The following is a 115,343-nucleotide window of genomic DNA, read 5'->3' on the forward strand; positions in this document are numbered from 1 at the left end:
TAAATTCAACGTCTTTGCGGTTAAAGGGGATTTTAAAGGCAACGTATTTTAAGACGAATACTACTAGTTTAAATATTGATGCAGATATTGAGACCTCAAATTTCTCTGTTGGTTCAACTTCTTTTCGGTTAAATCAAGAGTTAAAAGCCCACAATGTTCAAATAGATGCAACATCAATAAATATCAATTCAGACATCTATGCCGATGATATTGAAATAGACGGAACTTCTATCAAGTGGTTTGGATATATAGATTCTAGAAATATTAGGCTCGACGGTACTTCATTAAATTTAGATATGACTGTGAATTGCAGTGAGAGTATTAATATAAATGGGACCAGCATTAATGTTCGAATAAAATATGCAGACACATGGAATGGTGACAGGTTCTTAAGTGTTTACGGAACTCACGGAAATTTAAAAATTTTAGAGCCTTTGTCTAATACCGGAAATTTGACTCTTAGAGCTGAGGGAAAGATAAAAGCAACAAGAGATAAATATTAAAAATTATTAAATTATATATGGGGCAAATATTACAACACTTTTTTCAGCCAATTCACGATTTGATCGATTACAGAATCTTCAAAAACTCCTGTATCAGATCGATATAGCTCATGCCCCATGTTTTCTATATACACTATTTCTAAATCTTTTTTCTGTTTTAATTGATTTTCTTTCTCTTTTAACAGCTCGTATGGTGTTTTTAGATCTTGAGTGCCGTTTATTATTAATAGTGGAACTTGCATATTAACAAATTCTTCTACAGTTTTTTTGTTAATTCACTCCATTGTATTAAATAACTACCTTTGTAATAATCTAAATAGACCTTATCGGGGTCTATTTTTCCATTTTTCATGTCGTTATTAACCTCTTTAAGTTGGGCTAGTAAGTTTTCTAGCATAGTTATGGTGTAATCTTGTGATTTATCAACATTCAACTTTTTTAGATAATTGATTTGATAATCTATCTGGTAGACCATAAGATCTGTAATTTCAATTAACCCAGGAGACAGTGCAACGGCGGCTGCAACCTTTTCGCCTTTTACAATGTGAGGCAAAAAAGAACCTCCTTCACTGTGGCCTATAACAATTATCTTGTCTGAGTCAACCTCTGGGATTGTTTTTAGGTATTTTATAGCTGCCTGTGCATCTTTTATAAAATCAAGAGGCATAACGTTTAAGGTGTCTTGTTTGTTTTTCATCATCGTGTAGTTTCGTTTGTCGTATTTTAGTACTATATAGCCGTTATTAACAAGACCCTCAGAAAGCTGTAGAAACGGGGCCATATAGCTTATAGACTCATTTCTATCGTTAGCTCCTGATCCATGCACTAATACAATAGCTGGTATTTTTTCATTCTTTTGTATTTCTTTTGGGAACATCAGTGAACCATTTAATTCAAATTCGTCAAAACTTGGAAAGGTTATCTCTTCTTCAATGTAGCTTTTTTCTTTAACTTCTTTCTTACTTTCTGTTACTTCGATTAATTGAGACGGGATTTCAAGCCTTATAAGTTTATTGTCTTTGAAGGTAACTTTTTGATCTACACCTGGCGATGAAATAACAAAGTTCTCGCTGTCTATATATTTAATATCTATATTTAAAACCGCATAGTCCCATGTTAATTGGTTTAAAACCAGTTGTGGAATAAATGAGGTGTATGTTCCATCTGTTAACTGTTTATAATATATCGCAAATATATGATCTAAAATTAGGTTGTTGTCTAAGATAATTGCATCACTTACTTCATAATTTTTTAGGGATATTCCATCGAAATAATTGTTTATCTTTTGCCCATCATAACTGCTTTTAAAGCTTACTTGTTTTTGGTTGTCTACATAAATATCTAGGTTATATTCTTTAAAGGTCCAATCGTTGTCGTATTTAGTTTGGGCAATGTATTTTACTGTGTTTAGCCCAACTTGCAAAACCGTTGTGGTTTTGCCTGTATAAGAATGGGGGTCGACATCTACAGATATGTTTCCCATTTCAACATTATTTTGATAGACATAATATGTATAAGTTTCAGAAAATATGAACATTGGTACAAGAATTATGGATAAAGTAATTAACATGAGTTTTTTCATTCATTTTCCTCCTTGGATGATATTAATATTTTAAATTCACAAATCTATCTAAAACGCCTATGATTTTGCAGATGATTTTACAGTTCTTTACTTAAAAGCTGATAGGTTTTATCATTTTCCTGCAAGAAGACTCCCACTTCTGTAAGTGGGTGATGAATTGCAGTTATAAAACATACTAAATCCTTTCCTAAACATATAGGGCTTAACTAAATCTGTTTTAACTGGCTTAGACATTTCCATTAGCTTAATATATTCACCTTAGTTCTGTACACCTTGAACTGAATATTTTTTGCTCTCAAAGGTAACAATATCTTTAGGCTGATAAGCGTATCTTTGCTTACGAATATTTCTTCTGCCTTTTGATTTTTTAGCTCCACGATACTTATGAAGATTTTCTTCATTTAAGTTTTTGTTCCGTGTCCTTCTACCACAGAAAAGCTCTTGTCCTGTTTTAATAGACTTATCTCTTATATCAACATATTTTGCATCATAGAACTTTTCGAGTGAACGATTGTTTCTCCTAATTTGCTCAAAATAGATAGGTTCTATTCTCTGTTGATTAATTCCACCTGCTATGCAAAATGCATCGTTATAATGTGTCTTTTCCAAACCAAGACTTACTCTTTTGGATTTTGTAATATAACCGTAAGTGTAGTCACACATCAGCGCATTGACCAATTTCCATCTTATAGTAGACATAAATGTTGCGTCCTTTAATGGTTTTTGAACAGGCTTCATTCCATACAATTTACCTCCATCAAGGTAAGTCAGGCCGAAGCCTGTAGGTCCACATCGCCAATGTTATAGCAGGTTTAATGGTAACAGCACTTCTCCTACCCCTCAGAGATGTTTAACCATTACCCTCAGAGCATGGGACTTGTGGAGCATCCCACGGTGACTATATATTCTGCTATAACTAATCATTAGCAAAAGCTAATGACATAGGCTAATCAACCGAGCTTGTATTTCTACAAGCCCCCGCCTCTAGGGGCGGTGGGTAATTGACTTTTTAGTAATCTCCATATTAAAAAATTGAGAATTAAAAACAAAAGAGATAAAGAAGCTAAAAGAACATATGAATTAACTATAGGTACTAATTTGTAAATCAAAAATCCAAAAACACCTAAAAATCCGAAGATTATTAATGTTGCAAATAATCCGTTTACGTTTTCTTTCATGGCTTTTTGTGGGTTATCCCAGTCTAAATAAGGGTTTGATACATCAATCAACATTTGTATTAGATTTAGAAAGATATTAACCATTATGGAAAATAAGACAGTTCCCAAAAATTCAAAGAAATTAAGTTTAAAGAATATTGTACCAATGATTAATCCAGATAAAAAACCAATTGAGCTTATTTGATAGATATGAATAATTTTAGCCTTTAGTATCTGTTCGATTTCTATGGGGAGCATCTTAAGCTCTTTTAAAAGATGTCCCTCTCGTGAAAAACAAGAATAAGATAGACCATTAAGAGAAGAAGACAAAACAGAAATCATTCCAACAATAAATATATTATAACTCAAGATTTGTTCAAATATTTCTTCAGGTACACCAATTTTACTGAATATTATCGCAAAGATTATTATCATTATGGGAAAGACTAAAACATTGGCAAAGCCATTAACTGAAAATGCTGGAGTTTTCAAAAAATAATACCATTCTCTTTTTAAAAGGGCTTTTTCTGGATTAGAGGCTTTGCTAAACCATGTTTCTTCTTCAAAGTTAGCTCCTGTTTTCTTTGAAGATACTTGTTCCGATAAGATTGAATAGAATGAATAATAGAATCTGTTTCCTAAAAAGTAAGTTAATACAAACAATAGCATATGAAAACCTAAAAACATTAATAACCAAATCAATTGATTGACTCCAATAGTGCTCAAAGCCTTTGTAGCAAAGAACGCAGGCGGATAAATCCAAGCTAATCTTGAAAGGATACCCTCAGGGTTAATGGTAATATCTGGGAGTTCTTGACTATTTTCAATATTTATAGAAAATGTGTTTCCTGAAAAGAACAATAAAACAGCAACAATAATCATAAAAAGTGCCGTAGATAAATATAGCAGGAGTTCTCTTCGTTTAAATCTTTTCAAGAGTTTTGAAATAATTAAAGTATACAAAAGAACCGTCATCACAGGAAAAACTTGTGATAAGAGAAAGACAATAATTGATATTATATAATAAACTGTAGTTTGTTTTGTGTATATACCATAATATATTAATGCAGGTAATAATATTAGTAAAGAAATAATCATTTGATCGAATAAAACGATAAAAAGCTTTCCAAAAATTGTTTCATGTGGTTCTAGTGGTAAGGTTATTAAAACCTTCAAATCTTTGTTTGAGAAAAATTCACCAATTAACACAAAAGCCCCTAGGAAAAATCCAAAAAGGCCAGACATCATAATAAAATTGTTAAGAAATAACTGTTGAAGATTCATTTCTGTGTATAGCGCTAAATTAGTCTTAAGTATATTGATATAAAATAAGAAATAAACTACAATCAATATAGATATACTAGCAATCATAGCTATGAGAGATGCCAACTCACCTTTATTTTTTTTAACAGTATGCCTTCTTTTAGTTATGTTAAAATGTTGATCAAGTTCAATCGAGATAAGAGAAATCAACTTTTTTACTTTCACTCTTTGTCACCTCTAAAAATAGTTGTTCGAGACTTTTATTACCTCTAAGTTGTCTTAATTCTTCGATAGTGCCTTGAAATACTATACTTCCCTTATCTATTATTGCTATTTCATCACAAATTTTTTCTGCGATCTCCATTATATGTGTAGAAAAAAACACGGTATTGCCGTTGGAGGCATGTTTTTTCATAAGATTTTTTAATATAAAAGCAGATTCAGGGTCAAGTCCGACAATAGGTTCATCAAGAATCCAGTTTTTAGGTTCATGGATTAATGCTGCAATTAAGGCTAACTTTTGTTTCATTCCATGGGAGTAGGTTAAGATAGGGTCGTTGATAGCTTTTTCAAGCTTGAACATTTTTATTAGCCAACTACCTCTTCTTTTTCTATCTTCAAGGGGTACTTCAAAAACATCACAGATAAAGTTCAAATAGACAATTCCTGTGATTTTTTCAAAGATTAGTGGTTCATCTGGTACAAATCCAATGTTTTTTTTAACTTGTACAGGATATTTTTCAATGTCAAGACCATCAATTATTACTTTTCCTGAGGTTGGTATGCTTAGACCAACCATCATGTTTATGGTAGTTGTTTTTCCCGCTCCGTTTGGACCAAGAAATCCAAATATTTTTCCTTCTTTGACTTGAAGGTTTACGTTGTTTACTGCAACGATATCTTCACCAAAGCGTTTTGTAAGATTGATTAATTCAATCAAAATGGAATTCCTCCTTATTGTTATTTTTTTACTCACCTTAGAAATTCCAAAACCTAAGTTTTGCCAATATTTTAGTTTAAAATTTTTTCAAAAATACCTCCATAGCTCTAATCTTTACTAATTCCTAATTCCTTTAACCTTTCGGTACTTGCAGCCAAGAAAGGGGGAGAGGGCTCTGCCCTGGACCCATTTTAAATTCGAATGCTTATTTTCTGAAAATTATCATTTCTAAAGTCCACATTTAATTTCTTTAGCTTTTTGGTACTTGTATCAAAGATAAGGGGGAGAGGGCTCCGCCCTGGACCCATTTTAAATTCGAATGCTTATTTTCTGAAAATTATCATTTCTAAAGTCCACATTTAATTTCTTTAGCTTTTTGGTACTTGTATCAAAGAAAAGGGGGGAGGGCTTCGCCCTAGACCCGTTATAAATTTAAAACAGTAATTTTAAATATTTACCGATCAATAATTGATTTAAACGTTGATTAAATCAAATGTAGAGACGATCTGTATAGGTGTCTCAAAGGTTTAATCATTATGGTTTAATTGTCAAAAATCTCGGAGACGCGCGTGTAGCACGTCTCTACAACTAATAATTAATGTTTAGATTATTTTGCTTATATTTCCTTTTTCTCAAAAATATAATAAGCAAGAAATATACAAAAACTTCCAATTAGTAAAAGAATAATCGAATATATCCAATTAACTCCATTATTAAAAAGTTCAGATCCTAAGATATATTTATAGGTATTCATAAAGCCAAGAGGTTTTATGAAACCCAAAGTTGTTGTTATTGTTAATAATATAGCGCTTGTAAATAACGATTTTATTTGTGTATTGAATAGTACACTAAATAATAGTGTAATACTGTACCAGAAGAATCCACCTATTAAAACATGAACCATAAATTTAAATACTAAACTATGATTGAAATCTTTTGCTGTTATTATAGAGTATATGGAAGGTAAAATCGATAATGTAAATATTATGATTATAAGGGTTATCAGACTTACCAATAATTTATTAATGAATATTTTTCTTCTGGGCAATCTTGCAACTAAAAATTCTATTGTTCCACGTTCATATTCGCGAGAAAAGAGAGAAAATGCTAAAATAATTGAGATTATAGGTACAAACTGGCCAAAATTCTTTCCGAACCATTGTGAGGTTATGTAAAAATTCCAATCTTTTAAGTTCTCAGCAAAGTTATCTCCAAGGTATTTTTCAAGAGAAGGCAGTTCTTCTGAGAACATGCTCACTGTAAAGTCTTGAAATGGTGCAAAAGTAAAAAACAATCCTATCATTAGGGCGAAAATGATAATTACTTTTAGGCGTATATCTAAGATTTCTTTTTTCATTTTTTATCACCCCTAATTTGATTTTTTGCAATTGCTTCAAATATCATATCGAAAGTTGCTGTTTCGTAATTGCAATTTATTTTATCTTTTTCAATTATATATACGTTTTCTTTTTCAGTCTGTTTGTATAAGTAGCCATTTAAGGTTGTAGTTTTGTCAACAGCGCATGCAACATATTTTTCTTTTATGTTATCTAGATAATCCATCAGAGCAATTTGGCCATTAACCATTATTGCAACTTTATCAGCAATTTTTTCAACTTCTGAAAGAACATGACTTGTATAGAAGAATGTCTTTCCATTCATGGAAAGATTTCTGATTATATCAAATAACCGAAGCCTTTTAAGAGGGTCTAATCCTTCAGTTGGTTCGTCTAAGAAATATATATCAACATCTTCTGATAATACAATAGTTAAGTAGAGTTGAGTAAGCATTCCATAAGACAACTTAGAGATCTTTTCTTTTAATGGAATTTCAAACTCTTTTAAAAAGTTGTAGGCTTTTTCAAGTGAAAAATTATTAGATATTGAAGGTGTTATTTCAAGCATTTTTTGTACAGTCAAATTTTTGTACAATTCTTTCTTTTCAGGAAGATATGAGTATGTACCATTTAAATATATTTCTCCAGAATCCTTTTTTCTCATACCTAAGATACATTTAATAGTAGTTGTTTTTCCTGCACCATTTGGACCTAAAAGTGAGAATATTTCAGATTTTTCAACCTGTATATTTACTTTGTCAACAGCAAGTTTATCGTCGTAATATTTTTTGAGGTCTTTAACTTCTAGTATCATTAAAATCCCTCCCAACCACTTCTTCAAAGATTTTTTTAATTTCATTTGGGGATATTCCAGCATTCAAAGCCTTTTTTAGCGCATTTTTGATTTCTATCAATATTTCATTATTGAAATCTTCAAGGTTTTCTACTTTAACTGTGTAGCCTTCTCCACGCTGAACTTCTATAATACCTTGTTCACTGAGTTCTTTGTAGGCTTTTGAAACTGTATTAAAGTTTACCCCAATATCTTCTGCAAGTTTTCTGACAGAAGGTAAAAAATCTCCTTGTTTTAACTCTCCTTTGGCTATCTTCATCTTTATTTTTTCGACGATTTGTTTGTATACGGGAACATGTGAAGAAAAATCTATGCTGAACCACATAAAACCCTCACCTTCCAAATAAAGTGAATAATTTACTGTAATATTATACTATGATAGTATGTAACAAGTCAAGGATAAAAAAGTAATCATTTGCATTATTTGACAAAATTAATAGAAAGTAGTATAATTTATATGAATAGTTGTTCATATGTTTAAATGAGGTGAAATACTATGGTCCAAAGTCGAAAAAGCAAAGAGAAAGAAAAAGAAGAAGTTTGCCAAACTATTGAGATACATCCAGATATTGTTAAGAAGGTTCAAGAAAATACACCTAGTGAAGAATCATTGAATAAACTAGCAGAGTTTTTCAAAATTATGGGCGATCAAACAAGAATAAAGATATTATATGCGTTATTTAATGCTGGTGAAATGTGTGTTTGCGATATTTCGTACGTTCTTGGTAAAACACAGTCAGCTATTTCTCACCAATTGAGAATTTTAAGACAAGCAAAATTGGTAAAGTTTAGAAAGGAAGGCAAGGTTGTTTTTTATTCACTAAATGATGAGCATGTAAAAGAGATCCTTGACGTTGGATATTCTCATATCAAAGAGGAATAATTATATATTTTATCTAATACATCTGAATAGTTGTTCAATTGTTCATATATTAAAAGATTTTGAAATGGATGAATACAATTTGGAGGGATTCCATGAAAAAGAAAGAATTGATCTTAGAAGGCCTTAGTTGTGCTAATTGTGCAGTAAAGATTGAAGAAGAAATAAAAAAATTAGAAGGCGCTAACGATGTTAGTATAAATTTTGTTACTAAAACGTTGAAAGTTAATGTTGATGATGAAAACAAGCTTAAAGAGATAGAAAAAATAGTTAAAGAGATTGAGCCAGATGTTAAAGTGTATGATAAAGACAAAATTCAAAAAAGTTTCCAAAAAAAGAATGAACTAGATGATCATGAAAATAAATTTAATAAAAGGGATGAAATTTCAAGGTTGTTGTATAGTTTAACAATTTTTATAATTGCTATACTAGTTAAAGAACCTTTTGGTTTAAAATTGTCTTTGTTTATTGTTTCTTATATTATTTCCGGATGGAAGGTACTATATCGTTCGTTTATCAACATAAAAAAAGGCTTGATTTTTGATGAAAATTTTCTTATGAGTATTGCGACAATTGGGGCATTCTCGATTGGACAATTTGCGGAAGCAGTAGGAGTTATGATTTTTTATGAGATTGGAGAGTTGCTACAAGCTCTTGCTGTGGATAATTCAAGACGATCAATAAAATCATTGCTTGAGATAAGACCAGACTATGCAAATCTTTTAGATGATGGGAGAACTTATAAAGTTGCACCACAAGAGGTCAGTGTAGGACAATTAATTTTGGTTAAGCCCGGAGAAAGAATTCCACTAGACGGGGTAGTAATAAGAGGATCTACAATGGTAGATACTTCAGCCCTAACTGGTGAACCTGTTCCAAAGACAATTAAAGAAGGCGATGAGGTATTAAGTGGATTTGTGAATCTTAATGGTTCAATTACCGTAAAAGTTGAGAAAGAATACAGTCAGTCTACTTACTCTAAGATATTAGAGATAGTTGAAACTACAGCAAGTAAGAAAGCAAGAACAGAAAAGATTATCTCAAAATTTGCAAGGTATTATACACCAATTGTTGTATTTTCTGCAATTGCTTTAGCTATTCTTCCACCATTAGTATTCGGAGGACCGTTTAAACAATGGTTGTATAGGGCTTTAGTTTTTCTTGTTATTTCGTGTCCCTGTGCTTTAGTGTTGTCAATTCCATTAGGGTACTTTGCTGGGATTGGTAAGCTATCTAAAAAAGGAGTGCTTGTTAAAGGTGGAAACTATCTTGAAACATTAAAAAATCTAGATACAATTATTTTTGATAAAACTGGGACTCTCACCGAAGGTGTATTCGAGGTTACAGAAGTTAAGGCGTATAATGGTATAAATAATAATGAACTTTTGAAGATAGCAGCCTATGCGGAAAGCCATTCCAATCATCCAATTGCAACATCAATCAAGGAATATTATAACGATAATATAGATGAAAAGTTAATACAGGAATATCAAGAGATAGTTGGAAAAGGGGTTAGGGCTAAAATAAATGGTGAGACAGTATTAGTTGGTAATATGGATTTTATGCTGGAAAATGGTGTTGATATCCCTACAATAGAACCAAACGGTACTATTGTATATGTTGGTATTAATAATATTTTTGCGGGATATATTAAGATATCAGATAAAATTAGACCACAAACAAAGGATACCATCAATAAGTTGAAAGAGTTAGGAATTAAAAAGACCGTGTTGTTGACGGGCGATAATGAAGAAACAGCAAAAAGGGTAGCATTAGAGCTTGGTGTGGATGAATACTATGCGAATTTACTTCCAGAAGATAAAGTAACTCTTTTAGAAAGGTATTTAAGCGATAAACCTTCTGTTGCTTTTGTTGGAGATGGAATTAATGATGCCCCCGTTCTTGCACGATCAGATGTTGGAATTGCAATGGGAGGATTAGGTTCTGATGCAGCTATAGAAGCAGCAGATGTAGTTATTATGGAAGATGATATTTCTAGAATAATCGATGCTATAAATGTTTCACGAAAAACTATTAACATTATATGGCAAAATATAATATTTATTTTAGCGGTAAAGATTTTATTTCTTATCTTAGGAGCTTTAGGATTGGCAAATATGTGGGGAGCAGTATTTGCAGATGTTGGGGTATCTCTATTGGCTGTGTTTAATTGTATGAGGATTTTAAAATAACGAAGATAGGAATTAATTAAGCTTAAGTATAGAGTCCAAGTTTATTTTATCTAAAATAGAATGTTCTATCGATAATATTATTTGTGTATTATTAATTTACTAAAATACAGTCCAAGGGATATTTTGTTTTCCTCAATTAGATATGTCTTTAGCTCCTGCTTCTATGACTCTTTTTATCTGATTTATGGTGTAATTGGTATTGTAAAAAGAAGTTTAAATTTAGTCGATTTATATAATTGAATTATAATTTTGGGATCTAAAAAAATCTAAAAAGCTTAATTTATTGTTTTTGTCGTATAATCTTGTAATGAAGCAATTTTATTATTAGTGACTTTAGAAATTAAGATTTTCTAAGAATGGGGTTTTGAATTTAAAATGGGTCTAAGGCGGAGCCCTCCCCTCCCAGGTACAAGTGCCGAAAAGTTGAGGAGCTATTTGTAAAAATAATCAAATCCCAAACCTAAATATAATAAGAATTTTAGAATTTCTAGAGTAAGTTAATTTTATTTTTAAGTGTGGGTATATAATGATCAGTATAGATGTTATAGGTGACATTTTTTTAGATATCTACATTATTCAAGAACAAGGAGAAGATATTCATAAATCTGAGATATACATGTTTCCTGGTGGTTCTAGGCTTATTATTGCGATAGGTTTAGCCAAACGAGGTTATAACGTTAGATTGATTGGTAATGTCGGTAACGATTTTGTAGGAGATTATCTTATTAAAATATTGACGAGGTATGGTGTAGATGTTGATTATGTTCAAAGAATGGATATGCGCACACCTTTATTTGTTAATATTAATGAAAAGCCTATAGCGATTGATAGACAGCTGCTTGATTGTGATGTATTGCTTCCTAATAATAAATCAGACTATTTGTTCATTACTACTGAGATAAGTGAAGAGGTTATTAATAGAGATCTGTTTTCATATTACAAAAAGGTGTTCTTTGATATTGGACCAAGGTCAAAAATTATCTCTAATAATCATAAAAAATATAATAATGTTCTTTACATCGGAAACGAAAAAGAATGTAAAGAACTTCCATTTACTTGTGATGTTATAAAACTAGGAGTCAACCACCCACCGCCTATAGAGGTGGGGGCTTGTAGAAATACAAGCTCGGTTGATTAGCCTATGTCATTAGCTTTTGCTAATGATTAGTTATAGCAGAATATATAGTCACCGTGGGATGCTCCACAAGTCCCATGCTCTGAGGGTAATGGTTAAACATCTCTGAGGGGTAGGAGAAGTGCTGTTACCATTAAACCTGCTATAACATTGGCGATGTGGACCTACAGGCTTCGGCCTGACTTACCTTGATGGAGGTAAATTGTATGGAATGAAGCCTGTTCAAAAACCATTAAAGGACGCAACATTTATGTCTACTATAAGATGGAAATTGGTCAATGCGCTGATGTGTGACTACACTTACGGTTATATTACAAAATCCAAAAGAGTAAGTCTTGGTTTGGAAAAGACACATTATAACGATGCATTTTGCATAGCAGGTGGAATTAATCAACAGAGAATAGAACCTATCTATTTTGAGCAAATTAGGAGAAACAATCGTTCACTCGAAAAGTTCTATGATGCAAAATATGTTGATATAAGAGATAAGTCTATTAAAACAGGACAAGAGCTTTTCTGTGGTATAAGGACACGGAACAAAAACTTAAATGAAGAAAATCTTCATAAGTATCGTGGAGCTAAAAAATCAAAAGGCAGAAGAAATATTCGTAAGCAAAGATACGCTTATCAGCCTAAAGATATCGTTATCTTTGAGAGCAAAAAATATTCAGTTCAAGGTGTACAGAACAAAGGTAAATATATTAAGCTAATGGAAATGTCTAAGCCAGTCAAAACAGATTTAGTTAAGCCCTATATGTTTAGGAAAGGATTTAGTGTGTTTTATAACTGCAATTCATCCCCAACTTACAGAAGTGGGAGTCTTCTTGCAGGAAAATGATAAAAAGTTATATAGGAGAAACGTTGCCTTTTTGCTCTCCGTATTCGATTATATCTTTTAAGGTAATTTTGGATAATTCATCAAAAATAGCCTTTTGTACTCTTTTCCATACAAAGTCAGCGGGACAAGCATCTTGATTTGTACATGTTCCTTTTGTAACACAATCATAAGAATTTAAAGGCACTTCTAATGCCTCAACTATTTCTGATAGCTTTACATCCTCAGGATTTTTTGTTAAGTTGAATCCTCCAAATTTGCCTCTACCTGAGTCTACAATACCTGCTCTTTTTAATTCGGAAAATATTTTGGCTAAAAATTCATTAGGTATTTCTGTATTTTCAGAAATATTAAATATTGATACATAATTTTTTTCTTCATTTTGACTTTGTATATTTTGTAATTTATATAACTCGTATAATCCTCTTAGGGCATAACAACTTTTTATTGTTAGCGACATCTTTTTCCCACCTTTTAATACATGTTCCAAAAAAAATTAAAGCTCAGTTAAATAGGCCTTTTTAAACACAAGGCTTCCTTTCTTAGCAAATGGTACTATGTCGAACATGTTTATTTCAAAACAGAAATCCAAGTCTTCTTTGAATCCTAATTTTTTTAGTCTAGTTGCATGTGTGGAATTTTTAATTTCATTTTTTTTAGCGCTAGCTAACTTAAGGGCGATTTTAGCACCATCGTTTATTTCTACTTGCTCTGAATATTCACTTATGAATTTTTTTACAAATATTCCTGCAGCGAAACAATCTTCTAAAGACACGTTTTCGTCGGTGCCAGAACAGATAATACCTATATCTTTGTATTCCTTTTTTATCACAAAATCAACAACAGAATTCAGATTTAGAAGGGATAATGCTATTACATCTCCATGTTTATTTGCCTTTTGAATTGCTTTTGCACCGTTAGTTGTGGTTAGGATAACAGACTTTTTTCTGAGTTGGTTTGAATTTTTGATAAAATCAACAGGAGAGTTTCCATAGTCAAAGCCTTCGATTTTTAAGGCTTCTCTTTCACCGGCTAATATGTACCCCCCTATCGTACCTAATTCTTTTGCAGTTTCAACTTTTTCTAACACCATTACTTCTTCAACTCCGCAATGTAATAGTGTTGCTATGCTTGAAGTAGCTCTGAGTACATCAATTAATATATAGATTTGATGATTTTTGATACTTTCATTTGGAAGAAAGTAAACGTCTATGTATGTTTTAAATATATCTCTTTGTTCTATTTTAATCTAGCTCCTTTTCTTGAGAAGTTATAGAATATTTAAGAGCATATTTATCTATATGCCAAGTTTCATTAATTGATGATATTGTATATTGGTATTTACCATCATATATAACATGAGAAACAGATGCATTTTCCATTAAATATGTTTCATGTTGGTTCATGGGAAGGTTTAATATCCAGCATAGAATAGTTCTTATTGCTAGTCCGTGGGCTACTATTATTATTTTATCATTTAGATTGTGTTTTTTTGTAATCTTTTTTAATGCACGAACTGCACGCCTTTGTAAATCTCCTAAAGATTCTACACCGTCAACTACCGCCCATATATCGTTGTGCCAATACTTTACTTCTTCTGAATAGTCTTGAAGAATTTGATCTAAAGTTTTGCCATCCCAAGGGCCAATATTACATTCATTTAAATCGGCATATCTTTCTATTTGCAAACCATGGTACTGATTTATTATTTCTGCAGTTTTGATTGCTCTTTTGAGTTGAGAACAATACAACCCATCAATTTCCATATTTTTAAATCGTTCTGCTGCAGCCTGAGCTTGCATTATTCCTTCTTCATTTAATTCTATATCTCTTTGACCTTGCCATTTTCCTTCACTATTCCAATCAGTTATCCCATGTCTAACTAAATATATATCCACTACTATTACACCTCCGAATTTTGCTTGATTTATTCCCATTCAATCGTGGCTGGGGGTTTTGAGGTTATATCATATACAACCCTTGTAACTTCTTCAACTTCGTTTGTAATTCTTCTAGATGAAAGATCTAATACATCATGTGGAATTTTTGACCAGTCTGCTGTCATTCCTTCTGTACTGTCTACAGCCCTTAATGAAACTAAATAACCGTAGTTTCGTCTATCTCCAGTAACTCCAACAGTTCTAATTGGAGTTAAAACTGCAAAGGCTTGCCATACTTTATCATACCAACCTGTTTCTTTTAGTGATTTTATGAATATATCATCAACTTTTCTTAGGATCTCTAATTTCTCTTTTGTTACCTCGCCAATTATTCTTATTGCAAGTCCAGGACCGGGAAACGGATGGCGATACAGAATTTCTCTGGGTAATCCTAGTATTTCTCCAACACTTCGAACTTCGTCTTTAAACAATTCTCTGAGTGGTTCTATTAGTTTTAAATTCATATCTTCAGGAAGTCCACCAACGTTATGGTGACTTTTAATTTTGGCTGTTTTTTTGCCTGACTTAGCGCTTTCAATTACATCAGAATAAATTGTTCCTTGAACAAGAAATTCACAATCAGATTCTTTACTTGCCTCTTCTTCAAAGACTCTTATAAATTCTTCACCGATAATTTTTCTCTTTTTTTCAGGGTCCGTCACGCCTTTTAGTTTTGTTAAAAATCGTTCTTCAGCGTCAACCACAGTTAAGTCTATTCCAAAGTAATCTTTGAAAGTACTTTCAACCTCTTTTGCTTCGTTTAATCTTAACAAACCGTGATTGACAAAGATAGCCTTTAAATTCTTTCCAATTGCTTTGTATGTTAAAATGGCAGCAACTGAAGAATCAACACCACCAGATAATGCGATTATTGCCTTTTTGTCTCCGACAGTCTTTCGTATTTGATTTATCTTTTCATCGACAAAGTCTGTTAATTTCCAAGTTTCATTGATATCACATATTTTAATAACAAAATTTTTTAGGATTGTTTCCCCGAATGTTGTGTGTTTTACTTCAGGATGAAATTGAAGTGCATAGATCTTTTCCTCTTCGTTTTCAAATGAGGCAATTATTCCATTATTAGTTTTTGAAGTTACTTTAAAGCCATCAGGTACTTCTACTACCACGTCTTTATGGCTCATCCATACATTAAATTCTTTATCTGTATTTTCAAATAGTTTAGAATGGTCCATGATTTTTATTGTTGTTTTCCCAAATTCACCAACGTCTCTAGTTTCAACTTTACCGCCAAATTTTCTTGCTATAAGTTGCATCCCGTAGCAAATTCCTAAAATAGGAAGTTTTGATTCCAGAATATTTTCAGGTAAAGTTGGTGAATCTTCTTCATAGACACTATCAGGACCTCCAGACAGTATTATTCCCTTGACATTATCCAAAGATATCTTGTCATCAAATTGTACTACTTCAGAATAGGCTCCGATGTCTCTTATTCTTTTTGCAAGTAATTGTGTGTATTGAGAACCAAAATCAATTATGAGGAGTTTTTGCATTTTTGAGTTACCTCCGTAAAATTGCAAATTTTATTTACTCATTTTAGAAATTTTAATACTTAGCTTTGTCAATATTTTAAATTCAAAAATTTTGAGAATAGCAGATTGCGCATCTCTAAAGCATAAAATAACTGTTTGTATGATCAATCTTCGTGTATCAATACTTTTGTTACCTTATCCGGTTCATAAATTGAATATTTTCTATCTTTGTAAAGCAAAGAATAAATATTGCTTGCTATAAAATCATACTCTATTTGTTTTAAAAATATTTCAGGTATACTGTTAAATTTCTTATTACTTGACAATGATTCATCACTTAACTTGTGATAAATTCGTTTATACCTTGAAGGGGTTGTGATTATTGGGTATTTGCTAACCTTTTTTATTTGCCCTAGAAGGGTCTGTCCTTTTTTTGAAAAGCCTAAAACTCTCAGATATTGTGGGCCATATTTGTTGTATAGTTGCACTTCACTTTCTGTTAAGTCAAAGAATATTTTTAACAAAGTCCGTCTTATACGAGTCAGTGTAAATCTTTTTGTTTTTACACACATTAATAGCTGATTAACAGTTGAACTTACTTTCGAACAATCTAAAAATCGCCTGTCCAATCCTTCTTTAACCCCATCTATCTTTGAAAGCTCGTTTCTATTCATCATTCTTAACTTAGATAAAATCATATCTCTCATATCTTCTAAAAAGACAGGGCCTTTTTTTAAAGCTATTTCTCTTTTTAATATATTAAAAGAAACATCTGGTAAGGCATCTTTGACTTTTTCTATATTTTCATCTTCAATTATTTTTCTAATAGCGGTTGCACTCGAAATTTCTCCTGTGTATTGTTCTTCATTATAATTGACACCTATACGTTTTATGGTCTGAGGTTTAATTTTTGAATCATAAAGTTTTAGAGCGTTTAGATATTCAAGTCCTAATATATCGTTTGATTTTTCTAGTTTTTCGATGATTTCTTTTTCTTCACTTATTTGGGTAAAATAGTCATTCAGGGCATATTTTCTTGCATTAGGAAAAGAAAGCCCTTCTTTGAGATATCTATTTAAAGTCTTTTTGTACTCTTTGGGTTGATTAATCAATATATCGGAGATTTGAGATAATCCTTCAATATCTGCAGATTCACTTCCAAAGACTAAATCACTAACAACACCGGTTCTTTCTAAAACACCAATAGCACCATTGGCAAAACCACTGGCATCCTGAATAGTATAGACAAAAGGTAACTCAAATACAATATCAATTCCCATCTTAAGAGCTATTTCTGCTCGGGAAAATTTATCAATTATTGCAGGCTCTCCTCTTTGAACGAAATTTCCACTCATTACAGCTACTACATAATCAGAATTTACAAGTGATTTTGAGGCATTTAAGTGGTGTAAATGTCCATTATGAAAAGGATTGTATTCTACCACAAGACCAAGAACATTCAAAAGAGTTCTTCTCCTTTTAAAAATTATATTTCTATTATGTCAAAAACCTCTTTACCTTCTATTATACCAAATTTTCGATTATAAGATAAAATTAATCATATTTTAAATTGGTAATAAAAATATGATGTTAAAATAAAAGGTACTAAATAAATGTTAAAATATTCAATATTCAAAGAATTTTTATAGTATTTTTATGCAATTAGGGACTTTAGAAATGAAGATTTTTTAAAAATAGAATTTTGAATTTCTGAAGTGATTAATTATGCAATATTTTGGAGGTGTTTGATGAATATTTTGCTTTCTAATGATGATGGTATTATGTCTCCGGGTATTATTATATTAAAAGAATACCTTGAACAAAAGCATAATGTGTATGTAGTAGCCCCTGATGTGGAGAGAAGTTCTACAGGACATGCTATAACTGTTAGAAACCCGTTGTGGGCAAAGGAAGTTAAGTTTGGACAGGTTTTTTTTGGTCATGCAGTAAACGGAACTCCCGCAGATTGTGTTAAAATAGGATTAGACGCAATATATAAAAATATCAAGTTTGATCTTATTGTTTCTGGAATTAATAGGGGTGCGAATTTAGGTACTGATGTTCTCTATTCTGGAACAGTATCAGCAGCTTTAGAGGCTGCGTTGAACGGTTATCCATCTATAGCTGTATCGTGCGTTAAGTATTCTGAACCTAACTATGAAGATGGTGCTAAGGTTGTTTTAGAAATAATAGATAAACTCAATTTTGAAAAATGGCCAAAATTTACTACTTTGAATGTCAATGTACCGCCAAATTCATATTATGAGATTAGAGGGATGAAGGTTACAAAACAAAGTAGCAGAAGATATCAGGATTATTTTGAAGAAAGAAAAGATCCATACGGGAACTCATATTATTGGATGCTTGGTAATATCATAGAAGACGACCCAGATCCCGAATCTGATTATAATGTCGTTAAAAAAGGATATGTATCAGTCACACCTTTGAGTGTGTTTATGACAAAATTTGATTTTATTGAGGAATTGAAAAAATTTTTGGAGGAATGAAAATGGAGGTTCGAATCATAGGAGACCCTGTGCTTAGAAAAAAGGCTCAAGCGGTTAATAATTTTGATGATGAGCTAGAAAAGTTTGTAGAGGAAATGTTTTCTACAATGTACCTATACGAAGGTGTAGGGTTAGCCGCTCCGCAAGTAGGTGTTTCGTTAAGACTTTTTGTAATGGACTCACGAGAAGAGAATAATAAAGGTAAAAAAGTTGTAATTAACCCAGAAATACTTGAGTATTTGGGTGAAGAAGTTTCAGAAGAAGAAGGTTGTTTGAGTATACCAGAAATATTTGAAGATGTTTATAGACCAGAAGGAGTTAAGGTTAGATATCAAGATATAAACGGAAACGTTATAGAAGAAGAACTTCACGGCTATCAAGCTAGGATTTTTCAGCATGAGTATGATCATCTTGAAGGTATACTTTTTGTTGATAAGATTTCTACTTTAAGAAAAGCCTTGATAAAAAAAGATTTAGCTAAATTATCCGAAAAAGGTAAACAAAGAGCTAAAGAGATAAAAAAGTTGGGTGATGAGATTAAGATATGACAAAAAAAGATGATTTTAGGATAGTATTTATGGGTACACCAGAATTTGGCGGGATTGTTTTAGAAGAGATAATTAAAAATGGTTACAACGTAATAGGGGTTTTTTCTCAACCAGATAAACCTAAAGGTAGAGGAAGAAAGGTTGAACCTACTTATGTTAAATCAATAGCGCTTAAATATGGCATTCCAGTTTTTCAACCCAAATCAGTTAGTAAAGGTGAGGGTTTTGAGACTTTAGTTAAATTGAATCCTAACATAATAATTACTGCTGCTTTTGGAAAAATACTAAGAAAAAATGTTTTGGAATATCCAGAAAAAGGTTGTTGGAATGTTCATGCCTCACTTCTTCCAAAGTATAGAGGCGCCGCACCTATTCAAAGAGCAATAGAGAATGGAGAAAAAGAAACAGGTATAACTATTTATAAAATGGCTGAAGCTTTGGATGCAGGTGATATAGCAATTCAAAAAGCCATTCCTATTGAGATAAACGATAATTTAGGAGCCGTATACAACAAGCTCGTAGTGCTTGCCAAAGAGATTATTATAGAATTTCTTGAAAAGTTTGATAGTCTTACATTAGTTTCACAAGACGATAGTTTGGCTACTTATGCAGAAAAAATCACATCTGAGGATCTCAAAGTGAATTTCAATTGGGATGCGATAAAAGTTCACAACAAGATTAGAGCATATGATCCTATTCCAGGAGTTTCTTGTGAAATTAGAGGAGAGATAGTAAAACTGTTTGGTTCTGAGTTAGTAGAAAATTATTCAAAAAAAGAAGAAATCCCATATGAAAATGGGACTATCTTTGATAAGGATAATACCGGAATATATGTAAAATGTGAGAATGGGATAGTTAAGATAAAAGAAATTCAATTTCCCAATAAGCGAAAGATTACAACAATAGACGCAATTAACGGTAGGAAATTAAATATAGGAGATAGATTTGTTTCTGCTTAGAAAAATAATGACATAGTATTAAAGTAAAGCTTACTTTTTAGTTCTTCTATGTCAATCTTCTTTATTTCTGCGATTTTTTCATAGACATATTTAACATAAATAGGCATATTTCTTTTTCCTCTAAAAGGTACAGGCGGTAAAAATGGAGAGTCTGTTTCTGGTAAAATCCTTTCAAAAGGTGTTTGCTGAACAACCTTTCTTAGCTCTGCGTTTTTAGGATATGTGATAGGGCCATCAAAACCCAAATAAAAGCCAAGATCTAGGAATTTTTTTGCTGTTTCCCATGTATCAGAAAAACAGTGTACAACACCTAGTTTACTGGGCAAATTACTTTTCTTTAAAAACTCATAAGCTTCATCGTAAGCATCTCTTATGTGTAATACAAGTGGTTTATTTAGTTTCTCTGCTATAGAAACTTGAGCATCAAACACCTTATACTGAGTTTGTTTGTTAGTTTCCCAGTAAAAATCCAGACCTGTCTCTCCTATACCTACAATTTTGTCATTTTTAGCTAATTCTTCAAGTTTGTCAATAAGGTTAATATCAAAGCCTTCACTGTCGGTGGGATGAATTCCAACAGTTCCAAAAGCTTTAGGCTGATTTTTTATAAAATCAACAACCTTTTGAGAGTTATCTAGATCTCCTCCTATTTCTATAAAAAGGTCTAGTTCGTCATTAACTTTTTGTAAAACTTCTTCTCTATCTTCATCATAATATGGAAATAACAAATGACAATGTGTATCAATATATTTCAAGTCTAATGCACCTCGTATGCTAATTGATTATTTTATCTATTTTAGTTGTGGAGACGTGCTATATGCGCGTCTCAATGATTTTAAACACATTTCAATAATCACAACGTTTAAAAATAAATCCAAATCCTAATTTAACAATTGTAGAGACGACCTATATGGGCGTCTCAATGATTTTAAACACATTTCAATAATCACAACGTTTAAAAATAAATCCAAATCCTAATTTAACAATTGTAGAGACGTGCTACACGCGCGTCTCCACAAAAAACAAATTATAAAGACATTCTTAATTATTCTTTGATGAATCTAAATAAATTCAACCCTATCTCTTCACTAAATTTTCTATCGACACGCCCTGGCAAACATTCAATGAAAATTTCTGCTGTTCCACTAATTATAGCAGAATTTAAGTGCCCAGCAAAGGCATCTAGGTTAGAATCAGAAATTGTTGCGTGAATATGTAAATATGGTTCGTCGTTCATGGTAGATATATTTCCAGTGAGATTAACTATCTCAAAGTCTCCGATAAATTCTTTTGATGAATATCTTTTGGTATGAGTATTAAATAATCCGATTTTTACCTTGTTAGTCGATCCTATACCACTAATTTTCCCAAGAGAAATAGAGTGTTTTGTGCAGAAATCCAAAAGAGTTGAAATGATTTCTTCGCCCTTATCTAGCCTTAAAAGATAGTTATTTTCGAATTTTTGAAAATCCATATTTTTACCTCCAATCACATTTCTTGTTTTAGATTTAAAATAGAACTAGAATGAATGACTAGGAAAACCGCCTTATAATCTGTTTTTTATTTGATAATATTATAAATGATATCAGATTTTTGTTTTAAAATGATTAAGATAGAAAATAATTCTATAAATTCACTAATTAATGAATTTTTCATGACTAATATGATAAAATATATAGGTAAAAGCACAATATCATAGGGCATAATTTTAATTTTTACGAATAGATTTTTTGTAGAGACGACCTATATGGGCGTCTACAAGGACTAATAGTAGTTATGAATTTGATTTTGTGTAGAGACGACCTATACGGGCGTCTCCAAGGATTAATAGTAATTATTTTAAAATCAAAATCGAGACGCGCGTGTAGCACGTCTCTACAACTAAAAATCAATGTTGGTTATAACAAAATCGAGACGCGCGTGTAGCACGTCTCTACAACTAAAAATCAATCATATTTTAAAGGAGGATATCTATTATCTACAATATGAACTATCACTTAAATTCTTCCACTAAAGTTTTTGTTTTCGATTTTGACGGAACATTATTAAACTCTGAAGTTAGAATTAGTCCACGTACGTTTGAGGCATTAAAAAAGCTTAAAGAGCATGGACATACCATCATTTTGTGTAGTGGTCGTATGTACGCTTCTATGCTATTTATTGTTGAAAACTTTCTGCCTTTTTTGAAAGGTTACGCCCATATAGTCTCATATAACGGAGGGTATATTGTTAATAACAAAGGTGAGCTGTTATTTGAAGAGGGCTTAGACAAAGATGTTGCGATAGATTGTATAGAGTTTTTGCGTGAGTTAAATGTACATAGGCACGTGTATATAAATGACGAACTGATATCGGAACAAGATGATCAAGAAATTAAAGATTATTCTAAACATTCTTTTGTCGCATACAAATTGGTAGATGATTTAGTTGACACTATAAAAAATTCTGAACATCCTACCTTAAAGATTTTAGGAATATGTGAACAGGAAAAACTCAACATGGTTCAAAGTTTAGCTGAAAAAAAGTTTGAAGGTAAGATTAATATAATGCGTTCATTTAGTACCTATCTTGATTTTATGCCATTTGGCGTATCCAAAGGTGAAGCTTTAAAGATATTGTCTAAGATATATAACTTCAATGTTGAAGAAGTTTATGTTTTTGGTGATTCGCAAAATGATATAGATATGTTGAGAATATCAAGAAATAGTTTTGCTATGGGTAACGCTCAAAAAGATGTCAAAGAAGTTGCACGTTATGTTATTCCAAGTAACGATGAGGACGGTGTTGCGTTTGCCATTGAAAAAATTTTATCTGATGACCTTGATAATGTTAATATTTAGCTTTACTTTTGCAAATGTATACGATATAATTAACAAAGAACAGCGAAATGTAGGCTTTTTTTATCACAGTTTAGATGAGTTAATTAGTTTAGAAACAGATCAGGATATGTTTGTTGCATATTTACTAGATTTAGAGGAAATCGATCCAGAACTTTGTTATCTTGCTTTAGGAGCTACAAGAAATTATAGCTTAGTGCAAGATTTTGCCCGAGAAGTTGGCTTCTATTTAAAAGATCTAGGGGTAGACATTGTAATATTTGGAAACTTGCAGCTTCTAGATAAAAATGTAGAAGATCCCACAGGCTATATTGGAAATTCCCCTTATCTTGTAGCAGAGGTAATGTACCGAATGATAAGAGGTTTTGAGACAAGTGGTGTTGTTCCTGTTGTGATAGTCTCACCTAATGACAATAAAAACATCACTAATTCGTTGCTTCAAAAAGTTGGTTCTTTTTACTCATTTTCATCTGAATTAAAGAATGTTGATTTATCATTTAGTGATGAGCATTTACAATTTAAAAATGATAATGTTTTTAAGATTCCTTGGTCTTATGGCAAAGGTAATTTGAAAGAGATAATTCAACAATTATATGACAGTAGTATAGTATTATCAGGTTATGTAGATGAAGGGCTTAATCTATTGTATAGACAGATTAACTATACAGACAAAAAAGCAGTGACTTATTTTTCACACAGTGTAGAGGATGAAGCAAGGAAGGTTTTTTATGGTGAACTGTTACCAACAGGAAATAAAAATTGGTGAACGTTTCTTTATAATTAATTAGGGGGGTTTAAATTGAAGAGTATAGGATTAGATACTACAGGAAAGATGATAGTTAAAGGCCCACAAAAGGCTAGAGGAGAGGTAATAGTTTCTGGTTCCAAAAATGCGGTACTTCCAATTATGGGAGCATCGTTATTAACCGATGAAGAAATTGTGTTAAATAATGTTCCTGATCTAGCTGATGTTAAAACGATGATTGAAATATTAGAAAGTGCAGGAAAAGAAATTGACAGGTACGATGACCAATTAATAATTAGAGGTACAGGAAGAATTAACTCTGATATTCCGTATGAACCTGTTAGAAAAATGAGGGCTTCTTTTAATGTATATGGGCCCTTAACTATTAGAAATGGTTATGCGAAAGTTGCATTACCAGGGGGTTGTTCTATTGGTGCAAGACCTGTTGATTTTCATCTTGAAGGTCTAAAAAAATTAGGTATAGAAAGTACTGTAGAGCATGGCTTTGTAATGAGTAGTATAAGTAAACCAAATAAAGAAATAAATGTTACCTTACCTTTCCCCAGTGTAGGTGCAACTGAACACATTTTAACTACAGCCTGTTTACTTAAAGGTGTAAAAACCACAATTACCAACTGTGCTATTGAACCGGAAGTAACTGATTTAGGCAATTTCTTAAATAAGATGGGAGCAAGAATTTCAGGTATAGGAACCTCTATTTTAAAGATTGAAGGTGTTGATAAGCTAGGCGGTATTAATTACACCATAATACCTGATAGAATAGAAGCCGGGACATTTATAATAATGGGTATTTTAATAGGAGAAAACCTTGTTATAAAAAATGTTACTGCTGAACATTTAGACGCTTTATTTTCTGTATTTGAAAAGATCGGTTCCCCTATTAATTATGACAAAAAGAAAAGAGAAGTCAAAGTAGGTGCAGTGCCTTTACAATCTTTGAAAAATATTAGCATGGAAACCTCACCTTATCCAGGTTTTCCTACAGATTTACAGCCTCAAATCACCACTTTGTTATCCTTAGTTCCCGGTAGATCTACAATAACCGAGACAGTTTTTAAAAGTAGATTTTACCATATTGATGAGTTAAATAGAATGGGTGCAAAGATTCGAGTTGAAGATAACACCGCTATAATAGAAGGAGTAAACAAGCTTACAGGGGCTCCAGTTGAAGCAACAGATTTAAGAGCAGCAGCTGCGCTCCTAATAGCAGGTCTTGTAGCTGAGGGTGAAACAGTCATAACAAATGTGGACCATATCTTTAGAGGATATGAAAATATTCAAGAAAAGTTAGAACGATTAGGTATTGATTTACTATATATTAAATGAGAAAACAATAAACACTTTATTTTACATAAATAAACAACACAATAAAAGCCGGCATAATATTATGCCGGCTTCTTTTTTTAATATAGGTGAAAAAATAAAAATAATAAAAACCTCTATAGAATATTTTCTATAGAGGCTTTATTGTTAGACATTAATTAAAATTTTACAGAAGCTTTTAAGAATAGGTACCAGTGGAGATCAGTTAAGTCATGAGCGCCAACTGCACCATCATCGTCATCCCATACTTCGTTACCTAGATGTAGACCAGTTTGAATAACATTGTGAGTATAGGTTATATTAGCCATATATGCAAATTTGTTTGCATCTGGTTCATCATCAGGATTTGTTATGAAGTAAAAGAGATCTCCAGCTACTTCCAAATTATCTATGCCAAGTACTGTATAAAGGTGAGGAGTGATAGAGTATTCTAAAGGATCTGCAAATGTGAAATCCATCTTAGAATCTACACCCATTTTAAAATCTTCTACAGCATATTCAAGATATGGCTTTAAATTCAATTTGAATTCAGGATTATCCATATCTAAAAATATGAATTTGAAAGTATCTTCTACGCCAACTTTAAAAGGATCTACCTTTGCTTCTAGATCAAAACCTGCTCCAATTTCTCTTGCATCTGGCCAATCGATTTTCTTATCAGTATCTTTTGCAACTTCAGGAGCAAACACAGTTTTTAAACCTTCTTGAGCCTTGAAGTAGGCGTGAGGCTTTAAAGTAATTCCATCTACTGTTACAGGATATTTGTAATCAACATATACTCTGTAAGCGTTTGTTGCTGTTGCAACTGTAGAAGGAGAAGTTTCTTCTTCATTTAAAAGAGCAAATACTAGGTCTACTGTCTCTTCTCCAGGTAATGGAGACTTACTTAAATTACCTTCAATAGAGAAACGGTTGTTGCCTTTGTCTTCAAATTTAAATGCAGTAGCTACAAATCCTTCAATCTCTTCACTGATTCCTAAATCATACTTTGCACCAAAAATCCAACCCTCTGGGAAAGCTAATGTACCTGTTGCATGTTTATCAACTTCGTTACCTTTAAGATCTGCTAATTCTAAAGAAAGGTTATATTTTTTCAAACCAAACTTTAAAGCGCCTTCTGCATCTGTAAACTGGTTGACTGTGTAATCACTTAACTTAATAGCGTTTGGTTCGTATCTTAATAACCATGCTTCTTCCTCATACTGTACAAATTCCAACATATCTTTATAACCGAACTTTGCTGTATGAGTATGAATAGGTGTTGCGTCGGGGTCCCAATCAGCAGGTTCAGGTTCCCCTACAGTTACTTCAGGATTTAATTTAAGACCTATAGATAGATTACCTGAAGTTGTGCTGAAAGGTATTTCTACTGTTAAATCAATATCGACTAGACTGTTTATGTCCAAAGCACTTTCATCTAGTAGTAATTCAAAGCCTACTTCTCCACTTACATCGAAAACGGGCGTTACGGTTACAGCAAATAGTGCAAGTGCACTAAGAATTACTAAAACAGAAACAACAAACTTTTTCATCCTAAAAACCCCCTTCTACTTGTAATTTTGTGTTAGTATTTAAAAAATCCTAAGCTATTATATCAAATATTCAAACTTCCTGTCAATACATAAAATCATATTTCTATAAACTCTATTCTATTAAAATACATCTTGCGCCAAACACATAGCTATAATTCCCAAACCCACTCCTGTTACAGCTGTTAACCACAATAGTCTGTGATCTTGTGCCTTAGCAATTTCTTCTTTTTGAACTTCTAGTTCTCTGCTTACTTCTTCTATCTTAGCTTCATTGCTAGACACTTTCATAGATAAACTTGGTAATGCTTTCACGAACATTGCATTTTCTTCTGCTAAAGTTTTTACGTTCGCAACTTCAGATTCTAATGTTGCAAGCTTTTCATCATGTGCAGAAACCTGGTTTGAAAGATTATCAATCTTGTCATATGTGTCATACTTGAGGTTCAAAAAATTCTTGGTCATGGTTGTTTTGAAATCTTCAAAGGATGTTTCAAGATCCGAAACCTGGTTTGAAAGATTATCAATCTTGTCATATGTGTCATACTTGAGGTTCAAAAAATTCTTGGTCATGGTTGTTTTGAAATCTTCAAAGGATGTTTCAAGATCCGAAACTTGGTTTGAAAGATTATCAATCTTATCATAAGTTTCGTACTTTAGATTTAAATGGTTTCTAGTCATAGTTGATTGAAATTCTTCTAAAGAATTGACTTTTTCTTCAAGATCATAAACCTTTCTTGATAAAACAGGAAGCCCTTTAACTATCATACTATCTTGTTCTACAGTTTTGTTAAGAGTTTTCAAGGAACTTTCAAGTTGAGATACTTTTGCTTGTAATTGTTCAACATCCTGACTTACAACTGCTGTTGCATCTGCTTGTTCAACTGTCAATAATGAAGATTCTAAAGCAGACATTTTTTTGCTTAAATCGGTTACCTTAGATTCTAAATACTCAAGGTCTTTTGTTTTTGCAATTTCAGGAGAATTCTCAAGATAGGTAATTAATCTTGACATCCATACAGCTGCATCGGACCTTGTTAAAGGCTCATAACCCTTGAAGGTTGGTTGATCAACAGGTATAACGCCTTTTTCTACCAGTTTCATTACGTAGTCATATGCCCAATTATCTAAGCCCACATCAGTGAACCCCAAAGAAAACGCTGAAACTACAAACACAAGAAGTGTTAAAAACACCAAACCCTTTTTCACTTTCCTTACCCCCTTTTCTGAATTTTTGACTGTTTGATTTAAAAACTTTATTTAGTATTAAAATTATACAGATTCGCCGCTTAAAAGCTCTTTTATCAACCTATATAATATTATACTATATTCAATTAAATTTTGCAAAGGTTATTTAACTTTTTTTAATCTAAAATAATTCTTTTTACCTACTCTTAAAACGTCTCCGTCTTCAAAGTTAGGAACAAATTTAAAATCATCTATCTTTTCATCGTTTATCCGAATTGCACCTTGACTAATAGCGCGTTTTATTTCACTGTTACTATCAAATACATTTGTTTTGGCAACTATATCTAATATTGTTTCGTTCTCTTGGACTAATATTTCAGGAAGATCATCGGGCATGTCTTTTTTTTGAAAAATAGCTATAAAATTATCTTTAGCTTTTTGTGCTTCTTCTTCATTATATAACATTTTTACTACTTCTTCTGCTAATACCATTTTAACATCTCTTGGATTAATTTTATCATTTTTCATCTTATCTTCATAATCTTTAATCTTATCACGGGGTATATCGGTCAAATATGTCATATATTTAATTATTAGATGGTCTGGAATAGACATAATCTTTCCAAAAATATCATCTGGAGTGTCATTAAAGGCGATATAGTTGTTATAACTTTTACTCATCTTGAGATTTCCGTCTGTTCCTTCAATAAGAGGCATTGTAACAACAATTTGTGGTTCTTGGCCGAATTCTTCTTGGAGTTTTCTTCCTACTAAAAGATTAAACAACTGGTCAGTTCCTCCCGTTTCCACGTCAGCTTCAATAACTATAGAATCATATGCTTGTGCAATAGGGTATAAAAACTCTGAGATACTAATCGGTTCGTTTTCTGCCAAACGCTTGTTAAAATCATCTCTCTCAAGCATTCTAGCTACAGTATACCTTGAGGTGAGATTGATAATATCTTCGAAGGTAAGTTTAGAAAGCCATTCGCTGTTAAATTTAATAACAGTTTTATTGGGATCTAAAATCTTGAACGCTTGTTCAACATAAGTTTTCGAATTTTCCCTTACCTCTTCTTCTGAAAGAAGCGGACGAGTTTTAGACCTTCCAGAAGGATCGCCAATCCTAGCAGTGAAGTCCCCAATAATCAAATAGACAATATGTCCGAACTTTTGAAATTGTCTCAGTTTTCTTAAAACAACGGCATGACCAAGATGCAAGTCAGGCCTCGAAGGATCAACACCGAGCTTTACTTTTAATTGTTTTTTTCTATTTAGTTTATCTAAGAACTCCTCTTCGGTTATGAAATCTACCGTGTCTTTTTTAATGACTTCAAGTTGGTCTTTTAAATTCAAATCTTACCCTCCCTAAGCTACTATCCATGTAACTAAGAAACAACTAAACATGAACAGAATTCCTAAAGTTAAAGCGATTTTAGAATTTTTGTCAAGCCCTTTTTCCCTACCAAAGACTGCCCCGCTGCCGCCTCCAAATGCACCACCACGATCACTAGTTTCTCGCATTTTTTGTAGAGCAAAAAAAATAACTCCTACAGCTAAGACTATATGAACTATTATAACAATAATTGAGAGAAAAGACATATGTACCCTCCTTTAGGTCATAAATCATACTATTAATCATATAAATCAGTTTTTTCCTTATTATTATATCATAAGGTTATTTAATATGCAAACTATTTTTTAAAATACTTAAAGAAGACAAAAACAACGTTATTTAATCATATTAGACTCTAAATAGTTTTATTTAGTTGTAATTCCTAATAACGAAGCTAGGATTATATCGATAAATCGGATAAAATAGTAAAAAATTATAGGAAACGCTTTCTTTATTAATTAATCAAAAACAACATAAATATTGTCTAGAATTCATTCAAATAAACAAATAGAAAATATCCGTTTTATAACTTCCTCATATGATATAATGGATATAGATAAAAACTGAAGGAGGAAAGTTTATGCTTACGGAAGAGTTCTCGAAATTCTGGGAAATATATGACAGCTCTTTTCCGGAAGATGAAAAACGGGATATTCAGACACAAAGAAAGTTACTTAGTAACAATAAATACAAAATCATACTTTATTATAATAAGAATGGAGAGATGGTTGGATTTGTTGCTTTATGGATGCTTGGAGATATTGTTTTTTTAGAACATCTAGCAATAAAAAAAGAATTTAGAGGACGAGGTTATGGAACTAAGATACTCAAAGACATTAAGAAGAAGTATCCAGGTAGAGTCGTATTAGAAGTTGAACCACCTAAAGATGAAACTGCAATAAGACGAATAAAGTTTTATAAAAAAGCAGGATTTCACTTTAATGAACATCACTATGTACAACCACCTTTAGGAAGAAGGAAAAAACCTGTTCCTCTTAAAATAATGTCTTATCCTAAACCGGTTCCCAAAGAAAAGTTTGATCATTTAGTAAGATACATAAATAAAAATATACACCATGAATAATAAGGTACGGTTTTGAATTTAAAGGGTCTAGGGCAGAGCCCCACCCACTTTTTTAGAATCTTTAAGAAGTGATGATTTTCAACAAGATTTTGAATATATAAAGGGTCCAGGGCAGAGCCCAGCCACTTTTTTAGAATCTTTAAGAAGTGATGATTTTCAACAAGATTTTGAATATATAAAGGGTCCAGGGCGGAGCCCTCTCCCCTTCCTTCGTTACAAATACCGAAAAAGTTAAAAAATTAAGAATTAGTAAGAATTAGAAGTGGGTAGGTATTTTTGGAGAAACTAAAATTTAAAACATTTATAGAATCTGAGTTTCATAATTTCTAAAGTGAGGATGCCCACTTTCTGCTAGGAGGTGATTCAAATAGAAAAAAAAGACAAAAAAAAGTCCAAAAACACAAATCCAACCATAAAAGATGTTGCAAGACTTGCTGACGTTGGTATAGCTACTGTATCAAGGGTTATAAACAATTCTGGCAAGGTTAGTGAAAAAACCAGAGAAAAAGTTTTAAGTGTTATTGAAGAATTAGCATACACTCCAAACATACATGCTCGAACACTTTCATCAAAAAATATCGAGTCTTTATCTTTTGTAGTACCTGATATGGGAAATGAGTTTTACTCAATTATCTATTCACTTCTAGAAAAAAGGCTTTCCCGCAGTAATTACAGACTAATAGTATTTCCGTTGATAGATCAAGTTGCCTTACAAAAAATTAAACAAAATACTGATATGATTTATCAAACGGATGGAGTTTTTATTTGTTCATTTTCAATTTCTAAGATTTTCCAAAACAGAACACCTCCAAAAAAAATTATACTTATAGATTCATTTGATGATAGGTTTGATTCTGTATATGTTGACAATGAAAAAATTGGAGAAACCGCAGCTGAATATCTACTTAAAAATTCACCTCACAAAACAAATTATTATTTGATAACATTTAAAGAATTAGACAACGAATTCACCTCCTTTGTTTTTGAAAAGCGAGACAAAGGCTTTTTAAGAGTTATGAAACAACACAATAAAAGAGTAAAGGTTGTCTATGCGGATTTAATGTGGGATGGCGGATATAAGGCAATGGAATCACTAATTAAAAGAAAACCGAAAAATTATGTCTCTATTTTTTCAACATGTGATATGTTAGGAGTCGGAGTAAAAAAATATTTAGAAGAGAAGAATATGATTCCAAAAAAAGATTACTCTCTAATTTCTGTAGACAATTTACCTATTAGTAGATTATTTAGATTAACAACTATTCGTCAACCTCTAAGTGAAATGGCGGAAATTGCATATAGAATGTTTATAAGCTCTCTAAAAGGAAGAGAAAAAGTAGAACATCACAAACTCACTTGCAAAATAGTGGAAAGAGAGACATAGAGTCTTTCTTTTTTTTAAAAAGCAATGGAAACCTTTCCATTAGTAGAAAATATTTTTTAGAAAAAGTTTTTGAATTAATTTGGGTCCAGGGCGAAGCCCTCTCCCCCTTCTTCGCTACATTTAGCAAAGAAGTGAAAGCTAAAATTCAAATCAAAGGAGGAAACTACTATGAAAAAACTTTGGTATGTCCTGATGGTTCTTATCTTGATGGTATTACCATGTTTTGGTTTTTCAGCAGATAACAGTCAAGCAACAAAAGGCTTCGAAAATGTACAAGTTTCAGAGTTTATAAGCCTTTCAGAAGGAAAAACTGCGCAAGATTTTGGTGCAGAAACAGTTTTGATAGTTCATTACCACAGGCCTGACGGAAAGTACGAACCTTGGAATTTATGGATTTGGCCAAGTAAACCTGTTTCAAAAGAAGGCAACAGATATTTATTTGAGGCAGAAGACGATTTTGGAAAATACGCCATAATCACTTTTGATGAAAAACACACAGAATTAGGATTCATTGTAAGAACTGACAACTGGGACAAAGATATATCAGTTGATAGATTTATCACCATTCCTGAAAGTGGTGTCGCAGAGATCTGGGTATTGTCAGGAATAGAAAATTACTATGTAGACCCTTCAACCGTTGATTTGAGTCCACGGGTGTTAGCTGCTATTATGGATTCTTTTGATGAAATACATTTAGAATTAACCGTTCCATTTGATACTAAAGATTGGCAAGGTAAAGTAAACTTCTATATGATTGATGGAACAATTCCAACAGAAATTCCAGTTTCAGATGTATACAAAACAGATCCAACAGACGTTTCATTGACAACAAAAATCACCATCAAATTACAACAACCTATAAAACCAGAAAACGTAGACAAATTATTTAAAGTAGAGATAGAAGATTATGTATTTGATGGATACGTGATTCTAAGAGATGTTCTAGATGATGAGGTCTTTCATTATTATGGTGATGATCTTGGATTAACATATACCCCATACCAATCTACATTTAAAGTTTGGTCGCCGGTTTCTTCACAAGCCAGTTTATTACTATTCGAAAAATATAACGATGAAAAGCCCTATAAAATTGTCCCAATGAAGAAAGAAGTAAATGGTGTATGGCAAGCAACTGTACCTGAAGATTTAAAAGGAAAATACTACATGTACGAATTTGTTTCTTATGGAGAAACGAGAAGAACAATAGACATATATTCAACAGCATTAGCGGTAAATTCAATAAAATCTGCAATAGTTGATTTAAAAGGCACCGATCCAGTTGGATGGGATAAAGATACAAGACCATCGTTTTCAAACCCGGAAGATGCAATAATCTACGAGATACATGTAAAAGATTTTACAATAGATGAAAGTTCAGGAATTCCAGAACAATACCGAGGGAAATATCTTGGTTTAACTGTAGAGGATTCTCAATCACCAACTGGTGTGAAAACTGGGCTTGCCCATCTAAAAGAATTAGGCGTTACACATGTACACATAATGCCATTTCAAGATGTTGGTTCGCTAGATGAAACCAAATTTGATGAACAATATGGCTGGGGCTATGACCCATACGTTTATAATGTACCTGAAGGTATTTATTCTACAAATCCCTATGACCCTGAAGTCAGAATAAATGAAGTGAAACAAATGGTTCAATCGCTTCATAAAAATGGAATTAGGGTAATAATGGACGTTGTATACAATCACACATATCAAGTAGGTAAAAGTTCTCCATTTGACCAAACTGTTCCATACTTTTACTACAGAACAGACGCAACAGGAAAATATACCAATGGATCAGGTTGTGGAAACGAAATAGCAACCGAAAGATTCATGGTAAGAAAGTATATAGTAGATAGTGTAAAATACTGGGTCAACGAATACCATGTTGATGGATACAGGTTCGATTTACTTGGATTATTTGATAAAGAAACGGTTAAAGCAATATCACAAGAATTACATGCAATACTACCAGAAATAGTATTATATGGAGAACCATGGACAGGTGGTGGACCAACACTATTTGGAAAAGGTGATCAAAAGGGTTTAGAAATAGCAGTTTTTAATGATGATATAAGAGATGCTATAAGAGGAAGCGTTTTTGATGAAAAAGTTAAAGGGTTCGGTTTGGGTGCAACCGGACAAAAAACTAAAATAGAACGAGGTATAGTTGGTTCAATAGAATACAACAGCAGAATAAAATCTTGGGCTCAAGATCCTCAAGAAACAATTAATTACGTTTCTAACCACGACAATCACACGCTTTGGGACAAAAATGCATTAGCTTTAGGGGTAAAACCATGGCAACAAAAAATCGATGAAAAAACTCTAGAGACATTGAAAAACTCACAAAAATTCTCAAATGCGATGGTTCTTACCATGCAAGGAGTCCCATTTTTACATGGTGGTGTAGATTTTGCTAGAACAAAACAAGGTAACCACAACCCATACAATGTCTTAGGACCCAATGTTATAGATTGGAATAGAAAAAGTGAATTCTATGACGTATTTGAATATTACCAAGGAATGATCAAGTTAAGAAAAGAACACCCCGCCTTTAGAATGACTGATGCAGCAGCTATTAAAAAACACCTAGAATTTATAGAATTATCAAGAGAATATACAAAGACAGTTGCATTTATACTAAAAGATAATGCAAACAAAGATAGTTGGAAAAATATAGCAGTAATTTACAACGGTGAGCCAGAAAAAGCCGTATCTATAGAGCTACCAAAAGGAAACTGGAATGTTGTTGTAGATAAAAATGCTGCGGGAACAGAAGTGTTAAGAGTAGTGAAGAATAAAGTTGAAGTAGAACCCCTTTCTATTTGTGTTTTGTATCAATAGAACAATCTGGAATAAAAAACGCCCTTCATAGGGCGTTTTTTAATAATAATAATTTTTACTTAAAAGTACATATCTAACATTACAAGTTTCTACTTTCTACGATACTTTTAGCACTTTTGCGCCTCTAATTTTTCCTTGTTTTATTTCTAAGATTGCTTTATTAGCATCTTCTAGTTCAAATACCTGTACTTCAGGTTTAATAGGAATCTTCTCAGCTAGGGATAAAAAGTTTTCTACATCCTTTTTTGCAACATTGGCCACACTTTTAATCTCTTTTTCTAACCAAAGATCTCTTTCATAATCTATATTTTTTAGATACTCTTTATCGGTATTTTCTTTTCTAATAGCGTTTATTACAAGCCTTCCTCCTCTCTCTAAATTCTTAAGTGCTTCTACAACAGGCTTCCATGCTGGTGTTGTATCAATAATTGCATGTAATTTTTCAGGTGAAACATCCGGTATATCTCCTGTCCAGTATGCACCTAAATCCTTAGCGAACGCCCTTTCAGTTTCACTTCTTGTGAATACAAATATTTTTGAAGTGGGATACATGTATTTTATTAATTGAAGTACAAGATGAGCAGATGCGCCAAAACCAACAAGCCCTATATTGTATCCATCTTTCATATTACATAAACTTAAAGATCGAAATCCAATAGCTCCTGCACATAACAAAGGGGCAGCTTCTTCATCAGAGAAACTTTCCGGGATTTTAAATGCAAAATCTTCAGGGACTACAGTGTATTCAGCATATCCACCATTAACATCTCTTCCGGTAGCTTTGAATTCATAACATAAATTTTCTTTTCCCGAGAGACAAAATTCGCATTTCCCACATGATGAATTAATCCAAGCTATACCAACTCTGTCTCCTACTTTAAAGTGACTACAAGCTTTTCCTAATTCTTCAACCCTTCCAACAATTTGATGACCTAATATTATTGGAAACGTTGAAGGCATAGTTCTTCCTTCGATCTCATCTAAATCAGTTCTACATACTCCACATGTAGAAACTTTCACTAATATTTGTCTCTTTTCTGCTTTGGGTTTTGGTAAATCTTTTAATATTAAAGGATTTTTGTGTTCAAGGAGATCGCAAGTTTTTTCAAGAACCATTGCTTTCAAAGAATCACCTTCTTTTATCATTTATCGACTTTACTTACAATATTAACAAGTTCATCTGCTATATATGGATTACAATATATAGCGTTTGAATAAAATATGTCAGCATCTTTACCATTTAATTCGACTACCTTTCCGCCCGCTTCTTTTACTAATAGATATGCTGCAGCTACGTCCCAGGGATGTGAACCTACCGATATAAAAGCGTCTAAAAAACCAGAAGAAACATAGGCAATTTGCAAGGCAGCTGTTCCAAACAGTCTAATTCTCATAACTTTTTCTTCTAAAGCTTGAAAGTATAAATGAGTCTTTCCGCGTTTATTCCCTAAAGAAAGCATAGCATCTTCAAAGTTATTACACCAATGTGGATTTACTTTTTCATCGTTTAAGAAAGTACCCTTACCTTTTTGTGCAAAATAGAATAGATTCATAAAAGGGGCATATATTATGCCAAGTACTGGTTCCCTGTTTTCGACATATGCAATAGAAATGCAATTTTCTGGAATTCCTCGTGAAAAGTTTACTGTTCCATCTATTGGATCGATTACCCAATAGCTTTGCTCTTTAGGAATATGCTCGTATCCTGATTCTTCAGCTAAAAATGCAGAGTTTTTAAAACTTTGACTAATTTCTTTGATTAGATATTCTTGTATCATATAATCAACATCTGTAACCAAATCAGTTCTTGTGTTTTTAGAATTAACATGAAACCCTTCTGAGCTCCATTGTTTCAACTTTTCACCAGCGCTCTTAGCAATAGTTACTATTTGATCAACATCCGTTTTTGAAAACAAGCCAACATCACCTCAAATTATAGTATTATTTTTTGTATATGAAATTTTTTCTTTAGTCATTATAATTTTATCATTTTTTGAATTTAAATCAGTAGATAATATTGTATGATATAATAACCTAAAATCGTATTTTGAATTTAAAGAGGAGGTTTTATTTTTGTTTGCTAAAAAACTTAGAGACTGTCAAACAAGAAATAAATCTTTGATTTGTGTTGGGCTTGATAGCGATATAGAAAAGATTCCTTCACAATTCAAGGTCAATGGAGCAAAGGGTGTAGAAGAATTCAACAAATACATTATTTCTGAAACCTACGAATACGCATGTGCTTATAAAATAAATATTGCTTTTTATGAGATGCTAGGATATAAAGGGATAAAGACTTTAGAAAATACTGTTGAATACCTAAAAACATATTCTGATATTCCTGTAATAATTGATGCTAAAAGAAGTGATATTTCTAATACTGCCAAGGCTTATGCAAAATTTTATTTTGATTATTTAAAAGTCGATTCTATTACTATCAATCCACTGATGGGGGTTGATAGTATCGAGCCATATTTAGAATTTCCAAATTCTCATATTTTCGCATTGGTATTAACTTCAAATCCTGGTGCCAATGATTTCATTATTCCTAATAAACTATATTTAAAAATACTCGAAAAGTTAAGAGAATTAGAACCTAAATATAAAGATCAAATAGGCATAGTCGTTGGTGCCACTCAAAAAGAATATTTTGACGAGATAGTTGAGAAATCAGAAGGCATGATTTATTTAATACCAGGGATAGGAAGTCAAGGTGGTAAAATAGAAGACTTAAAAATCCTTGTAGAAAAGGGTAAAACAATGGTTATAAACGTGTCAAGGGGGATAATCTTTTCAGAAGATCCAAAAAGAGAGATCATAAAATTAAGAGAGGATTTGAGAGGTTTAACCTCTTAATTCCCCTCTTTTATCATTTTGTAATTACAGTACCAGTTTTTCCTTCAAGTGCTTCTTCTAATGTTTGAAGATCCGTTATTAAGGCGGATCTTCCTGTATGTTCAACAAACTCTATACAAGCTTCTATCTTTGGGAGCATACTCCCTTTAGAAAAGTGCCCTTCATTAATATACCTTTTTGCTTCTTCCACGGTCATTGAAGAAATAGCCTGCTGATTTGGTTTATTGTAGTTTATATACACCTTTTCAACTGCTGTAAGAATAATAAGCTCATCCGCATCAAGCTTAATTGCTAGAAGTGCTGAAGCCCTATCTTTGTCTATTACCCCTTCTATACCCTTTATTTGATTGTTTTCCTTAATTACAGGGATTCCACCACCGCCAGCTGCTATGATTATTGTTTCGTTTTTAATTAACTTTTTTATTGCCTCAATTTCAATAATATCAAGAGGTATCGGGGAAGGAACTACCCTTCTGTATCCTCTACCAGCATCTTCAATCATATTCCAACCTTTTTCTATAGTTAAACTCTCAGCTTCACTTTTTGAATAGAAAGGTCCTATCGGTTTTGAAGGATTATGAAATGCTTGATCGTTTTTGTCTACTAAAACCTGAGTAACAACGCAAGCTACGTCTTTTTTTATCCCCTCACTAGACAACGTGTTTTTTAGAGATTGAGCAATCATATAGCCCAAATATCCTTGAGTCATTGCACCATTCACGTCAAGTGGAAATGGTGGAATTATATCTTTTGCAACCTCTTGTTGTACAAGGATGTTTCCCACTTGTGGACCGTTTCCATGGGTAATAACTATCTTATAATTTTTTCTTACAAAACTAACCAGACACTTCGAGGTAAATTCTAGATTTTTGAAGATATTTTCTGCAGTAGGGGATTCTTTTGGCTTATTTAACGCATTCCCCCCTATAGCAACTATAGCAAGTTTTTCTTTCAAGCTTATCATCCCACCAAAGTTGCAACCATAACTGCTTTTATGGTATGCATTCTATTTTCTGCTTCGTCAAAGACCTTAGAATATTTACTCTCAAAAACTTCGTCTGTAACCTCCATTTCAGGGAGCCCATACTTTTTATACACATCATAACCCATATCAGTCTTTGTATCGTGAAAAGAAGGGAGACAGTGTAAAAATATTACGTCAGGATTGTTCGTCTTTTTAATTAAATCCATGTTGACTTGATATGGTTTAAGGAGTTTAATCCTTTCTTCAATCTTATCTTCTTCTCCCATAGAGATCCATACGTCTGTGTATATAACATCTGCACCTTCTACAGCATTAAGATCATCTGAAATAGAGATTTTTGCGTTGTTCTTCTGTGCCTCATCTCTCATCTCTTTCAATAGTTTTTCTGAAGGAAATAATTCTTTAGGAGACACAATAACAAAGTCCATGCCCATTTTTGCAGCGCCTATCATAAGTGCGTTTGCTACATTATTTCTACCGTCTCCTACATAAACGAACTTTATCTTGCTCAATGGTTTATCAAAATTTTCTTCTACAGTCATAAAATCTGCTAAAACTTGAGTAGGATGATCCTCATCAGTTAAACCGTTCCATACTGGAACCCCAGAGTATTTTGCCAAAGTTTCTACGGTTTCTTGCTTAAAACCCCTAAATTCAATTCCATCATAAAATCTCCCCAAGACTCTTGCCGTATCCTCTATAGACTCTTTCTTACCCATCTGACTTTGCGTTAAGAAAGTTACATGAGCGCCTTCGTCATAAGCAGCAACTTCAAAGGCACATCTCGTTCTAGTTGAAGTTTTTTCAAAGATTAGTACGATGTTTTTTCCTTTTAATAATTCGCCAGATAGCCCCATCCTTTTTTTAGCCTTTAGATCTTTAGAAAGATCTAACAAATACTTAATCTCATCAGGCGTAAAATCTTTTAGCGTAAGTAAACTTCTTCCTCTTAAATTGATAGGCATACCCTGCACTCTCCTTTTTATAACATATTTTTCTTACAAACCCCATCAACAATCTTGGAGTTATACCCCGGATTTTCAACTCAAAAAATAACGTTATTATCTATTTATTTTACCATATAACCGTGTGTAATAACAATCAAAGCTAACAAAAAAACGCCCAACTTAGGGCGTTTTTTAATATGCAATATCCCCCGCAGCTTTTATTCTTATTCTTGTTGCGTTTCCAGGTAAATATGCTAACGGAATATCCTCTTTTTCAACAATCTCTATTGTTTCTCTTTTTGCACCAGCTTTTATGCATTCTTGTATAGCTAATTCTTCTGCTTGACGAATTGCCTCTTCTCTTGAAATGTTATCAAGAGAGAATATTCTATCGATCTGGGCACCAACTTGCGCTATTGCAACGCCTATAGCGTTAGCTACCTCACAATGTTCAGGCCTTATTATCTCGCTACAACCTTTTAATGAATTGGGAATGATTATACTTCCTCCACCAACTAAGATTAAAGGAGCATCTCCTGCTTCTGTTTTAATCTTGTCTATGTTAACTTCGACTAATTCTTTAATTTTAAGTAAGGCACTTTCTATTAGACTACTATTAAGATTTTCGATTCTTTCTAGGTTTCCTAACTTTGTTAAATTGCATGCAACAGCAACGTCTGTAGTTGTTAAGACATTACCTCCAAAGACAAGAGCTTCTTTAGCAACTCTGTAGCCTACACTGTCAGGCCCTAAAACAACAGTTTTATCATTTTCTCTTACAACTGTTCCTCCACCAAGACCTATTGAAATAAGGTCAGGCATCCTAAAGTTTGTCCTTACGCCACCAATTTCTACACCCATAGCAGAAAGCCTAGGAAATCCATTAACCAAAATGCCTATATCTGACGTCGTACCGCCAACATCAAGTACAATTGCATTTTTAATCTTAGATAAATAAGCAGCTCCTCTTAAACTATTTGTTGGACCGCTAGCAATAGTCATAATAGGATAACGCATTGCATAATCTACCGACATTAACGTTCCGTCATTTTGAGCTAGGTATAACGTAGCTTGAATACCCCTTCTTTTTAAAGCTTCTTGAAAACCTGTAGCTAGTTTTCTAATTACTCCACCTAAGGCTGCATTTAAAATAGTTGCATTCTCTCTTTCAATTAAACCAATACTACCAATTTCATGAGACACACAAACGTCAATACTATCACCCAATTTATCTATTAAAATCTTTTCTAATGTATCTTCATGGCTTGTATTAACTGGAGAAAATACAGAAGATATAGCAACAGCTTCAAATTTACCTCTAATTTCATTAATAACTTGATCTATCTCATCATAGTCTAGTTCATTAATCTCTTGTCCGTCAAATTCATGACCGCCTTTAATGATAAAATACTTCTTACCAATAGCATCAATCAAGTCTTGAGGCCAGCCAACCATAGGTTTAATAGCCATTGTAGCAGGTTTTCCTATTCTAATTACTGCAACTTTTCTTAATCCTTTACGCTCAACTATAGCATTGGTACAATGAGTTGTACCTAACATAACATATCCTATATCTTTCACATCAATATTAGATTGAAAAAGCACCTGGTCTAAAGATTCATATATACCCGATATTATGTCTTCACTTGTGGGGGTCTTAGTCTTTGCTATTATTTTATTATTCTGATCTAGAATCACGGCATCAGTATTTGTACCTCCAACATCAATTCCGATTCGATAAATCATCTTACCCTAACCCCCTTTACACGTTCTTCTATGGGAATATAGTCAATATCATATCCAAAATACCTAGGACCTACTAATTTCAAACCTTCGTCTGTACGCCACTTTTCGTTACAAGGTATACCTATTACCACGCCACGATATCCATATCTCAACATTTCAGTTGTAATAGGTTTACCTGTATCAGGATCTATAACCGAGATTAAATCAGGAACACTAGCCAAAATTTGATCATCAACACGAGCCACAAGATTTTCATTTTGGAACTCTAATTCCATAGTCTTATCTTTGTATTCCTCAATACCTTCGAAAATGGCCTTACCTCGTGCAAATCCGCCGGTTGTCTTTCTTAAAACATCAGTAATTTTTCCCTTAAACAAAAGATGACCATGTGTTATCTCTAATATCTTGTCCAAAGGATTTACATGATTAAGTTTAGATTCTCTAATAGCCCTTCCTAAGGATTCAGCAAGAGACATAGTTCCTCTAACAGCACCAGCCTTTAATTGCTTACCAGTCATAGGATAAATAGCAAGCATAGTACTACCACCCATTTCTACTGTTAAAACCCTCGCAAGTCTTTCAGACCATTTGTTTGTAACAGTGTTTAGCAGAATGCTATTACCCTTCTCATCACACAGAGCTAAGGGAGTGGATGAAACACCATATATAGTAAATGTAACCATTTGAAGTTCAGGAAAAGCCCTACCCATTCCATCAGCATCAACTACAGGCAATCCAAGTCGTGCAGCTAAAGCTAATGGAATCATAGAATTAAGTCCACCTGCTTCTATTGAAATAGTGCCAAAAATATCTTTACCCATATGATTCTTCAAAAGCTCAAAAGCCTTAAAAGGCTCTTCACCATTAGGAATCTTCTCAACAAGAACAGTTGGGGCACCCATCATAGCAGAAGGAACAACCAACTCATCATCTGGAACTTCATCAACATCAATAAGAGAAACAGGACCATATTCTTCAATAGCTTGAAGAGCCATAAGTTTACCGATGTAAGGATCTCCACCACCACCAGTACCTAGGATGGTTGCTCCTAAAGCTATATCTTCAATAGCTTGCGCATCTAATTTTCTCATTAAACAAATCCTCCTTTAAAAGATCCTCTTAAAACTATCAATTTATTTTTTTGTAGAGACGTGCTATATGCGCGTCTCAATGGTTCAATCGTATTTATTGTTTTTTGTAGAGACGTGCTATATGCGCGTCTCCAAGGTTCAATCGTATTTATTGTTTTTTGTAGAGACGTGCTACATGCGCGTCTCCAAGGTTCAATCGTATTTATTGTTTTTTGTAGAGACGACCTATACGGGCGTCTCCAAGGTTTAATCGTATTTATTGTTTTTTTGTAGAGACGTGCTACACGTGCGTCTCCAAGGTTCAATCGTATTTATTATTTTTGTAGAGACGACCTATACGGGCGTCTCATGATTCAATCGTATTTATTTTTTTTGTAGAGACGTGCTACACGCGCGTCTCATGGTTCAATCGTATTTATTGTTTTTGTAGAGACGTGCTATATGCGCGTCTCATGGTTCAATCGTATTTATTGTTTTTTGTAGAGACGACCTATACGGGCGTCTCCAAGGTTTTAAAAGGTTTAAAATTGGGTCTAGGGCGGTAGCCCTCCTCCTCACTTTTCTACAATGCTCTCAATACTCTTTACCGTCTTTTTACTATAAAAAGGATAATATAACGCACAATAAAGAACCATCGATGCTATTACCCCGTTAATTGCAGAAATGCCGACATTAACAAAAATTGCAATTGCAAATCCAACAGCCCAAGAAATCAAACCAATCCAGTTAACTTTTGGAATATTGTTCTGCCAAGCCTCTTTGTTTCCTTTCTTACAAATCCAATAATCCGCAATCATACACCCAGAAACAGGTGGAATCCCTGCGGTTAATATTGTAAGAAAAGATGTAAAATGATCAAGCAATCCAACCACAGCAAGAATAGTTCCAATAGCACCAGCGATTAACGTCATCAATCCTCTTTTTTCACTTTTCAAATTAAAAAGATTTACTAAAGCAAGTCCGCCAGAATATGCATTAACTGTATTAGTCGTCCATGTTGCTAAAACAAGAATAATGCTACCAATAAGCCCCAAACCTAATTGAGCAAGTGCAATTGTAATATCAAAAGTACCAGCTACAACAGTTAATAATCCTCCAATAACAACTAGAAAAACACCAGCTGGCCATATTCCAATTAATCCAGACAAAATAGCATCTTTTCTTTTTCTAGCATAACGAGTAAGGTCAGCGGCAATTGTTCCACCTACTGCAAAACCCCCAACAGAAAGTCCAATAGCATAACTCCAAGAATAATTCTCTTTTGGTGTATATGACTTCAAACTAACAGCACCAAAGTTCTTAATAACCATTACAACGCCTACTATACATAATATAATCAATGCAGGTATTGCTATGTAATTCAAGTATTCTAGAGCTTCATAGCCATATACAGCAGTTAACAACATAATAATACCCCAAATTAAACCGCTTAACCAAACTGGAATTTCTACGCCTAACCACATATACATTATTTGAGAAAAAGCAGCTCCGCAAATTCCAGTCTGAACACCAAACCAGCCTATGCACGAGATAGCAAGAATCGCTGAAATTACGTATTTTGCGCCTTGTGAACCAAACGCCGAAGAAGCAGTTATAACTGTAGGAACACCGAAGTCTGCCCCCATCATACCTTGGAAAATCATCAAAACTAAAACTATAGTGTAACCAATAGCCCCGGCTATTATGCCTTGTACTAAAGGCATGCCTTGAACAATAACTCCACCAACCATCAAAGCAGAAACACTAATAATAGAGCCAGCCCAAATTAGAGCAATACTCCACCACGACCTTCGCTCTGAATCTGGGATACGATCCAGTGCATATTTTTCCAATACCCTCGCCTCCTGGAAGAAGTTTTAAGTTTTTTAACTTAAGAAAGTATATATTTTGAGAAATTATATCATAAAAATATCCTTAAAACCTAATGTTATATTAAGTTAAATTGAATTTTAAAAAGATTTAAAAGATAGTAAATTTTAAAAATATAAAAATAAATAACCCCCAAAGATATTATTCTTTGGGGGAAAGAAACTTACCTATGAATCAACACTAATGTATGACAAGAAGAAGAGGGGTTTATCTTGTTATACTAATTAGTTTTAGTTTAACCTTTAAAAATTATATATAACACCCAAACCTAGTTTTAAGCCGTTTATGTTAATAGTTACATGTTCAACAGCGGTTCCTTCTACCTCCAGATTACCTATTCTAGAAAATATTGTATATCCAACATCAGCTTTTAGTTGCAAATTGTTAACGTTGATAGAAAAGATTTCAGGAATCGGCTTAATAGCCTCTGCTCCAACATAGACAGCAAATCCATTACCTGTTGTTTTAATAGAGGATTCCGAACTATCTTCCTTTTCTTTACTTGTGTCAGAATAAAAATAATATCCGCCACCCGCTTTTAAGTTAACAACAGCAGGGCTTTCCAAAAGGTTATACTTAAAGTATCCAGCGGGTCCTAAAAGCTGAGAAATTTCTTTTTCTGAAAAAGACTCGCCTTCAATCTTACCTGATGCATTATATATAGTAGCTCTTGAAAAATCAAAATCTACTTCCACACCCATTTTCTGATTAAACCAGTAAGTACCATTGACGTTAATCCCAAATCAGGAATTGGTATGGATAATTTAGATACTTCATGTCCATCATCATATACAAATTCATTACTAATACCACCATACGTTATTCCTCCGCCTACTTCAAAGTTTGCGGCAAAAATTGTGAAGGATAACACTAACAAAATACTAATAAGCAAAAAGACTTTCTTTCCCATATATCCCACTCCTTCTCCTCTTTTATTTTCACACCATTCTTTCATATTAAAAAAAACGAAAAACATCTTTCTAACTATAAGAATTTTACCATAATATTAAATTAAAGTCAATATATTTAAGGTTGATTTAAACTAATAATTTTAAAAAAGATAATTTATCAAATCAGTTAACAAATTAGAAATAATAAGTTTATCAAATAGTAAGCAAAAGGTTAAAATCTTGAATAAGCAATTGTATAAACTACCCACATGCATCTGTAACATTAATTTTTAGTTGTAGAGACGACCTACATGGGCGTCTCATGATTCAATCGTATTTATTGTTTTTTGTAGAGACGTGCTACATGCGCGTCTCCAAGGTTTTAATCGCATTTATGAATTTATTTTTTTGTAGAGACGTGCTACACGCGCGTCTCCAGGTTTTAAGTATTTATGAATTTATTGTTTTTGTAGAGACGTGCTACATGCGCGTCTCATGATTCAATCGTATTTATGAATTTATTATTTTGTAGAGACGTGCTATACGCGCGTCTCCAGGTTTTAATCGTATTTAGAAATTTATTATTTTGTAGAGACGACCTACATGGGCGTCTCATGATTCAATTGCATTTGTTTTTTGTAGAGACGACCTATACGGGCGTCTCCAGGGTTTAATCGTATTTATGAATTTATTGTTTTTGTAGAGACGTGCTACATGCGCGTCTCTAGGTTTTAAACACATTTCATTTATCAATGTCTTTAAAATTCAAAAACAAAAGACGCTCGTATAGAGCGTCTCTACAACTATCAATCAACGATAAATGTAATCAATTTACAAATATCCTATTCATTATAATACTCATCTTTTATCCAATTAACCGGATTATTGTCTATATATTCAACTATCTTATTATATGCTTTTTCATTCCTTATTATATGATCATAAAATCTTGATTGCCAACCAAAATTGCGATTAATTTTTTTTGCATTCAATGTACACGCTCGCTTATATTGATTTATTATTACACCCAAACTTTCTGGAGTCCAGTTATTCGAATACTCTTCTGCCGACTCTTCTAAATTGACATCTCGATGAATTGCTATAATTGAATGAATGTGATTTGGCATAATTATGTAACTACCTAAAACAACAAATGGAAAATGTTTTGGAATTTCCAACCAATATTTATTAGCGATCATACCGATTTCGGACAATAAAACAACAGCATTTTCGTGACTATCCATATAAATTCTTCCAAAAAAATTCTCTTTGTTTTTAGTACATATCGTAATAAAATAAGTTGCATTCCATTCATAATTCCACCAGTTTGCCCTATTGGTAGAAATTCTATAGGTATCTTTATACAACTTATTGTTCTCTTCAAAATTAATTGGCAACATACCCCCTTTCTTAGCAGATTTTCTTAAATTATATCATTTTAGTAGAAACCTACCAACAAAATATTAAAACCCTAAATTAAACAATTGTAGAGACGACCTATACGGGCGTCTCCAGGTTTTAATCGTATTTAGAAATTTATTATTTTGTAGAGACGACCTACATGGGCGTCTCATGATTCAATCGCATTAATGAATTTATTTTTTTGTAGAGACGACCTACATGGGCGTCTCATGGTTTAATCGTATTTATGAATTTATTTTTTTGTAGAGACGACCTACAGGGCGTCTCCACGGTTTTAAATGTTTTCCTAAATCAATTTACGTTTAAAATTCAAAAACAAAAGACGCTCGTATAGAGCGTCTCTACAACTATCAATCAACGTGGATTGTAATAGATTTACAAAATTACAAGCCATCATACTTTAAAATTTCATTTTCTAATTCGTTAGAAATTCTAAACCCCGCCTTTTTTAGTTTATATAGAATATCCTCTAAAGAGTGTATTATCTGTTTTTTTCTTGCATTAACAATAACTCCTAGAGTTCCAGTAAGCTTGACATCCAATTTACTAACTAACTTCCTTGCTTTTAGATCATCTATAATCAAAACTGCATCCTCTATTTCAAATGCCAGAGCTATAACGCTGGCTTCCCCTAAATCTATAAAAGTGTTCAGCAATTTGAGATATTTTTTATCATCAACATCTTTAACTTTTATCCACTCAGGAATAGGTTTTTCAAACTCTTTAGCTACTTCTGGTGTAATTATAATTGAACGATATAACTCTTTTAAAATAAATAACATATCAATATTATCTAACACAATCAAGCAACTTGTGTTAGAAATGTAATTAGGCATTATTAATATCATCCACTAATTCATCGGGAGTATAGTTAAACAATGATACATTAAATTGTCCCAATAATTCAATAAAGGCTCTTTTAGATACTTCTGCCAATTGTGCAGCTTCTCCCAAAGATAATTTACCTTCTTCATAGAGTTTTGCAGCAATCAACATTTTAATTTCTTTTTCATCTAACCCGAAAGAATCAGGAACATTTAATATAATTGTTTTCATTTCAAATCACTCCTAAAAAATTTCATTATTATTACATTCCTTCAATCCAAAACTTCTTAAATCGGATCATTTAATTTTTTTCCAATTTTCGACAAACTTTTCAAACAATAAAACTTTATTCTAATTATATATTTGACTTTTCTGAATTAAACTTCATTAGAATTATATCATAAGAAATTAAAAAATACAGAAAAAGGAAGGAAGCTAAAATGCTTTTAAAATTCAAAAACAAAAGACGCTCGTATAGAGCGTCTCTACAACTATCAATCAACGTGGGTTGTAATAAATTTACAAATAGGTATTAATACAAATCCAAAGCCCTTTTAAAAAACCTCAAAACTTCTTTAATATCCTCTTGCCACAATAACCAATTATGTTCCCCATCTCTTATATACAACACCGATTCAATCTTTGCTAGCCTTAATTCATGATACAACTCCGTTGCCCCCAAATACAAATAAAAATAATCCTCATTTCCACAAGACAAATACACAGGCAAAGTGAGCCCACTATTTTTGACGTTATCGACCCAATTAAACACATTCTCCTTTTCCCAAAAATCCGGATCAAAAGGATCACCAAACACGTCATGATAATAATCTTCTCTGATATGAATCACATCTCCGTTTATATCAACATCTGTCTCAGGAGGAACATCTCTTGTTATTCCCCCGCTCAAACTTGCTGCCGATAAAAACATATCAGGATGCTTAAACGCAAGCTTTAAAGCTCCATATCCTCCCATCGACAAACCTGCAACAAACCTATCCCCACGAGTATTTCTTACCTTGTAATGTCCTTCAACAAAACCAATCAAATCCTTAATAATAGCAGTTTCATACTTTTCGCCAACAGGAGAATCAACATACCAACTATTTTGAGCATCTGGCATAACCACAACAAAAGGAGGAATCTCACCTGAATTTATCATAATATCCAAAGTCTGATCAACATGCCCTTTTCTAAGCCAACTCACCTCATTCCCGCTATGACCATGCAAAAGATAAATAGTTGAATACCGTCGAGAATCCTCTTCGTACTCAGCAGGAAGATATATAGAATACTTCAAATCTCTTTCCAAAGTTGGACTAAAAAAAGACAAAGACTCATACACTGTACCCTTAACCAAAGACGTTCACTCCCTTATCAAAATAAAATATTAAAGCCTCACAGATTCATTCGCCTTCAACCTATCCTCAGACAACAAAGAAACATAATACAATTCACTCAACAAATCCAAAAAGTCCTTAATAGAAGTCTTCTCATCCAATACAATCTCGTTGTTACTTTCAACTAGATTTATCTTCAAATTAAAATTAGTTATAACCTCTTTTAACTTTTCAAACTCAAAATTCACATAATTCCCCTTTTTATAAATCCCGTGAAGTTTTTTCAAAAAAGTCTTCCTCTCAGAAACATACTTATCAAAATAATCAATCCCCTTAAGCCTAATATCTCTCCCAAGAACATTATTATTCACCTTTATCTCCTTAACAAACTCATCCTTTGAAGTAACATACTTCTTAAAAAACTGAAACTTATTCTCAAAATAATAAACAGACCTAATAAACAAAATATCTCCAACAACAAAATAATCAAAAAACTCCTTAGGCTTTAAAATAATCCCCCTGTCCCGAGATTTCAAATTAGCACTATCTAAAAAAAACAATCTCTTCACATCAAAAATATGCCTCGAATCTAGCTCCTGAAAACCAATAATATTGGCCCCAATCTCCCTGTAAAAATACTTAACAATAATATCAAAATTCTTATAATCCTTAAAAACAGACTTATCTAATCTATAAAGCGAAGTACCAGACAACAACCTACTCTCAATATCAACTACCTGGGGCACCTCTTGCTTTTCGAGGTATAAAAAGCGCTTATCATAAATCGAATCCTCATAACTTTGAACCTCAACCAAATCATCGCTCTCAAGTTCTTTCACAAACTCTCTAACAGAATTAACAATAATCTCCTCAAAAAACGAGGCATCATCACACGTTAAATCAAACAACTTACCATCCTTGTGCAAACATATTTCAACTGGTTGAGAAACCGTATTATTCTCCAAAATTTGGCAAATCTCATTCAAAACTTCCTTCTTATAACCTAACTTAAGAAACTCTTCCCGTTTATCCACAATCCATCACTTCTTTTTACTTCTAAAATGGATAAAAACTCCCTTACTCATCTCAACCTTCACCCCAGCATCATCCAAACCCCTTGAAATCAAATACCCCTCTCTAACACGCGACACATCATCCTCGTATCGATAACTAACCTTGTAAATACTATAACCCAAAAGAGAAAGCGTTGGATTAACCGCTATCAAATCACTTTTAATATAAATACTACCAATTATAACAAACAGAATCAAAAAAGAAACAATCTCTCTCTTATCAAAAGCGCTAATAAACGGGAAAATATACACAAAAATATACTCAATAAGCATATTATTAACTAGCTCATTACTTTCAACAATCAAAGACCGCTTTTTGCCTCTTTTTTTAAGCGACCTAAACATCAAAAAACATAAAACACTAACAACTAAAATAACAAACAAAAAAGAACAAAATACAACAAACTCGCCATGAATCACACCATTAATTGCATATATCAAAAACAAAGGAAGGTAAGACAACAAAAACAGAAGAACCCTTGAAATTTTACTAAGCATACCTCTCACCCACCCCATTTAAAATAGACTATCAAACAAACCAACACACCAAAAAACAACAAACTAATTATATCATACCAAAATGAACCTGAAAAAATGGTATAATTAACCAAACAAAGGTAGAAACGACCCACATGGGCGTCTCATGATTTTAATCGTAGTTATGAATTTATTATTTTGTAGAAACGCCCTACATGTGCGTCTCCAAGGTTCAATTGTATTTGTTTTTTTTGTAGAGACGTGCTACATGCGCGTCTCCAACGTTCAATTGTATTTGTTTTTTTTTGTAGAGACGACCTATATGGGCGTCTCCAAGTTTTAAATGTTTCTGACCTATATGTGCGTCTCCGGGTTTTAAATGTTTCTGACCTATATGTGCGTCTCCCGGTTTTAAACAAATTTACAACAACGAGGTGAAAATATAATGCAAAATCCAAACTTACAAAAAATCGAGCAACTTTGGTACAAACTCTATCCAAACCAAAAACATAAACTCCACAAACTAATCGATTTCCTAAACTCCAAAAAAGATTCAATCACCTACTCACCAGACGACAAACTCTGGTACAAAAAAGGCTTAGTCTACTCCTGCTATGTAGACCTCTTTGCAGGAAACTTCCAAAACATGAAAAACAAACTAGACTACCTACAAGATTTAGGAGTAACCATACTCTGGTTACTACCAATCCTTGAATCACCAATGAAAGACCAAGGATTCGATATCTCAGACTACTACAAAGTAAGAGACGAACTAGGTGGCAACGAAAGCTTCTTTGAGTTTGTTGAGCTAGCCCATCAAAAAGGCATCAAAATCCTTTTTGACGTTGCAATAAACCACACATCAATTGAACACCCCTGGTTTCAAGACGCTAAAAAATCAAAAAACTCAAAATACAGAGACTACTACATCTGGAGCCCAACAGACCAAAAATACTCCCAAGCACGCCTACTTTTCAAAGGCATGGTTAACAGCAACTGGACCTACAATCCTGAAACCCAAGACTACTATTTCCACAGATTTTACGAAATACAACCCGACTTAAACTACAAAAACCCTGATGTACTAATAGAAATGATAAAAATATTCACATTCTGGAAAGAACACGGCGTAGACGGATTCAGAATGGACGCAGCCCCCTTCTTATGGAAAGAAGAAGGGACAAACTGTGAAAACCTAATCCAAACACACTGGATACTAAAAATATTCAGAGCAAGCCTTGACTACCTAAAAGAAGGAACAGCACTAATAGCAGAGGCTAACCAACCTCCAAAAGAGGTAGTAGCATACTTTGGAGAATCAGACGAATGCCATGTTGCATATCATTTCCCTGTAATGCCAAAGATATTCCTCTCAATAGCAGAAGGAGACCCAAATTACATAATCGACACACTCTCAGAAAAAGTCACACCCTCAATTCCAAAAGACTGTCAATGGTTTGTGTTTCTAAGATGTCACGACGAACTAACGCTTGAGTTTGTCGAACCAAAAGAAAGAGAAAAGATGCTAAAATACTATTTGCTAGACCCAAGGTGGAACTTCAGAGAAGGCGAAGGAATCGCAGGAAGACTATACAACCAAATGAACAAAGACTACAAAAAGGTGCTACTTGCCTATTCCGTATTATTTTCACTCCACGGTACCCCTATAAACTACTTTGGCGATGAAATAGCCATGGAAAATAACGAAGAATTCTACAAAAAAATGACAGAACTAACAGGCTACAAAGACTCAAGATACTTCAACCGAGGACCATTCGACGAAGAAAAAATGCACAAAGCACTAAACGACCCAAAAAGCGACAGCTACAAAGTATTCCATGGGATAAAAGAGATGCTTACAATAAAAAGAGAAAATGAAGACCTTTTTCATATACAACCAACCTATCAAAACATAAACGGTATATTCAAAGTCACAAGGCAAAAAGAAAACAAAACCCTAACAATCTACAACAATCTAACTCAAGACACAAAAACAATAGAAAACATAACACTACAACCCTACCAATACAAATGGCAAATTACCAAACAATAAAACAAAAGATTAAGGGGCATCCCCCTTAATCTTAATCATCCTCTAAATTACCAATCAAAATCTCATTCAAATTCCTTAAATAAAAAGGGGCCTCTTTTGGAACATGTGGCATTCTAGCCTTTCTTTTACCGATATCGTCTTTAATCTTCCTCTCAATATAGAATTTCATATAACCTCTAAATTGCCCCTTAAGATTATAGGTATAAACAGACCATAAAAATAAATAGCATAAAGAACCAAACGTATCGTCAAAATCCAACCCACAATTATCTACAAGCTTTTTAGTTTCATTCACCAGAAACCCTTTGTACTTTAAATATAACCGTTCTTTTGCGCCTTGATCCCCCTTCTGAGCTAGTTCCACCAGTTGATTATCCGAAAGCCTGTTAAGATTAAGACGAATTCTAATTAAAATCTCCTCCTTTTATATTTTTTTGGAGTTTCTAAAAGAAAAAATGACGAGTTATATCATCATTATACGCAAGTATACCACATTATCATAGAAAATAAAAGCCCCATGTCCAATTTTCGGACATGGGATAAAACATTAATTCTCTATTAAATTAAAAATCTCTTCAGTAGTTGTTTCTACAATAGATGCCTCATCTACTAAAGAAGAAGCAGGAACTAAAACCCCAATCAAACCCTCCATAACTGGTTCAACATCGTCTTGAGTTAAACCGTCAATAACACCATCAATCGATATTGTCTTACTCTTTTTTTCAACAGGATCATAAAATTTCATTCTCAATCTTTTCAATTTACTATCCCCCTTTCAAATAATAGAAATTAATAAAAATAAACCTTAAACCAACTCATACTCTTGCGTAAAATAATAACTAGCGTTAGTATTTTCACACAAACCTACAAGTCCTTGTAAAGCACTTTTTATTGAAGCTTCTTCCTCAGAAAAAAGATCAAAAGACTTAGACACCTTCTTCTCTTTTTCATTAACTAACTCCACCCACACAATCTTTGCCTTTCTTGCGTTAAGGTTCATAGCCAAGAAACTCACCTCCCCTCTGAAATATTGACCCTACAACAACCCTAAACCTTTGTCCTACTGAGCATGTTTAGGAAACAACAACGCAACAACCCCATCAATCAAAACTGAAAGAATAATATCCAAAAACGGCGAATACTTACCAATAGACTTAAGAAACTCCCTCAGCGCTTGCATAACAATCTCTTTTTTCTTCTTTCCATTACCAGGCATTTCAACCATACTAACAAGATCAGGTATTAACCCCACGATCTCCTTCAACCGTCAACCCCCCTTCATTAAAAAGAACAAACCCAACTTTTATTAACCATTCATTCTCAAAAAATTCCCTTCTCATAAGTAATATCCGCAAAATAAATTAACTTCAAGTAACTCTTTTGAAACTACTTGTATCAAAATGCAAACAAAAGATAAAATAAAAATCGAATAAAATTTTAATCAAAATTACACAAAATGATATTTTTGTATCAAAAATATGATATAATACACATTAAGAAAAATTCATTTAATATTCATTTTCATTTTTTAACATAAAGTGCTTTATAATTCTCAAAAGGAAGAAGGAGAGTATTATGTTTATAGATATTCATACCCATTTACTTCCGACGATTGATGATAAAGTAAAAACAATCGAAGAAACATTATACGAATTAAATCGTTATAAACGATACGATATTACCCATGTAGTGTTTACACCACATCTAAACCATCCTGTTATAAAAACAGACATTACACAAATAAAAGATAAATACCAAGAAATAAAAGACATAGTAGAAAAAAACACAGGAATACAGACATATCTAGCTTCAGAACTTTATCTAACCCTAAATTACAAAGAATTCATACCCTTTAATGACACCTTTGCTTTCGTAGAATTCGACAAAACAAACTTTCCATTTTATGCATTAGATGAAATATTCAATCTACAATTAGATGGATACGAGGTAGTACTATTTCACGCAGAAAAACATACTTGGTTACTAGAAAATAAAAGCACACTCATGCGATTAAGAGAAATGGGTGTATATTTTCATATGGACTTTGATGGATTAAACACAAAAGCAGGAAAGTTCTATCTAAATCACAACATGGTCGATTTTCTTGCAACAGGAAACCACGGAAGACAAGGAAAAGAAGTTGACTTAAATCTATTTAAAAAACACTCCAACATCACATCAAAAGCCTTAGACATATTACTATCCCCCAATCCAGAACAAATGTAGAGACGTGCTATACGTGCGTCTCCAAGGTTTAATCGTATTTATGAATTTATTTTTAGTTGTAGAGACGTGCTACATGCGCGTCTCCTGGTTTTAAATGTTTTTGACCTACATGCGCGTCTCCAGGGTTTAATCGTATTTATGAATTTATTTTTAGTTGTAGAGACGTGCTACATGCGCATCTCCCGGTTTTAAATGTTTTTGACCTATATGGGCGTCTCCAAGGTTTAATCGTATTTATGAATTTATTTTTAGTTGTAGAGACGTGCTACATGCGCGTCTCCCGGTTTTAAATGTTTTTGACCTATATGGGCGTCTCCAGGTTTTAAAACAGTTCCTGTTGGTAACCCAGTTACAATCTATTGGTCATGGTGCTATCCCTCATCAATCATTATTTCACTATTTCACAATAAAAAATATAATAACTTTTTGTTCAATTAGATATTGATATTTTCATTTAACTATGCTATAATAATTTTTGAAATATGGTGTTTGTCTTCTTTTAACTTATTAACTTAAAATACTGAATAAAATCACTTTTAAATGTTGTTCGAACATATATAAGGGGGACATGACCCGTTATGAAAAAGTTAACAGTTCAACTTATTGATATTGCTTTGATACTCTTGATGAACATCTTTTTCCTACATTTGTCTGTTCCAATTGCCATTATCTCGTCCTTAATAATATACCTTGGAATCTACTCATTTAGAGTCTACGACACCCAAACAATGAAAAGCTACACAGAATCCTTAATAAAAACAACGGTAGGAACTCTCATCAGTTTCATACTCATTCTAATTCTTTACTTCTTTCTCAGCAAATACTTCAATAGATACTTTTTCCTTTATAACCTACTATTTACAATAATCATTTTACCTATTTTACATAAAATAGAATACAAAATATACGAAAAAACCATGCCTGTAAAAAACTACCTTGTTATCGAAAAAAAAGAAGAAATAGGCCACATAATGCAAGAAATCTCAGAAAAAACACTAAACAAAATCAGGTTTACTCAATACATAAACCCAAATCCAATAACGCTAGATGAAATAATAAAACAAAACGATCAACAAACCTCCTCACAAATAATCCACGGCATAGTTATAACAGACCCAGAACTAGAAAAACATGTAAAACCACAAATACAACACTACAAAGAAGAAGGCATGGATATAGAATATCTCCCAAATATGGCAGAAAAATACCTAAATCGCATACCAATAGAAGTAGCTCAAAAATTCAAAGAATACTACGAAGTTATTTTTAATAATGTTCAAACCTCTCCCGCACAACAAATAATAGATAAATTTTTTGGTTCATTGCTTTTAATAATTTTTTCACCTATTATGCTAATAATAAGTATAGCAACACTAATTGAAGATGGAAGACCGGTTATTTACAAGCAAAAAAGAATGGGAAAGAACGAAAAAATATTTACAATAAATAAATTCAGATCATTAAAAGAAGCACAGATAAACGAGTATAATCCAAACGAAGATATAGAGAAAAGGGTTTTAAAAACAGGAAAAGTTATAAGAAAATTAAGACTTGATGAATTACCTCAATTTTGGAATATAATAAAAGGAGATATGTCCATAGTAGGACCAAGACCTGAGATGATAGAATTTCATAATCTCATGTCAAGCCAAATCCCTTTTTATAACTACAGACTCAAACTAAATCCTGGAATAACAGGCTGGGCACAAATACATTACAAGCACACATCAACACTTGAAGATTACATAAAAAAAACAGAATATGACCTATACTATATAAAAAACAGAAACATATTTTTAGACCTTCAAATAATGCTTAAAACACTCGAAACTATGTTAGGAATGAGGGGGGCAAGGTGAACGAAATAAGATATGTAAATATTCCAGGAAATTTTATAACAATAGATGTTGAAGAGTGGTTTCATATTCTGAATGCAAATATTCCAGAAAAAAAAGATTGGGAAACATTACCTTCAATAGCCGAAAAAGGCACATATAAAATATTAGAAATTTTAGAAAAAAGCAACAATAAAGCTACTTTTTTTGTACTAGGTTGGGTAGCAGAAAAGTATCCAAAATTAATAAGAGATATATCTAATTTAGGGCATGAAATCGCTTCGCATGGATATTATCATGAAGAATTATATAAAATAAGCGAAGAAAGATGGAAAGAGGATGTATTGAAAAGTAAATATATATTGGAGGATATAACAGGCAAAGAAGTAATAGGATATAGGGCACCTGGTTTTTCATCCTTGAATTATATTGAAACAATAAAAAAATTGTTAGATTTGGGGTTTAAATATGATTCAAGTTTGTTTCCTGCTAAAAGGGAAACAGGAGGAAACAACAAATTTGATTCAAGACCATTTTATTTAATCCAAAAGGGCTTAAAAATATATGAGTTTCCTGTTTCTGTATACAAAAACGGTGTGTTTAGTATCCCATTAGGAGGAGGATATTCTCGCATAACACCAATTCCGCTTTTAAGACATGTTATAAAAAAAGTAAAAAAATTAAATAATGGTTATTTTTTGTTTTATTTACATCCAAGAGAGGTTCTTAAAGAGCAACCAAAGTTAAGCGATTTGCCTTTAATAAAAAAATATAAAACATATGTTGGTTTAAAAAATTATGATAAAAAGGTAAGCATTTTAAGTGAAAACTATAATTTTGTTAGTATTAAAGATAGCTCAGTTTTTAAAACCTAACAACAAAAGGAGAGGCTATTCAATCGAAAATATTATAATAAGAGAATATAACACAAAAGATATAGACCAAATAATTGAATTAAATCAAAGAGTTTTTTCAAAACAAGAACATTTTGAAATTAAACGAGATAGGGTTTGGTTTGAATGGAAAAACCTAAAAAATCCTTTTGGTGAATCAATAATAATTGTATCTGAAAATGAAAATAAAGAAATAGTGGGGTCAAGGATTTTTTGGGCTTGGAAATTTAAAATAAGAATGAATGAGTTCTTGGCATATCAACCAATTGATACAGTGGTTGATCCTAATTACCAAGGGGAAGGTTTATTTTATAAGATGACTAAAAAAGCACTTGATATAGCCTTAGAAAAAAATAGCTCATTTATCTTCAATTTCCCTAACCAAAATAGTTTACCAGGATACTTGAATCTTGGGTGGAGTTATGTAAGCAAATTAATTTGGTATGTAAAAATAAAGAATCCAGGATATGTGTTTAATCAAAACAAACAGGCAGAAAGTTTATCAGATCTCAAAAATTATAAAATTACTGAAGAAAAAATTAAAGATATAAAATTTAAAGATAATTTTGATGGTAAAGTTAAAGCAACAAAATCATTTAGTTTTATTAAATGGAGATACATTGATCATCCTTTTTTCAATTACGGAATAATTACTTACAAAAAAAATAAAAAAGAAATATGTGGTATCTTTTCCATAAATAATATTGGGAATTATAGAGAAATGTTTGTGGTCGATATAATAGGAGATTATAGATTAATTGAAGGCTTATTAAAAAAAGTAAACGAAGCAGCTAAAGAATTCAATGTTTCAGTTGTCTATATCCTAAGAAATCCCTATTTCAATGATTTACAAATGTTCAAAAGTGGTTATATTAAACTAAAAAATAAAAACCTAGTTTGTTTACCTTTAAATTTATGTCTTGAAGGTAAATTGTTAAAATATAACGAGTGGGAAATGTTTGGAGGATTGCACGATGCATTATAATGAAAATGAATATGATTTAGTATTATTCACTCAAACTTTTTACCCAGATGTCGATGCCACTGCCAAACTCATGACAGATCTAGCCGAGTTTTTAGTAGGAAAAGGGAAAAAGGTTCTAATAGTTACTCCGAATAGATCTTATGAAGTGCCCGAAAACAAATATCCAGAGTTTGAAAACATAAACGGAATAAATGTGAAAAGAGTAAAAGTTCCCAAACTTAATAAAAATAAAGCGCTTCAAAAAATTGTATTATATTACCTATTTTCGATTAAAGCAAAAAAAACATTAAAAAAAACAAATTACAAAGTTGCAATGGCTATTTTACCCCCTTTTTTTGTTGCATACAATACCTTAAGGGTTTCAAAGAAAAAAGGAAATAAGTTCATTTTTTTACTTCATGATTTACATCCAGATACCCTTGTTAAGAGAAAACAAGTTTCTCCTAAAAACCCTGTAGTAAAATTATTGAAAAAACAGAATGAGTATGTTTTTCAAAATGCTGATAAAGTAATTTTCTTGGGAAGAGATCAAATCGAATATGTAAAGGAAAATTATAAAATTCAAAATGAAAAAATAGAATATATTCCTAATTGGGGTAGAAAATCATTAAAAAGCCCATCTAATAAAAATATAAATACTTTTAAAATTTTATATGCTGGCAATCTTGGTGAAAGCTCAAAAAATATGTTTGATTTTTTAGAAATAATGAAAGAACTTCAAGAAAACAAAATGGATGAATTTAAACTAACAATTCTCGGAGAAGGAAGAAATAAAGAGAAATATTTAGATTATATTAATAAAAATGGTTTATACAATGTTGAATTAAAGTCTTTTTTACCAGAAGACGAATATGAAGAAGAATTAAGAAATAGTAATTTATTTTTAGTAACTTTACGAGAAGAATCAAAAGGTATGTCTGTTCCTAGCAAAGTTTATTATTATTTAAGTGCAGGAAAACCTATAATTGGGATTCTTCCAGTTGAATCGGAAATTGATATTTCTATAAAAGAAGATAATTATGGTATAAATTTAAATAGAATATGCAAAAATGAAAGAATTGATGCTTTATTAAAACTCAAAAATGATCACACCTATTACTCTCAACTTTCTGAAAACGCAAAAAAAGCTTTTGAAAATAAATATGAAAAGAATGTTGTGTTGGAAAAATATTATAAGATAATAACAGAGTTGGAGGCTGACAAATGAAAACCGCACTCATAACCGGAGTTACCGGTCAAGATGGAAGTTATTTAGCTGAATATTTGCTATCAAAAGGTTATATGGTTCATGGAATAATAAGAAGATCTTCTTCATTTAATACAAAAAGAATTGATCATATTTATCAAGACCCTCATGAAGAAGATAGAAGATTTATACTACATCATGGAGACTCTACCGATTCAACTAATCTAATAAGTATAATGAAAGAAGTTGAACCAGATGAAGTATACAACTTAGCGGCACAAAGTCATGTAAAAGTCTCTTTTGAAACTCCAGAATATACTGCAGAAACTGTTGCTTTAGGAACACTTAAAATACTTGAAGCAATAAGACTGCTGGGATTAGAAAAAAAGACAAAATTTTATCAAGCAAGTACCTCCGAGTTATACGGAAAGGTACAAGAAATACCCCAAACAGAAAAAACACCATTTTATCCAAGAAGTCCTTATGCAGCAGCAAAGTTATATGCTTATTGGATAACAATTAACTATCGAGAAGCATATAATATACATGCTTCAAATGGAATATTATTCAACCATGAATCTCCAAGAAGAGGAGAAACATTTGTTACAAGAAAGATAACAAGAGCAGCAACAAGAATTTTAGTTGGGAAACAAAAAAAAGTATACTTAGGAAACTTATCAGCAAAAAGAGACTGGGGATATGCACCAGATTATATAGAAGCCATGTGGCTAATACTCCAACAAGAAGAACCAGATGACTATGTCATAGCAACGGGAGAAACCCACAGTGTAAGAGAATTCTGTGAAGAATCATTCAAAAACTTGGGAATCAATATAAAATGGCAAGGTGAAGGAGTACAAGAAAAAGGAATAATTGACAGTTTAGATAAAGATAGAGTTGAAGAATTGCTTGGTGATATTGAAACACCGCTTAAAATTGGCGATGTTGTTGTAGAAGTTGACCCCTCATACTTTAGGCCAACTGAAGTAGACTTATTAGTAGGAGATCCAACAAAGGCAAAGGAAAAACTAAACTGGCAGCCAAAAGTTAAATTCAAAGAATTAGTAAAAATAATGATAGAAAACGATTTATCTCTTGCATTAAAAGAAAATCAAAGAAACGAATGGATAAAAGAATAATTATTTTGAAAGGAGCGTTTCTAATGAACAAAGACAGTAAAATATATGTAGCAGGACATAGAGGGTTAGTAGGATCAGCAATAATGAGAAAGTTGCAACAAGAAGGCTATACAAACATAATAACTAGAACACACAAAGAATTAGACTTAACAAGCCAAGCTCAAACCCAAGAATTCTTTGAAAAAGAAAAACCCGAATATGTATTTTTAGCAGCAGCAAAGGTTGGAGGAATACACGCTAATAATACATACCCAGCAGATTTCGCGTACATAAATATAATGATAGAATCCAATGTAATAAAAGCATCATATGATTATGGTGTAAAAAAATTACTCTTTCTTGGAAGTTCATGTATATATCCAAAGTTATGTCCTCAACCAATAAAAGAAGAGTATTTACTAACAGGACCATTAGAAAAAACAAACGAAGCTTATGCAATAGCAAAGATAGCAGGATTAAAGATGTGCCAATACTTCAACAGACAATATGGAACAAAGTATATAAGTGTAATGCCAACAAACCTTTATGGCCCAAACGATAACTTTGATTTAGAAACTTCTCATGCATTTGCGGCATTGTTAAGAAAGTTTCATGAAGCAAAAATAAACAATAAACCATATGTTGAAGTATGGGGAACGGGAACACCAAGAAGAGAGTTTTTGCATGTGGATGATTTAGCAGATGCAGTGGTGTATCTAATGAATAACTACGATGAAAATGAACCGTTAAATATAGGAACAGGAAAAGATATAACGATAAAAGAACTAGCTGGATTGATAAAAGAAATAGTAGGATACGAAGGAGAAATAAAGTTTGATACAACAAAACCAGACGGAACTCCAAGAAAGTTGTTAGATGTATCAAGACTACATGCTACAGGATGGAAACACAAAATAGAATTAAGAGAAGGTATTCAAAGTACATATGAGTGGTTTAAGGGGAATTGGAAGTGAGAATATTCAAAAAAAACTTTAAATTTGTTGATTCTTTTGTTTTGTTAACTGAAAAAATGGGTGATTATCTCAATATAAATGAAAAGTTTCTGGTAGCATATGGAGAAGGCGCTATTAGATTTAGAAAAATAGATTCTCAAGAAATTATAGAATATAATGTAAGTGGAGATAAATTAGAAGTTGTAGATATCCCTCCAGGTTACACACATAACATAGAAAATATTGGTAAAACAGATATGGTTACTGTTATGTGGGCAAACGAATCTTTCAATCCAGAAAATCCTGATACGTATTATTTGGAGGTTTAAGGTGAATAAACTTAAGGTTATGACCGTTGTAGGAACAAGGCCTGAAATAATAAGACTATCTCAAGTGATTAGAAAACTAGAAGAGTCAGAAGCAATAGAACACTATTTAGTTCATACAGGACAAAATTACGACTATGAATTGAACGAGATTTTTTTTGAAGACTTAGAATTAAAAAAACCAGACTATTTTTTAAATGCAGCAACTGGAAATGCCGTTGAAACTATAGGCAACATACTTGTGAAAATAGATCCTATCTTAGAAAAAATAAAGCCCGATGCATTTCTAGTTTTAGGAGACACCAACAGTTGTTTATCTGCTTATGCGGCAAAAAGAAGACATATCCCTGTTTTTCATATGGAAGCAGGAAACAGATGTTTTGATCAAAGAGTTCCAGAAGAATTAAATAGAAGAATAGTAGATCAAATAGCTGATATAAACCTTGTATATAGCGATTTAGCTCGAGAACATCTCATCAGAGAAGGATTTCCCTCAGATAGGGTAATAAAAACAGGAAGTCCAATGTACGAAGTATTAAATAACAAAAAAGAAGAGATAGAAAAATCAGATATTTTAAGTAAATTAAACTTAAAAGAACATCAATATTTTGTAGTCTCAGCACATAGAGAAGAAAACATAAATTCTGAAAATAATTTTAATAATTTAATAGATTGTTTGAATACAATAGCAGGAATATATCAACTACCTATAATCTTTAGTACACACCCCAGAACAAGAAAAATGATAGAATTAAAAGATGTAAAACTTCATCCACTAATTAGAACAGAAAAACCTTTTGGCTTCATTGATTATATCAAGTTGCAAATAAACGCAAAAGCTGTTTTAAGTGATAGCGGAACAATAAGCGAAGAAACATCTATATTGAAATTAAAAGCTTTAAATATTAGAGAAGCTCACGAAAGGCCAGAAGCGATGGAAGAAGCAACTGTGATGATGGTGGGCTTAAACAAAGAAAGGATACTTCAAGGATTAAAAATTTTAGAAACACAAAACAAAGAAACAATAAGACCTGTTAATGACTACATAGTTCCAAATGTGTCTGACAAAGTATTAAGAATAATTGTCTCTTATACAGATTATGTCAATAGGGTTGTTTGGGGGAAATATTAAAATGAAAGTATTACAAATCAACACAGTTTGTGGACGTGGGAGTACTGGCCGAATTGCAACTGATATTCATAAATTGCTTTTAGAACAAGGTCATGAGAGTGTTATTGCATATGGAAGAGGAGAAGCTCTCAATTGTGATAATACTATAAAAATTGGTAATAATATAGATTTTTATAACCACGCATTAAAAACAAGATTTCTTGATAAACATGGTTTTGGTTCAAAAAAAGCTACTAAAGATTTAGTTGATAGAATAATAGATTACAATCCAGATATAATACATCTCCATAATATACATGGATATTATTTAAATATAGAAATTCTATTTAATTTTTTAAAAGAGTTCAATAAACCAGTTGTTTGGACTTTACATGATTGTTGGGCATTTACAGGACATTGTGCGTATTTTGATTATGCGAATTGCTATAAATGGGAAACGCATTGTCAAAAATGTCCAGAAAGAAAAAGTTATCCAAAGAGCATATTTATAGATAATTCATATAACAACTTTGAAAAAAAGAAAAAGTTATTTACAGGACTTGATAAATTAACTTTAGTTACTCCATCAGAATGGTTAGCTAAATTAGTAAAAAGATCTTTTTTAAAAGAATATACTGTGAAAGTTATAAACAATGGGATAGATTTGAGTGTGTTTAAACCATCTCCAAATAATTTTAGAAAAAGTTACAATTTAGAAAATAAGTTTATCATATTAGGAGTTGCTAACAAATGGGAGAAAAGAAAAGGATTCGAGTATTTTATTGAACTGTCAAAATTAATAGAACCTGATGAAACTATAGTTATGGTTGGTTTATCAAAAAATCAACTAAAACAACTACCTAAAAATGTTATTGGTATTAAAAGAACAAACAATGTTCAAGAACTTGCAGAGATTTATACTACAGCGGATGTTTTTTTTAATCCTACGTTGGAAGATAATTTTCCAACAACAAATTTAGAAGCATTAGCCTGTGGGACTCCTGTTATAACTTTTAATACAGGAGGATCTATTGAAACAATAGATGACACGACAGGATTCATTGTAGAAAAAGGGAATTTAGAAAATACAATTAGAATTATAAGAAAAATAAAATCAGAAGGAAAAGAAAAATATAGTGACTCTTGTATTAAAAGAGCGAATAAATATTATAATAAAAACAACAAATTCCAGGAATATATTGAGTTGTATGAAAATCTCATTAAGGAAATAGGCAGTTTGGAAACTTCATATCTATGCGACAGAAAAAATGGACGTCATTCAACATTTAAAAAAACTAACTTATGAATTAAAATTAAATGAGCGAGTAACATTTCACGAACCTGTTCCTTATTATAAATTATATACTGAAATTAATCAATATTATTTGGGTATAATTCCTCATAAAAGAAATTTATTAACTGATTATACTGTACCTAATAAGCTTTATGATTATATCCTTTCAGGGTTAAAGGTGTTATTTAGCAATAATCCGTCTTTACTTGAGGAAAATGAGATTTATAATTTTGGAATGAGTTATGAGGCAGGAAATAAAGAGGATTTTATAAATAAAATTAGATTGTTGTAAAGCAAGGAATTACCAGAGATAAGCGATAAAGAGCTTGATTGGAATGTTAATATGGATAGAGTTTTCAATATTAAATAAAATATAGTTGGATATTCACCAATTGATATCTCTAGTAAACAAAATTCGTATAATGATCCTTTGTTGGATTTTAGTAATAAATTTATTGTAGAAAATACCTTATATAGTTAAGGAAGTAACCATTTGAAACATAAGATAGTAAAAGTTGATTAAATTCTGTGTTTTGGGTTTTTTGAGGTAATAAAAAGAAAAATATGGAAGGAAGATAATTATATGAAAATTGTGCATGTAGAAGACTATTTTGATCCTTCTGCTGGTTACCAGATTAATGAATTATTATATGCTTGGAAAGACTTTGATGATGAGTTGTTTTTAATTACTTCCAACGATATGTCTCCTTTTCATAAAAAAGTTGATAATTATTTAGATGCAAAGTTTGAGAAAGAAACAAAAGTTAAAATATATAGGTTAAAACCAATATTAAAGGTTTCAACAAGGTTACTTCTGAAAGATCTAAATCAAACCATCAAGTCTATAAATCCAGATGTAGTTTTTATGCATGGTATAGGGGATTTTAAAGATCTTCGACTATTAATGAAGAAACCCGAATATATTATTATGAGAGATTGCCATATGTCCTGGATCGCGTCCAAAAATAGATTTAGGAATTTTTACTATGCATTTTTTAAAATTATATTTGCAAGTATAATTAATAGAACTAATAAATATGAAATCATCTTTGCATTGGGAGAGGAAGAGTACGAATATTTAAAAAAACTTGGAATCAGTGATAGTAAAATTGATTATTTACCTCATGGATACAATGAGGAAATAATGTATTATAGTGAGTCAGAAAGAAACATAATAAGAAACTTTTACCAATTTAATACAGATGATATTGTAATATCCTATATTGGTAAATTTAATAAAAATAAGCAACCAGATTTAATTTTTGATATTATAAATAAGTTTGAAAGAAACTATATTAGTGAAAAGAAACTTAAACTTTTGTTTATTGGTCCAAAAGACAATGAGTATATGAAGATATTTAACAAAAAGCTATTAAAATTAAAAGAGAAGATCGATATTACAATCGATGACACAAAACCTTTTACAGAGTTAAGAAAATATTTTTCTGCCAGTGATATATGTATTTTTCCAAAAGAAACAACTTTAAGTTCAATTCATGCCCAAATTTGTGGTTGCCAAGTCATAATGGAAAACCATAAATCGAATAGAGAAAGGGTTATAAATAACGAAAATCTTTTTGAAATAGATAATTTAGAGCAGGCCTCTCAAATACTAAAAAAAATTATTGATAATAACGAATATAAAAATAGAATGGAATATATCCCTTTTTTAAAAGATAGAGAATATAATAATCAGGTTAAAAAACTTAGGAATTTAATAAAAAAATCAATGAACAAATGCTAATATTATGAAAATTTAGACGGTAAGGAGCCTATCAAATGAAAACAGCGATGATATTTGGAACAAGGCCAGAAGCAATAAAAATGGCACCTTTGTACATAAAAATGAAAGAAAACGGAATAGACGTAAAAGTAATAGCTACCGCTCAACACAGAGAAATGCTTGATCAAGTTTTAGAATTATTTGAAATAAAGCCAGATTATGATTTAAATATTATGAAAAAGAATCAATCATTACCCGAATTAACATCACGACTTTTAATAGCAATAGATGAAATACTAAAAATTGAAAAATTTGATTATGTATTAGTGCAAGGAGATACAACGTCATCATTTGTTGGAAGTCTCACAGCCTTTTACAACAAAATCCCTGTTGGCCACGTAGAAGCAGGCTTAAGAACGAACGATATATACAACCCTTTCCCAGAAGAAATGAACAGAAGACTAACAGGAACAATAGCTCTACATCATTTTGCTTCTACCCAAAAAGCAAAAGAAAATCTTCTAAAAGAAAATGTTGAAGAAAAAAACATAATAGTAACAGGAAATACTGTAATAGATGCTCTACTTTGGGTAAAACAAAACAAAAATAAAGATATAGAAAAGATTAAAGAAAAGTACAACATAAAGAACAAAAAGTTTATCTTAGTAACGATGCATAGAAGGGAGAACTGGGGAAAACCGATAGAAAACGTGATGAAAGCAATAAAAAGGTATCTACACGAAAACGAAGAAATGTACATAGTATTTCCAGTTCACTTAAATCCTGTTGTGAGAGAAAGTGTATATAAAATATTAGGAAACGAAGAAAAAGCGATATTAATTGACCCTGTAGAATACCTAGAGTTCATAGCTTTAATGGATTCAAGCCATTACATAATGACAGACTCAGGTGGGATACAAGAAGAAGCACCAACATTAGGAAAACCAACATTAGTTCTCAGAAAAACAACAGAAAGACCAGAGGCAATAGAAGCAGGAACAGCAAAATTAATTGGAACAGAAGAAGAAACTGTATATCAAGCAATGAAAGAACTTGAAACAGAACAATACACAAAAATGAGTAAAGCAAGCAACCCTTTTGGAGACGGAAAAGCATCTGAAAGAATTATTGAATTTTTGAAAGAAGAATTTAATGGCCAAAAATAAGACAATAAAAGCCTTTAAAATCAGGAGGATAAGATGTTAGAAAAAATCAAGGATAAAACTGCAAAAATAGCGATAGTAGGAATGGGCTACATTGGATTACCAACCTCAATAGTATTTGCTGAAGCAGGGTACGAAGTATACGGTTACGATGTAAATGAAGAAGTTATTAACACATTAAAAAGTGGGAAGATACATATAAAAGAACCAGATTTACAACAATCTTTTGAAAAGGTTTTAAATTCAAAGAAATTGATACCTACCAATAAATTAGAGAAATCAGATGTTTTCATAATATGTGTACCTACACCATTTGTAAAAAAAGAAAATAAAAAATTATCAGATATTACCTATGTAGAAAAAGCATCAAAAGAGATTTCTCCTTATGTAGAAAAAGGTACACTAGTAATATTAGAATCAACCGTTCCTCCTATGACAACAGATGAGGTAGTTGGAAAAATAATAGAAAGTGAAACAAATTTAAAACTAAACGAAGATTTTCTTCTTTCATATTGCCCAGAAAGAGTCTTACCTGGTAGAATACTATATGAATTAAAAAACAACGATAGAATAATTGGGTCTTCAAGTGAAAAAGCAAAAGAAATAACTAAATCATTGTACGAATCCATACTAACAAGTGGAAAAGCATATACTACCGATACTCATACAGCAGAAATGTGTAAATTGGTAGAAAACTCTTATAGGGATGTAAATATAGCATTTGCCAACGAGCTTTCTATAATTGCAGATAAAATAGGAATTAATGTATTCGAATTGATTGAATTAGCCAACAGACATCCAAGAGTAAACATACTTAAACCGGGAGCAGGAGTAGGGGGACATTGTCTAGCAGTAGACCCTTGGTTCATAGTTGAAAAGTTTCCAGAAGAAGCGAATATTATAAGAACAGCAAGAGAAATAAATGATTACAAGCCACATTGGATTGTAGAAAAAATAGAAAAAGAAATAAAAGAAAAATATCCAAATAGCGAGAAAGAAATTACAATAGGAATTCTTGGATTATCATACAAGCCGAACATTGATGATTTAAGAGAAAGTCCTTCAATTGAAATAGCTCTTTGCTTGAAAGAAAAAGGTTATAATGTAGTAGGCTGTGAACCAAATGTCAAAAAAGAAGAAATAAAAGGAATAAAAAATCTCTCATTAGATGAAACATTAGAAAAATCAGATTATTTAGTACTTACATTAGCTCATGATGAATTTAAGGAACACATTAATTCAATAATGAATAAAAATGTTATTGATGCCGTGGGCGTGATTCAACATTGAAAGCTTTAAGATAGAATTGTAATAGATATTTATTAAGAGGTAAAATCAAAATAAATACAATAAAATTCAATAATAAATAATTATGTTACGATTTTAACATGTCTGATATCTTTTTTCAGTCTTTGAATGTCAAAACTCCTGATTATAACCTTGGGATAGGTTCTGGAACACATGGTGAAATGACAGGAAGAATAATGATTGAATTTGAAAAGATTGTTATGAAAGCATAAAAGAATTTGGGTTTGAAAGATATTTAGAAAACTTTGTTATGAGTGAACCTCTTGATTATCCTAAACTGATGGGGCTTGTAAAACGATCATACAAAGTAATAACAGATAGTGGAGGATTACAAAAAGAAGCATATTTTGCGGGAAAAAGATGCGTAGTTTTGATGCCAGATACAGGTTGGAGAGAGTTAGTAGAAGCAGGATGGAATATGCTAGCAGATGAAAATAACCTCGTAGAAAAGGTATTAACTGAAAGTAGAATAGCATACCCACATGGTATGTATGGTGATGGAAATGCCGGGGAGAAGATAGTTGAACAAATGATATCATATTTGCTTCTAAGATAAAAATTGATTTATTATAAATTAAATCTTTTGATTTTATAATATATATAAAATGTTTATACAAAAGATAATTTCAAAAATTTTTTTTAAAAGGAAAGGATATAATATATTTTTGAGGTCATTAATAAGGAAGCTAGAAAACTTTTAAAACTAAAAGAATATTTTTTACTTATAATTTGTAGACATTTTCAAAAAAAAAATTTCTACTTAAATTTAAGAAATTCATAACTATGAATTCATAATTAGAGTTTTCTACTACCTATATGTTTTTCCTGCTCATCACAATCACCCCAAATAGAGATTGAAGAAAAATGGAAGAAATGGTAAAATAAAAGTAAGGAGTGAGAACATGAAAAATAAAAAAGTTTATTCCAGTGAATTCAAGCTTCAAGTTGTTAAAGAATATCTTAACAGTGAAAAGTCTTTAAAAGATTTTTCAAATGAATATTCTATAGCCTTTTAATGCTCTTTCTCAGTGGGTACAAAAGATCAAATTATAATGACTCTTTTTTTGATGTCAAGAAAGGTAGAGCTAAATCTATTATTTCTGATTATTCTAAGATTCCTCCTATCATTTATGAATCAGCAGGTATAGATAGGTCTGATGATTATAACACTTCTAATGATTCTGTTTATCTTAAAAGAAAACTTAGTTATTATGAAAAGATTCTTCTTGAAAAAGAATTACAGCTGAGAATAATAATGGATGAACTTGAACTTAAAAAAAATATGAACCACAAGTGAATTGTACAGATATCGGTAAATTGCTTCTCATTAAAATGCAGAAATTATGGTGTTTGCCTGAGTTATCTTCTGGATTATTTTCATATGAGTTCAAGCTCTTTTTATTTCAAAACAAGGTTTTTCTTTGTTGTTGAATGTATAAAAGCTAAATCAAAACAAAAAAGATTTCCAGGATTCTCTTATACTATCAATGGTCAAATAGTTGAAGATGAACGTATTAAAGAGATAATAATCTCCATATATGAAAACAGCAATCCAAACGATCCAACTTTTTACTTTAAATCTGTTATCGACAAGAAGTTATTTGTTGTCTTTAAGAATCAACTTGGAATAATTGTTAACCACAAAAAGATTTGCAGATTAAGAAAAGAATTAGGTGTTGTTAGAGCTTACAAAAACCATTTCAAACATGCAAAGAAAAGGCCAAATAATCAAGAAATAGATGCTCTCAATGGATTCCGGGAAGGGAATATTAAATTTATTTCTACAACGAAAGATGGTTTTTCCCCATACTGGATATTATTGATAAGACAATTGTTTCTTCACAGATAGGACATTCAAGTAAATTAAAAGATTTCATCAAAGCTGTTCATACAGGCATTTCATACAGAAAAGTTAATCCTAAAGAACTCATAATCAGAACAGACAACGGACCTCAATTTAAATCAAAAGCAACTGAAGCTTTTATGAATGAGTTGGAAATAACTCATGAATTTGGTTACAAGAACAACCCCAATTCACAAGATTTTATTGAATTACACCATTTTAATCTTGAAAGAGAGTTTGTTCAACTGAATTCTTTTGAAAATATTGAAGAAATTTTTCAAGCTTACAACGCATATATGTTCTTTTATCATAACCTAAGGCGGTATGGTTCGTTGAATTATATGACACCAAGTGAATTTAGTAAGATGTTCGAGATCAATTCAGATACTTATTTTAATTCAAAAACTATTTTTGTGAAAAAGTAAGATTTCTTTATTTATTCTCCAATAACAGGAGGTCAGACCGCTAGCTTATAATAAATGAAAACAAATAAAGAACCAAAAGAAAGCATGGTTTTCTGGAATGAAGTTTTTATTTACCCGTAAATGTATAGACTAAGATCAACGGATATTTTTATGAACAAATGATGAGAGAATTAATTTAATTTTGTGGAGGAGATAAAATGCAAGTTACCCATGTAATTAGTTCTTGTATTCCTGGAGGTGCTCAAGTTTTTGTAAAATCTTTGCCAAAACAATTATATTTAGAAGGTAATGAAGTTGAGTTATGGGTAATGATTAAAGCAAAAGATATTCCTTATACAAACGATCAAAGCATTTGCTTTGAGGAAAAATTTATAGAGGAATTAGAAAACACAAATATTCCCGTAAGATTTATTTGGAAAAGACCTAATAAGGATTGGTATAAAACTTCAAAAAATTTAAATAAACTTTTCCTTCAATTTAGGCCGGACATAGTCCATTCTCATTCGGAATCAGGTACTTTTCACATTTGCAGAGCTTTGGATACTAAAGTCAAGATCATTCAAACAATTCACAGTAGAAAAATAACTCAGAAGTTTATACGAAAATTCTATATAAATCCAAGATGTAGTATTTTTGTTGCCATTTCAAATAAGGTACGTATAATATTAGAGGATAATTTAAAAATATCCCCAGAAAAAATCAAATTAATATATAATGGGATAGATACTAATGATTTTTTATATGAAAATAGGAATGTAAAAAATAAAGTAAAAAGTATTGTATCAATCGGACGTTTTACTAAAGCTAAAGATTGTCCAAATTTATTGAGTGCTTTTTCTCTTCTTAAGTCATTATTAGAAAATGAAAGATTAGATGTACCAAATCTTCTCCTTGTTGGAGAAGGAGAACTTAGGAATCAAATAAAGGATGAAGTTAAAGAAAAGAAATTATCTGAAAACGTCAAATTCTTAGGTGTAAGAAACGATATACCAGAGATTTTGAAGCATTCTGATATCTATGTTATGTCCTTACAGTGGGAAGGGCTTTCAATTTCTTTAATAGAAGCTCTTGCTTCAGGAATACCTATAGTGACTACAGATGCTGGAAGTAATAATGAAATAGTCGAAAATAATGTAAGTGGATTAATTGTTCCTATAAAGGATCCTGAAGTTTTGGCTAATGGATTATATAAATTAATTATAGATGATCAAATTTGGAAAAAATTCTCTGAAGAAGCATCAAAAAGAGCCAAACTATTTACTATCGAAGAATGTGCAAAAAAAACATGTTGAAATGTACAAGGAGTTGTTAGATCATAGAAAGTAATATACCTGGTCTTTCAAATTATTTGGATCGAAATGCAAATGAAAATACAAAGTTTATAGATTTTATTAAAGCTCTATTCTTTCTTTTTATAGTAATTCAAGCATTAATATTTAACAATGCTTTTATAACTTTTGGTTTATTTATTCTTCTTTTTTTTCTAGAAAAAAAATATCTGCTTTCAATTATTTTAGTATCTCCTATAATTGAAACTATTCTTATTGTAGTTGAGGGTGTAACAATAACCAAATTGCTAGTTATCTTTTATACATTTTATTTCCTATATGTAATAGTAAAAGAGAATGCAGTTATTATTGATAAGAAAAGTTGGATTTTATTAGTCTATCTTTTTATCGTTATATTTGGATTATTTAATGCAATTACATTCGGCCCATTCCTTTCTCTTGTTGACTGGGATTACAATGCAATAATAAACGAAAATTTTATTTCTTATATACCAAAAATACTCTTTTCTATTTTGCTATATTCCTATATCAAAATAAAAGGATACAATTATCTAAGAGATAACTTGAGATATTTAGCAGTTCTAATCTCTATTGCCTTAATAATAATTGCCGTTTATTTTTTTATTACTATTAGTAATGAATCTTCTAATTGGTGGAATGTTGCCAGACGTTTCACATTCAAAGGGGCAGACCCTAATAATTTCGCGTCAATACTTTCCAGCCTGAGCATTTTTCCTTTATATCTAATATTAAAAAGTAGAACAAAAAGGGAAATAGTGGTTGGAATAATAAGTGTAGCGTTAATTTATTTTTCTATTTTTTTAACGCTGTCAAAAGGGGGAACATTAACATTAATTTTTTCAATAATTCTAACTTTTTTTGTTTTATCTAAGAAAAATGTTAAGAGATCATTTTTCGTATTATCCTTAGGAATTATAATAATTGCAATATTGGTGAATTTTGAAATTATTGATTTTTCTCCTCTTTATGAAAGATTCTTTGGTGAGCATATTTATGATATTTCTTCTTTCACTACTAGAAGAAGTGATTGGTGGCTAGCGGGTATAAAAGCAATTAAGCAAAGGCCCATTTTGGGTTTTGGTGGATCATTTTATGCTGGAATGTGGATAAACTATACAGCATATGGAGAAATGTTCGTGATGCACAGTTTGTATATTGAAATATTGGTTCAATATGGAATATTGGGATTAATTGTTTTTTTATGGATAATTGTTAGAATATTAAAAGATTTTAAACAACTGATCAACAAATTGAATAAGGGACAATTAAAAGATACCATTTTTTTGATTCCATTCATTTCGCTGTTAACCTGTCTTTTCGCTGGATTATCCCTTTCATGGCAGTGGAGAGATCTACTATGGTTTTTTATTTCTATTTGTTTAGGCGTTGGAAGCCTTACAGGGGAGAATATTAAAATGAGCAACATATAAAAATGAATTCAAAGGTATTTTTGTATAAAATCAAGATTACCAACTTCTTGAAGAAATTCCTTTCATAACATTATATGAAAAGTGTTTCTCCTTTTTTAGATCCTGATTTAATCAACTATGCGTCAAGAAGGCTGAAGGATATAAGGAGAAGAAATTATAAATATTATTAAACGAATTTTGAAAAAGCATCAAGAAGTAGTTGAATATAAATGGGCGGGAATAAATAAAAAACAACTAAAAAATACTTAAAATTCTAAAACATTTGCCATCTGCCATTGTTATACTTATAGATAATTTGTGGATAAAATATAAAGTACTTAAACTCTATTAAGCACAAATATTTATGGAAATTTTATAAGGGATTTCAAAAAATGACTTTCATTATTTTATTTATCTTGTTTTAAAAGACTAATAGAAGGCTACAAAGATTGGTTAATTTCTTCAAATAATCAAACATAAATTGATAGAGTTTTATGAGCTTAGTAATTTCAATAAGAGGAGTTGATTAAATGTCAAAAATATCTGTAATAATCCCCCCATACAATGTGGAGAAATACGTAGAGAGAACTTTGAGAAGTTTAATGGCTCAAACTTTTAAAGATTTTGAAGTAATAATAATCAATGATGGCTCTACTGATAATACAGAAAAGATTATCCAAGAAGTCTTGCAAAATGCTAATTTTCAGTGGAAATTAATAAATCAAGAGAATCAAGGTGTAAGCGCTGCTAGAAACAGAGGAATAATAGAATCAAAAGGGGGATACGTATGTTTCTTAGATGCAGATGATTATTATCATCCTACCTTTCTTGAAAAAATGTATAATAAGGCCAAAGAGAAAAATTATGATTTAGTTTTTTGTAATTTTAGTTATGTTGATGAAAATGGAAAAACTATTTTGGAGCCTAAACAATCAAAGAAATAGTAAAGGAAAAAGAAAGGAAGTCTCTAACATGAAACTACTCAGTTTAATTGGTGTCCGCCCACAAATAATAAAAGAAGCAATTCTTAACAAAGAATTTGAAAAGCACAATGTCGAAGAAATTTTGGTTCATTCTGGTCAACATTATGATTTTAATATGTCTGATATATTATTTTTTCAGTCTTTGAACGTCAAAACTCCTAATTATAACCTTGGGATAGGTTCAGGAACACATGGTGAAATGACAGGAAGAATAATGATTGAGTTTGAAAAGATTGTTATGAAAGCATAAATGAATTTGGATTTGAGAGATATTTAGGAAACGTTGTTTTGAGTGAACCTCTTGATTATCCTAAACTGATGGGGATTGTAAAACATTCAAACAAAGTAATAACAGATAGTGGAGGATTACAAAAAGAAGCATATTTTGCAGGAAAAAGGTGCATAGTTTTGATGCCAGATACAGGATGGAGAGAGTTAGTAGAAGCAGGATGGAATATGCTAGCAGATGAAAATAACCTTGTAGAAAAGGTATTAACTGAAAGTAAGGTAGCATACCCACATGGTATGTATGGAGATGGAAATGCTGGAGAAAAGATAGTTACTATTATACTAAGCAACTTTGATTAATTTTTACTCAATTAATATTCTTGATGTGAAGAAGAGATACTCATTACATATTTAGAAAACGTATATTTTGGAAGGTCTAATTTTGGTATTTATACCACATCAGAAAATTATTTAGGAACTTCTGCTTTTGTTTTAAACAGAGGACAAAGCTTTTTCTTAGCTGAAAGAATTGCTCTACCAAACATATTTAGAAAAAATGTAGTATAATATATAAAATTGTTCAAAAAACGAACAAAGGTGTAGATAAAAATGGAAGAAAACGAATTATTAATACTAGAAATAATAGAAAACAATGCTTCAGTAACTCAAAGAGAAATATCTAAAAAGTCTGGGCTATCTTTGGGAATGGTGAACTTACTTCTAAAAAAATTTGTCAAAAAAGGACTTGTAAAGCTTGAAAGACTCGATGGAAAAAGCTTCAGATACATATTAACCCCTGAAGGATTTAAAGAAAAAAGTAAAAAGACAATTGACTATATAAAAAGATATTATAATAAAACGATGATTATTAAACAAAACATAGAAAGAGTAATACGAACCTATGGAAGAAATAGAACTTACGCTCTATTTGGAAATGATAAAGAGATGAAAGAGATAATCGAGGGCATATTAAAAGAGTTAAACGTTGATTATATAATTGAAAACAATCTACAAAACATAAACAATTCTCAAATAATCATATTTTGGGATATCGATGATAAAGAAAAATTGAATGAGTTTAATTGTGAGTTTTTGTTGGGGAATTATAATAATGAGTGGTAGAATTTTTATATTTTAGGTGGTTGATATAAGAATGAGAGTATTATTTATAACAAATCTATTTCCTTATCCTCAAAATCCAACAAGCGGTGTTTTTATAACTAACAGATTAAAAGCTTTAAGAAATTTAGAAGTCGATTTTGATGCGTATGGTTTAATTTCCCAAGATAGTTCCACTGTGAAACTAGCAAGAAAGGTTTTAGGGAAAAAAGGAATTAGTGTTAATGAGGCTTTTTATGAAGTGAACGGCATAAAATATAAATTTGCCTTTTTTAATAGGAACATTTACGATGTGTTTTCTGACAAAATATTGAAAAGGAACAAAGTATATTTTTATTCAGAAAATGCTGCTAATCAAATATTTAATAACAGTAAAGAATTTGATATAATTCATGCTCATGGGATGTATAATCTACCTGCTGGTTTAGTGGCAAAGTTAGTGTCAGAGAAATTAAAGGTGCCTTATGTTATTACATGTCACGGTAGCGATATAAACTTAGCAATGCCAAATAACAAAGAATTGTATAATAACGTATTAGAACAAGCAGGAAAAGTAATATTTGTAAGTAATGCTTTGCTAAATAAGGCAAAATCCTTAGGGTATTCAGGTAAAAACGCTGTTGTTATTCCAAATGGTATGGAACCAGAAACTTTTAAACCCTTAGATAAAGAAAAGATAAAAAGAGAATTAGGATTGAGTAAAAAAGTGGTTGGTTTTGTTGGAAATTTGGTATTTATTAAACGAGCTGATAAGTTCCCTGAGATATTTGAAAATATATCGAGTAATAAAGACGTAGAGTTCTTAGTTGTTGGAGACGGAGAATTGAGAGAAAACATTGAAAAAGAATGTCAAAAAAGGAATTTGAATGTAAAATTTGTTGGAAGAGTTTCTCAGGATAAGGTGCCATATTATATGAATGCAATGGATGTTATGATATTACCAAGTAAGAATGAAGGCTGGCCTTGTGTTGTATTAGAGGCTCAAGCTTGTGGAGTTCCTGTAGTTGGAAGTAGTAATGGTGGAATACCAGAGGCAATAGGAGATGGGGGAATAGTCATAGAAGAAGGAGAAGATTTTGAAAAAAGGTTTGCAGATGCTGTAGTTGAATTGCTTAAAAATCCTATTGAAAGAGATTATTTGAGAGAAAGAGCTTTGGGATTTTCATGGGAGAATATTGTGAAACAAGAAGTGGCAGTATATGAAGAGGTGTTGAAAAAATAAGAATTAAAGGAAGTGATTGAATGCCTGGGTTTTTAGGTGAGATAAGTAAAAACAAAACATATAAAAATTTTGGTATCTCGATAGAAGTGATTTGATTAATGGAGTAATCGAAAGCAAAAACTTTTATTTAGAAAGAAGAAATTAGCAATATTGTTGAAAAAATTACTCATAAAACATACATAAAAATTTTTGAATGAAACTCTGGAGGATAATAATGTCAAAAGAAAGAGAATTCATAAAATCTTTTTTTGAATTTTCAATAGGGCAATGGATTGCAGCCCTAATTTCTTTTATTACAACACCAATAACAACCTGGCTTATTATTCCTGAAGAATTTGGGAAAGCTTCTATGTTCACATTAGCCTTTAATTTACTTTTAAACGTTGCTCTTTTAGGGGCTGATCAAAGTTTTGTGCGGATGTTTTATGAAAAAGAAGAGGATAAAAGGAGAGATTTGCTCTGGAATGCTTTAATTCCAAGTTTGACATTAGGATTTGTGGTTTTTATTTTAATAGGGATATTTTGGAAGCAGCTTTCCTTTGTTCTTTTTGGTGATTATAGTCATTTTCTTCCCATTTTTTTATTGGGAATTACCATAATAATAGGAACGATAGAAAGGTTTGCAACTTTAGTTGTTAGAATGAAACAAAGAGGAATCGCATTCTCCACTTTAAGGGTTGTTAATGGATTATCAAACGCTGTTTTTACAATTTTATATGCTTTGCTTGTTTCAAGGACTTTTTATGCAGTTATTGTTGGATTGTTTTTTTCTCATGTGGCTTCTCTCTTGTTAGCTATCTTTCTTGAAAAAGATATGTGGGTTGGAAAGTTTAAAATTAATACAGGTTTAGTCAAAGAAATTATAAAGTACGGGCTTCCGTTTGTCCCAACATTTTTAATAACTTGGCTTTTTCAATCTTTTGATAAACTAGCCTTGAGAAATTATAGTGATTTTACTGAGATAGGATTATATTCAGCTGCTTTCAAGGTTGTTGCTATTATGAACTTAATTCAAACGGGTTTTACGACATTTTGGACACCCGTTTCTTATGAGAGCTATGAAAATGATCCTGAAAGTACAGGGCTTTTTGAAAAGGTTTCTTTGTTTATTTCAGCTTCAATGTTTGTTTTGGGGATGCTAATTATTGTTTTTAAGGATGTAATATTTTTACTTTTAGCAAAGTCTTATCGTTCTGCAGCGCAAATATCTCCATTTCTAATTTTAATGCCAATAATGTATACAACTTCAGAAGTATCGGTTGTGGGAATAAACTTTAAGAAAAAAACCTTTTGGCACATGTTAATAGCTGCAATATCAGCAGGTTGTAACATTGTTGGAAACGTATTGTTAGTTCCATTATATGGTGCAAAAGCTGCAGCGTTTACGACCGGAGTGTCTTATATAGTTTTCTTTTGTATGAGAACATTTATTTCAAAAAAGTTGTATCCAGTTAATTATCATTTAGGTAAATTCTTTTCTGCAACTGCAGTTTTTGTGATAGTAGCTTTTATAAACACATTTGTAGGGAATGTTGTCTGGCAAATATCATCCGCGTTAATTGGTTTGATATTAATTTTGTTAGTTTATAATAATGAGGTTAGATATGTATTTGATTTGGTTGTTGATGCATTAAAAAGAGTTAAGAATAAAGTGGTTAATAAGGCATAACAATTTGTTATGTTTTAATCTTTTAATAAATGGTATACATTTGTCATCTCGGATAAGGTTTTCTGAGGATTTTGATGAAAAAACAGGATAAAAAAAGAAAAGTAAAACTGTTATGTTTAAGTAATAGTCGTTGCTTTAAAGGATATTCATTTGGTTTTTTGGTTATAATTATGAGGTTTTTGATGAGTGTATAACTACGTATACCTTTTTAGAAGATTGTTGATTTTTATAAGGATGTTTGAGGTTTTAGTCCGTATCAATTCATAATTGTGGATCGTTTCTAGGAATTAAAATCCGGATTCGTGAATTTGTTGATAGATAAATTATTATTAAATTAATGTTTTATTTTTTGATTTCGTAAATTTATTATAATTCACATTGATTAATAGTTGTAGAGACGCTCTATATGAGCGTCTTTTTTTTAAAGATATTGATTTTGAAATCATGAGACGCCCATATAGGTTAAAAACATTTGAAACAAGGAGACGCGCATGTAGCACGTCTCTACAAAAATTCATAAAATTTTTTACTACAATAAAACCAGGAGACGCCCGTATAGGGCGTCTCTACAGTTGTTTAAAAGGGTGTTTGAGGAAATTGTTATGTTTTAATCTTTTGATAAATGGTATACATACGTCATCTTGGGGAAGATTTTTTGAGGATTTTGATGAAAAAACAGGATAAAAATCATAAGAGTAAAACTGTTATGTGTAAGTGATAATCGTTGTTTTAAAAGATATTTATTTAATTTTTGGTTATAATTATGAGGTTTTTGGTGAGTGTATAACTACGTATACCTTTTTAGAAAATTGTTGATTTTTATTAGGATGTTTGAGGTTTATAGCCAGTATCAATTCATAGTTGTGAATTGTTTACAGAAATTAAAATCTGGATTCGTGAATTTATTATAATTCACATTAATTGATAGTTGTAGAGACGCTCTATACGAGCGTCTTTTTTAAAGATATTGATTTTAAAACCAGGAGACGCCCATATAGGTCGTCTCTACAGTTGTTTGAATTGAGGTTTGAAGCAATATTAAACGTATTGATTTTTGGAATGTGTTTAAAACCAGGAGACGCCCATGTAGGTCGTCTCTACAAAAAGATAAATTCATAAAATGTTTTGTTATGATTAAACCATGAGACGTGCGTATAGCACGTCTCTATAAAAAAATCAATTCACATTTTTTGCTACGTTTGAACCTAGGAGATGCGCATGTAGCACGTCTCTACAGTCGATTAAATGATTGTTTGAACAAATTGTTATGTTTTAATCTTTTGATAAACGGTATACATACGTCATCTCGGATAAGGTTTTCTGAGGATTTTGATGAAAAAACGTGGTAAAAAATGGAAAAGTCAAACTGTTATGTTTAAGTGATAATCGTTGTTTTAAAGGATATTTATTTATTTTTTGGTTATAATTATGAGGTTTTTGATAGGTGTATAACTACGTATACCTTTTTAGAAGATTATTGGTTTTTGAAGGTAGACTGAGGTTTAAAACCTTCAAGAAACGGATTTTGAGTTTACTTTTTGGAAGAATGATTGCTAAGAATATCAGAGTTGGTTTTAATTATTGAAGTAATATAGAAATCGAACAATTTCTTAATTATCTCAATTTAAAGTAAAATATGTCTGTCTAATTAGTTGTTATCGGTTTTGAAAATAAAAGACAAAAATAATACAATTGAGCTGTCAATTGTTATATATTTCATTAATTATTTGCATTTTTGAATACACTGGTACTTCATCTCTTACTTTTTTCGAATTTCTAAAGTATTTATTGACCTTATTATAAGACGACCTTAAAGTAATTATAATCACTCTCAATTTTATTTATCATTTCCTCTGTGATTCACTCGTTGATTACGAAATTATAGAAAAAAAAGAAGTTTACAATCTTAGAGGTGACTTAATAGAAATAAATTCGTATGTAGCTAAGTGTAAAACATGTAATAGCGAACTATTTGAACCTTATTTAGAAAATGAGAATTTGAAACAACTTTATAGAAAGTATGCAAAGAAACATAATTTGGTTCTTCCTGAAGATATAAAAAGTATGAGAGAAAAGTATGATGTAAGTCAAACGTTATTTGCGATAATTCTAGGAATAGGAGAAGCAACAATTGAAAGATATGAAAGTGGTTCTCTTCCGTCCGAATCTATAAGTAATTTGATAAAAAATGAGTTTTCAACTTAAAAATTATGTTTAGACTGTATAGTTTACTATAGTTTGTGGTTGAAGTTGGAATTAGCTTACATAATTGGAAGTTTGTTAAATTTGCTGGAAATGCAATATATTTAAGATGAGGTGATTTTATATAGTGGTAAACATTTTATTTAGATAGGTTATCAATACTTTTTTTGGTGATGTTTTATTTTTTAGTTTTGAGTTAAAAAATCTAAAGAAAGGTAAATGGTTATTTTTTATTTTAGATACAATCGTAGAATTTTTATTATTGTATTTTGATGATAATATATTAATAAAATTTTTGATATGTTTATAGCTGGAATGTGTGAAAGAGATATTGCTGAAGAAATTAATAGATAATTGTTTATATGATTATGATAGTTGAAAATGCATTTATTTTTTCTTTTATATTAAGATTCAAGTTTGAAAGTATACCTAATGTTATTGCAAATAATTCTTATAAAAGATGGCTTGTTAAGAAATTTATAACTTTTATATTGCGTGCCAAAAGTTAACAGGAAATATCCTCTAAAAAGGAGAATTGTAATATGGCTCTTTATTACTTAAATTTGACTCCAAAAAGTGAAGGAAAAGGTCTTCATTATGAAATTCATAAAGAAGATTGTAAATGGCTTGAACAGGTAGAACATTTTGAGTTAATAGGGAATTTTTTTAATTGTAGAGGAGCTATAAATAAAGCAAAACTTGACCATCCAGATTGGAAAATAGATGGGTGTTTCTATTGTTGCAAGGATTGTCATAATTTGTAAGATTTAAATAAAAAAGAGGATATTTCCTGAACTAAATTTAATGCTTTTTTAGTTAAGGCATTAAGTCGTAGAAATTGACAAAATACTTTGAATATCTATGTCTTGCAGCTTCTATTGCTATTGAAACTGCTAAATGTGTCTTACTTACACCGCGTAATCACTCGTTATGGAGATTGGAGAAAAACATATGAAATGATAAAATAAGACAAAGAATGAGAATATGTAAAAGAAAAAAACTATTTTAGAACCAAGAAATAATGTGTTTCTCAATTTACTATTATACGAGGAGGCGTATTATGTTTAAACCTGATCAACCAATTCAGTCTTCAAAAGACGATATTTTAGGCAGAAGCTCATTTGCCAAATCTTTAGGTGATGCTGTTCTTAGTTATACAGAAAAAGAAAGTATTGTGGTCGGACTTTTTGGTGAATGGGGTTCAGGTAAAACCTCTATAATCAACATGATGTTGGAACATATTGAGAATGTTTCAAAAGAAAAGAATAATGAGAAACCTATCATTTTTAGATTCAATCCATGGAATTTTTCTGATCAAAATCAATTGATTTCACTATTTTTTACACAGATGTCAATAACTCTAGGAAGACAAGATTATTCTGAAAATATCAAAAAAACAGGGGAAAAATTAGAAACGTATTCTAAACTTTTCTCTCTATTAAAAATTATACCTGTTATAAATACTATCGCTGAACTATTGGAAAATAGTGGAGATGCACTAAAGAGCTTGGGTGATATTAAATCACATGATTTAGATTCTTTAAAAGAAGAGTTAAATGAGTTATTATCTAAACAGAAACAAAAAATTCTTATTATTATTGACGATATTGATAGATTGAACAATACAGAAATTAGGCAAATTTTTCAATTAGTCAAGTCACTGGGAGATTTTCCAAATACGATATATCTTCTTTCTTTTGATAAGGAAGTGGTTATAAAAGCTTTAGAAAAAGTACAGGAAGGTTCTGGAACTGTATATCTAGAAAAAGTTGTGCAGATTCCTTTTGAAATTCCAGCTATTTCTGAGCAAGATGTGAATCATTTATTACTGAAAGAGCTTAATGAATTGCTTAAGGATTTTCCTGAGAATAGGTTCGATGAAAAGCACTGGAACCATGTGTTCCATGGTGGATTTAAATATTTTTTTAGAAATATTAGAGATGTAACTCGGTATATTAACTCACTAAAGTTCAGTTTTGGGTTGGTGAAAGATGAAGTAAATTTTGTAGATTACCTAGCTATTACTGCAATCCAGGTTTTTATGCCAGAAGTATACTATGGGATAAGGGATAATAAGGAAGTTTTCATTGGAGTTCATAATCAATATTATAGACAAATTGATAATTATTATAGTCATTACTATCGTTCTATAAAAGATTTTGATAAAAAGATATGTGATGAAATTATAAAAAAGGGGATAGATTTTCAGAAGAAGTTTTAAGGGATTTTTTAATGATTTTATTTCCAAAACTTGAATATTTTTATTATGACACATCAAATTATACTAATACTTCATTAGATACTTGGAGAAGAGAATGCAGAATATGTAGTCCTGAGATGGTTGATGTATATTTTAAGCTTGCTCTTCCAAAAGGAAGTTTTTCTCAAAAAGAGATTTATGAAATACTAGAATTGGGAAATAATTCGGAATTATTTTCTAATAGACTTTTAAAATTGAAAGAAGAAGGGAGAATTATATTCTTCCTTGATAGATTAGAGGATTATACTGTTAAAGATATTCCTGAGGAAAACATAGAACCTATTATTTCTTCCTTAATGGATGTGGGCGATTTGATTATAAAGAAAGGTGGGCTTTTCTCTGGAACCGACTCTTCAATTTTTCGTATTGTTCATAAACTTCTTCATCGTTTTAAAGACCAAGAAATAAGGTTTAACATTATTAAACGAGCAATTGAGCATGCAAAAAGAAGTTTATATATAATTGTTTTCGAAGTTGGAGAGTTAGAGGGGGAGTGTGACAAACATGCTTCAAAAGAATCTTCCATAACTGATGGTAACTTAACTGTAAATTCAGAACAACTTGAAGAATTGAAAAATCTTGTTTGTAGAAAAATAGAAACTTGGGCTGATAATGGCGGCTTAGCAGAGCATTTACAGATGGACTATATTCTTTATTATTGGAAAGTATGGGGAGATATTGAAAAAGTAGATAGCTTTGTAAGAAATATGATCAAAGACGATATTGGGTTAATTAACTTCGTTTCTCGCTTTTTAAATCATAATATATTTTACTACCGAGAGGGAACAGATACGCGCTTGAAGATGAATCTAGAGATTATTAAAGAATTTGTAGATTTAGAAGAAATTGAACCAAGAATAAGAGAAATATATTCTTCAGATATTGAAAAGTTAGATGAGCAACAGAGAAAGGCTATAGAATTGCTTTTAGATACTTATGACGGGAAAATAAAAGAAAATTTTTAGATTCTTAAAGCAAACATAAGTGTTTGTAAGATAAGCTTTTTATGGGCTATAACTTCTATTATTTCTTACGATTACTATTTCTTTAGGATTGTACTTTAACAGGGATTTCTTGGTTCCAAATCTTTTGTATATAATCAAAATTGCTTTTTTTAGTATTTTTTGATTTCGTAAATTTATTATAAACTACGTTGATTTATAGTTGTAGAGACGCTCTATACGAGCGTCTATTTTTAAAGATATTGATTTTAAAACCATGAGACGTGCATGTAGCACGTCTCTACAGTTGTATATTCAAGGTTTTGACATTTTGTTGTTAGGTATATATTTAAAATTAGTTTTTTGTGTCATTTTTGTAATTTCGTAAATTTATTATAATTCACATTGATTGATAGTTGTAGAGACGCTCTATACGAGCGTCTAATTTTAAAGATGTTGATTTTGAAAACCTTGGAGACGCCCGTGTAGGGCGTCTCTACAAAAAGATAAATTTATAATTTTTGCTACGATTAAACCTTGGAGACGCGCATGTAGTAAGTCTCTACAGTCGATTAAATGATTGTTTGAACAATTTGTTATGTTTTATTCTTTTGATATATGGTATACATACGTCGTCTTAGGTAAGGTTTTTTGAGGATTTTGATGAAAAAACGTGGTAAAAAACATAAGAGTAAAACTGTTATGTTTGAGCGATAATCGTTATTTTAAAGGATATTTATTTATTTTTTAGTCAAAAATATGAGGTTTTTGGTGAGTGTATAACTACGTATACTTTTTTTGAAAGAATTGCTTTTTTGTAAGGTTGTTTGAGGTTTAAAACCCTTGTAAAATAGAAGATGTGAATGTGAGCATAAAAAAAGAGATAGAAGAAATAGATATCAATACATGTCAATAGCTTCTTTTGCCTTTCGTTTTATACAAGAAGAGTTATATTTCTTACAAGGTAATTTAATGCTTCATAATACTTAAATAGAAGGTTCAACCTCTTATCTTACTTTGTCTTCATCTGTGATGAAATTCCATATTAAGCACATATAAAATTTACAACCTTTAATACAAGATTTTAGGAATAATATAGTCAAAAAAAGAATAATATATTGAAAGAAGTTTTTGGGACATTTTACAATGAAAAATATTATTTATATGTGGAATAATAAATACATTTAAAAGTTAATAACATAGCTTGAAGGAGGCAAAAGTATGAGGATTAATCAAAACATAAATGCATTAAAAGCCTGGCGTTCACTAGATAACGTGAGCTCTTCTATGGGAAAAACGCTTGAAAGACTTTCTACTGGTTTGCGTATCAATAGAGCGGGAGACGACGCAGCTGGTTTGTCTATGTCAGAAAAAATGCGTGCGCAAATTAGTGGATTGAACATGGCTGTAAAAAACGCACAAGATTCTATTTCTTTAATTCAAACTGCAGAAGGAGCTTTAACAGAGACACATTCGATACTTCAAAGAATGAGAGAGCTTGCAGTACAATCTGCAAACGATACGAATGTAGATGTGGATAGAGATGCTATTCAAAAAGAAATAGATCAGTTGGCTGCAGAAATTACAAGAATTGCAGAAACAACACAGTTTAATGCTATTGATTTACTAAAAGGAAGTTTTTCGGCAAAGTTTCATATCGGAGCAAATGAAGGGCAGAATGTAGAACTGAATATTGGGAATATGAGAGCAAGCGCCTTGCAGATTGGGACAGACTACACTGCTGCAACTGTTAACGGGCATTCTGTTCTGAGAGATAAAAACGGTAATGTAAAAGCAATTTGGTATGAAGGAGGATATTTCGACGAAGAAGGCAATTTAATTTTGGGGGCAAACGGGCAATATACTGTTAATGGGGATTCATTATTTTATAACGGTGAAGAAGTTGCTGTTTGGAAGGATGCACAGCAAGTAACTCAAGAAGGATATTTTGACAGTGAAGGTAATCTAATTACAAGTATAAACGGTCCTTTAACAGCTGCAACAGTAGGGAGTAACTATGTACTAAAAGGTGCTAATGGTGATGTAGTTGGGACTTGGTATGATAAAGGGTATGTAGATATTAATGGGAATGTAATATTTCCTCTTTCAGAGGAAGATTTAGCTGAACTAGATGAAATAACCATAAATAGTGTTAAATACATACCAGTAAATTATACTACCGACACTTACCAAGTTAATGAGTACGAAAAACAAGATTTTTATTCTGTTTATGATGGTGATACTTATTATTTATCAACAACCTGGTCAGTTAATGATAAATTTGCCGTATGGATAGAAGGGGATGATCTAGGTCCTGTTACGATCTCTGGATATTATGATGGTGAAAATTTGATCTATGCGAGAGAAACTCACTTTGAATATGGAAATATATATGCTCTTGTACACGAAGATGAAAATCTAGCAAAATATGCTTTTTATGATGATAATAATGGATTTTATTATTCAGTTGGTGATGACCCAGTGAAGGTGTATTCAACCAATGCTCCCCATAATGTGGATAATGTTTATGTTTTAGAAGATGAAGACGAAGGTAAAATTTTAGGTAGTTGGTATGAAAATCAAGCTGGGACGAGTGGATTTTATAATGAAGATGAAAATTTGATATATGCATCTTCTGATCTCCAAGAATTAGGAGAAATTTTCTTTCTTGAGGACTCCAATGGAAAACCTGCAGCAGCTTGGTATGGTCTAGCAGCACTTTTGCCTAATGGGGAATTTGCTTCTCAAACTGGTTACTTCGATAGTGAAGGTAATCTTATTTTTCCCTCAAATGAGCCAATTCCAGATTCAGAAAAAGAATTGTATGGTCTTGTTGTTGACGGCACGAAAATGATTACGGCAACATTGGATGATCTGGACAAAGAAAATATTGGTTATTATAGTGATGATGGGATATTTCTACTAAAATCAACAAATCCACTTTCTCCAGGAGAAACTGCACTTGATTTAGAAATAGGAAGTTGGCGAGAAGAAGTGTTCTCGACTGAAGCGGGATATTATTATGAAGATACGCTATTATGGAAGACCGACTCACCCTTTGATGTAGATGATCTTAATAATTGGAAATCTTTTGAAGAAGCGGGTTTTGAGGTAGGATACTATGATCCAGAAGGAAAATTAATATTTGCTACAAACATGGCATTTGAAAATGATAGACGAATAACAAAAGGTATAGACGTATCAACTCAAGAAGCAGCTGATGAAGCTATATCTAAGATTGATAACGCAATAAATTATGTTTCTAATGAAAGATCAAACCTTGGGGCGATGCAAAATAGGTTGGAACATACTATAAGGAACTTACAGGTTTCTTCTGAGAATTTATCCGCTGCTGAATCGCGAATTAGAGATGCGGACATGGCAAAAGAAATTATGGAATTTACAAAGCAACAGATATTAATGCAAACTTCAAATGCTATGTTGGCACAATCTAATACAATTCCTCAAAATGTTTTAAAACTACTTCAATAGTGACATTTATTAAAAAAAGGGGCGCTAATAGCGCCTTTTTTGTTTGAATATACCTTTTAAGCATGAAAATAATCTTTCTTCTATTCATGTTGGGTTTATAATTATTCATTCTTGTAACTGTTAAATTCAGAAGCATATTTATATTTACAAATTAGTTTTTTGAAGTATTTTGTAAATTTATTATAATTCACATTGATTTATAGTTGTAGAGACGCTCTATACGAGCGTCTTTCTTAAAGATATTGATTTTAAAACCAGGAGACGCCCGTATAGCACGTCTCTACATTTGATTAAATTGGTGCTTGAAATATTATTAAACGTATTGATTTTTAAATGTGTATAAAACCAATGTTTGAAGGATTTTTATGATTGAATTAAATTTATGCTCCTTCTTCGGTTGGTATCTCCTCTCCATTTTCAATCATACTTTCTAAATATAGTTCAATAGCTTCTTTAGCCATTTTTATTGCTTCTTCTATTATTTTTCCATAGGTTATGCATCCAGGTAATGCAGGAACTAATACTGTGTATCCACCTTCTGGTTCTTTTCGTAAAAGTATTCTATAAGTCAATTTTTGCATATTATCACCTCAAAATGTTTCTTTCTCTATTGATTATACTATACCACTCAAGCAACAGATATTATTGAAATTATAAGAAATAACTATACTTCTATAAAAAGAGGAAAGAGGGAGAAACTATCGAGCAATGTGATATAATTTTAATAGATATTATGTATATAAACTATCTTGAAATGTGTATTTATTTTATTTCCTAAGGTTAGTTATATTAAAGGTGGTGAGTGAAATATCTAAACAAAGCAAAGATAAAGAATCTCAAAAAGGTAAAAATAAAAAGCCATCTCCTAGAGTTAAAAAAACAAGATTGGATGCAAAAATAGCATCACAAATAAAACTTCCTAAAGAAAAAGATACAACAAGCATAAAGGTTACTGTTGTTGTACAAAAAGAAGATAATTGGTATGTAGCTAAATGTATAGAAAATAATGTGGTTTCTCAAGGAAAATCGATAGAAGAATCGTTAGAAAGCTTAAAAGAAGCGCTAGAGCTGTATTATGAGGATACAATGCCTGAAGAAAAAAATCCTGTTACTTTGATTACAATAATGGAAGTACCATTATAATGGGTTCAAAGTATCCAATCCTAAAACCAGAGCAAATTATAAAAGTGTTAGATCGACGAATTTTTGAAATATCTGTAATCGAATAATTTAGCAACTGTTGATTTCAGGGAATCTAAAAAGTAGTTGCGGTGAAATTATTAACGAAAAGGGTTGGAAAAGTTTATTATAATTCACATTAATTTATAGTTGTAGAGACGCTCTATACGAGCGTCTTTCTTAAAGATATTGATTTTGAAATCGTGAGACGCGCATGTAGCACGTCTCTACGAAAAATAAATTCATAATTTTTGCTACGATTGAACCTTGGAGATGCGCATATAGCACGTCTCTACAGTCGATTAAAATGGTGTTTGAACAATTTGTTATGTTTTATTCTTTTGAAAAATGGTATACATACGTCATCTTGGATAAGATTTTTTGAGGATTTTGATGAAAAAACAGGGTAAAAATAGAAAAGTAAAGCGTTTATGTTTGAGTGATAATCGCTGTTTTAAAGGATTTTTATTTATTTTTTAGTTATAATTATGAGGTTTTTGGCGAGTGTATAACTACGTATACCATTTTTGGAAGTATTAATTTCTTGCAAGGTTGTTTGAGGTTTAAAACCCTCAAGAAACTGGATTTGAGTTTACTTTTTGGAAGAATGATTGCTAAGAATATCAGAGTTGGTTTTATTTATTGAAGTAATATAGAAAAGAAAAAATTTCTAAATTATCTCTATTTAAACTAAAACATATCTGTCTAATTAGTTGTTAGTAGAAAAAATATAAAAGATAGCAAAACAAGCAAAAATGTAAAAAAGTTTTTAATTAAGTTTTTCTAATCATTTTCTATATTTTGATATATAAAAAAATCTGCAAGGGACTCATTTGGGTACTTGTTTTTTATTATGTCAATTAATTTCCAATTAGATAAATTGTTATCTATCCATATTGAAAATTGCCTGTGTTTAATGTGATTGGTTTGTTTAGAATTGAAATTACTTGCGTAAATGATTACATATCTTTCAGCAGATTCAAACAAGTGATTCATATATAATTCAAAAATATTGTCTTCTACAAGATGATATAAAACATCAAGAGATATGGCCAAATCGGCTTTAAATATGGCATGATTATCTTTATAACAAATGGAATCATAAAGGAAAAAACTTTTTGATTTATCATACTTGAAACGTTCTATGCATAATTTTATTGCTGTTCTAGATACATCTAATCCAATATACGAGGGAAAATCAAACATGGACAGTTGATTACCATCTCCACACCCAAATTCTATCACTGAATTGATTTGATAGTTTTTCATAAAAGAATTTATCACTTCAGCTTTGAATTCTGCAAGTTTATCATATGATCCTGCTCCTGATGTTCCACCCATAGAATATCTTTGTTCCCAATATTCTCTAGAACTATTTATTTTTAAAAAGAAATTTGATTTATTTTCCATTGCTATCGCCCCATCTCTATTATAAATTAAATAACTGTTGTTTTGTAATATGTAAATTATTGTTTTCTACATATAACTATGAAATTATTTGCTCTATCATCAAAACCTTTTTCAATGTTATATCCAATATGTGAATAATAATCAATATCTTTAAAGTATTTTCTCAAGATGGAACTCAATTCTTCGAAATTATATTCTTTTATATGAAAAGGGTTATGAATATTTTTTCGAGTTTCTTTATTTGGAGTAGATAGAATAAAAAAGCCATCTTTTTTCACAACTCTAATTGCTTCTCTAAGATATTTATCAAGGATGTTTAATGGTAAATGTTCAAAAGTTTCAAATGAAACATAGACATCAAATTTTTCATTCTTAAAAGGAAGGTTAGTAACATCGCCTTCCATCCATTCAATATTATCAAAAGAATAGGTATTTCTCCCAAATTCAATATTTTCTTTGGCTATATCAAGAGCATATACTTTTTTGCATAATTTAGAAAAATATGCTGACCCATAACCAAACCCACATGCAGCATCTAAAATCACATCATCTTTTTCTATAAAATTAGCAGCAAAATTATATCTGAACATTGTTTTTAAGTATCCAAGAGCAGGCATAAATGGGGTAGCAGGGATTCCTCTTTCCCATGTATAGGCTAGTTGGTTTTCTTTTATATCGTTTAAAATCGCCTCGTCTAATATAAAACTGGCAATATTATTATTAAACTTCAAGTTATAACTAAGAACATCATATATAAAGGCTTCTATTTTGGTTTTGTTTTTGCTCTTTAAAATATAATCTGGTAAAATTAATTTTCCGCTGCTTTTGTCAAACCAAATATTTTGCAAAGCCAATTGTTTGCAGTCGTTGTTTTTCACTATAAATTCTATCAGGCTAAAATCTTTAGTGATTTTCTCAACTTTTCCTATAGTTATTTTTGAATTTTCAAAATCAAAGGAATTAATATAATTATCTGTATAAGGTGTATATTCGATAAATTTAGAAATTATATAATTAAGAGATAAATTATTATCACTTTCATGTTCATTTTTAACTATTTTCCTTTCATGACTTTCTGTTATTTTGAAAATATTGTTTATCGATCCTATCTGCTCTTCCAACGAATAGTTATCTTCTATAAACCTTCTGTAGAAATTAGAGTCGTATTTATCTTCTAATATCTTTTCTTTAAATTGATCGATGGTTGTAAATATACATTCATTTGGCCAAACTTCTCTAGCAGACGGCCAAGAATTAATAACAGGTTTAATACCTTTTGCCATAAATTCTCCAACTGTATAGTGGAAAGATTCTTCGATAGATGTGGAAAGAATGTATCCAAATTGTTCTCCCCATAAGTCTATATCTTCTATATATTTATCAATAAATGTTATGTTTCTTTCAATGTTCATTTCTTTTATAGCATTCAATATATAATCCTCATACCTTAAATCTTGAAATTTACCTTTTATGCATAATTTATACCTGTTATCCTCTTTTAGTAACTGTTCAAAACATAATAAAAGGGTTTCAAATCCCTTTCGGTAATTAATATTACCCATTATCAATAAATTATGATTTTTGTTATGTACATTGAAAGTAAATTTATTTAAGTCTATACCGTTATTTATAACGACTTTTTCAATTTTTGCGTTAGGATATACTTTCCCAAAAAGTTCTTTCTTATGACCGTTGACAAAAATTAATTGATCTATGTTTGTCCAATTGATTTTTTGAGGATAACCCCCAAAAATCTCATACCCATGTAACCTACATACAACTTTCTTATTTTGTATTTCAGGGACTTGGTTTGTTGCAAATACTGTCATTTCATTTGCCCATTCAAGCCATACTATATCTGCCCATTTGATAGCTTCAGATATTTGATTTCCATTTGTTGTAACTACTAACTTGACATCGTATCCAAGTGAGAAGGTTTCTACTATGTCTTTTAGGAAGTTATCTAATCCAGGTAAGCAGAGAAAAGCGATTTTGGTGTCTTGTTTTACAATGTTTCTCATGTCTATGAATTTCTTTTTCATTTCATTAGGACTATTAGGTAATTCTGCAGCTTTTTTGTAGAATCTTAATGAAGCAAGTTTACTTCTGTTTTTGTATTCTATGTCTCCTAGGAGATCGTATGTTGCCCAGTCTTTGTTGTGGATTCTCATTAAGTATCTCCATGCTTCTTTCTCTTGATTTATATTTTTTAATAGGTATCCGTAATTGAATAGCAGGTCAGAGTCAACTGGGTTTATTTTTAATCCTTTTTCGAATTCTTCTTTAGCTTTATCAAATTCTTTTTTCTGATAGTATATTAGTCCACTAATGTTGTATCGTTTTGGATCATTTTCTGGGGTGTTTTCTAACTGTTCTTGAGCTTTGTTTAGTTCTCCGTTTTGTATTAATTTGAAGATTTTGTCGTACATGGGGTTCCTCCTTTATACTGAAAAATTATCATTTCTAAAGTACTATTTTATTTCTTTAACTTTTTTGGTACGTTGTACCAGGGGAGAGGGAGGGCTCCGCCCTAGACCCGTTATGAGATTTGAAACATTTTATATTAATCTTGTCTTTTAATAATTCTGTTAAATCAGTTGTTTATCCTATTTTTTATCGTCTAAAATTTGGGAAGCTTTAAGTAAAAATTATAATCCGTGATGATGGGTGTGTAGGTCAAAAACCTAAAAAATCTTGGAGACGCCCATATAGGTCGTCTCTACAAAAAGATAAATTCATAAAATGCTTTGTTGTGATTAAACCATGAGACGCGCATGTAGCACGTCTCTACAGCTTAAAATTGATGTTTGAAGGATTATTAAACGTATTGATTTTTGGAATGTGTTTAAAACCAGGAGACGCCCATATAGGTCGTCTCTACAAGAAATCATAAATAATATCTAACTACGATTAAAACCAGGAGACGCGCATGTAGGTCGTCTCTACATCGTAAAATCAATGTTTGAAGGATTATTAAACGAAATCATTTAGAAAACCGTTTAAAAACCTTGGAGACGCGCGTGTAGCACGTCTCTACAAAAAGATAAATTAATATTTTTGTTATGATTAAACCATGAGACGCGCATATAGCACGTCTCTACAGAAAATCAATTTATATTTTTGTTACGATTGAATCATGAGATGCGCGTGTAGGTCGTGAAAACAGTACTTTGTTAAAATTTAGCTTTGGAATGGTTGCCATATTTTTTCTTTTTCTTCTCGTTTTTTTATTCTATAGTCTTCTTCTCCTAGATAGATAATTCCTTGTTTTGAAATGAGTTCTGTTAGTCTTGATGCAGTTCTTAGTTCTAGTGAGTTTATTAATTCTTGTGGATTTAGATTTGTTGATATTATTAGGCTTTTTTGGCTTCTGTTTATTTCATCAATTATTATTCTAATTTTATCTTCGATCCATTTGTGCTCTTTTGCTCCAAGGTCGTCGATAAAAATTATATTTGATTTCAATGCTGTTTTTACAGCTTCGTCTGCCTGCTCAAATGTTTCAAAGTCATGTAATACGTCTATTACTCCTATTATGCCTCCCATAATTGCTATTTCTTTTAGGATAGTGTATCCTAGCCTAGTTTTTCCCGTTCCAAATCCTCCATACATTAGTAATCCGTTTCCTTTTTGCCATAATTTATTTTCAACGAAGAAACGTGCTTTTTTCAAGGCAATTTTTAGTGTTTCTGTATATGAAGCAAAGTTGTTAAATGAGACGTCGTAATAGATTTTTGGTACTACATCATTGAAATAGGTTATTGCCTTTAGATAATTTGCATATTTCTCACAGTATGATTCTTTCATTATGCCTTGTACTGGGCAGTTTTGAGGCTTAATACAAAAACAATCGTAGTTAGAAATAGTCGATGTATTTATTTTCTTTGGAGGTTGTGTGTTTAGCAAGTTTTTTCACCTCTTTCTTGTTTTTTGGTTTTGAAGTTGTTTGTGGAAACCAAATAGAGGTAGGAACAGCTCTTTGATAGTATTCTGAGGGGTAGTAGGTTATTAGTTTTCTTTCGTATAATTCTTTTAATGATTTTATAACTGTGTTTTTGTTTAGACTTAATGATTTTGATAGATAGCGAATTGAATATGTCAGTGGGCCTTCCCAAAATAGCTTATTAGCTTGATAAATTAAGAAAAAGTATAACTTTGCAGCAGAAGAAGAAAGTTTACTTTTTTTGTCTTCTTCAAAGAAATTGTTTACTAGATCGAAGATATTCATAATTTCACCTCGTGGTTTTTTGTAAGAATTTTGTATCCTCTCATAAGTAATATCCGCAAAATTTTGGTCTTTTGTGTAAACTTTTGATAAATTTTGTATGAGATGAAATTAGAAAATAGAATTTTTGAAAATAATATATGTATTCTTGTATTATGTATTATATAATGTCCTATTTTTTAAGACAGTTTTGTCTTAAAATTTCATACAGTTCTGTCTTATTTTTTAAGACAGGTGTCTTAATTTTTCAGACACTTTTTCTTATTATTTTTTAGATTTTTAGAAGGACTTTTAGAAATTGAATTGACTTTTAAAATAGCTTGAATTAGGTTATAATAGTTATATCGAAGTTGTTTTAATAATCTTTTGGTTGGATTGGAGACAATATTAAAATGAAAAAGATAGTGCATTTGTTACCTAATTCTGTCTATACAGTGAGATTTATAGATTTTATGAACAAATATTTTCCAAAGGAAGAACACGATTTTTTGGTAGTGTGTGAAGGTAATAGTTTTAAGGTTAACAAGCAAGATAATGTTTTCTTTATTAAGAAAAAGGGCAAAGACATGTTTTTCTTTCATAAAGAGTTGTTCATAGCTGATAAAATTATATTGCACGGTATTTTTACAGAAATTGTACCAATTCTGTTTATTAGGCTTGGCATCTTAAAAAAATGTTACTGGGTTATTTGGGGAGGAGATTTGTATTATCATGAGACTAGGGTAAAAAGCTTTAGATCAAATTTAGGTGAATTTATGAGAAGGATAATAATAAAAAATATGGGGGTAATAATTACCAATAACGAAGGGGAATATGAATTAGCAAGAAAGTGGTATCCTACAAAGGCAAGACATATGAAGGCATTTTATCCCAGCCCTATAGTCTATGAAGATCTAGATTTTGATGATGATTACAAAGAAAAAAGTTTGATAACAATCCTAGTGGGAAATTCTGCCAATCCTACAAATAATCATATTGAGGTTTTAAATAAATTATTAAAGTTCAAAGATGAGGATATTGAAATCATTGCACCTTTATCTTATGGAGAAAAAGAGTGGGCTAAAAAAGTTATTGAAACAGGTGAAAAATTGTTTGGAGATAAATTTAAGCCTCTAGTTGACTTTTTACCTCCAGCTGAATATGCTAGAATTTTAAATTCGGTTGACATTGCTGTTTTTAATCATAATAGGCAACAAGCACTAGGAAATATAAAAACACTGTTATATTTAGGCAAAAAGGTGTATATAAGAAAAGATGTGACAACGTGGGATTATTTTGAAAGAATTGGCATAACTGTGTATGATACATATGGTATGGATAAATTAAGCTTTGAAGAATTTGTATATATGGAAGAATCTTTAAAGGCTAAAAATAGAGAGATTATAGGAAGAGAATTTTCAGAAGAACGATGCAGAGAGCTTTGGGAAATTATTTTTAATTCTTAGGGGGACTTGACATGAAGGGTATTGTTTTAGCTGGTGGAAACGGAACAAGGCTGTATCCCATAACAAAAGGAATAAGCAAGCATCTTATTCCCATATACGACAAACCCATGATTTACTACCCTTTGTCTGTTTTAATGTTGTCAAATATTAGAGAGATACTGTTAATAACAAAACCGGAATTTGTTGGGTTGTATAATAATCTATTGGGGAATGGGTCTGAGTGGGGTATAGAAATTAGTTATATGGTTCAAGAAGATCCAAAAGGAATTGCTGATGCGTTTGTTATTGGAGAAAAGTTTATTGGAAAGGATAATGTTTGCTTAATCCTAGGAGATAATATCTTTTATGGACAAGGGTTTAGCCCGATCTTAGAAAAGGCTTCAAAAAAGAACAATGGGGCAGTAATCTTTGCATATTATGTGAATAATCCGCAAGAATTTGGGGTAATAGAATTCGATGAAGATTTTAAGGCAATATCTATTGAAGAGAAGCCTCTTAATCCGAAGTCTAATTATGCGATACCCGGTTTATACTTTTTTGATAATTCAGTTATAGCGAAAGCAAAAAAGCTAAATCCTTCTGACAGAGGGGAATTGGAAATAACCGACTTGATAAAGGATTACCTTAAAGAAGATAAATTGTATGTACAATTATTAGGAAGGGGTTTTGCTTGGTTAGATACAGGAACATACGATGGACTTGCCAACGCAACAGACTTTGTTAGAACGATTCAAAAAAGAACCGGCTTAAGCATAGCTTGTTTGGAAGAAATTGCTTACAGAAAGAAATGGATTACTACAGATCAGTTGATTAAAACGGGAAAAGAATATGAAAAAACTGAGTATGGCACTTACTTAAAAAATATTGTAAAGGAAGATGTTAAAAAATGATTCCTTTTAACAGACAAAATTTGTTTGGTAAAGAATTAGAGTATATCAAAGATGCATATAATAGTGGGAAGGTATCAGGGGATGGAAAATACACAAAAATGTGTTCTAGATTTATGGAGGAAAGATTTAACTCAAAGAAGATATTGTTAACTACATCAGGTACTCATGCCTTAGAACTAGCTGCTCTTTTAGCGGATATAAATGAAGGGGACGAAGTTATTTTACCCTCATATACCTTTGTATCTACTGCAAACGCTTTTGTATTAAGAGGGGCAAAGATAGTGTATTGCGATATTAGGGAAGACAATCTTAACATTGATGAGAATAAGATAGAAGACTTGATAACTGAGAAAACAAAGGCAATTTCTCCAGTTCATTATGCAGGCGTTGCGTGTGAAATGGATACGATAATGCATATTGCGAAAAAGCACAATTTGATAGTGGTTGAAGACGCAGCTCAAGGAGTAGATGCAAAGTACAAAGATAAATATTTAGGTACCATAGGAGATTTTGGTTGTTATAGTTTTCATGAAACAAAGAATTTCTCATCTGGTGAAGGTGGCGCAATATCGATTAACGATGAGAAGTACATAAAAAGAGCAGAAATAATTAGAGAAAAAGGAACAAATAGAAGCCAGTTTTTTAGGGGTGAAGTTGACAAATATACATGGGTTGATATTGGCTCTAGTTATCTACCTTCAGACATAAATGCAGCTGTATTGTATAATCAATTTGAAAACATGGAAAATATAAACAATAAGCGAAAAGAGATATATAACGCATATTATAATGGTCTGAAAGACTTACAAGATCAAAACAAATTGAGACTACCTATAATCAACGATTTTGCTAAGACAAACTATCATATGTTCTATATAATACTGAATTCAGAAGAAGAAAGAAATGGTTTGATGGATTACTTAAAAGCTAATGGAATACTCAGTGTGTTTCATTATATACCACTACATGAATCACCATATTCAAGGGAAAAATTTGGAAACTTCAGCTTACCAGTAACAGAAAATCTCAGTAGAAGATTACTAAGGTTACCGATGTATTATAGTTTAAAATTAGAAGAGGTTAACTATATTGTTGATAAGATACATAGTTATATATTATCTGTTTAATTTTAGTGAGAAGGGAGAGTAAGATGAATACTAAAAAAAAGATACTGGTTTTAGGAGTGGGAAGCGCTCAATTTGATCTCATTGTTGAATGTAAATGTAGAGGATTAGAAGTGCACGGATGTTCAAATAGAAAAGAAGGCAGAGGTCTTGCGTTTGTAGATAAATTTGTTTTGATAGATATAAAAGATGTTGAATCGGTTATGAACTACGTACAACAAATGAATATTGATTATGTTTATTCTATAGGATCTGATATAGCATTACCAACCATTAGCTATGTCAATGAAAAGTTAAACTTACCTAACTTTGTTTCGTATGAAACAGCTATTATCTGTCATAATAAGAGTAGGTTGAGAGAAACGTTGGGGGAAAATTTTGAAGGGAACATTCCTTTTGTTGTGGGATCAAGTTTTGAAGATTTTAAGCATTGGAATATATTTCCAGCAATTATGAAACCAGTTGATAGTCAAGGCCAACGCGGTGTATTGAAAGTTAATAACTTTTCAGAAATAATAGAATATTTTGAGAAATCATCCAGGTACTCTCAAAGCAAGAAGGTTATTGTAGAGAAATATATTCCATCTGACGAGATTTCGGTTAACGCATATGTTGTAGATGGAGAGGTTAAGTTCAAGATTGTTTCAGATAGAATCGTTTTTGATGAATATCCTGGAGGATTGGTAAAGGAACATAGAATGCCTAGTAAATATTATAAAAAGCAAGAAGTTATTGATCGAATAGAAAAATTAGTTGTGAACACCATAAATGTATTGAGAATCAAAAATGGCCCTGTTTATTTTCAAATAAAAATAGACAACGATATGCCTTATTTGATAGAGGTAACTCCAAGGCTAGATGGATGCCATATGTGGAGACTAATATATGAAAGTACGGGAGTAAACCTACTTAAAATTACAGTTGATCACTTGATGGGCGAGAAGATAACTGATGATGTTTTTGAAGTCAGAAAAATTAAGCCAAAGGTTTTGAAATTCATATGTATGCCTCCTAATAGCGTTTTCAATACTTCCGAGTATGATAATAAGAATGTTTTTTGGTATTACAAAAACAATGAGGTTGTTAAGGAGATAAATGGATATTTTGAAAAGGTTGGATATTACATAGAAAGCAGTGAGTAATGTGAAAATAGCTATAACAGGTGCTACAGGGTTTATTGGGAGTTATTTGATAGAAGGGTTAAAAGGAAAATACGAACTGGTAGGTATTACAAGAGATGCTAGTAAATGTATATCAAAAAGCGAAGTAAATTACAAGCTCAGCGACTATTCAAAAGAATCGTTAATGGATGCATTGCTTGGTTGTGAAGCAGTTGTCCATCTTGCTGCAATTAGGCCTCTAAAAGGTCAAGAAAGTGACTATTTAATATATAACAAGAATGTTGAATTAACCTCAAATATCTTTGAGAGTTGTAGAAATGTTGGGATTAGTAACATAGTATTTGCTTCATCGAGAAGTGTATATAATCCACGTTGTAATAATATTCCTTTTAAAACAAGTGACAAAATTGAGTATACACTAAATTTGTATGGATTATCCAAGTATTTTTGTGAGAAGTTAGCTTTGTACTATAATCACTATTATGGGATGGATATCAAGTCTTTAAGACTGGCACAAGTCTTAGGTGTAGGAGAGAAAGAAGGGGTTATGGTTACAGAGTTTATCAAAAGAGCAATGAGCAAGGAACCTTTGATAGTTTATGGTGAAGGTAAAGGGAAAAGGCATTATGTTTATGTAAAAGATATAGTTAGCGCCGTTGAAAAGGCTCTACTAAATCAGTCAGAAGAAAAAATTTTTAATATAGCTATGGAAAATAATATTTCACACAGAGCATTTGCAGAACTTGTAAATCTTGTGTTTGATAATATAAATAATATAGTTTTTGCTAAAGAGTTGAAAGAAGATACAGATGAATATCTTATGGATATTACTCATACAAAAAAATATTTGAATTGGTTTCCTAGTTATGATATGTATCATGCCTTGTTAGATATGAGAAAAATCTTGGAAAATGAAATGGGGTATGATTTATGACAATCTTAGTAACAGGTGTAGCTGGTTTTATTGGAAGTAACTTTGTGTATTACTACCTAAGAAAATACAAAAACAGAAAGATTATTGGCTTAGATAAATTAACCTATGCTGGTAATTTAGATAACCTATCTAAATTAACTCAAGAAGAAAAGAAAAGGTTTGTTTTCATAAAAGGCGATATAAACGATAGAAAATTGCTAGAAGAAATATATTCAAAATATGAAATAGATGGAATAATAAACTTTGCAGCAGAAAGCCATGTGGATAGATCAATTCATGATCCTGGTATATTTGTAAAAACAAACGTTTTAGGAACACAAACATTACTACATGTATTTAAAGAACATTACGATGAAAGAAAAAAGCAAAAGTTCCTACAAATATCGACAGACGAAGTATATGGAGCGCTTGGACCAACAGGATACTTCACAGAAGAAACGCCACTAGACCCACACAGTCCATACTCAGCAAGTAAAGCAAGCAGCGATCTAATAGTAAAAGCTTACCATGACACCTATGGACTAAATACAAACATAACAAGATGCTCAAACAACTATGGGCCGTATCAGTTTCCAGAAAAACTCATTCCTCTAATGATACACAATGCATTGAATCATAAAGAGTTACCCGTCTATGGAGATGGGAAACATGTAAGAGACTGGTTGTATGTAGAAGACCATTGTAAGGCAATAGACTTAGTATTTGAAAAAGGAAAAAGTGGAGAGGTATACAACATAGGGGGACACAACGAAAAAGAAAATATAGAGATAGTAAAACTGATAATAACGTACCTTCAAGAAAAAACAAAAGACAAAGAAATAAACGAAGGATTAATAAAACATGTGAAAGACAGACTAGGGCATGACAGACGATACGCTATAGATCCAACAAAGATAAAGGACGAATTAGGATGGGAACCAGAAACAAGGTTTGAAGACGGTATCAAAAAAACTATAGACTGGTACTTAGACAACCAAGAATGGATGAAAAAAGTTATAACAGGAGAGTATATGGAGTTTTATGAGAAAAACTATGTTTTTGAGTAGATTATTTATATATAGCTAATTTAAGAAAGTAGATGAATTAAAGTTTACAATATATATGCATAAAATGGAGGATATGATGTCAAAGGAACGAGAATTTATTAAATCATTTTTTCAGTTTTCAATAGGGCAATGGATTGCAGCCCTAATTTCTTTTATTACAACACCAATAACAACCTGGCTTATCATACCTGAAGAGTTTGGTAAGGCCTCTATGTTTACATTAGCCTTTAATTTGCTTTTGAACATTTCTCTTCTTGGCACGGATCAAAGCTTTGTAAGAATGTTCTATGAGAAACCAGAAGAGGAAAGGCGAAACCTGCTTTGGGAATCTTTGATGCCAAGCCTGTCTGTAGGATTTATTGTGTTTATTATAATTGGATTGTTTTGGAAGGAATTGTCTTTTGTTCTTTTTGAAGATTATTCTCATTTTTTGCCTATCTTCTTGCTAGGGCTTACCATTTTAATTGCGATCATAGAACGATTTGCTACATTAGTTGTTAGAATGAAACAAAGAGGTATAGCCTTTTCTGCTTTAAGAGTTGTAAACGGAGCATCAAACGCTGCTTTTACAATTTTGTATGCCTTGCTTGTTTCAAAAACTTTTTATGCAGTTATTGTTGGATTGTTTTTTTCTCATGTGCTTTCAGCATTGTTAGCAATATTTTTTGAAAGAGATTTGTGGTTTGGTAAGTTTAAAATTAATACTGGTTCAGTCAAAGAAATTATTAAGTATGGACTCCCATTTGTTCCAACATTCTTAATAACCTGGATTTTTCAATCTTTTGATAAATTAGCCTTGCGAAATTATTGTGATTTTACTGAAATTGGATTGTATTCAGCGGCCTTTAAGGTTGTTTCTGTTATGAGTTTGATTCAAGTAGGATTTTCTAATTTTTGGACTCCGGTTTCTTACGAGAGCTATGAAAATGATCCTGAAAGTACAGGACTTTTTGAAAAGGTTTCTTTGTTTATTTCCGCTGCTATGTTTGTTGTTGGGATGCTAATTATTGTTTTTAAAGATGTAATATTTTTACTTCTAGCAAAGTCGTATAGGCAAGCAGCTGGAATTAGTTCTTTTCTTCTTTTAATACCTATTATGAACACTACATCGCAAGTTACAGGAGTTGGAATTGGCTTTAAAAAGAAGACATATTGGCATATGATAATATCTGCGGTACCTGCGGTTGCTAATGTTATTGGAAACACCTTGCTAGTTCCACAATATGGCGCAAAAGGTGCAGCGTTTACAACAGGCTTGTCTTATATCCTTTATTATTGCATGAAGACGTTTATATCAAAGAATTTGTATCCAGTTAATTATCATCTAGGTAAATTCTTTACAGCTACGGTTGTTTTTGTTATAGTAGCGTTTATAAACACATTTGTCGGAAATCTTGTTTGGCAGGTTCTTTCTGCTGTAATTGGGCTTGTTATTGTATTGTTGGTCTATAATACTGAAGTAAAATACGCCCTTGACTTGGTTATTGATGAATTAAAGAGGGTAAAGAATAAAGTTGCCAATAGAGCATAAGGAACGTTAATTCACTCTTGAAAGTTGTTTAATCGAAATAGTAGGGGAAGCGTACACAAGATTGGTGATAGAAGTAATGAGGAGTGCATTCGAAAAAGATATAGAAAGATTTTACAAAGCATTTAGGCTAATAGTAGAACTAATAAATAAAATGCAAGACAAAGAAAAAGCAGATGAAGTATTTGAGATGTGTATAAAATACCTATTAAATGTAAGAGATGATATAGAAATAGAAGAATTAGAAAGAACAGCAAAAGAAGAATCGGTTGAAAGGGGTGAATTGATAATGTCGATAGCTGAGAAGTTAAGAGAAGAAGGTATTGAAAAAGGTATCAAAAAAGGAAAAATAGAAGGAAAAAAGGAAATTGCTATTAATGTATTGAGTCAAAGATTTGGGAATGAATTAACAGAAGAATTGACAGAGAAAATTCGAAATGCTGATGATGAAACAATTAATTACATCGGAGATAATCTATTAGAAATAACGATAGAAGAATTGAAAGAAATTTTGAATTTGAAATAGTAATTATTAGTTTTTGTATGAAAAATAAAACAATATTAATCAGATAAATGTATTATAATAAGTATTAATCCACAATTGTAGGGACGTTCTATACGAACGTCTTTTTTGTTTGAATTAAAACAAATTTTAGCTAATATTTTCAATATAAGTATTACTAAATCAAAAACTGAAAAAGTTACATCAATTGGAGAATCTATGTTGGCTTTTTTCAAATTTTAATAGAAACCTTACCCATGTTCCTTAATAAAGCTTAGAAAAAGCTCAAGGATTAGAGCCTTAGAATTTCTAATACGAAATTTCAGTCATTTTCAAAGTGTTTGCAATAGGTTGTAATAGTTGTTTGAATGAAGAAAGTTATAACTCAATTATTTTTAAAAACTCTTGTTCTTTTTCTTGGCTCCATACAAAGTATTTTTGATATTTTTCAATATTTTTTAAGATAGTTTCATAATTTTCGTAGGCTTTTTGTATTTTTTCTATGCTTTGTTCTGTGTTTGATGGGTTTATTACTAAACCGATTCCTAATTCTTCAACTTGTTTTGCCATTGAAATAAATGATTCTTTAACAATAACAGGGGTTCCTGCAGCTATAGAATCGTAATATTTGTGTGGAAGTGCAAATATATCATTTTTGTAATGTCTATCTTTCACAGTATTGTATGAGATTAGAGAAAAAGCAGCTTTTGATAACTCTTCCATCATTTCATTGTAAGGCAAGAAAGATGTTGAGGCGTGTGGGATATCGTCAAATTCTTGTGAATCCATTCCTATAACTTTAAAAGAAAATCCTTTATTAATAAGAATATTTAAGAGTTTTTTCTCGTCTTCTATCTTTCTTGTAACTTTTCCAACCAAAACAATTTCTTTTTGTTTCTTTTGAATATCAGGCTTCAAAATAAAATTTGCATAATTAGGCATAATGAAAGTCTTATCTTTTGTAATGCCTACTTTATCAATTACATCGTTTCGTGTTTCGCCAGAAACAAAGATAGCTAAGTCAGACAATTTCAATTGTTTTTTGAATAGGTGCCATAGTACCGCTGTTTTTAAATCACCAATGATTGCAGGTAGTTCTGCTAAAAAGTTCTCAGGATGATATTCGTGTATGTCGTAAACTATTTTCTTATTCCGTTTTTTTGCTATTTTAAATGGTTCAAGTGGTCTACTTGCTAAAAAATGATGCATGTATAATATGTCATAATCTTCGTTTTTAATTAAATCACAAATTATTTTATCTAATGCCCTTCTATTTAACAATTTTCTTAAAGGATTGCCTTTAGTTCCTTTTGTATATTTAATTGGTATATACGTAATATTTCCATCCTGGTACTTTTTTTCTTCTCTATCAGTCCAATATTGGTATATAATCTCATGTGATTTAGAAAGAGAACTAACGGTCCTGGAAACTCTTTTATCAAGCTTTGGGTGCATGTATCCGATAATAAGTATTTTCATGATTTCACCTTCATATTGTTTGACCAAATGCTGTTGAACTATAATGTAATAATTATACCATTCTTAAGCGGTAAGTTAAAGAAAATAAATAAAAGTAACAAGATTTGTTATAACAAGCGTTAATTCAACGTTGTAGAGACGTGCTACACGCACGTCTCGTTTTTTGATTTTAAATAACGATTAAACCTTGAGACGCCCATATAGGTCGTCTCTACGTAATTTTAGCATATAATTTTTGGTTATGATCTTAATTTCTCCTTTGGCAACCATCCTTCATCATTGTCTATAAGTTTCACACACCATAACCAACCATTAAGTTCTTTTATTCCTTTAACAATTTCATTTTTTTCAACATTCAGTTCCTTTGCAGTATAATCTTCTAATATTATTCCATATTCATTTTCTATAACAAGTAACTGTTCTGGAACCCATCCCTCAGTCCTATTATCCAGTGTATAACAGTATCTCCATTTTTCCCAATTCTCTGGTCCATTATATTTATCTCCTACTTTCACTTTTGTACCTTTTTTGATTGTAATTGGATTTGGATAATTGCTTTCATGTGCCTCAGCTACTTTATAATACATATTTGGTCACCCCTTTTTCAACTTGTCCACTCCTAATGTATCTGTAAACCAATAAGTCCCTGCAATGTTTACTCCCAGAGCATCATCTTGTATAAATTATAACAAGATTTGTTATAATTTATGCAAAGTTGGGTAAATTTCAAATATTTAAAGGGTTTTAGTGGATGTGATGTAATGAGAGTTTTTTCAAAATTGATTTGAAAAATCAATATTATGACATTTTACGACATATTATATAATGTTAACTTAAATTTAATATGTGATTGTTATAATAGGGGTGTCGATAGTGGGAGAATTTAGTTCAAAAACTATTAAAGAGCTAATTTCATTAATTAACGAAGAAACATCTTCGAATAGTTTAAAATTATTCAAAAATGATGTAAAGAAATTAAAAGATAGAAACTTATTATTGAAAATCTTTTCTGCAGTACGTGAGATTAAAATAGATTATTCAGTTGGAGACTTAAAAACTGGAGATCTGTGTGGAGTTAGAACAGTCAAAATTAACTACAATAATGTTGCATATAGAATTGCGTATTATGTTGATAAGCCGATCTTGGATTCTGAAAAGGTGAATATAATGTTCATTCATGTAGGTTCAAGGGGAAATTTTTATAAAGAACTAAGGGATTATTTTAGAAACCAGAAAAGCATCTTAAAATATATTAATAACAAAGCTATTTAATATTTCAATATAAGGATTAACTTTAATGTTTACAACGGAGGAGGAGTCTTATAATATGATCAGTATTGGTGAGTTAATAAGCATTTTTTCTGAGTTATCCGCTACAAACAAAAAAAGATTATATAATTTTTTAATTAATGAATTCTCAAAGGTAAAATCAGAAGAATATATTGAATTTGTTGGTTTGTTAAGAGATTTGGAAGAAGATTTGTTGTATAGTGATGAGATTGACGAAAAAGAAGAGAATGAGAAATTATATTTTACACAAGATGACTTAGCGATCATGACAGGTTTATCAAAAAGGCAGGTACAAAGAATCCTAAAAAGTAATAATATTGAACCTTTAAATCCTGGTCAAAAACCTCTGTTTTATGATTTAAATGAATTTGAAAAGTATTATTTTATCGCTAAGAATACCTTTAGAGAACAACAAGTTGAAGATAATAGTTTTGTAATTGAGGAAAGGAAACAATTGAAAGTAGAAACGCTTTTCAATAATACTACTAATATTAAAAAAGAAATTGGGCCATTAATTGATTTAAACATAATTTATGATAAAAATTCTTTTATTTCTGAATTCAAAGGACGTGAAGAAAGTGAAAATCAGCAATTTGCAGTTAGAGTGGGATAGGATAAAAAAATTCGAATATCAGATTGATGATGAAATAATTGGTAAAAAGCTTACTCCAAAACTAAAATTAGAGGTTCAACATAATTTTTTGGAAAAAACAAATGATAATCCCTATAGGGCAACACTTCTTTTAAAATATAACGCGAGGTTTAAGGAAGGTAAAAAGATATATCTAAAAATGAATATTGAGCTTGAAGGCTCATTTATTGGAAGTCCGAAATTGGATGATACTGAGTTTAAGAAATTAGTAATACAGTCTGGTATTCTTAATCTTATTCAGATAACAAGAGCAAAAGTTACAGCGATAAGTGCAAATTTTGGATTTATCCAACCTATATATCTTCCAATGATTGATGCGACAGATCTAGTAAATAAAAAAATGAAAGAAGTGTTAGGATAATAAGTTTTTGAAAGGCACTTTAGAAAGAAAGATTTTCTAAAAATGGAATTTTGAATTTATATGGGTTCAGGGCGAAGCCCTCTTCCCTTTCCTAGCTACAAGTGCCAAAAAGTTGCAATTGTTTATTTACTGTTTTTGAATTTATAATGGGTTCAGGGCGAAGCCCTCTTCCCTTTCCTAGCTACAAGTGCCAAAAAGTTGTAATTGTTTATTTACTGTTTTTGAATTTATAATGGGTTCAGGGCGAAGCCCTCTACCCTCTTAGTGCGTTTAAGTACTTATTTGTGGAGGAATAAATATGTATTTATCAGAAATTAGTGGAATAGCGATTAAAAAAGACGGTTTTTTTGAAAATTTTGGTAAATTAGGAAGAATTTATTTAGAAAATTCTATCTCTTTTATACATTCTGAAAAGTACTTACCTGACATAGATCAAAACATCTCTTGCATTGTTTGTAATGAAGAATTGTTGCCATTTTTTTTAGATAAAGACATGGGAATAGTTGTATCAAAAGAGCCAAAAAACACATTTTATGAGATATATTATACAATCTATTCAGAAGGTAAGTTAAATTACTCTGAAAACAAAATTTCTGATTCAGCTACTATTTCTCCCAAAGCAACAATTGCAAGTTCTGGTGTAGTTATCGGAGATAATTGTGTAATTGGAGATAACGTAGTAATTAGAGAAGGGACTATTTTAGGAAATAATGTACATATTGGAAACAATTGTGTTTTGGGTAGTGATGGTTATGAGGTTGCGAAAATTTATGGGTCTAGTAAAATTGTTCCCCATACGGGATTTTGTATTTTGAAAGATAATGTCGAAATTTTAAACAATTGCTGTGTGTGTAAAGGGCTGTTTAGGGGGTACGATACAATTATAGAAGAAAACGTTAAAATAGATAATATTGTACAAATAGCTCATGCAGTTAAAATAGGCAAAAACACAGAAATAGGTGCTGGAGCTGTTATCTCTGGAAATACAATCATAGGAGAAAATGTATGGATTGGACCAAACGTTACTCTTTCTAATAAAATTAAAGTGGGGAATAATGCCTTTGTTAGTTTAGGTGCAGTCTTAATAAACGATATTAGTGATGGAGAAAGAGTTGCGGGTAACTTTGCCTATGATACTAAAAAATTTATGAAAGAATTCAAGATGAAAAAAAGCGAGGAGTAATGAGCTTAATAAATTTTATCAATAAAAAACTCAGGTTTTATGGTAAAATTTACAGAGAAATAATATTACTTTTTTTAGTATTTTTAGAACATAAAAGAGTGAGTTTATGACGTAGTTATTCTAAATCTTAGGGAGGTGTTGTTATATGAAAAAGGCTATAAGTATTATGGTAGTGATGTTTTTATTGACGTTCACTGTGTTCGCAGCGTATTATGATGTAGGAGCAGGATTAACCTATGATAGTTTTAGTTTTGTAGAAAAAGTTACAGTGGAGTGAGAAACTACAGAAACAAAAATGCCACACGACGCACTTGGAATAAATATTGCTGGTACTTATTGGTTTACAGATACATTAGGAGTAGAAGCTAATCTTGATTTTGCGAAGGGTGATGTAATTAATATGTCATCAGAGGATTTTTCGATAAAAGCTTCATCTCAACTAATTGGCCCATCAGTAGCTGTTAAATACCTGGTTCTAAAGAGTCCTGTATTTGTAAATGTTAAAGCTGGTGCAGGTTATTATTTTTATAATTCAACAACTAAAGTTACAGGTACTTCTGAGGGAACTACTGTTGAAACAACTTCCAAAATGAAAGGAAATGGTTTTGGAATGCTTGTTGGAGCAGAAATGTTGCATCCAGTAACTACTAGTTTGGCAATTAAGGCTAATGCGGGTTATAAATTGTTCACGAATATAAAAAATCTTAAAGATCAAGATGGCAATGAGATCACTGATACCGCAATTTCTATGAATGGATTAAAATTAGGGTTTGGTGTTATATATAGTTTTTAATTATTAATTGTAGAGACGCGCTATATGCGCGTCTCTTTATTATAATCAACATTGGGTCTTAGTTGTAGAGACGTGCTACATGCGCGTCTCGTTTTTAATTTCAAATGATGAACAAACCATGAGACGCCCGTATAGGGCGTCTCTACATCTGATTTAATCGAAGGTTAAATGATCTATTATTGGTAGACGCCCGTATAGGGCGTCTCTACATTTTATTTAATCAAAGGTTGAATGATTTATTCTTTGCTTTTTATTAGCCATGAGGCTTTTAAGCCAAAATATAGGTTTATTTTTTCATTGACTTGAGGTATTTTATTTTCTACCGGGTTGAATAATATCCCGTTGATAATTTTATTATGCTCTGTTTCAAACTCATATTCAACTTGGGATCCTAAATATACAACCTTTTTAATAATTCCTGATATGGAGTTTTCTTTTTTTTCATATGTCAGAGCTTCGGGTCTTAATGCAATTAATACATTTTCGTTTATTTGCAGGTTTTTCTTACTTATTCCGACAAATGTTTTATTTAGTTCTTTATTGTATACTTCATAATAGTTTTCGTTCTTTTTAACAACTTCACCCTCAATGAAATTTACTTTGCCTATGAAATCTGCTACAAATCTATTTAGTGGGTATGAATAGATATCAAAGGGATTTCCTACTTGCATTATTTCCCCCTTGTTCATTACTATTATAATATCTGAAATACTCATCGCTTCTGTTTGATCATGTGTAACATAAACGCTTGTTATATTTAATTCTTTTTGAATTCTTCTTATTTCTGAGCGCATGCTTTCTCGTAATTTTGCATCAAGGTTTGATAAGGGTTCATCGAATAACAGTACCTTTGGTTCCATTACCAAACTTCTTGCAAGAGCTACTCTTTGTTGTTGACCACCAGAAATTTGGTCTGGCCTTCTGTTTTCCATTCCTTCTAAGCCAGTTAGAGAGATTATACTTCTAACTTTTTCTTCAATAGCATTTTTAGGTAGTTTTTTAATTTTTAGTCCAAATTCTATGTTTTCTTTAACGGTCATATGTGGAAACAAGGCATAGCTTTGAAATACCATTGAGATATCTCGTTTGTTTGGGGGATCGTTTGTAATATCTTTTCCTTCAAGAAATATCTTTCCACTTGTTGGTGTTTCAAATCCGGCAATCATTCTCAATGTTGTCGTCTTTCCACAACCAGACGGACCTAAAAGCGTTACGAGTTGGCCTTTTTCTATTTTCAAAGAAAAATCTTTTACAGCTACCGTTTCGGTGTTTTCGCTTTTAAATACCTTGTATATATTTTTTAATTCTAAGCTCATCACGTGCACCTACCTATTCAATTCCAAAATTATTATCAACTAGTGAGACTTTATTTTTCAAGAAGATTTTTAGTATTAGAATAAACGCGAGTATTAATAGTATCAATATAACAGAAAAAGCGCATGCTTCAGATAATCTTCCAGAGTCTGTTTGACTGAGGATCTGAACAGTCATCAAATTCCAATCTGCTGAAACTAGGAATATAGCCGCACTTATAGCAGTCATAGCTCTAACAAATGAATATACTAACGCTGAGAAAAATGCTGGTATTATTAGTGGCAAGGTAATCTTTAAAAATACCTGACTGTCATTTGCACCTAGTGTATACGCTGCTTCTTCAATTGCCGGGTCTACTTGATTTAACAGTGAAATTCCGCTTTGAATACCTACAGGGATATATCTGAAAATAAAGTTTAATACTAGTATAGCAAAGGTTCCTGTTAATAACAGGGGTTTAGTATTGAATCCTAAAATATACCCTATTCCAACAACTGTTCCTGGAACAGCAAAATTTAGTAGGGAAATGAATTCTAAAGCCTTTTTGCCTGGAAATGATTTTCTAACAATTAAAAATGCAATAATCATTCCTAATAATGCAGATATTGGCGTTGAGGTCAAAGCAATAGCAAGGGTATCTTTTATTGACTCTTTTCCTACATCAAAGACATATTTGAAGTTATCTAGGGTGAATTGGTTGTTCATTCCCCAAGCCTTTGTAAATGCGCCCCAAAATATAGTAGCGTATATTAGTACAATAAAAATAGAAACGATCATGCATAATGTGAATAATATCCATTTTGCGGAGGTGCTCACACTTTTTACTTGTGAGGTTGTTGGTTTTCCAGTAACAGTGATGTATTTTTTCTTGTTTACCCAATATTTTTGTAGAATAAACGCTATTAACGAAGGAACAAGCAACCATACTGCTAATGCTGCACCGTTTTTTAGATTAAACATGCCTGTAATCTCTAAATATGCTTGTACAGATAAAACCGGAAAACTTGCACCAGCTAAGATTAAAGGGTTTCCAAAGTCTGCTAAAGATTCTATAAAAAGAACGAGCATAGTGCTTGCAATTCCTGGGACTGATAATGGGAGGGTAACTTTTGTGAATACTTGCCATCTTGATGCTTTTAGGTTAAATGCGGCATCCTCAAGTGTAGGAGATATTGTTGATAGTACACCATCTAAGGTTATGAAAGCTACAGGGAAAAAGGTAATAACTTGGGCTATCATAAGGCCCCAGAGCCCATATACTGGGAATGTACGTATACCAAATAGTTTTGAGGTTATAAGGCCATTAAAACCAAAAAGCATAATTATTGACATCGCTCCAATAAAGGGAGGAAAAACCATTGGAACTATAGCTATGGTTCTAAAAAATTTTTTGAAGGGTATATTTGTCCTGTTTATTGTGTAGGCATATAAATAGCCAATAAGTGTGCCTATAACCGCTGTGAGTGTCGCAACTAATATGCTGTTTTTGAATCCTTGTTTCATGTAGTCATTAGAAAGTATAGATTTATATACATCTAAAGAAAAATTATTGTTGTTGTCAGTGAAACTAATAATAAGTACCTTGAATAACGGATAAATAATAAAAATGAACAAGACAACGAATATTGCGATTAATAGAATTAGTAAAGAAGGGTTTTTCATCAAAGATTTGAATTTATTGGAAAATTCTTTGTTAGCTATTTCCATTCTTATTCCTCCACAAAAAAAGGAATATTACTTCTCTAGAGAAGCAATATTCCCTTGTTTATTATTATTTAACAGGTAACACTTCTTTTATCCATCTTTCAATAATTCTGTTCTTGTTTTCTGCTGCCCATGCTTCATCAACAGAGATTAACTTAATTGTTGATAGTGGTTGTAAGCTTCCAAAGTTTACGTCTGCTCTTACTGGATAGAAGTATGTTTTTTCGTCAACTATAACTTGTTGACCTTTTTTGGAAAGTAACCAGTCGATTAAAGTATTTGCTTCAGTTTTGTGAGCGGCACCTTTTACTATAGATACACATGCTGATTCGTATGGAACGCCTTCAACAGGAAATACTACTTCAATGGGATAGCCTTGTTCTTTAAATTCGAAGAATGCAGGTGTAAATTGAATTGCTACAGCAGCTTGTCCAATACCTACAGCTTTTGAAGGACCTGTTCCACTTTGTGTGTAAGACTGTATATTTTTAGCTAATTTTTTTAGGTAGTCCATTGCTCCATCTTCACCATAAACAGAGATTAATCCTGTGATGAATGTGTAAGCTGTACCTGAAGTTTGTGGGTTTGGATACTGAATCATGTTTTTAAATTCTGGTTTTAACAAGTCTGCCCAACTTTTAGGAAGTTCTGCCTTTATTTGTTCTAAAACTTTTAGGTTTACTCCTACACCAAGCGGGTTCATGTAAAAAGCGTGAAAATAGCCATCTACATCATAAAAATTAGGATCTATACCATAAACGCTTGTAGATTTGTATGGCTCTGTTAAGTCTCTTTCTTTAGCAATAATGTGGTTTGACATAGGTGCACCAAACCAAACATCAGCTTGTGGATTATTCTTTTCTGCTTCTAATCTTGCTAATGCTGGACCAGAAGATAGAAAAATGTACTTTACTTCAATACCTGTGTCTTTTGAAAAGGCGTTTAAAATCTTTCTGGCATTTGCTTCATCGACACTGCTGTATATGACCAATTCTGCAAAAGAAAATACCAATAGTACTAGCATTAATCCGACTAACGCTACCTTTTTCATTCTAAAACCCCCTCAATATAATATGGTATGAAACTAAGAACCTTGTAGCAAGATTTTTGCATGTAATCTACTAAAATTCAATGGTTGGTATATGACTTTACAAAAACACATCTTCAAAATGATGTTAATCTTTAAAAGTCTTAAAATTGCATCGAAATTGTATTAACATTGTAACAGTTTTTAATATGTGATTTTGAGGTAAGAAAGTAAGTCTCCTTTAATGAGATAAAGAAGGGTATCTAAGTAGTATATGGAGAAATAATCCTCATTGTACACATTTATTGTTAGAAATTGATCTCCGCCTTTTAAGACAGCAATTATATAAACAGGATAGGGATTGTCTTGAATAACCTTACCAATCTCGTCTGTTGAAGTAATTATAGTTGAAGATTTTAGAAGGTTGGCTAATTCGATTAGATTGTTGTAATCAATTTTGAAGGAATCATTATTGGATTTAAATCCAATCACTTTGTTTTCTTTATTTAGCAGTTCTTTTGAGATATTTTCTGTTGAGAGAATTAATGCTTTCATCTGACTTTTAATGTAATTTGTCTCTTCATTTCCGCTAGAACCAAGCGATAATTCTTCTATACTGAAACTGTTTGAGATTTCAAAATGTTTTTTACTTCCATCTAGAAAATATATCTCACCTGTAATTAGGTCATACTCTTGATTTTTATCAATTGCTATATGTTTGTAGGCAGGAAGTTTTGATAACCTATTCCAAAAATCTAGTATAATTTTTGAATCGTTTATTTCATATGGTGGAAAGTATTTCATAGAAAATACTATCTTTACAGGTGTTGAAGATGAGTATCTGCTCATTAAAGTCTCATTATCCTTGATAAAGTATACCTTGTTAAAACTTTTATTCAACGTGTATATCCCTAATACAACCACAAAGGCAAATAAGATTACAAAGATATACATATATTTATTATTTTTCATGTTTGTAATGATCCCCTTTAAGGTTCAATGGAAGTTTTAATATCGCCTTTGTCCCATTATTGATTTGTGAAATTATATTGATATCGCCGTGGTGCTTTTTCATTATCTCTTTTGAGATATATAACCCTAAGCCAAAACTTTTTTGTTTCTTAGGGGTAAAAAATGGATTGAACAACCTTTCTTGCGTTTTTTCATCGATTCCTATGCCATTATCTTGAATAATAAGATAACAATATTCTTCGTTAACTTCTGAAGTTATGGTAATTTCAGAACATTTGCTATGAACAATAGCGTTGTCAAGAACGTTTAATACCACTTGCTTAATCTTTTCATAGTCAAAAATTAACGATTTTTCTTCAACATTATTATCAACTACTATGCCAAATTTTTTAAATCGTGGGTTTAGAATTCCTAGACATTCGTTGATGAGATCTTTTATATTATGATTTTTGAAATCAAAATTGAACGAATCTTTGTTAATTCTGGATATCTCAAGGAGTTCTTCCACAAGTTTTAGTAATCGGTTTCCTTCTGAAACGACGTAATTTAGTGAAACTTTTTTATCTTCTTCATTAGTCAGCCTTTGAAGAAGATCGGCATGTCCGAGTATGGCAGTGATTGGAGTCTTTAATTCGTGGGTAATATTGTCTGTAAATATCTTTTGTCTTTCTTTTTCTTCATTTAATGACTGAATGTAGTGCTCTAATTTTTCAACCATTATATTGAAAGAATTTACTAAAGAATTTATTTCCTCATTGCTTTGGATATCAATGTGGGTACTAAGATCGCCATTTGCTATTCTTTCAGTTTCGTATTTTAGCTTTTCAATTGGTCTAGTAATTGTATTTGAAAAAAAGTAATTGAGTATTAGTGATACAAATATTGCTAAAACACCAATAATTGCAAGAGTTACTTTTATTTTATCTATCAAGAGAAATTCCGAATTCATCGGATATATAAATCTAATTGCACCAATTACTTCATTATTGTAGAATACGGGACTTGCAAAAAATAGTATCTTTTTGTCATCTTCACTTTTTATAATATAATTCTTCATACCGTTGATTGCGTAGTATATATCTTGGTAGACGTAGTATTGTTCATTGGTGTATGTATTTGAAAGAAGATTTTTTCTGATGTCATAAACCTCGAGATATAGTTCAAATTTTTTTGAGAAATAATCGCTTGCAAAGGGTGATAATTTCTTAAATTCATCATAAACATCGCTGTATTCATAGTCTTTGAGATAATTCATAAGATAGATTTGAGTCTCTTGGCTGTACTCTGTCATTCTGTCAACGGTGATATCTATGATGTTTTTCTGAAAAGTGTTTAGCGTAACAAAGAAAATTATTGTTAGAATTAATACTGCGAACGCAATGTTAATAAATAAAATTTGACTTCTTATGCTATTCTTCATCATTCGCCTCAAATTTATAACCAATCCCATACAAAGATTGTATGCAGTCTCCGTAGGATCCAAGCTTTTTTCTCAATCTTTGAATCGTCATGTCAACTGCTCTTGTATCTACTTCACTTTCAAATCCCCAAATTTTATTTAGCAGAACTTCCCTTGACAGTACTTGCTTATGATTGTTCATTAACAGTTCCATCAAATCAAACTCGGTTTTCGTTAGGTATATTTCTTGGGAGTCTATAAAAAACTGTCGGGAATTGTTAATTATTTTAAAAACCCCGATGTTTATCTCGTTTGAAGAGTTTAATTCTGATTTTTTCATACGTTTAAATATATTTCTGATGCGTAAGATCAATTCTTTGTTGTCAAAAGGTTTGGTAATGTAGTCATCAGCCCCTAAACCTAAACCTAATATTTTATCGTTTTGATCGCTTTTTGCAGTTAGAATAACTATAGGTGTTCTGTAATTTG

At 31.4% G+C, this 115,343-nt stretch carries 113 protein-coding genes and 6 pseudogenes (2 of these 119 cut by a window edge); 65 read left to right on the forward strand and 54 right to left on the reverse strand.

Annotated elements, in window-relative coordinates; all coding sequences use genetic code 11:
* A protein-coding gene (locus DTL3_RS04560; RefSeq protein ID WP_045087718.1) for a hypothetical protein crosses the window boundary here: on the forward strand, positions 1-503 show its final stretch. It extends 505 nt beyond the left edge of the window; the window shows 503 of its 1,008 coding nt (coding positions 506-1,008); its start codon lies beyond the left edge, outside the window; it ends in the stop codon at positions 501-503.
* A 29-nt stretch (positions 504-532) separates the two neighbouring features.
* Here DTL3_RS04560 and DTL3_RS04565 read toward each other — a convergent pair whose 3' ends face one another.
* The 9 genes from DTL3_RS04565 to DTL3_RS04600 form a co-directional block, all read right to left on the reverse strand.
* The gene (locus DTL3_RS04565; RefSeq protein ID WP_045087719.1) at positions 533-745 is read right to left on the reverse strand and encodes an alpha/beta fold hydrolase; all 213 of its coding nucleotides are present in this window, start codon (positions 743-745) and stop codon (positions 533-535) included.
* Between the two features lie 14 nt (positions 746-759).
* Entirely contained in the window at positions 760-2,085 is a 1,326-nt protein-coding gene (locus DTL3_RS04570; RefSeq protein ID WP_045087720.1) for an alpha/beta hydrolase family protein, read from the reverse strand.
* 111 nt (positions 2,086-2,196) lie between these two features.
* Positions 2,197-2,325 carry a hypothetical protein gene (locus DTL3_RS09855; protein ID WP_269446385.1) on the reverse strand — a complete coding sequence of 43 codons (129 nt, stop codon included), beginning with the start codon at positions 2,323-2,325 and terminating at the stop codon, positions 2,197-2,199.
* An 18-nt stretch (positions 2,326-2,343) separates the two neighbouring features.
* The gene (locus DTL3_RS04575) at positions 2,344-2,823 is read right to left on the reverse strand and encodes a hypothetical protein (RefSeq protein WP_144403473.1); all 480 of its coding nucleotides are present in this window, start codon (positions 2,821-2,823) and stop codon (positions 2,344-2,346) included.
* A 230-nt stretch (positions 2,824-3,053) separates the two neighbouring features.
* Positions 3,054-4,730 (reverse strand): putative ABC transporter permease subunit, encoded by a 1,677-nt coding sequence (locus tag DTL3_RS04580; protein WP_045087721.1) that lies wholly within the window; start codon positions 4,728-4,730, stop codon positions 3,054-3,056.
* Complete coding sequence (locus tag DTL3_RS04585) at positions 4,693-5,445, reverse strand: ABC transporter ATP-binding protein (RefSeq protein WP_045087722.1); 753 nt, start codon at positions 5,443-5,445, stop codon at positions 4,693-4,695. Before DTL3_RS04585 ends, DTL3_RS04580 begins: the two co-directional genes overlap by 38 nt.
* Positions 5,446-6,061: 616 nt before the next feature.
* Positions 6,062-6,802: an ABC transporter permease subunit gene (locus DTL3_RS04590; protein WP_045087723.1), complete on the reverse strand. Its 741-nt coding sequence runs from the start codon at positions 6,800-6,802 to the stop codon at positions 6,062-6,064.
* Positions 6,799-7,596 carry an ABC transporter ATP-binding protein gene (locus DTL3_RS04595; protein WP_045087724.1) on the reverse strand — a complete coding sequence of 266 codons (798 nt, stop codon included), beginning with the start codon at positions 7,594-7,596 and terminating at the stop codon, positions 6,799-6,801. Before DTL3_RS04595 ends, DTL3_RS04590 begins: the two co-directional genes overlap by 4 nt.
* Positions 7,580-7,960, reverse strand: coding sequence for a GntR family transcriptional regulator (locus tag DTL3_RS04600; RefSeq protein WP_045087725.1), 381 nt, complete (start codon positions 7,958-7,960; stop codon positions 7,580-7,582). The genes DTL3_RS04595 and DTL3_RS04600 overlap by 17 nt, the downstream gene beginning before the upstream one ends.
* 171 nt (positions 7,961-8,131) lie before the next feature.
* Here DTL3_RS04600 and DTL3_RS04605 point away from each other — a divergent pair, with 171 nt between their 5' ends.
* From DTL3_RS04605 to DTL3_RS04620, 4 genes are all read left to right on the forward strand, one after another.
* The gene (locus tag DTL3_RS04605) at positions 8,132-8,518 is read left to right on the forward strand and encodes an ArsR/SmtB family transcription factor (protein WP_045087726.1); all 387 of its coding nucleotides are present in this window, start codon (positions 8,132-8,134) and stop codon (positions 8,516-8,518) included.
* Between the two features lie 92 nt (positions 8,519-8,610).
* The gene (locus tag DTL3_RS04610) at positions 8,611-10,707 is read left to right on the forward strand and encodes a heavy metal translocating P-type ATPase (RefSeq protein ID WP_084217144.1); all 2,097 of its coding nucleotides are present in this window, start codon (positions 8,611-8,613) and stop codon (positions 10,705-10,707) included.
* A 526-nt stretch (positions 10,708-11,233) separates the two neighbouring features.
* On the forward strand, positions 11,234-11,845 hold the full coding sequence (locus tag DTL3_RS04615; protein WP_045087728.1) for a carbohydrate kinase family protein: 612 nt from the start codon (positions 11,234-11,236) through the stop codon (positions 11,843-11,845).
* 208 nt (positions 11,846-12,053) lie between these two features.
* On the forward strand, positions 12,054-12,680 hold the full coding sequence (locus tag DTL3_RS04620) for a hypothetical protein (protein WP_144403474.1): 627 nt from the start codon (positions 12,054-12,056) through the stop codon (positions 12,678-12,680).
* Between the two features lie 7 nt (positions 12,681-12,687).
* Here the strand turns inward: DTL3_RS04620 and DTL3_RS04625 are convergent, their stop codons facing one another.
* The 5 genes from DTL3_RS04625 to DTL3_RS04645 all read right to left on the reverse strand — a co-directional run bounded on the left by DTL3_RS04625 (position 12,688) and on the right by DTL3_RS04645 (position 17,570).
* Complete coding sequence (locus DTL3_RS04625; RefSeq protein WP_045087729.1) at positions 12,688-13,137, reverse strand: RrF2 family transcriptional regulator; 450 nt, start codon at positions 13,135-13,137, stop codon at positions 12,688-12,690.
* 36 nt (positions 13,138-13,173) lie between these two features.
* On the reverse strand, positions 13,174-13,926 hold the full coding sequence (locus DTL3_RS04630) for a 2-phosphosulfolactate phosphatase (RefSeq protein WP_084217146.1): 753 nt from the start codon (positions 13,924-13,926) through the stop codon (positions 13,174-13,176).
* Positions 13,922-14,575: a histidine phosphatase family protein gene (locus DTL3_RS04635; RefSeq protein ID WP_052670375.1), complete on the reverse strand. Its 654-nt coding sequence runs from the start codon at positions 14,573-14,575 to the stop codon at positions 13,922-13,924. Before DTL3_RS04635 ends, DTL3_RS04630 begins: the two co-directional genes overlap by 5 nt.
* 29 nt (positions 14,576-14,604) lie before the next feature.
* Positions 14,605-16,128 (reverse strand): glutamine-hydrolyzing GMP synthase, encoded by a 1,524-nt coding sequence (gene guaA / locus DTL3_RS04640; protein ID WP_045087732.1) that lies wholly within the window; start codon positions 16,126-16,128, stop codon positions 14,605-14,607.
* Between the two features lie 143 nt (positions 16,129-16,271).
* Positions 16,272-17,570, reverse strand: a complete 1,299-nt coding sequence (locus DTL3_RS04645) for a nucleotidyltransferase (protein ID WP_045087733.1) — start codon at positions 17,568-17,570, stop codon at positions 16,272-16,274.
* Between the two features lie 285 nt (positions 17,571-17,855).
* On the opposite strand from DTL3_RS04645, the gene surE reads away from it, so the two are divergent.
* The 3 genes from surE to fmt are packed head-to-tail and all read left to right on the forward strand — an operon-like array spanning position 17,856 to position 20,121.
* A complete protein-coding gene (gene surE / locus DTL3_RS04650) occupies positions 17,856-18,614 on the forward strand; it encodes a 5'/3'-nucleotidase SurE (protein WP_045087734.1) in 759 nt (252 codons plus the stop codon).
* 2 nt (positions 18,615-18,616) lie between these two features.
* Positions 18,617-19,162, forward strand: a complete 546-nt coding sequence (gene def, locus DTL3_RS04655) for a peptide deformylase (protein ID WP_045087735.1) — start codon at positions 18,617-18,619, stop codon at positions 19,160-19,162.
* Positions 19,159-20,121 (forward strand): methionyl-tRNA formyltransferase, encoded by a 963-nt coding sequence (fmt, locus tag DTL3_RS04660; RefSeq protein WP_045087736.1) that lies wholly within the window; start codon positions 19,159-19,161, stop codon positions 20,119-20,121. The genes def and fmt overlap by 4 nt, the downstream gene beginning before the upstream one ends.
* On the opposite strand, the gene DTL3_RS04665 is transcribed toward fmt, so the two are convergent.
* Positions 20,118-20,876 carry a TatD family hydrolase gene (locus tag DTL3_RS04665; RefSeq protein WP_045087737.1) on the reverse strand — a complete coding sequence of 253 codons (759 nt, stop codon included), beginning with the start codon at positions 20,874-20,876 and terminating at the stop codon, positions 20,118-20,120. The two genes, fmt and DTL3_RS04665, sit on opposite strands and share 4 nt — an antisense overlap.
* 290 nt (positions 20,877-21,166) lie before the next feature.
* Positions 21,167-21,595, reverse strand: coding sequence for a PPC domain-containing DNA-binding protein (locus tag DTL3_RS04670; protein ID WP_045087738.1), 429 nt, complete (start codon positions 21,593-21,595; stop codon positions 21,167-21,169).
* Positions 21,596-22,106: 511 nt separating this feature from the next.
* On the opposite strand from DTL3_RS04670, the gene DTL3_RS04675 reads away from it, so the two are divergent.
* The 3 genes from DTL3_RS04675 (at position 22,107) to murA (ending at position 25,050) form a co-directional block, all read left to right on the forward strand.
* On the forward strand, positions 22,107-22,961 hold the full coding sequence (locus DTL3_RS04675) for a Cof-type HAD-IIB family hydrolase (RefSeq protein ID WP_045087739.1): 855 nt from the start codon (positions 22,107-22,109) through the stop codon (positions 22,959-22,961).
* Positions 22,948-23,724, forward strand: a complete 777-nt coding sequence (locus DTL3_RS04680) for a hypothetical protein (protein ID WP_231854053.1) — start codon at positions 22,948-22,950, stop codon at positions 23,722-23,724. Before DTL3_RS04675 ends, DTL3_RS04680 begins: the two co-directional genes overlap by 14 nt.
* A gap of 66 nt (positions 23,725-23,790) precedes the next feature.
* Positions 23,791-25,050 (forward strand): UDP-N-acetylglucosamine 1-carboxyvinyltransferase, encoded by a 1,260-nt coding sequence (gene murA, locus DTL3_RS04685; protein ID WP_045088617.1) that lies wholly within the window; start codon positions 23,791-23,793, stop codon positions 25,048-25,050.
* Between the two features lie 155 nt (positions 25,051-25,205).
* Here the strand turns inward: murA and DTL3_RS04690 are convergent, their stop codons facing one another.
* From DTL3_RS04690 to secG, 4 genes are all read right to left on the reverse strand, one after another.
* On the reverse strand, positions 25,206-26,579 hold the full coding sequence (locus tag DTL3_RS04690) for a hypothetical protein (RefSeq protein WP_045087741.1): 1,374 nt from the start codon (positions 26,577-26,579) through the stop codon (positions 25,206-25,208).
* A 120-nt stretch (positions 26,580-26,699) separates the two neighbouring features.
* Positions 26,700-27,785 carry an S-layer homology domain-containing protein gene (locus DTL3_RS04695; RefSeq protein WP_045087742.1) on the reverse strand — a complete coding sequence of 362 codons (1,086 nt, stop codon included), beginning with the start codon at positions 27,783-27,785 and terminating at the stop codon, positions 26,700-26,702.
* Between the two features lie 141 nt (positions 27,786-27,926).
* Positions 27,927-29,120 (reverse strand): tyrosine--tRNA ligase, encoded by a 1,194-nt coding sequence (gene tyrS, locus DTL3_RS04700; protein ID WP_045087743.1) that lies wholly within the window; start codon positions 29,118-29,120, stop codon positions 27,927-27,929.
* A gap of 12 nt (positions 29,121-29,132) precedes the next feature.
* The gene (secG, locus tag DTL3_RS04705) at positions 29,133-29,366 is read right to left on the reverse strand and encodes a preprotein translocase subunit SecG (protein ID WP_045087744.1); all 234 of its coding nucleotides are present in this window, start codon (positions 29,364-29,366) and stop codon (positions 29,133-29,135) included.
* A 374-nt stretch (positions 29,367-29,740) separates the two neighbouring features.
* On the opposite strand from secG, the gene DTL3_RS04710 reads away from it, so the two are divergent.
* The 3 genes from DTL3_RS04710 to pulA all read left to right on the forward strand — a co-directional run bounded on the left by DTL3_RS04710 (position 29,741) and on the right by pulA (position 34,478).
* Complete coding sequence (locus DTL3_RS04710; protein ID WP_045087745.1) at positions 29,741-30,244, forward strand: GNAT family N-acetyltransferase; 504 nt, start codon at positions 29,741-29,743, stop codon at positions 30,242-30,244.
* Positions 30,245-30,602: 358 nt separating this feature from the next.
* The gene (locus DTL3_RS04715) at positions 30,603-31,628 is read left to right on the forward strand and encodes a LacI family DNA-binding transcriptional regulator (protein WP_045087746.1); all 1,026 of its coding nucleotides are present in this window, start codon (positions 30,603-30,605) and stop codon (positions 31,626-31,628) included.
* 168 nt (positions 31,629-31,796) lie between these two features.
* Entirely contained in the window at positions 31,797-34,478 is a 2,682-nt protein-coding gene (gene pulA, locus DTL3_RS04725) for a type I pullulanase (protein WP_084217148.1), read from the forward strand.
* A 96-nt stretch (positions 34,479-34,574) separates the two neighbouring features.
* On the opposite strand, the gene DTL3_RS04730 is transcribed toward pulA, so the two are convergent.
* Together DTL3_RS04730 and DTL3_RS04735 are read right to left on the reverse strand one after the other, a co-directional pair.
* A complete protein-coding gene (locus DTL3_RS04730) occupies positions 34,575-35,603 on the reverse strand; it encodes a zinc-dependent alcohol dehydrogenase family protein (RefSeq protein ID WP_045088619.1) in 1,029 nt (342 codons plus the stop codon).
* Between the two features lie 17 nt (positions 35,604-35,620).
* On the reverse strand, positions 35,621-36,394 hold the full coding sequence (locus DTL3_RS04735; RefSeq protein ID WP_045087748.1) for an inositol monophosphatase family protein: 774 nt from the start codon (positions 36,392-36,394) through the stop codon (positions 35,621-35,623).
* Between the two features lie 157 nt (positions 36,395-36,551).
* On the opposite strand from DTL3_RS04735, the gene pyrF reads away from it, so the two are divergent.
* Positions 36,552-37,334, forward strand: a complete 783-nt coding sequence (pyrF, locus tag DTL3_RS04740) for an orotidine-5'-phosphate decarboxylase (RefSeq protein ID WP_045087749.1) — start codon at positions 36,552-36,554, stop codon at positions 37,332-37,334.
* A gap of 13 nt (positions 37,335-37,347) precedes the next feature.
* Here pyrF and arcC read toward each other — a convergent pair whose 3' ends face one another.
* From arcC to DTL3_RS04805, 13 genes are all read right to left on the reverse strand, one after another.
* Complete coding sequence (arcC, locus tag DTL3_RS04745) at positions 37,348-38,289, reverse strand: carbamate kinase (RefSeq protein ID WP_197539549.1); 942 nt, start codon at positions 38,287-38,289, stop codon at positions 37,348-37,350.
* A 5-nt stretch (positions 38,290-38,294) separates the two neighbouring features.
* Complete coding sequence (argF, locus tag DTL3_RS04750; RefSeq protein WP_045087751.1) at positions 38,295-39,284, reverse strand: ornithine carbamoyltransferase; 990 nt, start codon at positions 39,282-39,284, stop codon at positions 38,295-38,297.
* A gap of 174 nt (positions 39,285-39,458) precedes the next feature.
* Complete coding sequence (locus DTL3_RS04755) at positions 39,459-41,012, reverse strand: hydantoinase/oxoprolinase N-terminal domain-containing protein (RefSeq protein ID WP_045087752.1); 1,554 nt, start codon at positions 41,010-41,012, stop codon at positions 39,459-39,461.
* Positions 41,009-42,103, reverse strand: a complete 1,095-nt coding sequence (locus DTL3_RS04760; RefSeq protein WP_045087753.1) for a DUF917 domain-containing protein — start codon at positions 42,101-42,103, stop codon at positions 41,009-41,011. The genes DTL3_RS04755 and DTL3_RS04760 overlap by 4 nt, the downstream gene beginning before the upstream one ends.
* Positions 42,104-42,657: 554 nt before the next feature.
* Positions 42,658-43,935 carry a cytosine permease gene (locus DTL3_RS04765; protein WP_045087754.1) on the reverse strand — a complete coding sequence of 426 codons (1,278 nt, stop codon included), beginning with the start codon at positions 43,933-43,935 and terminating at the stop codon, positions 42,658-42,660.
* A gap of 279 nt (positions 43,936-44,214) precedes the next feature.
* Positions 44,215-44,673, reverse strand: a complete 459-nt coding sequence (locus DTL3_RS04770) for a hypothetical protein (protein WP_045087755.1) — start codon at positions 44,671-44,673, stop codon at positions 44,215-44,217.
* On the reverse strand, positions 44,658-44,927 hold the full coding sequence (locus DTL3_RS04775) for a hypothetical protein (RefSeq protein ID WP_171820591.1): 270 nt from the start codon (positions 44,925-44,927) through the stop codon (positions 44,658-44,660). The genes DTL3_RS04770 and DTL3_RS04775 overlap by 16 nt, the downstream gene beginning before the upstream one ends.
* A gap of 777 nt (positions 44,928-45,704) precedes the next feature.
* Positions 45,705-46,262, reverse strand: coding sequence for a transposase (locus tag DTL3_RS04780; protein ID WP_045087757.1), 558 nt, complete (start codon positions 46,260-46,262; stop codon positions 45,705-45,707).
* Positions 46,263-46,667: 405 nt separating this feature from the next.
* Positions 46,668-47,120: a PIN domain-containing protein gene (locus DTL3_RS04785; RefSeq protein ID WP_045087758.1), complete on the reverse strand. Its 453-nt coding sequence runs from the start codon at positions 47,118-47,120 to the stop codon at positions 46,668-46,670.
* The gene (locus tag DTL3_RS04790; RefSeq protein WP_045087759.1) at positions 47,113-47,340 is read right to left on the reverse strand and encodes a UPF0175 family protein; all 228 of its coding nucleotides are present in this window, start codon (positions 47,338-47,340) and stop codon (positions 47,113-47,115) included. Before DTL3_RS04790 ends, DTL3_RS04785 begins: the two co-directional genes overlap by 8 nt.
* Before the next feature lie 301 nt (positions 47,341-47,641).
* On the reverse strand, positions 47,642-48,469 hold the full coding sequence (locus DTL3_RS04795) for an alpha/beta hydrolase (protein WP_052670377.1): 828 nt from the start codon (positions 48,467-48,469) through the stop codon (positions 47,642-47,644).
* A gap of 30 nt (positions 48,470-48,499) precedes the next feature.
* Positions 48,500-49,483, reverse strand: a complete 984-nt coding sequence (locus tag DTL3_RS04800) for a Kiwa anti-phage protein KwaB-like domain-containing protein (RefSeq protein ID WP_045087760.1) — start codon at positions 49,481-49,483, stop codon at positions 48,500-48,502.
* 6 nt (positions 49,484-49,489) lie between these two features.
* Positions 49,490-50,020, reverse strand: coding sequence for a hypothetical protein (locus tag DTL3_RS04805; protein WP_045087761.1), 531 nt, complete (start codon positions 50,018-50,020; stop codon positions 49,490-49,492).
* Positions 50,021-50,444: 424 nt separating this feature from the next.
* On the opposite strand from DTL3_RS04805, the gene DTL3_RS04810 reads away from it, so the two are divergent.
* Entirely contained in the window at positions 50,445-52,052 is a 1,608-nt protein-coding gene (locus DTL3_RS04810) for an alpha-amylase family glycosyl hydrolase (RefSeq protein ID WP_052670378.1), read from the forward strand.
* A gap of 31 nt (positions 52,053-52,083) precedes the next feature.
* Here DTL3_RS04810 and DTL3_RS04815 read toward each other — a convergent pair whose 3' ends face one another.
* The 4 genes from DTL3_RS04815 to DTL3_RS04830 all read right to left on the reverse strand — a co-directional run bounded on the left by DTL3_RS04815 (position 52,084) and on the right by DTL3_RS04830 (position 53,316).
* The gene (locus tag DTL3_RS04815; protein ID WP_144403479.1) at positions 52,084-52,347 is read right to left on the reverse strand and encodes a hypothetical protein; all 264 of its coding nucleotides are present in this window, start codon (positions 52,345-52,347) and stop codon (positions 52,084-52,086) included.
* 252 nt (positions 52,348-52,599) lie between these two features.
* Positions 52,600-52,812, reverse strand: a complete 213-nt coding sequence (locus tag DTL3_RS04820) for a DUF2922 domain-containing protein (protein WP_045087763.1) — start codon at positions 52,810-52,812, stop codon at positions 52,600-52,602.
* Positions 52,813-52,857: 45 nt separating this feature from the next.
* Positions 52,858-53,052, reverse strand: coding sequence for a hypothetical protein (locus tag DTL3_RS04825; protein ID WP_231854066.1), 195 nt, complete (start codon positions 53,050-53,052; stop codon positions 52,858-52,860).
* A 60-nt stretch (positions 53,053-53,112) separates the two neighbouring features.
* On the reverse strand, positions 53,113-53,316 hold the full coding sequence (locus DTL3_RS04830; RefSeq protein ID WP_045087765.1) for a hypothetical protein: 204 nt from the start codon (positions 53,314-53,316) through the stop codon (positions 53,113-53,115).
* Positions 53,317-53,627: 311 nt separating this feature from the next.
* Between DTL3_RS04830 and DTL3_RS04835 the strand changes: the two genes are divergently transcribed.
* The 30 genes and pseudogenes from DTL3_RS04835 to DTL3_RS04970 all read left to right on the forward strand — a co-directional run bounded on the left by DTL3_RS04835 (position 53,628) and on the right by DTL3_RS04970 (position 81,347).
* The gene (locus DTL3_RS04835; RefSeq protein WP_045087766.1) at positions 53,628-54,278 is read left to right on the forward strand and encodes a CpsB/CapC family capsule biosynthesis tyrosine phosphatase; all 651 of its coding nucleotides are present in this window, start codon (positions 53,628-53,630) and stop codon (positions 54,276-54,278) included.
* Positions 54,279-54,856: 578 nt separating this feature from the next.
* Complete coding sequence (locus tag DTL3_RS04840; RefSeq protein WP_045087767.1) at positions 54,857-56,137, forward strand: exopolysaccharide biosynthesis polyprenyl glycosylphosphotransferase; 1,281 nt, start codon at positions 54,857-54,859, stop codon at positions 56,135-56,137.
* Positions 56,134-56,988 carry a polysaccharide deacetylase family protein gene (locus tag DTL3_RS04845; protein WP_045087768.1) on the forward strand — a complete coding sequence of 285 codons (855 nt, stop codon included), beginning with the start codon at positions 56,134-56,136 and terminating at the stop codon, positions 56,986-56,988. Before DTL3_RS04840 ends, DTL3_RS04845 begins: the two co-directional genes overlap by 4 nt.
* Positions 56,936-57,991: a GNAT family N-acetyltransferase gene (locus DTL3_RS04850; RefSeq protein ID WP_045087769.1), complete on the forward strand. Its 1,056-nt coding sequence runs from the start codon at positions 56,936-56,938 to the stop codon at positions 57,989-57,991. The genes DTL3_RS04845 and DTL3_RS04850 overlap by 53 nt, the downstream gene beginning before the upstream one ends.
* Complete coding sequence (locus DTL3_RS04855) at positions 57,981-59,198, forward strand: glycosyltransferase family 4 protein (protein ID WP_045087770.1); 1,218 nt, start codon at positions 57,981-57,983, stop codon at positions 59,196-59,198. The genes DTL3_RS04850 and DTL3_RS04855 overlap by 11 nt, the downstream gene beginning before the upstream one ends.
* Complete coding sequence (gene gmd / locus DTL3_RS04860) at positions 59,195-60,316, forward strand: GDP-mannose 4,6-dehydratase (protein ID WP_045087771.1); 1,122 nt, start codon at positions 59,195-59,197, stop codon at positions 60,314-60,316. Before DTL3_RS04855 ends, gmd begins: the two co-directional genes overlap by 4 nt.
* Positions 60,317-60,339: 23 nt before the next feature.
* Complete coding sequence (gene fcl, locus DTL3_RS04865; RefSeq protein ID WP_045087772.1) at positions 60,340-61,269, forward strand: GDP-L-fucose synthase; 930 nt, start codon at positions 60,340-60,342, stop codon at positions 61,267-61,269.
* A 77-nt stretch (positions 61,270-61,346) separates the two neighbouring features.
* Positions 61,347-61,577: pseudogene (locus tag DTL3_RS04870) on the forward strand (polysaccharide biosynthesis C-terminal domain-containing protein); the annotation flags it as partial.
* Between the two features lies 1 nt (position 61,578).
* Positions 61,579-62,706 carry a non-hydrolyzing UDP-N-acetylglucosamine 2-epimerase gene (wecB, locus tag DTL3_RS04875; RefSeq protein ID WP_045087774.1) on the forward strand — a complete coding sequence of 376 codons (1,128 nt, stop codon included), beginning with the start codon at positions 61,579-61,581 and terminating at the stop codon, positions 62,704-62,706.
* Between the two features lies 1 nt (position 62,707).
* Complete coding sequence (locus tag DTL3_RS04880; protein ID WP_084217153.1) at positions 62,708-63,991, forward strand: glycosyltransferase family 4 protein; 1,284 nt, start codon at positions 62,708-62,710, stop codon at positions 63,989-63,991.
* Complete coding sequence (locus DTL3_RS04885; protein ID WP_045087775.1) at positions 63,954-64,271, forward strand: glycosyltransferase family protein; 318 nt, start codon at positions 63,954-63,956, stop codon at positions 64,269-64,271. The genes DTL3_RS04880 and DTL3_RS04885 overlap by 38 nt, the downstream gene beginning before the upstream one ends.
* A 291-nt stretch (positions 64,272-64,562) precedes the next feature.
* On the forward strand, positions 64,563-65,723 hold the full coding sequence (locus DTL3_RS04890) for a glycosyltransferase (RefSeq protein WP_045087776.1): 1,161 nt from the start codon (positions 64,563-64,565) through the stop codon (positions 65,721-65,723).
* Positions 65,724-65,758: 35 nt separating this feature from the next.
* Positions 65,759-66,868 carry a non-hydrolyzing UDP-N-acetylglucosamine 2-epimerase gene (wecB, locus tag DTL3_RS04895; RefSeq protein ID WP_045087777.1) on the forward strand — a complete coding sequence of 370 codons (1,110 nt, stop codon included), beginning with the start codon at positions 65,759-65,761 and terminating at the stop codon, positions 66,866-66,868.
* Positions 66,869-66,901: 33 nt separating this feature from the next.
* On the forward strand, positions 66,902-68,155 hold the full coding sequence (locus DTL3_RS04900) for a nucleotide sugar dehydrogenase (protein ID WP_045087778.1): 1,254 nt from the start codon (positions 66,902-66,904) through the stop codon (positions 68,153-68,155).
* Between the two features lie 98 nt (positions 68,156-68,253).
* The gene (locus tag DTL3_RS09700) at positions 68,254-68,385 is read left to right on the forward strand and encodes a UDP-N-acetylglucosamine 2-epimerase (protein WP_197539499.1); all 132 of its coding nucleotides are present in this window, start codon (positions 68,254-68,256) and stop codon (positions 68,383-68,385) included.
* Positions 68,386-68,423: 38 nt separating this feature from the next.
* Complete coding sequence (locus DTL3_RS09705) at positions 68,424-68,729, forward strand: UDP-N-acetylglucosamine 2-epimerase (protein WP_045087779.1); 306 nt, start codon at positions 68,424-68,426, stop codon at positions 68,727-68,729.
* Between the two features lie 459 nt (positions 68,730-69,188).
* Positions 69,189-69,470, forward strand: a complete 282-nt coding sequence (locus DTL3_RS04910; RefSeq protein WP_084217155.1) for a hypothetical protein — start codon at positions 69,189-69,191, stop codon at positions 69,468-69,470.
* Positions 69,471-69,554: 84 nt separating this feature from the next.
* On the forward strand, positions 69,555-70,022 hold the full coding sequence (locus DTL3_RS04915) for a hypothetical protein (protein ID WP_052670379.1): 468 nt from the start codon (positions 69,555-69,557) through the stop codon (positions 70,020-70,022).
* Positions 70,019-70,144: pseudogene (locus tag DTL3_RS09910) on the forward strand (hypothetical protein); the annotation flags it as partial. The gene DTL3_RS04915 and the pseudogene DTL3_RS09910, both read left to right, overlap by 4 nt.
* A gap of 12 nt (positions 70,145-70,156) precedes the next feature.
* Entirely contained in the window at positions 70,157-70,441 is a 285-nt protein-coding gene (locus DTL3_RS09780; RefSeq protein ID WP_052670380.1) for a hypothetical protein, read from the forward strand.
* A gap of 197 nt (positions 70,442-70,638) precedes the next feature.
* Positions 70,639-71,733, forward strand: coding sequence for a glycosyltransferase family 4 protein (locus DTL3_RS04925; protein ID WP_045087780.1), 1,095 nt, complete (start codon positions 70,639-70,641; stop codon positions 71,731-71,733).
* Positions 71,734-71,789: 56 nt separating this feature from the next.
* Positions 71,790-73,181: an O-antigen ligase family protein gene (locus DTL3_RS04930; RefSeq protein WP_045087781.1), complete on the forward strand. Its 1,392-nt coding sequence runs from the start codon at positions 71,790-71,792 to the stop codon at positions 73,179-73,181.
* 509 nt (positions 73,182-73,690) lie between these two features.
* Positions 73,691-74,104 (forward strand): glycosyltransferase family 2 protein, encoded by a 414-nt coding sequence (locus tag DTL3_RS04935; protein ID WP_052670381.1) that lies wholly within the window; start codon positions 73,691-73,693, stop codon positions 74,102-74,104.
* A gap of 28 nt (positions 74,105-74,132) precedes the next feature.
* Positions 74,133-74,731 (forward strand): annotated as a pseudogene (locus DTL3_RS09915) (UDP-N-acetylglucosamine 2-epimerase).
* Between the two features lie 42 nt (positions 74,732-74,773).
* On the forward strand, positions 74,774-74,938 hold the full coding sequence (locus tag DTL3_RS09920) for a transglycosylase domain-containing protein (protein ID WP_407919246.1): 165 nt from the start codon (positions 74,774-74,776) through the stop codon (positions 74,936-74,938).
* Between the two features lie 42 nt (positions 74,939-74,980).
* Positions 74,981-75,493 (forward strand): winged helix-turn-helix transcriptional regulator, encoded by a 513-nt coding sequence (locus DTL3_RS04950; RefSeq protein WP_045087784.1) that lies wholly within the window; start codon positions 74,981-74,983, stop codon positions 75,491-75,493.
* Positions 75,494-75,524: 31 nt separating this feature from the next.
* Positions 75,525-76,712, forward strand: coding sequence for a glycosyltransferase family 4 protein (locus DTL3_RS04955; RefSeq protein ID WP_045087785.1), 1,188 nt, complete (start codon positions 75,525-75,527; stop codon positions 76,710-76,712).
* 214 nt (positions 76,713-76,926) lie between these two features.
* A complete protein-coding gene (locus DTL3_RS04960) occupies positions 76,927-78,381 on the forward strand; it encodes a lipopolysaccharide biosynthesis protein (protein ID WP_045087786.1) in 1,455 nt (484 codons plus the stop codon).
* 1,839 nt (positions 78,382-80,220) lie between these two features.
* Positions 80,221-80,586 (forward strand): type II TA system antitoxin MqsA family protein, encoded by a 366-nt coding sequence (locus tag DTL3_RS09440; protein ID WP_045088624.1) that lies wholly within the window; start codon positions 80,221-80,223, stop codon positions 80,584-80,586.
* A gap of 539 nt (positions 80,587-81,125) precedes the next feature.
* Entirely contained in the window at positions 81,126-81,347 is a 222-nt protein-coding gene (locus tag DTL3_RS04970) for a hypothetical protein (protein ID WP_045087787.1), read from the forward strand.
* 52 nt (positions 81,348-81,399) lie between these two features.
* On the opposite strand, the pseudogene DTL3_RS09925 reads toward DTL3_RS04970, so the two are convergent.
* Positions 81,400-81,486: pseudogene (locus tag DTL3_RS09925) on the reverse strand (IS21-like element helper ATPase IstB); the annotation flags it as partial.
* Between the two features lie 157 nt (positions 81,487-81,643).
* On the opposite strand from DTL3_RS09925, the gene DTL3_RS04975 reads away from it, so the two are divergent.
* The 4 genes and pseudogenes from DTL3_RS04975 to DTL3_RS09935 all read left to right on the forward strand — a co-directional run.
* Complete coding sequence (locus DTL3_RS04975) at positions 81,644-82,804, forward strand: KAP family P-loop NTPase fold protein (protein WP_052670383.1); 1,161 nt, start codon at positions 81,644-81,646, stop codon at positions 82,802-82,804.
* A gap of 11 nt (positions 82,805-82,815) precedes the next feature.
* Positions 82,816-83,808: a hypothetical protein gene (locus DTL3_RS04980; protein WP_052670384.1), complete on the forward strand. Its 993-nt coding sequence runs from the start codon at positions 82,816-82,818 to the stop codon at positions 83,806-83,808.
* Between the two features lie 1,197 nt (positions 83,809-85,005).
* Positions 85,006-85,509: pseudogene (locus tag DTL3_RS09930) on the forward strand (flagellin N-terminal helical domain-containing protein); the annotation flags it as partial.
* 1,473 nt (positions 85,510-86,982) lie between these two features.
* Positions 86,983-87,276, forward strand: a pseudogene (locus DTL3_RS09935) (flagellin); the annotation flags it as partial.
* 380 nt (positions 87,277-87,656) lie between these two features.
* Here DTL3_RS09935 and DTL3_RS04990 read toward each other — a convergent pair.
* On the reverse strand, positions 87,657-87,857 hold the full coding sequence (locus DTL3_RS04990) for a type II toxin-antitoxin system HicB family antitoxin (RefSeq protein ID WP_045087788.1): 201 nt from the start codon (positions 87,855-87,857) through the stop codon (positions 87,657-87,659).
* Between the two features lie 361 nt (positions 87,858-88,218).
* On the opposite strand from DTL3_RS04990, the gene DTL3_RS09940 reads away from it, so the two are divergent.
* The gene (locus DTL3_RS09940; protein WP_045088627.1) at positions 88,219-88,419 is read left to right on the forward strand and encodes a type II toxin-antitoxin system HicB family antitoxin; all 201 of its coding nucleotides are present in this window, start codon (positions 88,219-88,221) and stop codon (positions 88,417-88,419) included.
* Positions 88,420-89,238: 819 nt separating this feature from the next.
* On the opposite strand, the gene DTL3_RS05000 is transcribed toward DTL3_RS09940, so the two are convergent.
* From DTL3_RS05000 to DTL3_RS05015, 4 genes are all read right to left on the reverse strand, one after another.
* Positions 89,239-89,865, reverse strand: a complete 627-nt coding sequence (locus DTL3_RS05000) for a class I SAM-dependent methyltransferase (protein WP_045087789.1) — start codon at positions 89,863-89,865, stop codon at positions 89,239-89,241.
* A 56-nt stretch (positions 89,866-89,921) separates the two neighbouring features.
* On the reverse strand, positions 89,922-92,294 hold the full coding sequence (locus DTL3_RS09455) for a methyltransferase domain-containing protein (RefSeq protein ID WP_084217174.1): 2,373 nt from the start codon (positions 92,292-92,294) through the stop codon (positions 89,922-89,924).
* A gap of 751 nt (positions 92,295-93,045) precedes the next feature.
* Positions 93,046-93,771, reverse strand: coding sequence for an AAA family ATPase (locus DTL3_RS05010; protein WP_045087790.1), 726 nt, complete (start codon positions 93,769-93,771; stop codon positions 93,046-93,048).
* Positions 93,722-94,093: a helix-turn-helix domain-containing protein gene (locus DTL3_RS05015; protein WP_045087791.1), complete on the reverse strand. Its 372-nt coding sequence runs from the start codon at positions 94,091-94,093 to the stop codon at positions 93,722-93,724. Before DTL3_RS05015 ends, DTL3_RS05010 begins: the two co-directional genes overlap by 50 nt.
* A 389-nt stretch (positions 94,094-94,482) precedes the next feature.
* Between DTL3_RS05015 and DTL3_RS05020 the strand changes: the two genes are divergently transcribed.
* From DTL3_RS05020 to DTL3_RS05055, 8 genes are all read left to right on the forward strand, one after another.
* Complete coding sequence (locus DTL3_RS05020; protein ID WP_045087792.1) at positions 94,483-95,535, forward strand: TDP-N-acetylfucosamine:lipid II N-acetylfucosaminyltransferase family protein; 1,053 nt, start codon at positions 94,483-94,485, stop codon at positions 95,533-95,535.
* Positions 95,536-95,546: 11 nt separating this feature from the next.
* Complete coding sequence (rfbA, locus tag DTL3_RS05025) at positions 95,547-96,425, forward strand: glucose-1-phosphate thymidylyltransferase RfbA (RefSeq protein WP_045087793.1); 879 nt, start codon at positions 95,547-95,549, stop codon at positions 96,423-96,425.
* Complete coding sequence (rffA, locus tag DTL3_RS05030) at positions 96,422-97,552, forward strand: dTDP-4-amino-4,6-dideoxygalactose transaminase (protein WP_045087794.1); 1,131 nt, start codon at positions 96,422-96,424, stop codon at positions 97,550-97,552. Before rfbA ends, rffA begins: the two co-directional genes overlap by 4 nt.
* A 23-nt stretch (positions 97,553-97,575) precedes the next feature.
* A complete protein-coding gene (locus DTL3_RS05035) occupies positions 97,576-98,691 on the forward strand; it encodes an ATP-grasp domain-containing protein (RefSeq protein ID WP_045087795.1) in 1,116 nt (371 codons plus the stop codon).
* A complete protein-coding gene (locus DTL3_RS05040; RefSeq protein ID WP_084217176.1) occupies positions 98,684-99,604 on the forward strand; it encodes an NAD-dependent epimerase/dehydratase family protein in 921 nt (306 codons plus the stop codon). Before DTL3_RS05035 ends, DTL3_RS05040 begins: the two co-directional genes overlap by 8 nt.
* The gene (gene rfbB, locus DTL3_RS05045; RefSeq protein ID WP_045087797.1) at positions 99,601-100,650 is read left to right on the forward strand and encodes a dTDP-glucose 4,6-dehydratase; all 1,050 of its coding nucleotides are present in this window, start codon (positions 99,601-99,603) and stop codon (positions 100,648-100,650) included. The genes DTL3_RS05040 and rfbB overlap by 4 nt, the downstream gene beginning before the upstream one ends.
* Before the next feature lie 76 nt (positions 100,651-100,726).
* Positions 100,727-102,181, forward strand: coding sequence for an oligosaccharide flippase family protein (locus tag DTL3_RS05050; RefSeq protein WP_052670386.1), 1,455 nt, complete (start codon positions 100,727-100,729; stop codon positions 102,179-102,181).
* A 64-nt stretch (positions 102,182-102,245) separates the two neighbouring features.
* Complete coding sequence (locus DTL3_RS05055; protein ID WP_231853934.1) at positions 102,246-102,704, forward strand: RpnC/YadD family protein; 459 nt, start codon at positions 102,246-102,248, stop codon at positions 102,702-102,704.
* Positions 102,705-102,739: 35 nt separating this feature from the next.
* Here DTL3_RS05055 and DTL3_RS09630 read toward each other — a convergent pair whose 3' ends face one another.
* The 3 genes from DTL3_RS09630 to DTL3_RS05065 all read right to left on the reverse strand — a co-directional run bounded on the left by DTL3_RS09630 (position 102,740) and on the right by DTL3_RS05065 (position 104,746).
* Entirely contained in the window at positions 102,740-102,916 is a 177-nt protein-coding gene (locus tag DTL3_RS09630) for a hypothetical protein (RefSeq protein ID WP_171820593.1), read from the reverse strand.
* A gap of 142 nt (positions 102,917-103,058) precedes the next feature.
* On the reverse strand, positions 103,059-104,159 hold the full coding sequence (locus tag DTL3_RS05060; protein ID WP_045087799.1) for a glycosyltransferase: 1,101 nt from the start codon (positions 104,157-104,159) through the stop codon (positions 103,059-103,061).
* Between the two features lie 239 nt (positions 104,160-104,398).
* A complete protein-coding gene (locus tag DTL3_RS05065) occupies positions 104,399-104,746 on the reverse strand; it encodes an SH3 domain-containing protein (RefSeq protein ID WP_045087800.1) in 348 nt (115 codons plus the stop codon).
* A gap of 286 nt (positions 104,747-105,032) precedes the next feature.
* Between DTL3_RS05065 and DTL3_RS05070 the strand changes: the two genes are divergently transcribed.
* The 6 genes from DTL3_RS05070 (at position 105,033) to DTL3_RS05090 (ending at position 108,438) form a co-directional block, all read left to right on the forward strand.
* The gene (locus tag DTL3_RS05070) at positions 105,033-105,431 is read left to right on the forward strand and encodes a type II toxin-antitoxin system RelE/ParE family toxin (protein ID WP_052670388.1); all 399 of its coding nucleotides are present in this window, start codon (positions 105,033-105,035) and stop codon (positions 105,429-105,431) included.
* Positions 105,432-105,486: 55 nt separating this feature from the next.
* Positions 105,487-106,062 carry a hypothetical protein gene (locus tag DTL3_RS05075; RefSeq protein ID WP_045087801.1) on the forward strand — a complete coding sequence of 192 codons (576 nt, stop codon included), beginning with the start codon at positions 105,487-105,489 and terminating at the stop codon, positions 106,060-106,062.
* Positions 106,028-106,462 (forward strand): hypothetical protein, encoded by a 435-nt coding sequence (locus DTL3_RS05080; RefSeq protein WP_045087802.1) that lies wholly within the window; start codon positions 106,028-106,030, stop codon positions 106,460-106,462. The genes DTL3_RS05075 and DTL3_RS05080 overlap by 35 nt, the downstream gene beginning before the upstream one ends.
* A gap of 298 nt (positions 106,463-106,760) precedes the next feature.
* Complete coding sequence (locus DTL3_RS05085) at positions 106,761-107,645, forward strand: DapH/DapD/GlmU-related protein (protein WP_045087803.1); 885 nt, start codon at positions 106,761-106,763, stop codon at positions 107,643-107,645.
* 145 nt (positions 107,646-107,790) lie between these two features.
* A complete protein-coding gene (locus DTL3_RS09865; RefSeq protein ID WP_269446374.1) occupies positions 107,791-107,922 on the forward strand; it encodes a hypothetical protein in 132 nt (43 codons plus the stop codon).
* 18 nt (positions 107,923-107,940) lie between these two features.
* Entirely contained in the window at positions 107,941-108,438 is a 498-nt protein-coding gene (locus DTL3_RS05090; protein ID WP_045087804.1) for an outer membrane beta-barrel protein, read from the forward strand.
* Positions 108,439-108,674: 236 nt separating this feature from the next.
* Here the strand turns inward: DTL3_RS05090 and DTL3_RS05095 are convergent, their stop codons facing one another.
* From DTL3_RS05095 to DTL3_RS05120, 6 genes are all read right to left on the reverse strand, one after another.
* A complete protein-coding gene (locus DTL3_RS05095; protein ID WP_045087805.1) occupies positions 108,675-109,754 on the reverse strand; it encodes an ABC transporter ATP-binding protein in 1,080 nt (359 codons plus the stop codon).
* A 13-nt stretch (positions 109,755-109,767) separates the two neighbouring features.
* Entirely contained in the window at positions 109,768-111,459 is a 1,692-nt protein-coding gene (locus DTL3_RS05100) for an ABC transporter permease (RefSeq protein WP_045087806.1), read from the reverse strand.
* Positions 111,460-111,523: 64 nt separating this feature from the next.
* Positions 111,524-112,507, reverse strand: a complete 984-nt coding sequence (locus tag DTL3_RS05105; protein ID WP_045087807.1) for an ABC transporter substrate-binding protein — start codon at positions 112,505-112,507, stop codon at positions 111,524-111,526.
* A gap of 180 nt (positions 112,508-112,687) precedes the next feature.
* Positions 112,688-113,455: a DUF3919 family protein gene (locus DTL3_RS05110; protein ID WP_045087808.1), complete on the reverse strand. Its 768-nt coding sequence runs from the start codon at positions 113,453-113,455 to the stop codon at positions 112,688-112,690.
* The gene (locus DTL3_RS05115) at positions 113,445-114,878 is read right to left on the reverse strand and encodes a sensor histidine kinase (RefSeq protein ID WP_231853935.1); all 1,434 of its coding nucleotides are present in this window, start codon (positions 114,876-114,878) and stop codon (positions 113,445-113,447) included. Before DTL3_RS05115 ends, DTL3_RS05110 begins: the two co-directional genes overlap by 11 nt.
* Positions 114,865-115,343, reverse strand: the 3' portion of a protein-coding gene (locus DTL3_RS05120; RefSeq protein WP_045087810.1) for a response regulator transcription factor. The gene runs 205 nt beyond the window's last position; the window shows 479 of its 684 coding nt (coding positions 206-684); its start codon lies off the right edge, out of view; the stop codon is at positions 114,865-114,867. Before DTL3_RS05120 ends, DTL3_RS05115 begins: the two co-directional genes overlap by 14 nt.

Origin of the sequence: Defluviitoga tunisiensis (genome assembly GCF_000953715.1) — a bacterium.
GTDB lineage: Bacteria > Thermotogota > Thermotogae > Petrotogales > Petrotogaceae > Defluviitoga > Defluviitoga tunisiensis.

What these genes read in the sequence shown, in the direction of transcription:
- DTL3_RS05065 (WP_045087800.1), bottom strand. Translation starts at nt 104,746, where the DNA reads ATGTATTATAAAGTAGCTGAGGCACATGAAAGCAATTATCCAAATCCA.
- DTL3_RS04805 (WP_045087761.1), bottom strand. Translation starts at nt 50,020, where the DNA reads ATGCTTAGTAAAATTTCAAGGGTTCTTCTGTTTTTGTTGTCTTACCTT.
- DTL3_RS04775 (WP_171820591.1), bottom strand. Translation starts at nt 44,927, where the DNA reads ATGAAAGAATGGTGTGAAAATAAAAGAGGAGAAGGAGTGGGATATATG.
- DTL3_RS04770 (WP_045087755.1), bottom strand. Translation starts at nt 44,673, where the DNA reads ATGGGTGTGGAAGTAGATTTTGATTTTTCAAGAGCTACTATATATAAT.
- gmd (WP_045087771.1), top strand. Translation starts at nt 59,195, where the DNA reads ATGAAAACCGCACTCATAACCGGAGTTACCGGTCAAGATGGAAGTTAT.
- DTL3_RS05060 (WP_045087799.1), bottom strand. Translation starts at nt 104,159, where the DNA reads ATGAAAATACTTATTATCGGATACATGCACCCAAAGCTTGATAAAAGA.
- DTL3_RS04950 (WP_045087784.1), top strand. Translation starts at nt 74,981, where the DNA reads ATGGAAGAAAACGAATTATTAATACTAGAAATAATAGAAAACAATGCT.
- DTL3_RS09780 (WP_052670380.1), top strand. Translation starts at nt 70,157, where the DNA reads ATGAATGAGTTGGAAATAACTCATGAATTTGGTTACAAGAACAACCCC.
- DTL3_RS04590 (WP_045087723.1), bottom strand. Translation starts at nt 6,802, where the DNA reads ATGAAAAAAGAAATCTTAGATATACGCCTAAAAGTAATTATCATTTTC.
- DTL3_RS04620 (WP_144403474.1), top strand. Translation starts at nt 12,054, where the DNA reads ATGAAGCCTGTTCAAAAACCATTAAAGGACGCAACATTTATGTCTACT.
- DTL3_RS04605 (WP_045087726.1), top strand. Translation starts at nt 8,132, where the DNA reads ATGGTCCAAAGTCGAAAAAGCAAAGAGAAAGAAAAAGAAGAAGTTTGC.
- DTL3_RS05020 (WP_045087792.1), top strand. Translation starts at nt 94,483, where the DNA reads ATGAAAAAGATAGTGCATTTGTTACCTAATTCTGTCTATACAGTGAGA.
- DTL3_RS05090 (WP_045087804.1), top strand. Translation starts at nt 107,941, where the DNA reads ATGCCACACGACGCACTTGGAATAAATATTGCTGGTACTTATTGGTTT.
- guaA (WP_045087732.1), bottom strand. Translation starts at nt 16,128, where the DNA reads ATGCAAAAACTCCTCATAATTGATTTTGGTTCTCAATACACACAATTA.
- DTL3_RS04790 (WP_045087759.1), bottom strand. Translation starts at nt 47,340, where the DNA reads ATGAAAACAATTATATTAAATGTTCCTGATTCTTTCGGGTTAGATGAA.
- DTL3_RS05000 (WP_045087789.1), bottom strand. Translation starts at nt 89,865, where the DNA reads ATGGAAAATAAATCAAATTTCTTTTTAAAAATAAATAGTTCTAGAGAA.
- DTL3_RS05115 (WP_231853935.1), bottom strand. Translation starts at nt 114,878, where the DNA reads ATGATGAAGAATAGCATAAGAAGTCAAATTTTATTTATTAACATTGCG.
- DTL3_RS04625 (WP_045087729.1), bottom strand. Translation starts at nt 13,137, where the DNA reads ATGTCGCTAACAATAAAAAGTTGTTATGCCCTAAGAGGATTATACGAG.
- DTL3_RS04675 (WP_045087739.1), top strand. Translation starts at nt 22,107, where the DNA reads ATGAACTATCACTTAAATTCTTCCACTAAAGTTTTTGTTTTCGATTTT.
- DTL3_RS04885 (WP_045087775.1), top strand. Translation starts at nt 63,954, where the DNA reads ATGGACGTCATTCAACATTTAAAAAAACTAACTTATGAATTAAAATTA.
- secG (WP_045087744.1), bottom strand. Translation starts at nt 29,366, where the DNA reads ATGTCTTTTCTCTCAATTATTGTTATAATAGTTCATATAGTCTTAGCT.
- DTL3_RS04840 (WP_045087767.1), top strand. Translation starts at nt 54,857, where the DNA reads ATGAAAAAGTTAACAGTTCAACTTATTGATATTGCTTTGATACTCTTG.
- DTL3_RS04855 (WP_045087770.1), top strand. Translation starts at nt 57,981, where the DNA reads ATGCATTATAATGAAAATGAATATGATTTAGTATTATTCACTCAAACT.
- DTL3_RS04710 (WP_045087745.1), top strand. Translation starts at nt 29,741, where the DNA reads ATGCTTACGGAAGAGTTCTCGAAATTCTGGGAAATATATGACAGCTCT.
- DTL3_RS04990 (WP_045087788.1), bottom strand. Translation starts at nt 87,857, where the DNA reads ATGCAAAAATTGACTTATAGAATACTTTTACGAAAAGAACCAGAAGGT.
- DTL3_RS04575 (WP_144403473.1), bottom strand. Translation starts at nt 2,823, where the DNA reads ATGAAGCCTGTTCAAAAACCATTAAAGGACGCAACATTTATGTCTACT.
- DTL3_RS04910 (WP_084217155.1), top strand. Translation starts at nt 69,189, where the DNA reads ATGCTCTTTCTCAGTGGGTACAAAAGATCAAATTATAATGACTCTTTT.
- rfbB (WP_045087797.1), top strand. Translation starts at nt 99,601, where the DNA reads ATGACAATCTTAGTAACAGGTGTAGCTGGTTTTATTGGAAGTAACTTT.
- DTL3_RS04890 (WP_045087776.1), top strand. Translation starts at nt 64,563, where the DNA reads ATGAAAATTGTGCATGTAGAAGACTATTTTGATCCTTCTGCTGGTTAC.
- fmt (WP_045087736.1), top strand. Translation starts at nt 19,159, where the DNA reads ATGACAAAAAAAGATGATTTTAGGATAGTATTTATGGGTACACCAGAA.
- DTL3_RS04570 (WP_045087720.1), bottom strand. Translation starts at nt 2,085, where the DNA reads ATGAAAAAACTCATGTTAATTACTTTATCCATAATTCTTGTACCAATG.
- DTL3_RS04780 (WP_045087757.1), bottom strand. Translation starts at nt 46,262, where the DNA reads ATGTTGCCAATTAATTTTGAAGAGAACAATAAGTTGTATAAAGATACC.
- rffA (WP_045087794.1), top strand. Translation starts at nt 96,422, where the DNA reads ATGATTCCTTTTAACAGACAAAATTTGTTTGGTAAAGAATTAGAGTAT.
- rfbA (WP_045087793.1), top strand. Translation starts at nt 95,547, where the DNA reads ATGAAGGGTATTGTTTTAGCTGGTGGAAACGGAACAAGGCTGTATCCC.
- DTL3_RS05085 (WP_045087803.1), top strand. Translation starts at nt 106,761, where the DNA reads ATGTATTTATCAGAAATTAGTGGAATAGCGATTAAAAAAGACGGTTTT.
- DTL3_RS04610 (WP_084217144.1), top strand. Translation starts at nt 8,611, where the DNA reads ATGAAAAAGAAAGAATTGATCTTAGAAGGCCTTAGTTGTGCTAATTGT.
- wecB (WP_045087777.1), top strand. Translation starts at nt 65,759, where the DNA reads ATGAAAACAGCGATGATATTTGGAACAAGGCCAGAAGCAATAAAAATG.
- DTL3_RS04600 (WP_045087725.1), bottom strand. Translation starts at nt 7,960, where the DNA reads ATGTGGTTCAGCATAGATTTTTCTTCACATGTTCCCGTATACAAACAA.
- DTL3_RS04670 (WP_045087738.1), bottom strand. Translation starts at nt 21,595, where the DNA reads ATGGATTTTCAAAAATTCGAAAATAACTATCTTTTAAGGCTAGATAAG.
- surE (WP_045087734.1), top strand. Translation starts at nt 17,856, where the DNA reads ATGAATATTTTGCTTTCTAATGATGATGGTATTATGTCTCCGGGTATT.
- DTL3_RS05015 (WP_045087791.1), bottom strand. Translation starts at nt 94,093, where the DNA reads ATGAATATCTTCGATCTAGTAAACAATTTCTTTGAAGAAGACAAAAAA.
- DTL3_RS04935 (WP_052670381.1), top strand. Translation starts at nt 73,691, where the DNA reads ATGTCAAAAATATCTGTAATAATCCCCCCATACAATGTGGAGAAATAC.
- DTL3_RS04975 (WP_052670383.1), top strand. Translation starts at nt 81,644, where the DNA reads ATGTTTAAACCTGATCAACCAATTCAGTCTTCAAAAGACGATATTTTA.
- DTL3_RS04825 (WP_231854066.1), bottom strand. Translation starts at nt 53,052, where the DNA reads ATGAACCTTAACGCAAGAAAGGCAAAGATTGTGTGGGTGGAGTTAGTT.
- DTL3_RS05075 (WP_045087801.1), top strand. Translation starts at nt 105,487, where the DNA reads ATGATCAGTATTGGTGAGTTAATAAGCATTTTTTCTGAGTTATCCGCT.
- DTL3_RS04955 (WP_045087785.1), top strand. Translation starts at nt 75,525, where the DNA reads ATGAGAGTATTATTTATAACAAATCTATTTCCTTATCCTCAAAATCCA.
- DTL3_RS09705 (WP_045087779.1), top strand. Translation starts at nt 68,424, where the DNA reads ATGAGTGAACCTCTTGATTATCCTAAACTGATGGGGCTTGTAAAACGA.
- DTL3_RS05095 (WP_045087805.1), bottom strand. Translation starts at nt 109,754, where the DNA reads ATGAGCTTAGAATTAAAAAATATATACAAGGTATTTAAAAGCGAAAAC.
- DTL3_RS04900 (WP_045087778.1), top strand. Translation starts at nt 66,902, where the DNA reads ATGTTAGAAAAAATCAAGGATAAAACTGCAAAAATAGCGATAGTAGGA.
- DTL3_RS04960 (WP_045087786.1), top strand. Translation starts at nt 76,927, where the DNA reads ATGTCAAAAGAAAGAGAATTCATAAAATCTTTTTTTGAATTTTCAATA.
- DTL3_RS04810 (WP_052670378.1), top strand. Translation starts at nt 50,445, where the DNA reads ATGCAAAATCCAAACTTACAAAAAATCGAGCAACTTTGGTACAAACTC.
- DTL3_RS05035 (WP_045087795.1), top strand. Translation starts at nt 97,576, where the DNA reads ATGAATACTAAAAAAAAGATACTGGTTTTAGGAGTGGGAAGCGCTCAA.
- DTL3_RS04785 (WP_045087758.1), bottom strand. Translation starts at nt 47,120, where the DNA reads ATGCCTAATTACATTTCTAACACAAGTTGCTTGATTGTGTTAGATAAT.
- DTL3_RS09855 (WP_269446385.1), bottom strand. Translation starts at nt 2,325, where the DNA reads ATGGAAATGTCTAAGCCAGTTAAAACAGATTTAGTTAAGCCCTATATG.
- DTL3_RS09700 (WP_197539499.1), top strand. Translation starts at nt 68,254, where the DNA reads ATGTCTGATATCTTTTTTCAGTCTTTGAATGTCAAAACTCCTGATTAT.
- pulA (WP_084217148.1), top strand. Translation starts at nt 31,797, where the DNA reads ATGAAAAAACTTTGGTATGTCCTGATGGTTCTTATCTTGATGGTATTA.
- DTL3_RS04915 (WP_052670379.1), top strand. Translation starts at nt 69,555, where the DNA reads ATGAGTTCAAGCTCTTTTTATTTCAAAACAAGGTTTTTCTTTGTTGTT.
- fcl (WP_045087772.1), top strand. Translation starts at nt 60,340, where the DNA reads ATGAACAAAGACAGTAAAATATATGTAGCAGGACATAGAGGGTTAGTA.
- DTL3_RS04980 (WP_052670384.1), top strand. Translation starts at nt 82,816, where the DNA reads ATGATTTTATTTCCAAAACTTGAATATTTTTATTATGACACATCAAAT.
- murA (WP_045088617.1), top strand. Translation starts at nt 23,791, where the DNA reads ATGATAGTTAAAGGCCCACAAAAGGCTAGAGGAGAGGTAATAGTTTCT.
- DTL3_RS04680 (WP_231854053.1), top strand. Translation starts at nt 22,948, where the DNA reads ATGTTAATATTTAGCTTTACTTTTGCAAATGTATACGATATAATTAAC.
- DTL3_RS04690 (WP_045087741.1), bottom strand. Translation starts at nt 26,579, where the DNA reads ATGAAAAAGTTTGTTGTTTCTGTTTTAGTAATTCTTAGTGCACTTGCA.
- DTL3_RS09455 (WP_084217174.1), bottom strand. Translation starts at nt 92,294, where the DNA reads ATGTACGACAAAATCTTCAAATTAATACAAAACGGAGAACTAAACAAA.
- DTL3_RS04835 (WP_045087766.1), top strand. Translation starts at nt 53,628, where the DNA reads ATGTTTATAGATATTCATACCCATTTACTTCCGACGATTGATGATAAA.
- def (WP_045087735.1), top strand. Translation starts at nt 18,617, where the DNA reads ATGGAGGTTCGAATCATAGGAGACCCTGTGCTTAGAAAAAAGGCTCAA.
- DTL3_RS04755 (WP_045087752.1), bottom strand. Translation starts at nt 41,012, where the DNA reads ATGATTTATCGAATCGGAATTGATGTTGGAGGTACAAATACTGATGCC.
- DTL3_RS04615 (WP_045087728.1), top strand. Translation starts at nt 11,234, where the DNA reads ATGATCAGTATAGATGTTATAGGTGACATTTTTTTAGATATCTACATT.
- DTL3_RS04970 (WP_045087787.1), top strand. Translation starts at nt 81,126, where the DNA reads ATGGCTCTTTATTACTTAAATTTGACTCCAAAAAGTGAAGGAAAAGGT.
- DTL3_RS09865 (WP_269446374.1), top strand. Translation starts at nt 107,791, where the DNA reads ATGAAAAAGGCTATAAGTATTATGGTAGTGATGTTTTTATTGACGTTC.
- DTL3_RS04760 (WP_045087753.1), bottom strand. Translation starts at nt 42,103, where the DNA reads ATGAGAAAATTAGATGCGCAAGCTATTGAAGATATAGCTTTAGGAGCA.
- DTL3_RS04565 (WP_045087719.1), bottom strand. Translation starts at nt 745, where the DNA reads ATGCAAGTTCCACTATTAATAATAAACGGCACTCAAGATCTAAAAACA.
- DTL3_RS04595 (WP_045087724.1), bottom strand. Translation starts at nt 7,596, where the DNA reads ATGATACTAGAAGTTAAAGACCTCAAAAAATATTACGACGATAAACTT.
- DTL3_RS04925 (WP_045087780.1), top strand. Translation starts at nt 70,639, where the DNA reads ATGCAAGTTACCCATGTAATTAGTTCTTGTATTCCTGGAGGTGCTCAA.
- DTL3_RS04880 (WP_084217153.1), top strand. Translation starts at nt 62,708, where the DNA reads ATGAAAGTATTACAAATCAACACAGTTTGTGGACGTGGGAGTACTGGC.
- DTL3_RS05105 (WP_045087807.1), bottom strand. Translation starts at nt 112,507, where the DNA reads ATGAAAAAGGTAGCGTTAGTCGGATTAATGCTAGTACTATTGGTATTT.
- DTL3_RS05110 (WP_045087808.1), bottom strand. Translation starts at nt 113,455, where the DNA reads ATGAAAAATAATAAATATATGTATATCTTTGTAATCTTATTTGCCTTT.
- DTL3_RS05100 (WP_045087806.1), bottom strand. Translation starts at nt 111,459, where the DNA reads ATGGAAATAGCTAACAAAGAATTTTCCAATAAATTCAAATCTTTGATG.
- argF (WP_045087751.1), bottom strand. Translation starts at nt 39,284, where the DNA reads ATGCCTATCAATTTAAGAGGAAGAAGTTTACTTACGCTAAAAGATTTT.
- DTL3_RS05050 (WP_052670386.1), top strand. Translation starts at nt 100,727, where the DNA reads ATGTCAAAGGAACGAGAATTTATTAAATCATTTTTTCAGTTTTCAATA.